Source organism: Providencia sp. PROV129, from assembly GCF_028482245.1.
Lineage (GTDB): Bacteria > Pseudomonadota > Gammaproteobacteria > Enterobacterales > Enterobacteriaceae > Providencia > Providencia vermicola.
The window spans coordinates 1-100,300 of sequence record NZ_JAMPQD010000018.1 but is presented as its reverse complement, the minus strand read 5'-3'; the positions used below and the strand labels follow the sequence as shown (position 1 = coordinate 100,300).

95 protein-coding genes, 1 tRNA gene, 1 pseudogene and 1 riboswitch are annotated in these 100,300 nt (G+C 43.3%); of the genes and pseudogenes, 45 read left to right on the top strand and 52 right to left on the bottom strand.

The genetic code is table 11. The features are described from left to right. The first annotated feature begins 204 nt into the window (after positions 1-204). Positions 205-1,275: a 4Fe-4S binding protein gene (locus PSF27_RS14175; RefSeq protein ID WP_272681720.1), complete on the top strand. Its 1,071-nt coding sequence runs from the start codon at positions 205-207 to the stop codon at positions 1,273-1,275. 134 nt (positions 1,276-1,409) lie between these two features. On the opposite strand, the gene dagF is transcribed toward PSF27_RS14175, so the two are convergent. The 10 genes and pseudogenes from dagF to PSF27_RS14120 all read right to left on the bottom strand — a co-directional run bounded on the left by dagF (position 1,410) and on the right by PSF27_RS14120 (position 10,576). Next, the gene (gene dagF, locus PSF27_RS14170; protein WP_206083575.1) at positions 1,410-2,150 is read right to left on the bottom strand and encodes a 2-dehydro-3-deoxy-phosphogluconate aldolase; all 741 of its coding nucleotides are present in this window, start codon (positions 2,148-2,150) and stop codon (positions 1,410-1,412) included. A gap of 1 nt (position 2,151) precedes the next feature. Next, a complete protein-coding gene (locus PSF27_RS14165; RefSeq protein WP_272681719.1) occupies positions 2,152-3,264 on the bottom strand; it encodes a DgaE family pyridoxal phosphate-dependent ammonia lyase in 1,113 nt (370 codons plus the stop codon). Beyond that, entirely contained in the window at positions 3,248-4,387 is a 1,140-nt protein-coding gene (locus PSF27_RS14160; protein ID WP_272681718.1) for an amidohydrolase/deacetylase family metallohydrolase, read from the bottom strand. Before PSF27_RS14160 ends, PSF27_RS14165 begins: the two co-directional genes overlap by 17 nt. A gap of 348 nt (positions 4,388-4,735) precedes the next feature. After that, on the bottom strand, positions 4,736-5,386 hold the full coding sequence (locus PSF27_RS14155) for a DUF4310 family protein (protein ID WP_206083578.1): 651 nt from the start codon (positions 5,384-5,386) through the stop codon (positions 4,736-4,738). 2 nt (positions 5,387-5,388) lie between these two features. Continuing rightward, complete coding sequence (locus PSF27_RS14150; protein WP_206083579.1) at positions 5,389-6,180, bottom strand: DUF4311 domain-containing protein; 792 nt, start codon at positions 6,178-6,180, stop codon at positions 5,389-5,391. Between the two features lie 26 nt (positions 6,181-6,206). Next, entirely contained in the window at positions 6,207-6,503 is a 297-nt protein-coding gene (locus PSF27_RS14145; RefSeq protein WP_047756106.1) for a DUF4312 family protein, read from the bottom strand. After that, positions 6,503-6,868 carry an SFCGS family glycine-rich protein gene (locus PSF27_RS14140; protein ID WP_206083580.1) on the bottom strand — a complete coding sequence of 122 codons (366 nt, stop codon included), beginning with the start codon at positions 6,866-6,868 and terminating at the stop codon, positions 6,503-6,505. Before PSF27_RS14140 ends, PSF27_RS14145 begins: the two co-directional genes overlap by 1 nt. A 31-nt stretch (positions 6,869-6,899) precedes the next feature. Continuing rightward, positions 6,900-7,238 carry a transcriptional antiterminator gene (locus PSF27_RS14135; protein ID WP_206083581.1) on the bottom strand — a complete coding sequence of 113 codons (339 nt, stop codon included), beginning with the start codon at positions 7,236-7,238 and terminating at the stop codon, positions 6,900-6,902. A gap of 483 nt (positions 7,239-7,721) precedes the next feature. Then, positions 7,722-9,671: pseudogene (locus PSF27_RS20900) on the bottom strand (BglG family transcription antiterminator); the annotation flags it as partial. A gap of 197 nt (positions 9,672-9,868) precedes the next feature. Next, a complete protein-coding gene (locus PSF27_RS14120; RefSeq protein WP_272539235.1) occupies positions 9,869-10,576 on the bottom strand; it encodes a pirin family protein in 708 nt (235 codons plus the stop codon). A 121-nt stretch (positions 10,577-10,697) separates the two neighbouring features. Here PSF27_RS14120 and PSF27_RS14115 point away from each other — a divergent pair, with 121 nt between their 5' ends. Beyond that, entirely contained in the window at positions 10,698-11,591 is an 894-nt protein-coding gene (locus PSF27_RS14115; RefSeq protein ID WP_206083584.1) for a LysR family transcriptional regulator, read from the top strand. A gap of 326 nt (positions 11,592-11,917) precedes the next feature. Here PSF27_RS14115 and PSF27_RS14110 read toward each other — a convergent pair whose 3' ends face one another. The 5 genes from PSF27_RS14110 to PSF27_RS14090 form a co-directional block, all read right to left on the bottom strand. Further along, positions 11,918-12,313 (bottom strand): DoxX family protein, encoded by a 396-nt coding sequence (locus PSF27_RS14110; RefSeq protein ID WP_272681717.1) that lies wholly within the window; start codon positions 12,311-12,313, stop codon positions 11,918-11,920. Between the two features lie 258 nt (positions 12,314-12,571). Beyond that, positions 12,572-12,874 (bottom strand): YqjK-like family protein, encoded by a 303-nt coding sequence (locus PSF27_RS14105; RefSeq protein ID WP_272681716.1) that lies wholly within the window; start codon positions 12,872-12,874, stop codon positions 12,572-12,574. After that, positions 12,858-13,265 carry a phage holin family protein gene (locus tag PSF27_RS14100; protein WP_206083587.1) on the bottom strand — a complete coding sequence of 136 codons (408 nt, stop codon included), beginning with the start codon at positions 13,263-13,265 and terminating at the stop codon, positions 12,858-12,860. The genes PSF27_RS14105 and PSF27_RS14100 overlap by 17 nt, the downstream gene beginning before the upstream one ends. Positions 13,266-13,271: 6 nt before the next feature. Continuing rightward, positions 13,272-13,577 (bottom strand): DUF883 family protein, encoded by a 306-nt coding sequence (locus PSF27_RS14095; protein ID WP_206083588.1) that lies wholly within the window; start codon positions 13,575-13,577, stop codon positions 13,272-13,274. 240 nt (positions 13,578-13,817) lie between these two features. Further along, positions 13,818-14,486 (bottom strand): DedA family protein, encoded by a 669-nt coding sequence (locus tag PSF27_RS14090; protein ID WP_206083589.1) that lies wholly within the window; start codon positions 14,484-14,486, stop codon positions 13,818-13,820. A 615-nt stretch (positions 14,487-15,101) separates the two neighbouring features. Between PSF27_RS14090 and PSF27_RS14085 the strand changes: the two genes are divergently transcribed. Together PSF27_RS14085 and sstT are read left to right on the top strand one after the other, a co-directional pair. Further along, complete coding sequence (locus tag PSF27_RS14085; protein WP_206083590.1) at positions 15,102-16,064, top strand: TerC family protein; 963 nt, start codon at positions 15,102-15,104, stop codon at positions 16,062-16,064. Between the two features lie 263 nt (positions 16,065-16,327). Beyond that, positions 16,328-17,581: a serine/threonine transporter SstT gene (gene sstT / locus PSF27_RS14080; protein WP_206083607.1), complete on the top strand. Its 1,254-nt coding sequence runs from the start codon at positions 16,328-16,330 to the stop codon at positions 17,579-17,581. Between the two features lie 58 nt (positions 17,582-17,639). On the opposite strand, the gene PSF27_RS14075 is transcribed toward sstT, so the two are convergent. The 3 genes from PSF27_RS14075 to PSF27_RS14065 form a co-directional block, all read right to left on the bottom strand. Next, complete coding sequence (locus PSF27_RS14075) at positions 17,640-18,200, bottom strand: carbonate dehydratase (RefSeq protein ID WP_206083802.1); 561 nt, start codon at positions 18,198-18,200, stop codon at positions 17,640-17,642. Then, a complete protein-coding gene (gene folE2 / locus PSF27_RS14070) occupies positions 18,190-19,107 on the bottom strand; it encodes a GTP cyclohydrolase FolE2 (protein ID WP_206083608.1) in 918 nt (305 codons plus the stop codon). The genes PSF27_RS14075 and folE2 overlap by 11 nt, the downstream gene beginning before the upstream one ends. Positions 19,108-19,269: 162 nt before the next feature. Continuing rightward, entirely contained in the window at positions 19,270-21,291 is a 2,022-nt protein-coding gene (locus PSF27_RS14065; protein WP_206083609.1) for an NADPH-dependent 2,4-dienoyl-CoA reductase, read from the bottom strand. 222 nt (positions 21,292-21,513) lie between these two features. On the opposite strand from PSF27_RS14065, the gene PSF27_RS14060 reads away from it, so the two are divergent. Next, positions 21,514-22,110, top strand: coding sequence for a GNAT family N-acetyltransferase (locus PSF27_RS14060; RefSeq protein ID WP_206083803.1), 597 nt, complete (start codon positions 21,514-21,516; stop codon positions 22,108-22,110). 61 nt (positions 22,111-22,171) lie between these two features. On the opposite strand, the gene PSF27_RS14055 is transcribed toward PSF27_RS14060, so the two are convergent. Further along, complete coding sequence (locus PSF27_RS14055; RefSeq protein ID WP_206083610.1) at positions 22,172-23,245, bottom strand: NAD(P)H-dependent amine dehydrogenase family protein; 1,074 nt, start codon at positions 23,243-23,245, stop codon at positions 22,172-22,174. Positions 23,246-23,602: 357 nt separating this feature from the next. On the opposite strand from PSF27_RS14055, the gene PSF27_RS14050 reads away from it, so the two are divergent. Next, positions 23,603-23,679, top strand: a tRNA-Ile gene (locus PSF27_RS14050). Positions 23,680-23,800: 121 nt separating this feature from the next. Here the strand turns inward: PSF27_RS14050 and PSF27_RS14045 are convergent. The 15 genes from PSF27_RS14045 to PSF27_RS13975 form a co-directional block, all read right to left on the bottom strand. Beyond that, complete coding sequence (locus PSF27_RS14045; RefSeq protein WP_272681715.1) at positions 23,801-25,444, bottom strand: thiamine pyrophosphate-binding protein; 1,644 nt, start codon at positions 25,442-25,444, stop codon at positions 23,801-23,803. A 41-nt stretch (positions 25,445-25,485) separates the two neighbouring features. Then, positions 25,486-26,955: an aldehyde dehydrogenase gene (locus PSF27_RS14040; protein ID WP_206083612.1), complete on the bottom strand. Its 1,470-nt coding sequence runs from the start codon at positions 26,953-26,955 to the stop codon at positions 25,486-25,488. An 11-nt stretch (positions 26,956-26,966) separates the two neighbouring features. Next, a complete protein-coding gene (locus PSF27_RS14035) occupies positions 26,967-27,758 on the bottom strand; it encodes an aspartate dehydrogenase (RefSeq protein WP_206083613.1) in 792 nt (263 codons plus the stop codon). Positions 27,759-27,769: 11 nt separating this feature from the next. After that, a complete protein-coding gene (locus tag PSF27_RS14030) occupies positions 27,770-28,564 on the bottom strand; it encodes an SDR family oxidoreductase (RefSeq protein WP_272681714.1) in 795 nt (264 codons plus the stop codon). After that, positions 28,561-29,403, bottom strand: coding sequence for an alpha/beta fold hydrolase (locus tag PSF27_RS14025; RefSeq protein ID WP_272681722.1), 843 nt, complete (start codon positions 29,401-29,403; stop codon positions 28,561-28,563). The genes PSF27_RS14030 and PSF27_RS14025 overlap by 4 nt, the downstream gene beginning before the upstream one ends. A gap of 15 nt (positions 29,404-29,418) precedes the next feature. Further along, positions 29,419-29,931 (bottom strand): cupin domain-containing protein, encoded by a 513-nt coding sequence (locus PSF27_RS14020; protein ID WP_206083618.1) that lies wholly within the window; start codon positions 29,929-29,931, stop codon positions 29,419-29,421. 27 nt (positions 29,932-29,958) lie between these two features. After that, the gene (locus PSF27_RS14015) at positions 29,959-31,239 is read right to left on the bottom strand and encodes an MFS transporter (protein ID WP_272681713.1); all 1,281 of its coding nucleotides are present in this window, start codon (positions 31,237-31,239) and stop codon (positions 29,959-29,961) included. Between the two features lie 18 nt (positions 31,240-31,257). Next, positions 31,258-32,472: an NAD(P)/FAD-dependent oxidoreductase gene (locus PSF27_RS14010; protein ID WP_206083620.1), complete on the bottom strand. Its 1,215-nt coding sequence runs from the start codon at positions 32,470-32,472 to the stop codon at positions 31,258-31,260. A gap of 1 nt (position 32,473) precedes the next feature. Continuing rightward, entirely contained in the window at positions 32,474-33,403 is a 930-nt protein-coding gene (locus PSF27_RS14005) for a VOC family protein (RefSeq protein WP_272539271.1), read from the bottom strand. A 107-nt stretch (positions 33,404-33,510) separates the two neighbouring features. Then, a complete protein-coding gene (locus tag PSF27_RS14000; protein ID WP_206083622.1) occupies positions 33,511-34,287 on the bottom strand; it encodes an IclR family transcriptional regulator in 777 nt (258 codons plus the stop codon). Positions 34,288-34,319: 32 nt separating this feature from the next. After that, the gene (locus tag PSF27_RS13995; RefSeq protein ID WP_272681712.1) at positions 34,320-35,075 is read right to left on the bottom strand and encodes an SDR family oxidoreductase; all 756 of its coding nucleotides are present in this window, start codon (positions 35,073-35,075) and stop codon (positions 34,320-34,322) included. After that, positions 35,068-36,108: an aromatic ring-hydroxylating oxygenase subunit alpha gene (locus PSF27_RS13990; RefSeq protein ID WP_206083624.1), complete on the bottom strand. Its 1,041-nt coding sequence runs from the start codon at positions 36,106-36,108 to the stop codon at positions 35,068-35,070. The genes PSF27_RS13995 and PSF27_RS13990 overlap by 8 nt, the downstream gene beginning before the upstream one ends. Before the next feature lie 54 nt (positions 36,109-36,162). Next, positions 36,163-36,471: a recombinase-like helix-turn-helix domain-containing protein gene (locus PSF27_RS13985; RefSeq protein WP_272681711.1), complete on the bottom strand. Its 309-nt coding sequence runs from the start codon at positions 36,469-36,471 to the stop codon at positions 36,163-36,165. Between the two features lie 2 nt (positions 36,472-36,473). Further along, positions 36,474-36,788 carry a Rieske (2Fe-2S) protein gene (locus PSF27_RS13980; RefSeq protein WP_225818478.1) on the bottom strand — a complete coding sequence of 105 codons (315 nt, stop codon included), beginning with the start codon at positions 36,786-36,788 and terminating at the stop codon, positions 36,474-36,476. Positions 36,789-37,054: 266 nt separating this feature from the next. Next, positions 37,055-37,984: an MBL fold metallo-hydrolase gene (locus PSF27_RS13975; protein ID WP_206083627.1), complete on the bottom strand. Its 930-nt coding sequence runs from the start codon at positions 37,982-37,984 to the stop codon at positions 37,055-37,057. A gap of 460 nt (positions 37,985-38,444) precedes the next feature. On the opposite strand from PSF27_RS13975, the gene hypF reads away from it, so the two are divergent. From hypF to hypE, 12 genes are all read left to right on the top strand, one after another. After that, positions 38,445-40,721, top strand: coding sequence for a carbamoyltransferase HypF (hypF, locus tag PSF27_RS13970; RefSeq protein ID WP_272681710.1), 2,277 nt, complete (start codon positions 38,445-38,447; stop codon positions 40,719-40,721). Between the two features lie 605 nt (positions 40,722-41,326). Continuing rightward, the gene (gene hybO, locus PSF27_RS13965; protein WP_206083631.1) at positions 41,327-42,445 is read left to right on the top strand and encodes a hydrogenase 2 small subunit; all 1,119 of its coding nucleotides are present in this window, start codon (positions 41,327-41,329) and stop codon (positions 42,443-42,445) included. Between the two features lie 2 nt (positions 42,446-42,447). Continuing rightward, a complete protein-coding gene (hybA, locus tag PSF27_RS13960; protein ID WP_272681709.1) occupies positions 42,448-43,434 on the top strand; it encodes a hydrogenase 2 operon protein HybA in 987 nt (328 codons plus the stop codon). Further along, positions 43,418-44,605, top strand: a complete 1,188-nt coding sequence (gene hybB / locus PSF27_RS13955; protein WP_272681708.1) for a Ni/Fe-hydrogenase cytochrome b subunit — start codon at positions 43,418-43,420, stop codon at positions 44,603-44,605. Before hybA ends, hybB begins: the two co-directional genes overlap by 17 nt. Next, positions 44,602-46,305 carry a hydrogenase 2 large subunit gene (gene hybC / locus PSF27_RS13950; protein WP_206083635.1) on the top strand — a complete coding sequence of 568 codons (1,704 nt, stop codon included), beginning with the start codon at positions 44,602-44,604 and terminating at the stop codon, positions 46,303-46,305. The genes hybB and hybC overlap by 4 nt, the downstream gene beginning before the upstream one ends. Next, entirely contained in the window at positions 46,305-46,799 is a 495-nt protein-coding gene (locus tag PSF27_RS13945) for a HyaD/HybD family hydrogenase maturation endopeptidase (protein WP_206083636.1), read from the top strand. Before hybC ends, PSF27_RS13945 begins: the two co-directional genes overlap by 1 nt. Next, positions 46,792-47,277: a hydrogenase-2 assembly chaperone gene (gene hybE / locus PSF27_RS13940; RefSeq protein WP_272681707.1), complete on the top strand. Its 486-nt coding sequence runs from the start codon at positions 46,792-46,794 to the stop codon at positions 47,275-47,277. The genes PSF27_RS13945 and hybE overlap by 8 nt, the downstream gene beginning before the upstream one ends. Continuing rightward, complete coding sequence (gene hypA, locus PSF27_RS13935; RefSeq protein ID WP_206083638.1) at positions 47,277-47,618, top strand: hydrogenase maturation nickel metallochaperone HypA; 342 nt, start codon at positions 47,277-47,279, stop codon at positions 47,616-47,618. The genes hybE and hypA overlap by 1 nt, the downstream gene beginning before the upstream one ends. Before the next feature lie 89 nt (positions 47,619-47,707). Continuing rightward, complete coding sequence (gene hypB / locus PSF27_RS13930; protein WP_272681706.1) at positions 47,708-48,787, top strand: hydrogenase nickel incorporation protein HypB; 1,080 nt, start codon at positions 47,708-47,710, stop codon at positions 48,785-48,787. After that, a complete protein-coding gene (gene hybG / locus PSF27_RS13925) occupies positions 48,778-49,074 on the top strand; it encodes a hydrogenase maturation factor HybG (protein ID WP_206083804.1) in 297 nt (98 codons plus the stop codon). Before hypB ends, hybG begins: the two co-directional genes overlap by 10 nt. Then, positions 49,058-50,170 carry a hydrogenase formation protein HypD gene (gene hypD / locus PSF27_RS13920; RefSeq protein WP_272681705.1) on the top strand — a complete coding sequence of 371 codons (1,113 nt, stop codon included), beginning with the start codon at positions 49,058-49,060 and terminating at the stop codon, positions 50,168-50,170. Before hybG ends, hypD begins: the two co-directional genes overlap by 17 nt. Beyond that, positions 50,171-51,196 (top strand): hydrogenase expression/formation protein HypE, encoded by a 1,026-nt coding sequence (gene hypE / locus PSF27_RS13915; RefSeq protein ID WP_272681704.1) that lies wholly within the window; start codon positions 50,171-50,173, stop codon positions 51,194-51,196. It abuts the gene before it with no gap. A gap of 43 nt (positions 51,197-51,239) precedes the next feature. Here hypE and ureG read toward each other — a convergent pair whose 3' ends face one another. The 7 genes from ureG to PSF27_RS13880 are packed head-to-tail and all read right to left on the bottom strand — an operon-like array spanning position 51,240 to position 56,256. Beyond that, positions 51,240-51,857, bottom strand: coding sequence for an urease accessory protein UreG (ureG, locus tag PSF27_RS13910; RefSeq protein ID WP_125890373.1), 618 nt, complete (start codon positions 51,855-51,857; stop codon positions 51,240-51,242). Positions 51,858-51,868: 11 nt separating this feature from the next. Then, positions 51,869-52,534 (bottom strand): urease accessory protein UreF, encoded by a 666-nt coding sequence (locus tag PSF27_RS13905; RefSeq protein WP_272681703.1) that lies wholly within the window; start codon positions 52,532-52,534, stop codon positions 51,869-51,871. A gap of 21 nt (positions 52,535-52,555) precedes the next feature. Further along, positions 52,556-53,035 carry an urease accessory protein UreE gene (gene ureE / locus PSF27_RS13900; protein WP_272681702.1) on the bottom strand — a complete coding sequence of 160 codons (480 nt, stop codon included), beginning with the start codon at positions 53,033-53,035 and terminating at the stop codon, positions 52,556-52,558. 21 nt (positions 53,036-53,056) lie between these two features. After that, complete coding sequence (gene ureC, locus PSF27_RS13895) at positions 53,057-54,760, bottom strand: urease subunit alpha (protein ID WP_272681701.1); 1,704 nt, start codon at positions 54,758-54,760, stop codon at positions 53,057-53,059. 2 nt (positions 54,761-54,762) lie between these two features. After that, complete coding sequence (locus PSF27_RS13890; protein WP_272681700.1) at positions 54,763-55,086, bottom strand: urease subunit beta; 324 nt, start codon at positions 55,084-55,086, stop codon at positions 54,763-54,765. Positions 55,087-55,094: 8 nt separating this feature from the next. Further along, on the bottom strand, positions 55,095-55,397 hold the full coding sequence (locus PSF27_RS13885) for an urease subunit gamma (protein ID WP_272681699.1): 303 nt from the start codon (positions 55,395-55,397) through the stop codon (positions 55,095-55,097). A gap of 22 nt (positions 55,398-55,419) precedes the next feature. Beyond that, a complete protein-coding gene (locus PSF27_RS13880) occupies positions 55,420-56,256 on the bottom strand; it encodes an urease accessory protein UreD (protein ID WP_272681698.1) in 837 nt (278 codons plus the stop codon). A gap of 693 nt (positions 56,257-56,949) precedes the next feature. Here PSF27_RS13880 and PSF27_RS13875 point away from each other — a divergent pair. The 6 genes from PSF27_RS13875 (at position 56,950) to PSF27_RS13850 (ending at position 62,839) form a co-directional block, all read left to right on the top strand. Continuing rightward, positions 56,950-57,837, top strand: coding sequence for an AraC family transcriptional regulator (locus PSF27_RS13875; RefSeq protein WP_272681697.1), 888 nt, complete (start codon positions 56,950-56,952; stop codon positions 57,835-57,837). 254 nt (positions 57,838-58,091) lie between these two features. Continuing rightward, positions 58,092-59,669 carry an ABC transporter substrate-binding protein gene (locus PSF27_RS13870; RefSeq protein WP_272574055.1) on the top strand — a complete coding sequence of 526 codons (1,578 nt, stop codon included), beginning with the start codon at positions 58,092-58,094 and terminating at the stop codon, positions 59,667-59,669. After that, complete coding sequence (locus tag PSF27_RS13865; RefSeq protein WP_430225198.1) at positions 59,654-60,637, top strand: ABC transporter permease; 984 nt, start codon at positions 59,654-59,656, stop codon at positions 60,635-60,637. The genes PSF27_RS13870 and PSF27_RS13865 overlap by 16 nt, the downstream gene beginning before the upstream one ends. After that, on the top strand, positions 60,634-61,446 hold the full coding sequence (locus PSF27_RS13860; protein WP_272681695.1) for an ABC transporter permease: 813 nt from the start codon (positions 60,634-60,636) through the stop codon (positions 61,444-61,446). The genes PSF27_RS13865 and PSF27_RS13860 overlap by 4 nt, the downstream gene beginning before the upstream one ends. After that, a complete protein-coding gene (locus PSF27_RS13855; RefSeq protein WP_206083667.1) occupies positions 61,440-62,216 on the top strand; it encodes an ATP-binding cassette domain-containing protein in 777 nt (258 codons plus the stop codon). The genes PSF27_RS13860 and PSF27_RS13855 overlap by 7 nt, the downstream gene beginning before the upstream one ends. A 14-nt stretch (positions 62,217-62,230) precedes the next feature. Further along, positions 62,231-62,839 (top strand): ATP-binding cassette domain-containing protein, encoded by a 609-nt coding sequence (locus PSF27_RS13850; RefSeq protein WP_206083806.1) that lies wholly within the window; start codon positions 62,231-62,233, stop codon positions 62,837-62,839. Positions 62,840-62,865: 26 nt separating this feature from the next. Here the strand turns inward: PSF27_RS13850 and PSF27_RS13845 are convergent, their stop codons facing one another. Beyond that, positions 62,866-64,425 (bottom strand): S8 family serine peptidase, encoded by a 1,560-nt coding sequence (locus PSF27_RS13845; RefSeq protein WP_272681694.1) that lies wholly within the window; start codon positions 64,423-64,425, stop codon positions 62,866-62,868. Between the two features lie 298 nt (positions 64,426-64,723). Between PSF27_RS13845 and PSF27_RS13840 the strand changes: the two genes are divergently transcribed. The 8 genes from PSF27_RS13840 (at position 64,724) to PSF27_RS13805 (ending at position 73,647) form a co-directional block, all read left to right on the top strand. Beyond that, positions 64,724-64,978, top strand: a complete 255-nt coding sequence (locus PSF27_RS13840; RefSeq protein ID WP_442958950.1) for a hypothetical protein — start codon at positions 64,724-64,726, stop codon at positions 64,976-64,978. 233 nt (positions 64,979-65,211) lie between these two features. Further along, entirely contained in the window at positions 65,212-67,413 is a 2,202-nt protein-coding gene (locus PSF27_RS13835) for a TonB-dependent siderophore receptor (RefSeq protein ID WP_272681693.1), read from the top strand. An 84-nt stretch (positions 67,414-67,497) separates the two neighbouring features. Then, a complete protein-coding gene (locus PSF27_RS13830) occupies positions 67,498-68,607 on the top strand; it encodes an ABC transporter substrate-binding protein (RefSeq protein ID WP_272681692.1) in 1,110 nt (369 codons plus the stop codon). A gap of 265 nt (positions 68,608-68,872) precedes the next feature. After that, the gene (locus PSF27_RS13825; protein ID WP_206083670.1) at positions 68,873-69,532 is read left to right on the top strand and encodes a helix-turn-helix transcriptional regulator; all 660 of its coding nucleotides are present in this window, start codon (positions 68,873-68,875) and stop codon (positions 69,530-69,532) included. Between the two features lie 11 nt (positions 69,533-69,543). Beyond that, positions 69,544-70,611 carry an alanine racemase gene (locus tag PSF27_RS13820; RefSeq protein WP_206083671.1) on the top strand — a complete coding sequence of 356 codons (1,068 nt, stop codon included), beginning with the start codon at positions 69,544-69,546 and terminating at the stop codon, positions 70,609-70,611. Positions 70,612-70,626: 15 nt separating this feature from the next. Then, positions 70,627-71,787: a M20 family metallopeptidase gene (locus PSF27_RS13815; RefSeq protein ID WP_272681691.1), complete on the top strand. Its 1,161-nt coding sequence runs from the start codon at positions 70,627-70,629 to the stop codon at positions 71,785-71,787. Between the two features lie 9 nt (positions 71,788-71,796). Then, positions 71,797-72,258, top strand: coding sequence for a RidA family protein (locus tag PSF27_RS13810; protein ID WP_272681690.1), 462 nt, complete (start codon positions 71,797-71,799; stop codon positions 72,256-72,258). A 93-nt stretch (positions 72,259-72,351) separates the two neighbouring features. After that, positions 72,352-73,647 (top strand): MFS transporter, encoded by a 1,296-nt coding sequence (locus PSF27_RS13805; RefSeq protein ID WP_206083674.1) that lies wholly within the window; start codon positions 72,352-72,354, stop codon positions 73,645-73,647. A gap of 50 nt (positions 73,648-73,697) precedes the next feature. Here the strand turns inward: PSF27_RS13805 and PSF27_RS13800 are convergent, their stop codons facing one another. Further along, positions 73,698-74,597: a LysR family transcriptional regulator gene (locus tag PSF27_RS13800; protein WP_272681689.1), complete on the bottom strand. Its 900-nt coding sequence runs from the start codon at positions 74,595-74,597 to the stop codon at positions 73,698-73,700. 100 nt (positions 74,598-74,697) lie between these two features. On the opposite strand from PSF27_RS13800, the gene PSF27_RS13795 reads away from it, so the two are divergent. The 3 genes from PSF27_RS13795 (at position 74,698) to PSF27_RS13785 (ending at position 78,057) form a co-directional block, all read left to right on the top strand. Further along, the gene (locus tag PSF27_RS13795; RefSeq protein ID WP_272681688.1) at positions 74,698-76,029 is read left to right on the top strand and encodes an MFS transporter; all 1,332 of its coding nucleotides are present in this window, start codon (positions 74,698-74,700) and stop codon (positions 76,027-76,029) included. Then, positions 76,030-76,428: a hypothetical protein gene (locus PSF27_RS13790; protein ID WP_272539294.1), complete on the top strand. Its 399-nt coding sequence runs from the start codon at positions 76,030-76,032 to the stop codon at positions 76,426-76,428. A 165-nt stretch (positions 76,429-76,593) separates the two neighbouring features. Beyond that, complete coding sequence (locus tag PSF27_RS13785) at positions 76,594-78,057, top strand: MFS transporter (RefSeq protein WP_272681687.1); 1,464 nt, start codon at positions 76,594-76,596, stop codon at positions 78,055-78,057. A 227-nt stretch (positions 78,058-78,284) separates the two neighbouring features. Here the strand turns inward: PSF27_RS13785 and rpoD are convergent, their stop codons facing one another. The 3 genes from rpoD to rpsU all read right to left on the bottom strand — a co-directional run bounded on the left by rpoD (position 78,285) and on the right by rpsU (position 82,458). Further along, positions 78,285-80,222: an RNA polymerase sigma factor RpoD gene (gene rpoD / locus PSF27_RS13780; RefSeq protein ID WP_225818676.1), complete on the bottom strand. Its 1,938-nt coding sequence runs from the start codon at positions 80,220-80,222 to the stop codon at positions 78,285-78,287. A 105-nt stretch (positions 80,223-80,327) separates the two neighbouring features. Beyond that, entirely contained in the window at positions 80,328-82,073 is a 1,746-nt protein-coding gene (gene dnaG, locus PSF27_RS13775; RefSeq protein WP_206083680.1) for a DNA primase, read from the bottom strand. A gap of 169 nt (positions 82,074-82,242) precedes the next feature. Further along, the gene (rpsU, locus tag PSF27_RS13770) at positions 82,243-82,458 is read right to left on the bottom strand and encodes a 30S ribosomal protein S21 (RefSeq protein WP_001144069.1); all 216 of its coding nucleotides are present in this window, start codon (positions 82,456-82,458) and stop codon (positions 82,243-82,245) included. A gap of 329 nt (positions 82,459-82,787) precedes the next feature. On the opposite strand from rpsU, the gene tsaD reads away from it, so the two are divergent. Further along, a complete protein-coding gene (gene tsaD, locus PSF27_RS13765; protein ID WP_272681686.1) occupies positions 82,788-83,807 on the top strand; it encodes a tRNA (adenosine(37)-N6)-threonylcarbamoyltransferase complex transferase subunit TsaD in 1,020 nt (339 codons plus the stop codon). A gap of 59 nt (positions 83,808-83,866) precedes the next feature. Here tsaD and PSF27_RS13760 read toward each other — a convergent pair whose 3' ends face one another. Both PSF27_RS13760 and plsY read right to left on the bottom strand, forming a co-directional pair. Beyond that, a complete protein-coding gene (locus PSF27_RS13760) occupies positions 83,867-85,399 on the bottom strand; it encodes a methyl-accepting chemotaxis protein (protein WP_272539301.1) in 1,533 nt (510 codons plus the stop codon). 277 nt (positions 85,400-85,676) lie between these two features. Beyond that, positions 85,677-86,333, bottom strand: coding sequence for a glycerol-3-phosphate 1-O-acyltransferase PlsY (gene plsY, locus PSF27_RS13755; RefSeq protein ID WP_206083683.1), 657 nt, complete (start codon positions 86,331-86,333; stop codon positions 85,677-85,679). 107 nt (positions 86,334-86,440) lie between these two features. Here plsY and folB point away from each other — a divergent pair, with 107 nt between their 5' ends. Beyond that, positions 86,441-86,800 (top strand): bifunctional dihydroneopterin aldolase/7,8-dihydroneopterin epimerase, encoded by a 360-nt coding sequence (gene folB, locus PSF27_RS13750; protein ID WP_206083684.1) that lies wholly within the window; start codon positions 86,441-86,443, stop codon positions 86,798-86,800. Positions 86,801-86,840: 40 nt separating this feature from the next. Here folB and PSF27_RS13745 read toward each other — a convergent pair whose 3' ends face one another. Then, positions 86,841-88,085, bottom strand: coding sequence for a multifunctional CCA addition/repair protein (locus tag PSF27_RS13745; RefSeq protein ID WP_272681685.1), 1,245 nt, complete (start codon positions 88,083-88,085; stop codon positions 86,841-86,843). A 12-nt stretch (positions 88,086-88,097) separates the two neighbouring features. Next, the gene (locus tag PSF27_RS13740; RefSeq protein ID WP_206083686.1) at positions 88,098-88,712 is read right to left on the bottom strand and encodes a TIGR04211 family SH3 domain-containing protein; all 615 of its coding nucleotides are present in this window, start codon (positions 88,710-88,712) and stop codon (positions 88,098-88,100) included. A gap of 280 nt (positions 88,713-88,992) precedes the next feature. On the opposite strand from PSF27_RS13740, the gene PSF27_RS13735 reads away from it, so the two are divergent. The 6 genes from PSF27_RS13735 to PSF27_RS13710 all read left to right on the top strand — a co-directional run bounded on the left by PSF27_RS13735 (position 88,993) and on the right by PSF27_RS13710 (position 96,395). Then, the gene (locus PSF27_RS13735) at positions 88,993-89,955 is read left to right on the top strand and encodes a CYTH domain-containing protein (RefSeq protein ID WP_206083687.1); all 963 of its coding nucleotides are present in this window, start codon (positions 88,993-88,995) and stop codon (positions 89,953-89,955) included. 12 nt (positions 89,956-89,967) lie between these two features. After that, complete coding sequence (gene glnE / locus PSF27_RS13730; protein WP_272681684.1) at positions 89,968-92,814, top strand: bifunctional [glutamate--ammonia ligase]-adenylyl-L-tyrosine phosphorylase/[glutamate--ammonia-ligase] adenylyltransferase; 2,847 nt, start codon at positions 89,968-89,970, stop codon at positions 92,812-92,814. Positions 92,815-92,904: 90 nt separating this feature from the next. After that, on the top strand, positions 92,905-94,332 hold the full coding sequence (hldE, locus tag PSF27_RS13725; protein ID WP_206083689.1) for a bifunctional D-glycero-beta-D-manno-heptose-7-phosphate kinase/D-glycero-beta-D-manno-heptose 1-phosphate adenylyltransferase HldE: 1,428 nt from the start codon (positions 92,905-92,907) through the stop codon (positions 94,330-94,332). A 214-nt stretch (positions 94,333-94,546) separates the two neighbouring features. Beyond that, positions 94,547-95,080, top strand: coding sequence for a type IV toxin-antitoxin system AbiEi family antitoxin (abiEi, locus tag PSF27_RS13720; protein ID WP_272681683.1), 534 nt, complete (start codon positions 94,547-94,549; stop codon positions 95,078-95,080). Continuing rightward, entirely contained in the window at positions 95,073-96,002 is a 930-nt protein-coding gene (locus tag PSF27_RS13715; protein ID WP_272681682.1) for a nucleotidyl transferase AbiEii/AbiGii toxin family protein, read from the top strand. The genes abiEi and PSF27_RS13715 overlap by 8 nt, the downstream gene beginning before the upstream one ends. A 93-nt stretch (positions 96,003-96,095) precedes the next feature. Further along, entirely contained in the window at positions 96,096-96,395 is a 300-nt protein-coding gene (locus PSF27_RS13710; RefSeq protein ID WP_272681721.1) for a toxin-antitoxin system HicB family antitoxin, read from the top strand. Positions 96,396-96,441: 46 nt separating this feature from the next. Here the strand turns inward: PSF27_RS13710 and ubiK are convergent, their stop codons facing one another. Beyond that, on the bottom strand, positions 96,442-96,705 hold the full coding sequence (gene ubiK / locus PSF27_RS13705; protein WP_272681681.1) for a ubiquinone biosynthesis accessory factor UbiK: 264 nt from the start codon (positions 96,703-96,705) through the stop codon (positions 96,442-96,444). A gap of 179 nt (positions 96,706-96,884) precedes the next feature. Continuing rightward, a complete protein-coding gene (locus tag PSF27_RS13700) occupies positions 96,885-97,583 on the bottom strand; it encodes a DUF3592 domain-containing protein (protein WP_206083692.1) in 699 nt (232 codons plus the stop codon). A 272-nt stretch (positions 97,584-97,855) separates the two neighbouring features. After that, a riboswitch (FMN riboswitch) is annotated at positions 97,856-98,007 on the top strand. 158 nt (positions 98,008-98,165) lie between these two features. Between PSF27_RS13700 and ribB the strand changes: the two genes are divergently transcribed. Both ribB and ygiD read left to right on the top strand, forming a co-directional pair. Continuing rightward, the gene (ribB, locus tag PSF27_RS13695; protein ID WP_206083693.1) at positions 98,166-98,819 is read left to right on the top strand and encodes a 3,4-dihydroxy-2-butanone-4-phosphate synthase; all 654 of its coding nucleotides are present in this window, start codon (positions 98,166-98,168) and stop codon (positions 98,817-98,819) included. A 615-nt stretch (positions 98,820-99,434) separates the two neighbouring features. After that, a complete protein-coding gene (gene ygiD / locus PSF27_RS13690; RefSeq protein WP_272681680.1) occupies positions 99,435-100,259 on the top strand; it encodes a 4,5-DOPA dioxygenase extradiol in 825 nt (274 codons plus the stop codon). The last annotated feature ends 41 nt before the right edge of the window (positions 100,260-100,300 follow it).

Here is a 100,300-nt window from a genome sequence, read left to right as displayed (position 1 = left end):
TCGGTACAACACGAACTATTTAGAAAAAATCATAATCTTTTGATTTAATATAAAAACACTTTTCTTCTTTCTTTTCTGGTTTGTCTTCACCATTTGCTACATCAAATCATCAACGTCACAACCCTCTGATGTAAATCAATACGCTTTGTGAATATGTAAATACAATAGTGGTATTTATAATGCATGTTAAAGAGATATGTGGACATGATAGAAAAACCACGTGTAAGGTACCAACGTCGCCCTGGTACGGTGGGCGGTAAGCTTCCTTGGAATGACTGGCGAAATGCCTCAACATGGCGAAAAGTCGTCCAAATTATACTGCTGGCGATAAACCTTTATATCGGTATTACTTTCTATTACTGGGTACGTTACTTCGAAACTGGAGGGGAAACGTTGTACCTTCCACGTCCTGGAGGTATTGAAGGCTGGCTACCCATTGCGGGGTTAATGAACTTAAAATACACATTAGAAACAGGGAGCTTCCCACCTATTCATGCGGCGTCGATGTTTCTGTTAGTGGCTTTTATTCTTATCAGTTTATTGCTGAAAAAGTCCTTTTGTTCATGGATGTGCCCAATAGGCACAGTATCGGAATATACAGGGAAATTAGGGAAAAAACTGTTTCGCTATCAAATCAATCTCCCTAAATGGCTAGATATTCCCCTGCGAGGCCTAAAGTATGTGCTGTTAAGCTTCTTTCTTTATATTGCATTTTCTATGTCAGCGCAGATGATTCAATACTTTATGATGTCGCCTTATGGGATCATTATTGATGTGAAAATGTTGGATTTCTTTCGCCATATTAGCGATTTTGCATTGATTAGTGTGGTAGTTTTGGTGGTGCTGAGTGTGTTTATTCGCAATGCTTGGTGCCGTTATCTCTGCCCTTATGGCGCGCTGTTGGGGCTATTCTCACTACTTTCTCCCGTTAAAATTCGCCGAAATGTGGAAAGTTGTATTGATTGTGGAAAATGTGCAAAAAATTGCCCATCACGTATTCCAGTGGATAAACTCATTCAGGTAAGAACGGTGGAGTGCACGGGGTGTATGACTTGTGTGGAATCCTGCCCAGTTGCGTCAACGCTGGATTTTTCACTGCAAATACCCACGCAAAAACGTCAATTTCCATTATCAGGGATTGTTATGATGGCTTTGACCTTGGCAATTTTATTTATCATGATTGGTATTGCTGCTTTCTTCGAGGTATGGGATAGCCCTGTGCCAGATAATTATTGGTTTCATATTATACCGAATGCGCGAAGCATAGGTCATTGATAGAGAATGAAAAAAAGCCCCACACAGACAAGATGAGTGGGGCATTTGTTGTTTTGGTCACTTTGTCACAATGACTCAGTTTGTAACGTTCGCTTATATTTATTTTCTGACTTCTTTTTACTGCTTTTAACGCATCAATTAACCGCTTGCTTAACCATCTGCAATAACTGACGCACATCTTCTGGGCGTGTATTGCCCGTATCTTTATCAATAATTGAACTATAAATATGAGGAATGATTTTCTTCACGCCTGCATCGAGGGCGATTTGCAAAATTTCGGCAAAATTGTCTAGGTCAATGCCGCCCGTCGGCTCTAAAGAAAAATCAAATTTGGCACAGGCTTGGGCGATAGCTTTATATTCTTCAATATAGGTTAACCCTTTCATATTAAAGAATTTAACAGAGTCAGCCCCCATGTCTTTTAGCATCATAATTGCGGTTTCGATAGGGACGATACCGTCAGGGGCTTGGGAGCTTAATGGGCCCGTGGAAATTTTCACCATGCCAATTGTGCCCGTTGGGGAAATCAGCGCATTCACAAATGTCTCATTTTGGCCTAATAACGCACGGCTGATTGGCGCTCCTGTAAACACTTGGTTGACGTGCTGTGGCTGAATTTCTTTTGAAATCAAGGAGACCATTGTGGATTGATTCGGGTCACCTGCACCGAGACCCACAGATAATGCATTGTCCGTTTCTTTGGCATAAATGCGCATATCAGCGATAGCACTGTCTAAATCAGGGTAGTTTTTAGATAATACACCGACGACAACAAAGGTTTCTGCGGCGGCATAGATATCTTTGGCATTTTGGTGGCTGCCAGCCAATACATTTAAACAAACGCGGTCACGGTAAAAATTCGGTGACAATTTCATCTTAAATTCCTTCTACTAACAAGCGAATATTCTTTGAAATAACATCAAGTTGATCAGTACTGACGCTGCGGATATCCGCCTCGACTTTCCCTTCGTTGGCTTTATATTCACGGAAGTAAATCGCGGTATCGCCTTGTTTTAAGTCAGCCATAATTTGGTAGGTTGTTTTACCAATCACTTTTTCATCGAAGCTGATTTCGGTACGGGCGATGTCGCGCCCTGCGGCGTCCCAGACGACTTGGGCTGAAATGCCCTTTATGGCATTTAGATCACTGATAAACTTCGCCATTCGCGTGACCATTTCTGCGCCAGTTTCTTTTTGTGCAGTTAAGTACTGTTCGATGGCAAGGGTTAAGCCCAAAATGCCTTCCTTACCCACTTTCATGGCACGGCCAATACCTTGGTTTTGGCGTTTTACCCACTCAATATACTGTTTTTTACCAACGACTAAGCCACTGGTCGGCCCTTCAATGGCCTTTGCACCACTGTAAATCACAATATCGCCACCCGCTTGGTAATAAGCGGTTAACTCTTCTTCTGCGGCAGCATCAACAATCAATGGCAGCTGGTGGTCATGTGCCACTTTAGCCGCTTGCTCGACGGTTAACATACTTTTTTGCACGGTATGATGGGATTTGATATACAAAATTGCTGCCGTATTTGGGGTGATTTTTGCGGCTAATTGGGCTGCACTGCATTCGTTTGCAAAGCCCGCTTCAATGACTTTTCCGCCGCCTAAAGACACCATTGTGTCAACTGGCGCACCAAAGTTGACGTTATGGCCTTTCGGTAAAATAATTTCACGCGGAACAACTTTTTCCGATGAATGCAGGTTCAATAATAAGTCATCATCGTCTTGCACAATCACACCCGCAACGGCTTGGGCAATACCTGCTGAGGCGCAAGAGACCACAATAGCAGCTTCGACATTCAATAAATTGGCGATGTATTCACCTGTTTTATTGACTAAATCTTTAATTTCAAAGTAATTATTAAGTCCGTAAGCGACACGTTCAACAACTTCAGGCGTTGGTGTCGATACGCCTAGAATGGTCATGCGGCCAGACGCGTTGATAACGTGTTTTAACTGATATTTCTCATAAATCGATTGCATATTCGGATTCGCCTTGTGCATGAATAATATGTTTACCACCAACGATAGCGGCAATAGGAACAAAGCGGTGCGTACCTACGCGATGTTCGCCTTCTGCGTCAGTGAGTTCAGTTTGTTCTTCTTTCAGATCAAACAACGTAATGTCTGCATCGAAACCAGGTCTTAAATACCCTTTCGCAGGCAGCGATAAGAAATTAGCGGCTTTTTCTGTAACACAACGTAAAATTTGCTCTGCGCTAAAGCCCATGCACAGGAATTTAGTCATCACAAATGCAAGGCTGTAAACAGGGCCATTTACACGGTTGCGATGATAAATATCGGAGCTGATAATGTCAGGGTATGTACCAATACGCATGGCTTGTTCAGCGACTTTAAAGCTAAAACTTTCACCGCCATGGCCGACATCTAAAATCACACCACGTGCCAGAGCTCGAGCAATTGAGGATTTAAGATAGCCATCGTCACCTAAAATTTTATTGGGTTTACCATTAAAGCAGTGTGTGATGATATCGCCACGCGTGAGCAAATCAGCGACTTCATCAATATCTGGTGGGTTATTACCGATATGCACCATCAATGGGAGATGGTGTTTTTTCTGCATCTCTTTGGCTTGAATCAGTGGTGCGATGCCATTTTCACCCACAACGCTTTTACTCATACGGGCTTTCATTCCTACGACAAAGCCTTGGTGGCGTTCGATAGCCTCTTGAAAACACACTTCGTTGATATTGTTCATATCGGACAATTCATTTTGTGCAATGATGCCAATTCGTGAAATATTCAACAAAGAAAAGACGTTGGTTTTGGACTTTTTGGTTAATTGATAAAATTTATCAATATCGTCAGCGCCCACACTCCCCGCATCAACCAGTGAGGTAACGCCGCCCGCAGCGCCTGCTAAATCGGGGTCATCAAAGTAGATTGGTGATTCGGCAAAACAGTGTGCATGAGAATCAATCCATCCCGCGCTGACATACGTTTTCCCTTTCAAGTCAATCACTTTGTCAGCTTGTTGGTTGCAGGCTAACTCTGGGCCTGCTGCCTCGATTTTTCCGTCTTTAATCAGTATATCGATAATTGTGCCGTCGATACGTTTACCGTGTTTGATGATGAGTGTGTACATGTAGTTACCTTCTTCATACTCGTCATACTTCAAACCGCAGCGTTGTTGGCTGCTCTTCCGCTACCCTAGTCACATACTTTTGTATGCTCCTAGGGATATCGTCGTTTGCCACCTAGCTGCAATTTGAATTATTTAGAGTATGCTTAAATGTTTATTCTAAATGATACGAATCGCAGTTTTTCAAGGCGCTAACCACATGCAGATATATGCGCCTAGGGTTATCGTCATTTGCTGCCTAGCTGCAATTTGAATTATTTAGATCATGCTTAAAAGTGTGTTCTAAATGATGCAAACCGCAGTGTTTTTGCTGCCTAGTGACCCGGGGCATATGCCCCGGGATAATGCGCATTAAGCAACGATAGGGAAGAAATAACCGAATAACATCGCGCCTAAAATTGCCCCGCCAGCAACGGGTTTTTGCCATACATAGAAAATTAGAGCGCCAATCAGTGAACCGATCCCGATTGGAATGGATGCCGCCATTGCCGCTAAGATAATCAGTGGGCCTAAGAATCGGCCTGAAGTATTACCTGCACCCATCATGACGTCAGCGCCAAAGGTTGAGTTGGCTTGAGCAATAGTGAATTTACGTGCAAAAACAATCAGTAAACCGATTAATACGCCAAGGAATAAGCCTGTCAGTAACGAAATCCAAAAGTTAGTGACTAAAATATCCCAGCCAGCCGCGAGGAACAGAGCGGGGACACCAAGGCCAATCCCTGTTTGCAATGCGCCACCGATATCCAAAATCCCTACCAGTGAACCTTCGATAATTCGAGCGAATAAGAAACTCGCACCGAATGCCGCTACTGCACCGTAAACCCCAGTGTCGAGCCCTGCGCGTAACATGGCGACAAAAGCCACTTCGTTAAATGCGCCGAACCCGTAAACCACGTACATATGGGTACCTGCGAAGATCCCTGCTGATAGCAGCCCAACAAAGATGGGGAATGACCACTCGGCGTACCAAAAATCGTCTTTATTAATTTCAGTTGTCATGATTATTTCCCGCTCAGCAGTCCGTGGACGTATTCAAGCCACAGTGGTTTGTCTAGGTTGAAAGAGGTGATCATTTTCAGGTCAAACTCACGGAAGAAGCCACTCAGAACGAACAATAGAACGACTGTTATCATCATTGTGCGTGTGATGCGGTTCCAGCCGTTATCATCAACGCCTTTACCTATCAAGATACCTAATACTAAACCTGGGATAGCATTACCCATGATTAGCTGAGCACAACCACCGAACAGCGTTGCCCAGAAACCAGAACGGCGGCCTGCATCCATCGCTGCTAACCAGAAAATCACTGGCATCACCGTATTCACCAGCAGGTTTGCTGCAGGAACGAGAACGTTAATTGCCGTGGTTTGCAGTGCTGCAGGAACAGCGGATGCGGTGGTATTTAAGAAGGCCACCACAAATGCCCCGATGATGGCACAGGCAATGGCCATTTTTTTCGGGTTATGTAGGGTTTCTGCTACATTACGGTTTTTAGTTAAAAGTGCCGCAGCCCCCCAGTTTGGGATGATACGGTGGTCAACGTCTTGCGTGAATGCACCCGCAGCAACGGACGATGCCCATGCGTTAAAGAAGAACCCTAAGCCGAAAGAGAAGTGAGATGCAGGGTCGCCTTCACATGCGTTAAGTTCGCCCAATGTACGAAATGCCCCCATCCCTTGCACGGTCGGTGCGTGGAACATACGTGCCGCGCCTGCGCCTAAACCGAAGCCGCAGAGCCCACCGATAATGAGGGACATGCCCAATATTTCTAAAAAAGATGCAGTTTCACTCATGGAATTAACTCCAGACCTGATTGCTATTATTGTTCTGTAAATGGTATTTCGTTGACAGAAAGTAAGGTGACATCCAGCGAAACGTCGAGTACAACACGGAAATGTTCACGTTTGCGTGGCAAAAAGATGAAAAGAAATTTTTCTGTCCGCGAGTGCGAGTGAGCACTAACAACCTCAACATCCTTTGGTTCTATCCGCAGGATGATGTCTGTGCTGTTTTTCAGTACGGTTTTTTGAATCGAATTTAAGGCGTCCGCAATGGCTTTTTGCTTGGTGTCGCCTTGCCCTGTCACCCGTACTGTCGTTTCGATCGATTTTTTCATTAAGCGTTGCCGTATTTTTTATTAAATGCTTTAACTAAGCGCTCGCCTAACTCTTCCTTGTCCATAAAACCGAAACCTAATACATTGCAACCCTCTGCAATGGCGGTTTCTCCCTCTTCAATAGAGCGCATCCCATAACGAGCTTTATAGCCATATTTGGTTTGAGCGGTGATAGCGCCTGCGCCGCCACTGCCACAAAATGAAATCCCAAGGTCGGCTTGCTCTGCGTTCATGACATCACCGAGTTTCATATCTGCTGCCACACCTGGGACAACAATCGCTTTTCCGCCAGCTGCTTCAACGCCTGCGGCAACTTTTTGCCCTTTACCTAAACGGTCTCCGATCACAATAACGATCTGTTTCATATAAATATTCTCCAATCCTACAACTTAAAAATTAATCATTTGAACGAACGACTTCAAAGTGAACAGAAAGCAAATATGTCTCTTCTGGTGCTAAGCCAGGGAGCGTATCGACAACTCGCTGAGCTAATGCAATCGAATGTTGAGATATCTCATCGAATAGACTGATATCAACCTCAGGTAATGCTTCGCCAGTTTTCGCTCTCGCTACCATGGCACGTAGATGAGACTCCAACATTTGTTGTTGTACATCGGTGGTGTAGCAGTCCTCTTGCTTGAGCCAGTCAGTAATCACTGCCAGCAGTTTTTGTGTGACCTCATCAATATCAAGATCGTGCTCTAACATTTGAAAAACGACAACTGATTCACTCATAACTATTTAAAATCCAAAGTAATATTGCTAGTTAGACTACTCTGTTCCTTCATGTCTTATACATTAGACGCTTATTGGCACTTTTTGCAGGCAGTGAATTTCCACTTAGAAGTGGAAATAATTTGGAAATCAAACCAAGTAAAATTAGTTCATTATTTAGACTATTTGGAAGTTAAATGGAAAAATTGACATGTATCAATCATCAGTAAGCGACTAGACTGATGAGGGGATATAATTAATTTTAATAAAATCAAATGGATATATTTTTTGTGGTATAACTGGAAATGGAGCATACAATTGGAAGGATAAGTGGAAATAGAAAATTAGAGTCGGTTACTTTTGGTGGTTATTGTTTCCACTTAGCCGTTTAGGGGGTAAAACCTGCAAGTATGACGAGAAAAAGATTTCGTAGAGTTGTGGTTAGGATCACGTAAAAGACGGCAACTCCCACTTTTCCACCTGGAAGTGGAAGTTGCACGAGGGCTACAGCACCCTTGCCAAGCTGTCCTTGGCGATCACTTGGAATTCATTGAAGTTTTTTACACTAATAAGGCGGCGCGTGGTTTTTTCTTTCACAAAGGTGACGAATAAATCGTAAATCGCCATCGCTTCTTCATAATCTGCCTTACTGATGGCGAGTAGGAAAATAACATAGGCATTTTCTTTGGTTTCTTGATTCCATTCAATGCCTTTGGGTGCGACAACCGTTGCAACAACGGTCTTGTTTGCCAATAAACCTAATGAATGGGGCAGGGCGATACCTTCACCTAAAAGGGTGGAAACGATGGACTCACGCTCTTGCAAAGATGGGTAAAATTCAGGTGTGACGTAGCCTTCTTGCTGTAATTTATGGCAAACCGTTTGAAATAACGCTTCTTGGCTGATTTTTTCGTTAATCACCATAAAAAATCGTTCGTCAAAAAAACGCTCGATAATGTAAGGACGCGTTTGATCCACCATCGCGAGTCGCCCAACTTGCTCTAATTGGTAAGGCGTTGGAAAGGGCGCGATTTTGATAACAGGTTTATTTTTTTCAGAAATTCTCACTGTCGTGATCACAAAATCTTCACTCACTTCACTCAGCGATTCATATTCTTGCAAGGTTAGCCCGCGGCTAAATTTCAATTGTGGAAATTCGCGCATAATTTTTGACTCAACCACACGGAACGTTGAGTTCCCCGCATCCGTAACAACGAGCACCTCGGTTTGGCGTATCGAGCCAGCACCATAGTTACGCTCAAGGCTCACACCAATATGAACTGCAAGGTAGCCTAGTTCGTCTTCACTGATGGGGTGAGGAAGTAATTGCTTACTCGCACTGGTTAACGCACTGAGCGTGACATCATAGGCGAACGGATAATACTGTTTAATATCAGATAAAAGCGGATTTGGTGTGGAAATATGGTACTGCAGGCGCGTGATCAGCGCGGCAAGATGCGTGTTGAGATCTTTTTTAAGCTTTTCATCGTTTCGTAAATCATAGTTATATAACTCGTTAATATAATTCAAGATATATTCTGAAAGCTCATTGTGGCTGCCACTTTTTTGTGTGGATGAGTCTTGGTGGCTAATGCGCTGGGCAATAATTTGGTCATGTAAATAGCTGAGTTCCGCATTAGAGAGGTCATTCCCCAGAAAGTAAATTAGCCCTTTTGATATTTCATCACTGGCTTTGCGGATCACTTCTTCCGCTTCATCATTTTTGACGGGGGTGGTGAGTTCATGGCCCCGAGTGATGCGTAAAATGGTCACGGCGCAGTTAAAAACGAGGTAGAGATGCCCCTCATTGCTAATACGAATATCAAAGCGATTCATACTGTTATGAAGCACTTTATCAATATAGGTTAAATCCAAATTATCCAAGCTATCTGGGCGGAATGTGGTTAAATCAGGCGTGATTTGCTCCGAATAACGGCGCCATAAGGTTTCTGTCATGCAAGCACGAATCGCCCATTCGCTGCCATTGAGGCGAATACCTTGATGTGGAATACTTTCCAGCGCAATTTGGTATTTTTGTAGCTGCTCCCTGACTGCACCCATATCTTGTTGCAGCGTACCGCGACTGACGAACCACTCTTCCGCAATGTCATCAAGCTTGACGGGAAGGGACAACATTAATAATTTCAATAATAACGCATCAATACGTTCTTTGCTGGTGCGAGGGATAACGCTGTCTTCTTCGCTACGTTGTGTAAAGGTGGCAAATAGGGTTTCATCTTCAACTTTTAAACGGTAACCACGCCCCCGTTCATACACGATATGTGCGTGATATTCTTCAATCAATTCATTGATTTCATTGATATCAGAACGGATTGTCCGCGTTGAAACGGAAAAACGCTTGGCAAGTTCATCTTGAGGAACAACCTCATTGAGAATTTGGGCAAAAATTTGATTGTGCCGTTGTTGAGTGAATAGCGCCACGAAAACACCTTTAAAATCAAAACGAAAAAAGCCATTGAGTAAAAAATAGTTAAATTTCTCACTCGCTAATGGCTGGACTCTATCACAGGCTTGTCAATATATAGGATATGTAAATGATTAAATTTGCGAAACGGTTCGCAAATTTTCCCTCATACTCGACTAAATATGAGGGATTCTGGATTAATGGTGACAGGAAGTTGCCAGTAGACTTAGTTTTGTTCACCTAGGTCAATCAATAAACCGCGAAAATCTTTATCAGCAGTAATTTCAAACTCGTCTTCATTTTGTAAAAAGACCCCATCATTACAATTCATGGTTAAAGTCTCACCGTGTTTATTGCGCAAAGTGGCGCCACCATGTATTGATTGCAAAAAGGCATTTTGGCCTTTTATAGATATCATGGATGATGACTTCGGCGCTAAGTGAATTTGGTTTATCCAAATTTGTTGACGTAACTGAATACTGTTTTTTTCGCCATCTGGCGATGCCACAAGGCAATTTTCATTTTCAGAAATCGTCACTTTCTGCAACGGTAATGACTCTTGCTGTGGACATGCATTTAACCAAAGTTGTAGGCGTGTTAATGGCGTCTGTGGGCAGATATTCTGCTCGCTGTAACTCAGGTCTGGGCGGGGTGAAAATCGTACGCAATCACCTTCGTTTGCATCAATGGTATTCCCTAAGCTATCACGGTATTGCGCATGCCCTTTTAGCACGATGTTTAATATATCGACATGGGGATACATTCTTGGCTGTAATGAGTTTTGCGGCGCTATAACCTCTTGGTTCAGTACTCTTAATGTTTTGAATCCCATAAAGTCTGGGTCAAAATAGTGGCCGAAAGAAAAAGCATAGCGAGCTTGTAGCCAACCATAGTCTGCTTTTCCGCAATGGTTAACGGGTCTTAATGTCATCATAATGGTTAACCCTCATCCAAATAATAAGTTAATAATCTATTGTTATAATAAATAGCTGGACGTTGAATTGTTAGCCAGTTAATCTGTTTCCCTTGTTCAAATTTCCTGAAAGAGATACATCATGAGTAAAGAGAGAGCATTAACGCTTGAATCATTAAGGGTGATGGATGCAATCGACCGACGTGGCAGTTTTGCAGCGGCAGCAGAGGAGTTAGGTCGAGTGCCATCCGCGCTAAGCTATACCATGCAAAAGTTAGAAGAAGAGCTCGATGTAATTTTGTTTGACCGTTCAGGACATAGAACTAAATTTACCAATGTCGGCAGAATGCTGCTGGATAGAGGCCGTATTTTACTCGAAGCGGCGGATAAGCTGACATCAGATGCTGAAGCACTTGCTAAAGGTTGGGAGACCCATTTAACAATTGTTTGTGAGGCATTGGTGCCAGCACAGTCGTTGTTCCCATTAGTGGAGCGTTTGGCTGAAAAGTCAGAAACGCAATTATCATTGATTACGGAAGTGCTGGCAGGCGCATGGGAGCGTCTTGAAAGTGGTAAGGCAGATATTGTGATTGCGCCCGATATGCACTTTCGTTCATCGTCAGAAATTAACTCGAAGCCGTTATATACCATTAACCATATTTACGTAGCGAGTCCAGATCATCCCATCCATCAAGAGCCAGAGCCACTTTCTGATGTAACGAGAGTGAAATACCGTGGGATTGCCGTTGCTGATACGGCTCGTGAACGTCCTGTGATCACCGTACAATTGTTGGATAAACAGCAGCGTTTGACGGTTTCTAGTATCGAAGATAAGCGTAATGCATTATTAGCTGGACTTGGTGTAGCGACAATGCCGTATCCGTTGGTGGAGCAAGATATTCGCGAAGGGCGCTTGAAAGTTGTCGGGGCCGAGTTTAGCCATGAGACGACAATTATTATGGCGTGGCGGAGGGATAGTATGGGGGAGGCGAAGTCGTGGTGTTTGCGTGAAATCCCTAAATTATTTAGGGTGTAAACTCGTCATATTTTGAGTCGTAGGGGTGTTGGCTTCATTGAGTCACCCGAGTCACATACTTATGTATGCTCACGGGATGACTCAATTTGCCGCCTACCTACAACTCCAAACTATTTAGAGTTTACGAGCCGCGTGATATTAGTGGTGATTCAACAAGAATAAATAAAGCTGCTCAGATTAATTTTCATTTACTGATAACGATGATTTAGTTTCTATTAACTTCAAAACAATTATTTTGAATAAAAAAACACCTCCCGAGGGAGGTGTAAGTTGGACAAACAAATGAAGACAAATCAGAAATCAATAAGGGTGATATGAAACGCGTATTACCATTTTTTGCCGAGTAAATGATCGATACTGAATTTACCTGGGCCTGTAACCGCTAACAGTAAGAAACCGCCCGCGATAGTAAAGTTCTTCATAAACATCAAGCTGTTTGGTGCCACACTAAAGTCGATGTGGAACAGCAATGCTGTTAATACAGTGAAACCTGCAATGAACAAAGCAACGGTACGAGTTAAGAAACCAAACAGAACCGCTAATCCGCCGCCTAATTCCAATAAAATTGTTAAAGGTAATAAGAAGCCAGGAACACCCATGGCTTGCATATATTGTTGTGTGCCTGCATAAGCATCACCCAATTTTCCATATCCAGCGACAATAAACAGGATTGGCATCATGATACGAGCCAATAATATCGCACCACTTTCTAAATTTTTCATCGAGATTCTCCAGACTAATAAGTCATTAAATATGAGTTAATTGCGATATATGTCGCTTTATAAAGTTATTTTTAGCACAAATTGGCTAGAAATCATTTGATGGGCTTATAGTAGCTATTTGCTCATTCAATAAAAAGCTAAGGTTATTAACAAAGATAGACAAAAAAATTGAATGAACTTATTGGGGAAATAAAAACTAGAAAGATATGTTATTTATCCTATTGAATAATAATGAATTATTCTCAGATGGAGGGGCGGTTATTTTTTGCTGGTTTGAATTGCGCTTTGAATTGAACGAACTAAGCCCCAAATAGTGATGGCTTTTCGACCTAATAATAGAATTTTTTGTGGTTTGCGAAGGGAGTAGACAGAGAGCAAGCCTGTGGCGGCAATGACTAAAGGGCGAAAGGTCATGATCGTTTGCCAAGCACGGTCATAAGGTGCGGTAGTGTGTAGCCAGTCAGAGGACGTTTCAGCCAACTCTTGGCGTTGGCGCTCAATTCTTCTAATTAAGCGCTGCTTTTTGGATACCAGTAATTGCTGCTTATTTTTGTTCATCATCCTTTCTCGCTAACGCGTTGGCATCTTGAGCGAGTTGCTCCCGTGTTGCACCTAGTAAGGTTGATTGTTTTGCCTTTTTTAACGCCCAAATGGCAAAAATAATGGCAAGCAGGATTAATGCACCTGTTGTCATCGCCAGTGCTTGGTAACGGTAAATTGGGTCAACAGACCAAAAAATTAAGCCGAGTAAGCACATCAAACCAAATGCGGTGAAGAGTAGCGTTAAACCAACCAATAAAAGAAGTTGGATAAGGTTGAGCTTTTCTTCTTCTAGCTCAACGGCGATTAACTCTAGACGCGTTTGCACCATACCCACTGAAATATTGGCAATGCGCCGTAAAGTTTCAAGGACCCCTTTACCGGGGCCCTGGCGTTGCTGGTTTGGTTCCATAAGCAATTAACGTTTAGCGAGTAACACGCCAAGAACAACACCCACTGCTGCGCCAATACCGACGCCTGTCCATGGGTTTTCTTTTACGTAGTTATCTGCGCGCCCCGCAATTTCTTTGGTTTGCTCGGTGATCCTTTCGGTGGTTTGGCCGAGTTTTGCGCGAGATGAGCACAGTGCTTCTTGTGCTTTTGATTTTAAGCTTTCGATCTCTTCTTTCGATTTTTCGCCGGTATCACTAAGCATCGCTTCCAGAGAATCGGCTAAAGCACGGAGCTCCGCACGTAGTTCGTCTGATGAATGATTCGATGACATATACAACCTCCTATCAATAGAAAAAGCGCATTCGTAGTATTAACAATAGCGATTTTTACACTAAGTGCAATCAAATATTCGGAATTGTTATGTGTAATAAACAAAAAATGACAAATAGAGTATTCTAAAAAATAGCGGTTTAATCAGTATATTAATGAAGTTTTTTGCAGAGAATAAACAGAAAAGTAAAAATGAGTAAAAGTGAAAATGCGGGGAAGCAAAACGCCCCCGCAAATTGAATTAGTTTGCTTTTTTGCCTGACAGTTTTTTCTTTACAACGACAGCAATACTGCCGACTAAACCGATAACTAACAGACAAACAGGGATTAACATCAATACATTCATAATACGATGTTCATATTGCTGGAAAATCGGGCTTTTACCAAAACCATAACCTATAGCGGTTAAAATAAGCACCCACAATAAGCCACTCAACCAGTTAAACACTTGGAAGCGAGCATTTTTCAAGCCTGCTAAACCTGCAATGGTCGGCAGTAATGTTCTTACGAAGGCGAGAAAACGACCTATTAACAGAGCAGCAAGACCATGGCGGTGGAATAAGCCATGAGCCCGTTGGTGATAATGTTCAGGGAGATGTGCGAGCCAGCCTTTGACTATCTTTGTATTTCCTAACCAGCGACCTTGTATATAACCTACCCAGCAACCTAAGCTTGCGCCTGCTGTTAAAATCACGATGGTTAGAGGGTAGCTCAAGGTGCCTTTCGCAATCAGAACACCCACTAAAATCAATAAGCTATCACCAGGCAAAAAGGCTGCGGGTAAAACCCCATTTTCAAGAAACAGGATAGCAAACAGCATAAGGTAGATAGCCCACATCAATGATGGGTTAGAGAGCGTGACATAATCTTGGTGCCAAAGGGCAAAAAAAAGTTCTTTAACTAATTCCATTAATGTTTCCTAAACGGCAATAACAGCAACAAACTTGTTGTTGGGCAGGGAGAAATGGATTAAGTGAATACCTGAGTGAAAGCGTTGTTTCCTCAGGCTGTTAGTGTAAAGCACGCCCACTTTAACAAAACAGAAAATAACTAAACAGCAAATTTTAAGCATATTTTTAGAATTCATTTAAGTTGAGCCGTATTTTTACAATTAATCATACCAATTGTAACAAGGGAAACTGGCTAGAAACGCACGTTAGTAGAGGTTTCTCGCTATAAAATGCAAAAATTTGAAGTTAATTTGTTTTTTAACACAAAAAAACATCGTTAAATCTAAGATAGCTAATTATTGCATTTTAAGATTATTTACCGTATATTTTGCGCATAGCAAAGGGGAGTAACTTCTTCTTGTCGGTTTATCGTCATTACGGTGTACACATTACACCCGGTAGCCGAGCACCACAGTGCCTGTCCTTGGGTTAATTGTGTTGTAAGTGAGACCTTGCCAGAAGGCGAGGTTTGCTCATAATTTACAACCAATAGATAACTCCTTGAGGTTAAAGAATTTTAAGCGGCTGATGTCTTCTGGATATCAGCCGTTTTTTGTTTTTTAAGGGATAGGAAAATGCACTCAGTCGGTAACCCTGTTTTATGGGGTAGTTTTGCAGTTATTATTTTACTTATGTTACTTATCGATTTGTTTTGGCAGGGTAAACACAAAGGCCAAGCCATGTCGATGAAGCAAGCTGCAGCTTGGAGTATTGTGTGGGTCACGCTTTCGCTAATTTTTGCGGCAGGTTTTTGGTGGTATCTCAATGATAATGTGAGCCGTGAATTTGCTGATAGCCAAACGATGGCATTTTTAACGGGTTACTTGTTAGAAAAAGCCTTGGCAGTGGATAACGTTTTTGTTTGGTTGATGTTATTTAGCTATTTCGCCATTCCAGCCAGTTTACAGCGCCGAGTCTTAGTTTATGGTGTTTTGGGTGCTATCGTATTAAGAACTATCATGATTTTTGCTGGTAGCTGGTTGGTTACACAGTTTAGTTGGATTTTATATATCTTCGGCCTATTTTTACTGTTTACGGGGCTTAAAATGGCTTTTGCCAAAGAAGATGACTCGCCAATTAATGATAAACCGTTAGTGAAGTGGGTGCGTTCACATCTTCGGATGACGGATGAGCTGCATGGCGAAAAATTCTTTATTAAACGTAATGGCGTGTTGTTTGCAACGCCACTGATTTTAGTATTGATCTTAGTTGAAATCAGCGACGTCATATTTGCAGTGGATAGTATTCCTGCTATTTTCGCAGTGACCACTGACCCGTTTATTGTTTTAACGTCTAACTTGTTTGCTATTTTAGGGTTACGTGCGATGTATTTCTTGCTGTCAGGGGTCGCAGAGAAGTTCTCAATGTTAAAATATGGCTTAGCGGTAATTTTAAGCTTTATTGGTATAAAAATGCTGCTTATTGATATCTACCATATTCCAACGCCGATTTCGTTGGGAACGATTGCCGCAATATTGGTGGTAACATTAATCATTAATACAATTGTTAACAAACGTAACGAAGCAAAAAGCAAATAATACCCTTCAAAATTTAAATCCCTTACCGATGAGGTAGGGGGTTTTTATTTTAACCCTCTGAAAAGACTCAACCATTCTTCTTTATGCCATTCTACTATAAGAAACAAAACTCTATTGCGATCACAGTTATGTAAAATATTTGTTAAGTAAAATCAATCATTGTGTATATTTTGAATAATAGCCTTTTCACAAGGTATTTATTCCTTATACTGGCTCTGCAAACACATTTAATTCCTAATAAAGATAAATAATATAGGTCTACTATGGATACAAATAAAACAGGGTTATGGCGAGTGATCACTCACGGTAGCTTGGTCAAGCAAATATTGGTTGGCTTAGTTGCAGGTATTTTATTGGCATGGTTATGGCCATCGGCAGCAAAAAACGTAGGGCTGTTAGGTCATTTATTCGTGAGCGCGTTAAAAGCAGTTGCACCAGTCTTGGTGTGGGTATTGGTAATGTCTTCCATTGCTAACCATCGTCAAGGGCAAAAAACCAGTATTAAACCGATTTTGGTTCTGTATATTTTAGGGACATTCTTCGCTGCATTAGTGGCGGTAATTGCCTCATTTATATTCCCATCAACACTTGCCTTGGCGGGCAGTGAAACAGAAATGAATCCACCAGGAAACATTGCTGAAGTTTTAAGTGGCCTATTAAACAATGTATTTACTAACCCCGTTGATGCGCTGATTAATGGTAACTATATCGGTATCTTAGCGTGGGCTATCGGTTTAGGTATTGCATTTCGACATGCGACGGATACGACAAAAACACTGTTACTTGATTTCTCTAATGGTGTGACTCAATTAGTTCGAGTCATTATTAGATTGGCACCATTAGGTATTTTTGGTTTAGTGTCATCAACAATTGCAACAACGGGTTTTGAAGCGTTAAAAGGCTATTTTCATGTATTAGCTGTTTTATTAGGCTGTATGATTATTGTCGCTTTAGTTGTCAACCCGTTGATTGTATATTGGAAATTAAAGCGTAATCCCTATCCATTAGTGTTCGCGTGTTTACGTGAAAGTGGTGTTACCGCATTCTTTACTCGTAGCTCAGCAGCGAATATTCCTGTGAACATGGCAATGTGCCGTCGCATGAATCTCCATGAAGACACTTATTCTGTTTCTATTCCATTAGGCGCAGCCATTAATATGGCAGGGGCTGCGGTAACGATTACTGTTCTGACGTTAGCTGCGGTTTACACCAAAGGTATTCCAGTGGATATCCCGACTGCATTATTGTTAAGTGTCGTGGCTGCAGTGTGTGCTTGTGGTGCATCAGGTGTCGCGGGTGGTTCATTATTATTGATCCCATTAGCGTGTAATATGTTTGGTATTCCAAATGATGTTGCGATGCAAGTCGTTGCTGTTGGTGTGATGATTGGTGTACTGCAAGATTCAGCGGAAACTGCAGTGAACTCTTCCACTGATGTTTTATTTACGGCAGCAGTTTGTTTGGCAGAAGATGAAAAACTCGCAAATTCAGAGGCTCAGTTCTCCCATAACGACTAATAGTTTTATGTGATAAATGAGAAGGCAGAATAGATATTCTGCCTTTTTTGTTTTTGAATTAAAATTCATTACGTAATCGGCGATAGCCTTCAACTAACTGAACATTGGTTGCCGCGACTTCCTCCGAAAATTGCAATGAAGCGCGATCAACTTGTTTGAAACCCGATAAATCACTGTGCCCGTTAACATGTACACAAGAGGGAATATAGCGAGCAGGGGGAAGTGTTAGGCCGTCAACCACCGCGTTGTAGCGGATTACACAGTTTTCGCCAATCACACAATTAAATAAAACGCTATTGAAGCCGATAAAAACTCGCTGTGCAATCTCGCAAGGCCCATGGACAATGGCACGATGAGCGATAGACGTGTGTGACCCGATATGTACGCCAGCACCACTCTTGGAGTGGATCACTACGCCATCTTGAATATTTGAGTGCGAGCCTATCACTATGGGTGACATATCTCCGTCTTCATTCAGTTCATCTGCGCGGATCACCGCATAAGGCCCCACATACACGTAATCTTCAATAATGACTTTGCCACAAATAATCGCTGTTGGGTCAATGTAAGCCTTTTCAGAAACAACAGGCACATGGCCTGATGGGTTTTTACGCAGCATGGTCACCTCGTTTCCAGCTTGTGCGTGCAGCTGCATTGTGTGCATGCAAACTTTCTTGGTGGTCTATTTCAACGGTAACTTCGTCAAATTGGCATTGGTGACTAAACGCATTGATTAACCTTCTTGCCGCATCTTCACAGAACATTAAGTTTTGCCCATTAGTGATGGCAAATGCTTGCTCATCACTGCGTTTCACCACGGTTTGAACAGGTGTGAGAAGGATGTTTTCGATGCGGTTTATCAATTCAATAACGGGCAGTTCTTTCCCCTCGGCGTTTAAGGTTACAGTAACCCACGCCCAGCTTCTTTGGCTATGAGGTGTTGCAGGCAAGCCTTGCTTAACCAGCCAATCAAGGACTTGAGCTTGCGGTAATAGGGGCGCTTGGTTATCAAAATCCAGTGCAAATTGCTGTTGCATCACTTGGGCACAAAGCGCGGTTGAACTGGGGCAGGTAGAAGAATAAGGCACGCCAACCTTTAACATAATAGGGAATGAATTTTTAAAATTAACATCTATTTCAATAGGATAAGACTTCCAACCAAACTGATTAGAGACTAAAGAGCGGCGAGATAGCAATATATCACCATAAATACGAAGATAAGCTTTAGAGGATGTTTGAATATGAGAAGACAACGCCTGTTCTAACGTTTGCCTTAGCAAATCACAAGTTAATTCACTTTGGGTAAGTGCATCTAGGGATTGGTAAAGACGAGACATATGAATGCCTTTTTGCCCTTGGAAATTAATCCCAATATCGACATTTGCATTAACAGGGCGACCTGCTAACTCGATGGGTAAGGCAATCCCTGTCATACCCACCCAATCAAGCCCTATTTGGCTGTGAGTATCACTTTGTAGTTGTGCATCTGCGAGTGGGGTGGTGAGTGTTTCGGTAGTCAATGACATAGAGCCTCAGTAATTTAGAATGCAAAAGATATGTTATAACATAACAATTAGTGGCGTTAAAGTGAGGTAAACATATAAATAGCACTGGGTCTTTGAGATAGGTATTAAATTTTCCCTCTTGCTCAATACATTCAACCAAGAGGGAAAAGGGGGGAGGGAGAGTTAAAGCTGATAAGCGATTTTCATGCCTTGTTCGATAGCCCTACGCGCATCCAGCTCTGCGGCCACATCTGCTCCACCAATGACATGGGCATCAATTCCATGTTCAGCGAGCTGAATTTTTAATGGGCGATAAGGCTCTTGCCCTGCACATAACACCACGTTATCGACAGGCAAACACTGCGTTTTATCTTGATAACGAATATGCAAGCCCTCATCGTCAACACGCATGTATTCCACGCCATTGAGCATTTTTACACCGCGCTTCATCAGTGACAATCGGTGAACCCAACCCGTTGTTTTTCCTAGTCCTGCCCCTACCTTGCTATTTTTTCGTTGCAATAAATAGAGCTGGCGAGGCGACCCTACGGTATTTTTATTCTTCGGGTAAATTCCCCCTGTTGAATGAATAGTTGGGTCAATGTTCCACTCTTGATTAAACAGTGAAGTATCTAGGCTGCTACTTTTACCTTCTTGCGTTAAGAGTTCTGCTACGTCAAAACCAATTCCCCCCGCACCAATAATGGCCACATTTTTACCAACCGTTTTCTGGTGGGTGATAACGTCAATATAGGAAACTACTTTGTGATGCTCAACGCCCTCTAGCTGAATTTTACGTGGAGTGACGCCAGTGGCAATAATGACTTCGTCAAACCCTGAGAGGCTTTGTGCATCAGCGTATTGCTCAAGGCGAACATCTACATTTAGCAGCTGTAATTGGCGGCAAAAATAGCGGATGGTTTCATGGAACTCTTCTTTGCCAGGAATTTGTTTGGCTAAATTAAATTGCCCGCCAATCTGGTTCGATTTTTCAAATAAAGTCACTTTATGACCGCGTTTGGCCGCATAAATGGCACATGAAAGCCCTGCAGGGCCTGCACCAACAATTGCAACAGACTTACTTTTAGCTGCTTTTTCATTGGGATAATCCATTTCCCTGACAGCTTGGGGGTTAACTAGGCAACTGGCAAGCTTTCCACTAAAAATCAAATCAAGGCAAGCTTGATTGCAGCCGATGCAGGTATTGATTTCGTCAGCACGGTTTTCGGCGGCTTTACGGACAAAAGCTTCATCTGCAAGGAATGGACGAGCCATTGACACCATATTTGCTTGCCCATTAGCTAGAATTTGTTCGGCAACAAATGGGTCATTGATACGGTTTGTGGTAATCAATGGAATATTCACTTTGCCCATTAATTTTTGGGTGACCCAACTGAATGCGTGGCGAGGGACTTGTGTTGCGATGGTTGGGACGCGGGCTTCATGCCAACCAATACCCGTATTGATCATACATGCACCTGCTTTTTCAATTTCGTTAGCAAGGTATTCTATTTCTTCCCACGTTGAACCGTCCTCCACTAAATCTAACATCGAAAGTCGATATATAATAATAAAGTTAGCCCCAACAGCTTCACGAATGCGCCGTACAATTTCAATAGGAAAACGAATACGATTTACGTAGCTGCCACCCCATTCATCAGTTCTATGATTTGTGCGTTTTGCAATGAATTGATTAATTAAATACCCTTCAGAGCCCATCACTTCGACACCATCATAGCCTGCTTGTTGGGCTAATTTTGCGGTATTCACGAAATCATCAATGGTATTTTGAACCTCATCCTCTGAAAGCGCTCTAGGTGCAAATGGAATAATTTCGGCTTGAATAGCACTTGGAGCCACTAATAATGGGTGTAATCCATATCGACCTGCATGTAATATTTGTAGGGCGATTTTGCCATCCGCTTGGTGTACTGCATCGGTAATTGTGCGATGAAATGGCAGCTGAGCTGAGTTATTCAATACAGCACCATGGGCGGTTAGCGCACCTGCAGGGTTAGGTGCGATGCCTCCTGTAATAATCAGACTGACACCATTTTCAGCACGTAAACGATAAAAATGGGCAAGGCGCTCGCTACCCTCTGGATGTTCTTCGAGCCCAGTATGCATAGAGCCCATTAATATCCGATTTTTAAGAACCGTATGCCCCAAATCAAGGGGGGTAAAAAGGTGTGGAAAATTGCTCATATGATGCTCCCATTCGGGATTTATTTAACAGGTCAGATGAGTTAACTGTAGCGTAATGATCTCGTAAATTGGTAAAGATGTTAAAATTTTGTGATTTTTATCATATGTTTTAGGTTAAATTGCTAAGTCAACACAGTTAAGTGACGTCCTTTTATTTTTATGTCATATAAAAAGATTAAAAAGTAGAAACACATCGCAAAAAAGCCACATAGGGAAACCATGATGAAAGAGATTTGCCAAGCTATTACTTTAGAAGGTGAATGTGTTCGCCTTGAGCCTTTATCTCATCAATATGATGCAGAACTTGCGGCGATTATCCGTCGTGATGGGCTGCATAATTTATGGTATGCCTTAGTTCCTGATCCTGATAATTTCCCTCAAGATGTTGAAAGCCGTCTTGTACGTTTTGCACAAAAAGAGTGTTTGCCATTTGTGGTTATCGACAAACGCACGGGGAAACCTGTTGGCATCACGTCGTATAATAAAGTGGATAATGCCGTGCAACGGGTTGAACTGGGAGCAACGTGGTACGGTGTTGAGGTTCAGCGCACTGCAATTAATACAGAGGCTAAATACTTATTGTTAAAGCATGCCTTTGAAGAGTTAGGGTGCGTTGCGGTGGAGTTTCGCACTCATTTTTTAAATCATCAGAGCCGTAAAGCCATTGAGCGTCTAGGCGCAAAACTGGATGGTATTTTGCGTAGTCATATGAGAACCAAAACGGGTGAACTGCGTGATAGCTGTGTTTACAGCATTATTGCATCTGAATGGCCTGCCATTAAACACCATTTAGAATGGCAGATGGTAAAACCGCGCTAAGTCGCTTGTGAGTAAAAAGCCCACTTCATTCGTACATGTCGAAGTGGGCTTTACCGTTTAACTATAAGTATTCATGCATCGGTTTAGTCATATAGACATTATTTGGCATTTTTTCCGTGGTGGTATAGCCCGCGGGACTATTAATCAGCGCTGGGATACGGTTAACCAAATTCGCACAGGTTAGCTCAACCGTTGCTGGGTTATTCACCTCGATGGCAGTATCTGGTTCACCGATTAATTGCCAGCTATTTTTGTCACACTCATCAGCAGTTAAAATTTTACCAATACATTCAGTTTCGAGGGTCACACCTTCGGCCGTTTGTGTGATGACAACTGCGGATAATCCAAGGACATCACCTTTTTTCACCGTCATTTTCAGTGTGTCAGAATAAATATCGGCTTGTGCGATTTGTGGAACGCAGCGCTGTGTTTGGCTGATGATGGTTAAACCAAGGCGACTGCATAGCCAGCCATTTTGTGTCCACATGTAAGGTGGTGCATATTCTCCACTCTCAATTTTTTGGGAAATGACGTCATAAGGCAAGTCATTGTAATTACCAATTTGTTGGTTAAATTCATCGACGGTGAGCCCTGCACCGTGGCCGACTGCTAATGCTATCCCGTAATCTTCTACGTTATAACAGCTAGAACCTTTTATTTTCACCAGTTTGTGCATTGATCCTGCCAGTGTATCAATCAACACACCCCAATACATATCTGGATAGCCGCTTCCCGCTAAAGTACAGTTATTTGCTTTAGCTAATGCATCAAGTTTTTGAGTGATCTCTGGGGATGAATTCCAAGGATAAAGCGCTTCTTCACCCGTAGAGATTGCGTTAACGCCGTGACGAGCGAACAATGAGAATGCGTCTTCTAAGTCAGCCATGGTACTGAGGGTTGCAATAATTCCGACATCAGGTTTTAAGGTTTCAAGGGTCTCATCTGCTTCATGGAGAGGCTGAACTTTTACACCTGTCGGCTTAGTACCTGCAATTTCGCCGATATCTTTGCCAATGACCGCATCGTTGATATCAAAAGCCGCGACAACTTCAGCGCCATGCTCTTGCAAGTAACGGATTAAAAATTTGCCCATTTTTCCGCAACCATATTGAACTGCACGTACTTTTTTCATCATTTTTGTCCTATATGCGAATTATCTATGAATCATATTGAGAGATCTAAGGTATAAAATTATTGTTCTATATCAATTAATTGAATAAAGGATGTTTAATAAAATTGATTGCCTTTATGTGGCCATTTATAGAGTGAATTTGATATAAAACAGTACTAAATATAAATAAAATATATAAAAGCCAGTTTAATAAAAATTGGCAGTGGCGCAAAAAAAAGAATATCATGGTTCGATTGATATGTTTGGGGAATGCTATTACGTTGAAATATAAGTGTGATAACGGTTTTGCACACAATTTCGCCATACGGTTTTGAAATACTAGACCTACGATAAAACTGCACGTATAATCCATCCCACTTTGGCCCCTTAGCTCAGTTGGTTAGAGCAGTCGACTCATAATCGATTGGTCGCTGGTTCAAGTCCAGCAGGGGCCACCAAATTTTAGCTGTTAAATCAGCGCATTAAGCCACTTTGAAAGAAGTGGCTTTTTTGTATCTGATGGGTTGGCATACAAACAAAAAGAGCAGCCTTTAGCTGCTCTGGTTGGGTCTAAATCAATTAAAACAACTTTTTCTGTGGTGGGCCTGAGAAATTCATTTTGCCGATTTTATCCATGAGAACCTCGACCACGACAGGTTTTTTTAAATCAATAGCTTGCTGGAGGGTGGGTTTAAAATCAGTGGCTTTGTCGATGGTAAATGCAGTAATACCCATAGATTGAGCTAATTGATTGAATGAAGGCGTCAGTAATTCATTGTAATATTGCCTACCTGAGAAATATTTTTCCTGAATGCCTCGCATCACGCCATATCCATTATCATTCATAATAATCAATATGATAGGAAGTTGTTCTTGTGCCATGGTGGCCAGTTCGCCAATCCCTAACATCAAACCGCCATCACCGACAAGGCCAATAACCGAGGTGTCTGGGTTGGCTTTTGCGCTGCCAATCGACATTGCGAGACCCAAGCCAATTGCGCCAGCAAGGGAGTGAATATTGTGCATTGGCTCAGTGGCTTTTAATAACCGACTGCCCCATAAGCTCCCTGAGACCGTAATATCGCGCACAAAAATACCGTCTTTTGGTAGAACTTGTTCGACAGCATCACTGAGGCCACTATAAGCACCGCATTGTTCACGTAGTTGTTGCTCAGCTTGCTGAACGGCGTGTTGTACCTGTTTTTTCCAAGAATCAGAAACAGGGCGCTTGGCGAGCTCCATTTTGTCTGCCAGTGCTTCCAGTAAGGCTTTAGCATCGCCAGTAATATTGATATCAGCAATATAATTTCGATTGGCAGCTTGAGGGTCAATATCAAGTTGGATCAGCGGGCGCGGTAAGGGCAATGACCATGTTTTGGTTTCATTGCTGCGCAAACGGGAACCAACTACTAAGGACAAATCACAGTTGCGCATTAAGGCATCGATGGAATCTGCATTATGAAAGGCGCGTAAGCTAAAAGGGTGGTCATCGGGCAGAATCCCGCGTCCGTGGGTACTACTAATCACGGCAATACCTTGATTTGCTAAACGTTTTACGGCATCAGTGGCTTGTAATGCCCCTGCGCCAATCCACAATAATGGCTGTTTGGCTTGTTGAAGTTTCTCCCAAATAGTGTCGACGTGAGATGCGTTGCATGCAGGCAATACCGAGGGAACAACGGGGGGGCTTAATACGGAAATAGGCACTTGAGCACTTTGAATATCGATTGGGATTTCAATAGATACGGGGCCGCAAGGCACAGTTTGAGCGACTTGGATAGCTTTGTGTAAGACGGAGATCGCTTGCTCTGCACTGTGTACGCGCAAAGCTTGCTTGGAACTTGCTCGCAGGAAGCTGAGTTGATCTGGGGTTTCATGGATAAACCCTGCATCCATATCTAAATAGGCTTTTTCCACCTGACCCGTAATATGGATCATCGGTGAACACGCATTCATCGCTTCAATCATTGAACCAACGGCATTCCCTGCGCCCGCTCCTGTACTGGTTAATGCCACACCTAACCCGCGAAAACGGCTATGGGCATCAGCCATTGTCACTGCGCCCGCTTCGCCACGGCTTGGGGTAAAGTCGATGATCCCGCGGCGGCCAATTGCATCAGCAATGGGTAAATTATGAATCGAAATGACACCGTAAACCGTGGTGACTTGGTATTGCTCTAATGTTCTGGCGACGGCTTCGCCAACCGTAATCATGTCAGACATTATATTCTCCTAAATGCTTGAATAATCCTTTAACGGATTGGTTATTCACACCAACGGTTTGGTTGTGGGTTAAGTGCCAGAAACAGACTTTTTTGTTGCATATAGGCCTTGAGGCTTTCGATACCTTTTTCGCGACCAAGACCACTTTCCTTGAAGCCACCAAATGGGGTTGAAATAGAAAAAACTTTGTAGGTGTTGATCCAAACGGTGCCTGTTTCAAGAGCATCAGCAAGTTTAAAGGCGCGGGTATAATCACGCGTCCAAATCCCTGCCGCGAGGCCATACACGGAGTCATTGGCTTCTTGAATGAGTTCATCTTCGTTATCAAAGGGGATAACAACCAAAACAGGGCCAAAGATTTCTTCTTGGCAAACACGAGTTTGGTTATTTAAGCCTTCAATAATGGTGGGGCAATAATAGTTCCCCGATTGCAGGGCAGGGTCTGAAGGGATTTTCCCGCCAAGACGAATTTCTCCACCTTCTTGAATGGCCAGATCAACGTACGCCTGAACGCTATCGCGGTGAGCAGGGGAAATTAATGGGCCAATGTGTACGCGTTCTTGGCGAGGGTCACCGATAATTAGGTTTTGGGTTAATACGGTGAGTTTTTCCATAAATTTATCGTAGATATCACGGGCGACAAATAAACGTGAACCTGCAATGCACGCTTGCCCCATCGAACTAAAAATGCCGTAGCAAACACCGTGAGCAGCAAGGTCAAGGTCGGCATCGGATAACACGATCGTCGGGGATTTTCCGCCTAATTCTAACGAGGTGGTGATCAGTTTATCTGCCGCAATATGCGCCAGTTGTCGCCCTGTATTGGTGCCCCCTGTGAAGGATATTTTTCGTACTAAAGGGTGGCGTACGAGGGCATCCCCGATAATTGAGCCTTTTCCAGGCAGTACGCTTAACAAGCCGCTAGGTAAGCCCGCTTGCTCAAAGATTTCAGCGAGTTTTAACGAAATTAGTGGCGTTGCCTCCGCAGGTTTCAAAATAACGGCGTTTCCTGCGGCAATTGCAGGGGCAATTTTTTGCATATCACTGGCAATCGGTGAGTTCCACGGCGTGATCGCTGCAATAACGCCAATAGGTTGGTAAGTACTTATTGTCATGATATCCGTCTGGCGGCGAGGGGGAAGCTCTCCACCCAACACTTCACAAACCGCAGCAAAATAACGTGCGGTAGCCGCTGCACTTATCACAAGGCCACGGGCTTCAGCCCAGGGTTTCCCGTTATCTAATGTTTGTAAGTGGGTTAATTCTTCGCGCTGTTCGTCAATTAAGGTGCTGACTTTATATAAAATAGCCGCACGCTGGTGGGCGGGCATATTTCGCCATGAAGGCTCTCGCCATGCGGCTTCTGCGGCTACAACCGCATCCTCGACATCTTCAAGGCTAGCGCTATTTAGGGTTGCGACAATATGGTTGTCGCCAGGAAAACGCGATTGCATCTCTTTGCCACGGCCCAATTGCCATTTTCCGCCGACAAAAATATCCATTTTATTCATGATGTACTCCGTCAAATGGCATCCTGTTCAGCAACATGGCGGCAAATCGCCACCGCACTCAGTGCTGACAACATGGATGTTTTAGGGTTAGAGGGAAGTGGGTTGCCATTGAGTTCGATGCAAAATTGCCCAAAATCACCTTGTACTTCAATGCGATGGGTATTTTTTCTCGTGTTTGGGTCAACAATTAACTGTACTTGTGTGTCATCCATACCGATTCCGTAAAGGGCAACGGTTGCAGCAACATTGGCATTCGCAGGGAAGTTAAGTGCGGCCTCCCGAGCACTACCCGTAAAAAATACAGTCGCTTCAGTTACTTGGGATAAGTCGATAAATTGTTCGGCGGGGCCATTACGCCAACTCGCTGGGCTTTTGCGTGATTGATAAGTTACCTGCGTAATATTGGCCTCTTTCGCTGCACGCAGCCCATCAAGCCCTGCAATGGCTCCAGTTAGCGGAATTAATTGCCCATGATGTTGTTTGGCTAACGCGGTTAAATGTTGTGCCGTTGTGGTGTCAGCGAGTGCACCCGTTGAAATAATTGCTAGTCGCCAGCCCTTTTGTAAAACGAGGGGGGCGTACTGTTTAACGGCTTGATGGCTGGCACATTCCAACACAAGAGAGGGTTTTTCATTAACTTGGTTGATATCCTCAATCGGGGTGACTTCCCCATGAAAGCGCTTAAGAATAGCTTCGTGGTGATGCGCGCGTGCCACAATCCAGCGCAGCGTTATTCCACGAGGTAAGCGAGTAATCACCTCTTCTGCCATCGCGCCATAGCCAATTAGCATTAACGTTTTCATATTTCAATCCTTTAAATTTGATGGGCAAAGCCACCAGAGACATCCAAAGCGGCACCTGAGGTAAACGACGCCATCGGGGATGCTAAGAAAACCAGTGCACGAGCAGGTTCTTCAGGTTTACCCAAGCGCTGCATGGGAATGCCGCGGTTTTTGGCGATGTTGCCTATCCATTGTTCCCATGTGAGGTCAGTATCGCTGCGGTTTTCGAAACGGCGTCGCCATTGGTCTGATTCCACCATGCCAAGTAAGATGGAATTGACACGGATCCCTTTAGGTAACAATGTCTTAGATAAATTCAGTGTCATGTTTAATAATGCGGCTCTTGCAGCGGAGGTTGCGACCATGTGTGGCTCAGGTTGCAATGCTAGCAATGAATTCACGCAGGTAATTGATGCGATATTGGACTGTTCTAAGAGTGGTAAGAATGCATTCACTGGGTTTATCACCCCAAATAATTTCAGTTGGGCTTCATGTAGCCAAGCTTCTTCAGGGGTATCTGAAAAGCTGGCGACATAACCTTGACCTGCGTTGTTAATCAGTAAATCAACGTGCCCATATTGCTGGCGAACTTGTTCAGCAAAGGCCTCTGTTTGGGTTTTATCTAATACATCGCAGATTACAGCGGTAAAATTTCCTTGTGGGTATAAGGCCATTAATTTTGTTGTTGCAGCCTGTAATTTATCTTTATTTCGACCACAAAAGGCCACTTTGCACCCTTCGTCGAGTAATAATTTGACGGTCGAAAAGCCAATGCCAGAGCTTCCGCCAGTCACGACAGCCACTCGGTTATCTAATTGTAAATTCATGCGTTTTTCCTTTGCAAAGCGGCCGATAGAAAGTGAGTTAGGTGCTGGTTAAATTCAGCGGGTTGGTCAAGGTAGCTCGCATGACCCGCTTGTGGAACATAAAACAGCGGACACTGCTTCTGCTGCGCTAATCGGCTGACTTGCGAAGGCGGAGTGATGGTGTCCTCTTCACCAACTAGCATTTCGAGCGCACCAGTATAGGCCTTTAAATACAGGCTGATATCGTCATGAGCCAGCATCCAAGCGGCGGATAAAAAACCTGGTGGGTTGAGTTTTCTCATATTTTGCTGCACCCACTCGATTTTTTCTTGTGAAGCAGTGGGGGAAAGTAAGGCTGCCGCGCGGTTTTGTGCATAAGCCTCGATGCCTGAGCTAAACACAATATCGTGCCTTTGGTCATACACGCGGTTGCGTTCTTCAAGGCTTTTTGTTCCATAACCTTGTGCGGGGTTAGCGAGAAATAAGCCATTGACGCGCTGAGGATGCAAAGAGGCAAAAGCACAGGCCATTAAAGCCCCCAGCGAGTGGCCAACGAGGGTCACTTGCTGTAAACCCAGTCCATCAAGAAAGGCTTCTAACGCATCGGCGTAATCCAGTGCTACAGGTGTTTTTGTTGCCAATTCAAGGCTATTCATATAGCCAGGTGCATCCCAACAATAGAGATGATAGTGATGAGTCAGTGATGACGCCGTCAGTTGAGAAATCCATGAGGCCGATCCTGAACTGATACCATGGAGGAGGATCACTGGCTCACCTTGGCCAGCCTCCCGCCAATTAAGGCGATATTGACCAAAGTTGGCAAGCTGTAACTCGGGTAAATTTTCAATTGGCAGATTCATCACTGATTACTCCTGTTATCCGCGTTTCACTTTTGATAGTGGGTGGTCTTCTGGGTATGTTGGGATAGCGGGTTTTTGTGTCCCAATCATCACACACATTAAGGCCTCCTCTTCCCCGTGATTGAATAAGCCGCGGTAAATTCCCGCAGGGACAGAAATCAAATCACGTTCTTTTAATACCGTTTCATATTCTTCATCACCGTCTTTGATAAACAGCGTGATGGTGCCTTTTAACATGAAAAAAACTTCTTCAACGTCAGGGTGTAAGTGCAGCGGCCCTTCACACTTAGCGGGTAAGACCATGGTGGAAAAGGTGAAGTTTTCTGCAGGAACAGTATTTACATCGCTTGCGACTCCTGTTGCGCCAGTGCCGATATAACGCATTTGTGCGCGGCGATATTTCGGGTCGTAATCGGCTTGGAATTTCAATGCGTTCCAATCGTATTTGCGCCCTTCAAGGCGGGCTACTCGGGATTCAATCCACTGTGCCATTGGGATCCCTTGTGGTTTGATTTGAGGTTGTGACATAGCGTTATCTCCTAAAAAAGGCAGTGTTTAGTATTTTTTCAGTAAGGGGAGCAATAACAAGCTACCCACTAAACCAATAATGACGATAAATAACAGCCCACTATCCATAGTGTGGGTAACGGTAATCAACACACCCATTAATAGCGGTGCGGCAGCGCCAGCAAGGTTTCCAAGGCCATTGAATATCCCACCAGCAAGGGCACTGACTTGTTTTTGTGTTGCTTTAGCGAGTAATGCGAAAATGTTAGGAGCACCAGCTCCCCACATAAACATGCTGAATGCCATCATTAAAATGATGCTGTAGGTCTCAGTGAGGAACAGCACGCCCGCCAAACCAAGCACGGCACCCAACAACGAGATAAAACACACTAAGGCTCTGCGGTCGTAGCGGTCAGAAAGCCACGCGCCAATTGCTTCACCAAACAGCATGGCAATGAATGGGAGGGAAGAGAGGATCCCTGCGTGTTCCAAGTGAATGGATTTCCCTTTAATTAAGTAGCTTGGTAACCAGCCATTCATGCCCCAGAGATAGACTAAAAACGCAATGTTGAATATGCAGATAATCCAAAAATGGCTATTTTGAAATAGGCGTTTTTTATGAGCTTTCATTTCTGCAATTTGTTCTTCAGGTCGTTTTTCCCCTGATGCTGTTTTTAACTGAGCACTCCGATTGACCAAATTTGGGTGGCGAATTCCGAAGACCACCAACCACCACACGGGCACGGTAAAGGCTGCCATGACGAAGAAGGTGCTTTGCCAGCCAAAATTATTTAATAGATACAACGAAATAGGGAAACCTAGTGCTGCACCTAGCGGAGTGCCCAGCAACCAGAGCATCGTGGCTCGAGCCTGCATTTTGGGCGGGAAGGTGCGGCGGATAATGGCATAGGCGATGGCTAACAATGGCCCTTCGGCTATGCCGAGTAATACGCGTAGGAAAACCATGGTGCCATAATGGTGGGTAAATCCCATAAAGATCATTAAGAAGCACCAACTGCTGATCATAAATAACAACATTTTTGTGGGGTGAAAGCGGTCACCAATCCCACTCAATAACATGGATGAAACGCCATACGCGAATAAGAAAGCGCTCATCAATAAGCCTAAACGAGTGGGATCAAAATCGATCCCCAGCGCTTGTTGGAACTTTTCGTCTGAAAACAGTGCAGCGATGCTAATTTTGTCGAAAAATGCCAGTAAAACGCAGGAAAATAGGCCGATTGGGATCAGCCAGTTCACTTTTTCTGGTGTATCCTGCGTACTTTGTGCATTTTGATTGGCGGGTATCGTGATACTTTGATTTGCCATGTTTTTTCCTCGCTGGCACTATTTAAGTGACATTAGTGAAAATGTGGGGTCGGCAAGCTCTGAGGGAACCAATTTACGCTGGCTTTGCAACCAACGTTTACCCAGTTTGATCGCACGAGCATCATTAAACGCCACCATTTGAACCAATTCGTTAGCTTCATTTAATGCAAAGTGAACCTCTGAATTTTCGCTGTGGCGTTGGATGTGTTGCAGAGTCTGTGTGCTCGGGACTCCTAAAATTTGTATGTTGTCTTGGTATTGATCAGACCAAAGCCAAGCGGGTTCATTAAACCCTACGGATTGCGGGTTAAGCATCGCTTTTGCTGTGGTGATGGCTTGGTTTTGCGCATAAGCCCAAGATTGCAAACATAAAGAAAGTGTTGGGTGGCATGCAACGTCCCCCGCGGCGTAGATGTCAGGGTGCGAGGTTTGCCCTTGAGCGTCGATCACGATGCCATGAGTGACCGTTAACCCCGCATCTTTTGCGAGCTCAAGGTTGAGCTCAACACCAATCCCCATAACGGCAAGGTCAAAGGACTGAGTTGGGTATTTTTGACAACCGATTTGTAAAGCGTCGTTGTCATCAACCAATTGAATATCGCCACAATCTGTAATGACCTGTACGCCAGCCTCATGATGGCGCTGCGCTAATGCGTCGGAGACACTTTGCGGAACACTGCGTTCACACAGACGGTTTTGGCGTTCAAAAATCGTCACATCAAGACCCATTTCCCGTGCAGAAGCTGCGACTTCTAAGCCAATCCATCCACCGCCAATGATGGCAATTTTTTTTGCGGATAAGAGGCTGGAGCGTAGTGCTTGGGCATCATCCCATGAGCGTAGGGCAAATACGTTAGGGTGTTGTTGCCATGCTTTTGATAGATAACGAGGACGGCCTCCTGTTGCAATAAGCAGTTTATCAAAGCTAACTAACCGCCCATCATTGAGATAAACACACTTAGCTTGCGCATCAATTCGCTCGGCTCGAATGGGTCGAAACCACTGCAGGTTCAATGCTCGGGTATCATCTTCACTAAATAAACGCGATAAAACAGCGTCTTCTTGCGTGAGAACTGCTTTTGACAGTGGAGGACGTTCGTAAAAATCGTGGTTTTCATCACTAATCACCGAAATAGTGCCTTGATAGCCTTGTTCTCTGAGCGTTTTTGCAGCCCAGCCACCAGCTTGGCCACCGCCAATAATGACAATACCGCCTTGAATTAGAGTGCTCATCTTATGACTCCTTGGCGGGTTTAACTTGGCGGCGTGTTTCATAATCTAAGCCACCTTCAACCGCCCATTCGGTAAATGAAACCAGTGAGTGTTCCAGTTCCCTTGGCTGCCATTTTTCCGTGAGGTAGTCGTCGTTGGTGTAGTATTCGAATGCGCCGCCCGTTGGGCTATTGACGTACCAAAAATAAGCGGACGAAATCGGGTGGCGACCTGGACCAATAAAGGTACTCCAATGATGGCGGTTCATAGCTAAGCCCCCACCAATCACCTCGTGAATATCCCGAACCGTAAAGGCAACGTGGTTCAAGCCACTGCCGCGATGCGGTAACTTGAGTAAGAACAAATTATGGTGGCAGCCATTAATTTGAGCGCGTAGGAAAACGGCGCGATCGATGTAGCGATCCGAAACTTGGAAACCCAGCTTTTGGCAATAAAATGCTTCTGTTTCAAGGAGGTTATCAACAAAGAAAACAACATGACCCACGTTAATAGGTGTAGCTTTTTCATAAATTGGGCTAGGTTCATCAATGCGGCGAATGTCTCCCCATTGATTGATACCTGTGACGTCGAGTTGGACGTCTTTTTGTTGTGAAAGGCAAAAAGCGACAGTCATGCCATTAGGATCGCGGCATTGTGCGCCAGAAGATGTTCGCTCAAATCCATCACATTCCTGAATATTATCAATAATTTGATTTAGGTTAGTGAGGTTCTCAACGCCCCATGTAATGCGCCTTAAGGTTGATCCCGTTTCAAAAGGTGCAGGAAGGGAAGCATCATCAAGGGGGAATAATGCCAGCTCGGCGCCTGATAGAGTGGTAAACACGTTTGGATTATTGTTAGAAACGTGTAAGCCAAAGTCATGTAAAAATTTTTGGCAGGCTTTAAGGTCTTCAACGCCAAATTCTAATTTTTCTATTCCAATCACTGACATAGCTTAATCCTCTGTAGGTTGGTGTTATTGCCTGATACGTTTTTTGGGCAAAGGAAAGCCGAGGCTTATGGCAATAAACCGAAAAATGGGTAAGTTTTTCGCTAACGCTAAATCACTTTGGCTGGGATGATGCCGCCAATAAATTCAGTTAGCTTTTGTGCTGCACTGCGCACTTCATTTTGCAAATATTGGCGCTCCTGCACAGGGATGCTGTCCATGGGAACCATGATACTGATTGCCGCTTCGACCCCGTTGTCTTGGTTGTAAACAGGATAAACAATGGAGGAGATGCCACGGCGATAAAATGATTCACCGATAACATAACCCCGCAGTTTGTCAGCTTGGATCATGTTCCAGAATTCGTGTTTGCTGCCCGCGTTATCAGGTAGCTCTTCATCAGGGTAAAGAGCATCAAATTCTGTAGAAGAAAGCCCGCTTAATAGCATTCGCCCTAAAGATGTTCGATGAGCTAATAAGCGTGTGCCGACGCTGACATGGTTAATTTTTGATTCCGCACCGCTGACGCGAGCGATGTAAATAATGTCTCGGCCATCGCGAATTACAAGATGGCTATTGCACTGGCTTCGGTCTCGCAAATGTTCAATAATCGGTTGGCCTAATTGGGTTAAATCAAGAGAGGCGATATAACCGAGACCAAGGCTAAGTACTTTGCGACCAAGTGAAAATGCCCCTGTTCTCGGGTGTTGGACAAGGAAATCCAAATGTACCAAGGTTTGTATCGCGCGATAAGCCGTGGCTTTAGGCATATCGACTAAGCGTAGGATTTCGGCAAACGTGAGCTCGCGGTGCTGCTGTGCGAGCAAGAGAAGAAGTTGCAATCCTTTTTCCAGACCAGGTATCAAGTACTTACATGTTGAATTCAATGCCTTAACCTCGCCGCCCACGCGGTCATCAATTAGTTAAATACAAAGCCGCCGTTGACGGGGATGAGCTGCCCCGTCACAAAATTAGCCATATCAGAAAGCAAGTACAATGCAGTACCAGTGACATCTTCAGGTAATTGCTCCCCTTGTAAGGCGCGACCATTTTCATAAAGCTGGTGGCGTTCTTCAGGGACATATTCAGTGGCTTCAACTTTTGTCAGCCCTGGCGCGATCGCATTAACGCAAATGCGGTGTTGGCCTAACTCACGGGCCATTGAGCGAGTCATACTGATAATTGCCCCTTTACTGGCGACATAGGCCATTAGCCTTGGCGCCCCCCAAAGGGCAGTATCAGACGCAATATTGACGATTTTTCCATGTTGGCTTTGCTTTAATAGCGGTAACGCCGCTTTTGTTACCAGCCATGTTCCTTTGACATTTACAGTCATGACGCGATCCCAAAGCTCAAGATCGTATTCATCTAAGGCTTTACCCCCCACGCCAGTCGCAAGAGCCGCATTGTTGATCAACCCATCAATGGCACCTTGTTGGGAGATGTGTTCAAAGGCTCGGCGAATAGAGGCGGGATCAGCAAGATCGATACAGTAACTTTGTGCATCAAACCCTTGGCGGCGCAATGTTTCGGTACTTTCTTGCAAACGTTCTTCAAGAATGTCGCACAGAATGACCTTAGCGCCTTGTTCTGCGACGGCTTGGGCAAAGCTAAAACCCAGCCCCCTTGCCGCGCCAGTGACCACAATACGTTTTCCCGCCAATAGGTTACGCATTTTCAGTTTCCTTACTGTAAATCAGTTCAAACTGTTTTTTGGCTTCACGCTGCATGATGCGACGAAGACGGGATAAACCGACATCGTGTTGATAGAGAAACTCATGGTTACGCGCATTTGGTGCGAGGTTTTCTAAAATAATGCGGTCTTGCTCTAACACATCCCAATGCAGCCCCTCTAAGCGGTTACGGTACATAAAGCGCCAGAGATCGCGTTGCCAGTCTTTGACTTTACGAATTCGCCAGAAGAATACGCGGCAGTGATCTTTATCTTCTGGAACGACCATGCCGATGATCCAAAAGTGCCCACCTGGTCCAAAACGTTTTTGATATGGGATGGATAAACGAAGCCAGTTTGCACCTGTGCTGGCAAACTCCACCCAGTCGAAGTTGACACCAATTTGATCATTCTTACGAAAAATAAAACCCGTTTGAGTGGCTTCAAGGATCATCTCAGACTGTTTATCCCCTTCAGCCATGGAGTGTGACGAAGAGTGTAAATAGGTGCCATGCATCGGATCCATCACGTTTTCAAGGGCATACTGATAGTTGCATTTCCAAGATGCAGTGCAGAGGAAGTGGCTGTGGTTTTCGTTATCGGCTAATTCTTCAGGGAATTCAAGCGCTGGAGGCGTTTCCCCTTCAATCACAGCAAAATAGAGGAAAATCGCACCGTGAACTTCCTGAACTGGGTAGGTTTTTAAGCATTTTTGGCCTTCAAGAGGGCATTGGCTAACCGCTGGAACGTCCTTGACAATACCATCTCCGCCTACTTCAACGCCGTGGTACCAACAAGCAATGCGCTCACCAAGGTTCCAGCCCATGGATAAACGTGCACCGCGGTGAGGGCATCTATCTTCTAAGGCATGAATTTGGCCTTTATCATCGCGCCATAAGACAATTTGCTCTTCAAGGCGAGTGATGCCGATGGGATTACTGCTGACTTCCCAGCTTGATAATACGGGGTACCACTGTCCTCGTAGCCCCACATCTAAATACGCTTGATAGTTTTGAGGTTGTGTATTCGTTGTCATAATTTGCTTCCGATTATCAAAGGTTATTTTTATTTTTGTATAAATTACAAAGTATTAATATCCATTAACGAGCAAAAATTCGCGGAAACTGCTGGATGTCCATGCGTGACCTTGCCGGTCAAATAATTGTTGTTGGTTTAAAGCTTCAACGAGGGCTTCGAGAGTTTCCGTTCCTGATGCAAATAAATTTTCTAATGCGGCGATCAACGCTGTTTCGTATTCATCTGGAAGTCGCGATCGTGTTTGCCAGACAATATTTGGCGCACTTCCAGGTGCTTGAATACTCCCTTTTCCACCTTCTCGTGCAGGAATAATTTGGTTATTTGCGGGGAGGTAAGTATTAATATTTTGAATCGGTTCCATGTTTACTCCTCAATTAAGCTAATTTCGATTTGGTTTTCATGAATGCGAGTTTGATAGGTTTTTAAATCTCGACCACCAGGTTCTCGCAGACATTTTCCTGTTTTGATATCAAAGATGGCTTCATGTAGGGGACACTCAACTTTTCCATCTTCAACAAACCCTTGGCTGAGTAGGGCATAAGCGTGAGGACATACATCTTCTAAAGCGTAATATTGGTCTTCAACCAAAAAAATACCGATTTCGTTGTCATTAACTTTGGCTGAAAAGGGAAATTCTTCTTGAACTTGTGAAACATCGCACACAGCAATCCAGCTCATTTTTTTCTCCTCTTAATACGCAGTAACATTTTGTTTCATATACGAAACGTTGTTTATTATTTAAAACCAGATTAAATGTAGGGGTGATTAATAGTCAATCGAATGTTGACTATATGTAAAATATTCGTTTCGAAATGTGGAGTGTGTCGAGCTTATTGCGTTGTTTAGTTTCATATAAGAAACAGAAGGGGATTTATCAGCGATTGTGTGAGTTAATATCAGAGCCAATCATAGCCACAAGATAGCCTGTGGCTATTTTGGTTACATTATTTTAATTCAAACCGTTGTAAGTCTTTACTTACGGTGACTGGGCCAGAGTATTGCTTTCTAACCTCCTTGATCCAAACTTCATCAGTAATCGATGGGTCATCTGCGGGAACAAGGTGGGTGAGCACCAAATGTTTTACATTGGCTTCCTTCGCGATTCTACCGACCTCTTCTGCGGTGGTGTGATGGGAAATAATCGCTTTTGCAAGGGTCGAGCCATTGCCAATTCGGTTTGCTAAGTTTTCAACGCCAGAAACCAGCACGACTTCACTGACTAAAAGGTCGGCATCTTTGGCAAATTCAGTAATTTGTTTATTATCAATCATATCACCCGTGATAACGACGGTTTTCCCCTCTGATTGGATTTTATAGGCCAGGGCTTCATCGGAATTAAAAGGGGGATGGGGCACAAACAACGCACTGATTTTCACACCGTCTTTATCAACAACAACACCTTCAGAAATATCTTTGGCGGTGACCATATTACGTAAATCAGGTTTGCCTTCATCTTTAATACGTAAATCAATATCGCGCTTAAAGGTGTCCCAAACACCTTTGGTCATGCTCTCTGTACCCACTGGACCATACACCGTAACAGGGTGGTTTAGCCCACTGTTCCATGCATTTAATAATAACGCAGGGTAATCGGCAACGTGGTCACTGTGCAGGTGAGTAATAAAAATTGAGTCGATATTTTTTAGCGGAGCTTTGGATTGAACTAAGCGCAAAGTTGCGCCGTATCCTGCATCAAAAAGATAGGTTTTATCCCCTTTAATAAATGCTGTCGATTGCGGTAAGCGAGCTTCACTTAATATGGATGGCCCACCTTTTGTTCCAAGGGTAATAATTTCATCGGCATTAGCTAAAGAACTTGAACCGAATAATGCCGCCGCGAGAGATAGAGAGATAAACAGTGGTTTGATTTTCAAAATAGTACCTCTTTTTATTATTAATGAATTTACACTGGTATTGAATAATTGTAATTAAAATCTATATGTTGCTAAATTGTTAACATGTGAATGAGCTTACTTTTGTTTGGGTGATGTGACTATCGTTCTTTAGGATTAATTATAAGGTTTTTTATTTAACCTATTAATAACAGTGAGTTAAATTACATTGGAATTCTACGGTTATATAAACTGACTTTATTATTTAATTAAGAAAGAGAGTTTATTTAATAATGCAATTTAAATTAGATTTAAAAACTAATAGGAATGAGTTTATTAAGTTTTATTAATTAGAGTTATTGGAAATATAATGAATCAACGAATTTAGCGATGTAATTCCCCATATTTTCTTATGTGTATCCCACCTTTTTTTGATCTCACATGAAGTTTTTTGAGGCTGTTAGCGGGAAAATAGCTTCTATTGAAATAAGAGGGTGTGCAAGTGAGCAACGGAATACAGCTTCGGGTTAAAGGTAAAGTACAAGGGGTGGGTTTTCGTCCCTATGTTTGGCAGTTGGCACATCAGCAGCAGCTGTATGGGGATGTCTGTAATGATGGTGAAGGGGTATTAATCCGCCTACTCGCAAATGCAGATATCACTAAATTTAGCCAATTATTACAACAACACTGCCCTCCTTTAGCGCATATAGAGAGTATTCAATCACAGTCTTTTCAGTGGGATGTTTTTCCCGATGAATTTACCATTCGCCGTAGTGGCGAAGGGAAGATGGATACGCAAGTGATCCCCGATGCGGCAACTTGTGATGCTTGTCAGCAAGAGATTTTTGACCCTACTAATCGCCGTTTTCATTATCCATTTGCCAATTGTACTCATTGCGGGCCGCGCTTTACGATTATTCGCCATATGCCTTATGATCGCCCAAATACCGCGATGGCTGATTTCCCGTTATGTCCTGAGTGTTTGGTGGAATATCAATCCCCCGCGGATAGGCGTTTTCATGCGCAGCCCAATGCGTGTGCTGTATGTGGACCTGAAATTAAGCTCAGTGATGCTTTCGGGCTGACGGTGGCGGAGAAGGAAGGGGCGCTAATATCGGCATCGCAATATTTACTCATGGGTAAAATTATTGCCATTAAGGGGTTAGGCGGTTTTCATCTTGCTTGCGACGCAACGGATGACCATGCAGTGCAAGCGCTACGCATGCGTAAACATCGCCCAACAAAACCATTTGCGGTGATGATCCCGTCTTTAGATTGGTTAAAAAACCAAGGGGTGAGAGTGAGTGATGGGCTAGCCTCATTGCTAAAAAGCCCCGCAGCGCCGATCGTTTTAATCAAGCAGTGGAAAAACAGCGGTCTAAGCCAGTTTGTCGCCCCCCATTTGACTGAGTTAGGGGTGATGCTGCCTTCAAATCCCTTACAGCATTTATTAATGGCGGAAGTAAAAAAACCGTTAATCATGACGTCAGGGAATGCATCTGGGAAGCCCCCTGTTCTTACAGAGCAAAATGCGTTCAAGGATTTAGCTAATATTGCCGATTTTTACCTGACGCATAACCGCGATATTGTGCAACGAGCTGATGATTCTTTAGTTCGTTATCACCAAGGCGAGGCTGAAATGTTACGCCGTGCTCGTGGGTATGTACCTGATTCTGTAGATTTACCTGAAGGGTTTGAAAACTCCCCCTCTATATTAGGGTTAGGGGCTGACCTGAAAAATACGTTTTGTTTACTGCGCGATAAAAGCGCGGTATTAAGCCAGCACCTTGGGGATTTGGACGACTTAGATATTTTTGAGCAATACCAAAGTGCGATTGATTTGTTTGAGTCAATTTACCGTTTTACACCAACTGCATTGGTTGGGGATATGCACCTAAACTATGTCAGCCATCGCTTTGCTAAGCAACTATCTGCGCAGTTGGGTATTCCCTTTGTGCAAGTTCAGCACCATCACGCCCATATTGCGGCCGTTATGGTGGAACACGGTTTGCCAAGAAATACAGATAAGGTGATTGGTTTAGCACTTGATGGGTTAGGTTTTGGTGATGACCAACGTCTCTGGGGTGGGGAATGTTTACTCGTAGATTATACATCCAGCCAATATTTAGGTGGATTACCCGCGGTCGCTTTACCTGGAGGCGAAATGGCAGCAAGGCAACCTTGGCGTAATTTATTGGCTCATTGGTTACAGTTTGTTCCCAACTGGCAACAGCAATCAGATGCAATTCAACTTCTTGAGTTCCCTTGGCAAGGACTGGAAAAGGCTATCGAACGCGGGCTCAACTGCCCAACAGCGTCTTCCGCGGGGCGGTTATTTGATGCTGTTGCTGCTGCCCTGGGTATTTGTACGGTACAAACGAGTTGGGAAGGTGAGGCCGCGTGTCAGCTTGAAGCGCTGGCGATGAACTCTGAGGTTATGACACACCCAGTGACGATGCCATTAATTAATCAACGCCTTGACTTAGCAACGTTTTGGCGTGAATGGTGTGCTTATCAAGCGCCTAAAGCGCAACGCGCCCATGCGTTTCATGTCGCATTAGCAAATGGGTTTGCGCAGCTTGCGAAAATATCTGCCCAGCAATATGGCATTAAGACAATCGTGCTATCGGGGGGCGTGATGCACAATAAATTATTACGAAATTTATTAATGAATAATTTAAATGAATTTGAGGTATTAACGGCAAGGCAGTTCCCGATGGGGGATGGTGGATTGGCATTAGGGCAAGTGGCGATAGCCTCAGCAAAATTAAAGCGTTAGCCAATGAGGAATATTGCAAGGCCTTTAGAGTGTATATTAGGCTGATTTTTGTATATTTTAATTTTTAATTAAAATATTCTTTTTTTGATATTGATTCTTATTTAGATAATTAATAATTATATTAATGGATTGGTTATTAATAATACTCTAATTTCGTTTAATTAAAAGATAAACAAATAATGAATTCCTATATATCAATGATAATTAATGAAATTTATATTTAAATTAATGTGATATATAGCGCATTATTGAATAATAAACGATGGAGTTTTATTTCAGGTATCACTTTTATCTCCCAGTAACTGAATCGATTTTTCTAACAAATATATAAAAAAGATGAAATTTCTTATTTCCTCTTGATGAAGATCAAGTGATTAAAAATCGGTAGGAATAGGATCCTATTTTATATATATGCACCAGGTTACTTAAATAAGAATTTATTTCATTAAGCTCAGTTTTGTTGTCAATTTGAATTGCAATGATACAAGCGTAAGGCGTAAGCGTATTTAGCACGTCGGGTTTTGTGGCATCTCTAACGCAAGGATAATCAACGAAATTTGTTTAATGAATAGGTTCTAAGCCACCCATAATAATAGGAAAAAAGAATGATAGGAGATAACTCTATTAATTCTCCTCACGGTATTAACCGCCGTGATTTTATGAAGTTATGTACAGCGTTGGCAGCAACGATGGGGCTAAGCGGGAAAGCAGCGGCCCAAATTGCTGAATCTATTAGCGACCCAGCTCGTCCGCCTGTCATCTGGATTGGCGCACAAGAGTGTACGGGTTGTACCGAGTCCCTGCTGTGTTCTACCCATCCAACCCTCGAAAACTTAATTCTGGATACAATTTCACTGGAATACCATGAGGTGTTATCTGCCGCTTTTGGTGAACAAGTTGAACAGAATAAGCATAATGCGATAGAAAAATACAAAGGAAAATATGTTCTTGTCGTTGATGGTTCTATCCCGCTGAAAGACAACGGTATTTACTGCATGGTTGCAGGGAAACCGATTGTTGAGCATATCCGTGAAGTGGCTGAACATGCCGCCGCCGTGATTGCAATCGGTTCTTGTGCCTCTTGGGGCGGTGTTGCAGCGGCGGGTGATAACCCAACGGGCGCTGTTGGGCTAAACCAAGTTATCAAAGATAAGCCGGTGATTAATATCCCAGGTTGCCCGCCAAATCCACATAACTTCCTTGCGACCGTTGCCCACTTAATTACGTTTAATCGCCCGCCAGCACTGGACAGCAAAAACCGTCCAATGTTTGCTTATGGTCGATTAATTCACGAGCACTGCGAGCGCCGCCCTCATTTTGACGCAGGCCGTTTTGCCAAAGAGTTTGGCGATGATGGTCACCGTGAAGGTTGGTGTTTATATCACTTAGGCTGTAAGGGCCCTGAAACTTACGGCAACTGTTCAACATTGCAGTTCTGCGATGTTGGCGGTGTATGGCCTGTGGCGATTGGCCACCCTTGTTATGGCTGTAACGAAGAAAACGTCGGCTTTCACAAAGCGATTCACCAACTTGCGAGTGTGGAAAATCCAACGCCACGGGCGGATAAACCTGATTTAAATAACCGTGAAGGCGGGCAAATATCATCAACCGCCGTTGGCTTAATTGGTGGTGTTGTGGGGTTAGTTGCTGGGGTGAGTGTGATGGCGGTACGTGAATTAGGTCGCCAAAAACGCCAGCAAGACCATGACTCACGGGGAGAATAACCGTGAATAGACGAAATTTTCTAAAACTCTCCGCAGGGGGAGCGCTCCTTGCGGGCAGCTCACCAAGCTTGGCGGGAGCGGAAAACCGACCGCCAATTCCAAACTCCCTTGGCATGCTGTACGACTCAACTTTGTGTGTTGGGTGCCAGGCCTGCGTGACAAAATGCCAAGATATCAACCACCCAGAGCGTAATCCTGTCGGGGAGCAAACATGGTCGAACAACGACAAGCTTACCCCATACACCAACAACATTATTCAGGTCTGGAGTAGCGGCACGGGGGTGAATAAAGATCAGGAAAAAGACGGCTACGCCTACATTAAAAAGCAGTGTATGCATTGTGTTGACCCAAATTGCGTCTCTGTTTGCCCTGTTCAAGCACTGAAAAAAAACCCGAAAACGGGCATCGTTCATTACGATGCAAGTGTGTGTACGGGGTGCCGTTACTGCATGGTGGCGTGTCCGTTCAACATTCCAAAATATGCTTACGATGATAAGTTTGGTGCTATCCATAAGTGCGAGCTATGTAATCAAAAAGGTGTTGAGCGTTTAGATAAAGGCGGTTTACCTGGCTGTGTGGAAGTGTGCCCAACTGGGGCGGTGATTTTCGGTACGCGGGAAGAGTTGCTCGCCGAAGCAAAAAAACGCTTAACACTCAAAGTGGGGGATGAATATGGCTTCCCACGTCAAACCCTGCATAGTAATGATCCAAATGTCATCAAAGTGCCGAAGTATGAAAACCATGTGTATGGCGAGCTTGAAGGCGGTGGAACGCAGGTCATTGTGCTCTCTGGCGTGCCATATCAACATCTTGGCTTGCCTGAATTAGAGCAGCTTTCGACAGGTGCGCGCTCTGAATATGTTCAACACACGCTATACAAAGGCATGGTGTTGCCGTTAGCAGCGCTAGCAGGGCTGAGCTTCTTGGTGTATCGCAATACCAAGAATGACAAACACGAAGGAGATGACTCAAATGACGACGCATCATAAAGAAAAGCCGCTAGGCGGGCGTTTAGTCAGTTGGCCAATTATGGTCTTTGGGCCATTGGTGTTGCTTTGCGTCATTCTGATTATCAAACGTTTAGTTTTCGGCTTAGGTTCGGTTTCTGATCTTAACGGCGGTTACCCGTGGGGGATTTGGATCGCCTTTGACTTGCTGATAGGGACAGGTTTTGCCTGTGGTGGCTGGGCACTGGCGTGGGCGGTGTATGTGTTTAACCGCGGAGAATATCACCCACTGGTTCGCCCTGCATTACTGGCCAGTTTATTTGGTTACTCCCTAGGTGGTTTATCCATCACTATCGACGTGGGGCGTTACTGGAATTTGCCGTATTTTTATATTCCAGGCTTCTTCAACACCAATTCGGTGCTGTTCGAAACCGCCGTGTGTATGACGATTTACATTGGTGTGATGGCGTTAGAATTTGCCCCAGCCTTGTGTGAACGTTTTGGCTGGAAAGTCTCATTAAAACGCTTGAATAAAGCGATGTTTTTTATCATCGCATTAGGGGCATTGTTACCAATGATGCACCAATCCTCAATGGGATCATTAATGATTTCAGCGGGATACAAGGTACATCCAATTTGGCAAAGTTATGAAATGTTGCCGCTGCTCTCGCTGTTGACCGCGTTTATTATGGGTTTCTCGATTGTCATTTTCGAAGGCTCATTGTTGCAAGCTGCCTTAAAGGGGCAGGGGGCAGATGAACGGCCACTGTTTGTGCGGCTAACGCAAATTCTGCAAGTGCTTTTAGTGTTGTTCTTAGTGTGTCGATTTGGCGAGTTGATTTATCGCGAAAAACTGCACTACATCTTTAATGGCGACTTCTACGCCATGATGTTCTGGATAGAAACCGTGTTAATGGTGATCCCATTAATTATTTTCCGCATGCCATCGCTACGAAATGATTCGCGTTGGTTATATATCAGCGGATTAAGCATGTTAATCGGGGCGGCAATGTGGCGAATGAGCTATTCCCTTGTCGCGTTTAATCCTGGGGGCGGTTACGACTACTTCCCAACATCAGAAGAACTTTTAATTTCAATGGGTTTTGTGGCAATTGAGGTCTGCGCGTATATCTTGCTGATCCGCCTACTACCCGTTATTCCAGCATTGAAAAAAACAACGATGAGCCATTCAGAGGCCCGAGGTAAAGCATGAGCCAACGTATAACAATAGATCCAGTCACTCGTATCGAAGGTCACTTACGCATTGATTGTGAAATTGAAGATGGAAAGGTCACCAAGGCTTGGGCTTCAGGCACCATGTGGCGCGGTATGGAAGAAATCGTCAAAGGGAAAGACCCTCGTGATGCATGGATGATTATGCAGCGTATTTGTGGGGTTTGTACCACTGTTCACGGCATTGTATCTGTACGTACCATTGAAAGCGCTTTGAATATTGATGTGCCCGTTAATGCGCAATACATCCGTAATATGATTTTAGCGGCGCATACCATTCAAGACCATATTGTCCATTTTTATCAATTATCGGCGCTAGATTGGGTAGATATCACCTCCGCGTTAAATGCAGACCCAAATAAAGCAGCAGAAATCCTCAAAGGGGTTTCCACATGGCCACTCAATAGCGCAGAAGAATTTACTCGCGTACAAGACAAAATCAAAAAACTGGTGGCGAGCGGGCAATTAGGGATTTTTGCGAATGGTTACTGGGGTCACCCAGCGATGAAATTGTCGCCTGAAGTGAACTTGATTGCGGTTGCGCACTATTTGCAAGCCCTTGAATGCCAACGGGATGCAAACCGCATTGTGGCATTGCTTGGGGGTAAAACACCACACATCCAAAACCTCGCCGTGGGCGGTGTCGCGAACCCGATTAACCTTGATGGCGTGGGTGTTCTTAACCTTGAGCGTTTAATGTATGTGAAATCCTTTATCGACCGTTTAGGGGATTTTATCGAGCAAGTCTATAAAATCGATGCTGCTGTTATTGCTGCGGGCTACCCAGAATGGTTAGAAGTCGGCCAAGGGGCGAAGCATTACATGTGTATGCCTGAAATGCCGATGGACGGCAAAAATGGCAGTTTCTTATTGCCAGGTGGCTACCTCGAAAACAGTGATTTCAGTACCTATCGCCCAATTACCAGCCACATGGACGAGTATTTGATAAACGGTATCAAAGAAAGTAGCAAGCATGCGTGGTACAAAGAAAACGAGCCACAAGCACCGTGGGAAGGCACTACAAACCCTGACTACACAGGTTGGGACGATGACGGTAAATATTCATGGGTGAAAGCGCCGACCTTCTATGACAAAACCGTCGAAGTGGGGCCATTAGCGGACTTACTGTGCAAGCTGGCGGCAAAACACGAGCCAACGGAAAAACATTTTAACGATGTGGTGAACCTGTATCAAACACTGACGGGTAACAGCATTGGTATCGATCAGCTGCACTCCACCCTAGGCCGTATTATTGGTCGTAGCGTGCGTTGCTGTGTGCTGAATGAAACACTGTCAATTCAGTGGCAAGCACTGGTGGATAACATTGGCAAAGGCGACTTTACTACCTTTGTAAAACCAAATTTCCCAGAAAACGCGACGATTAAAGGGGTTGGATTTGGGGAAGTACCTCGCGGACTGCTTTCACACTGGGTAGTTATCAAAGACGGTAAAATTGAAAACTATCAGGCTGTTGTGCCATCTACATGGAACTCTGGCCCACGTAATTTCAATGACGAACCAGGTCCTTATGAGCAAGCGTTGGTAGGAACGCCTGTTGCTGACCCAACTAAACCACTTGAGGTAGTGAGAACCATCCACTCATTTGACCCATGTATGTCTTGTGCGGTGCACATTGTGGATCCTGAGGGTGGGGAAGTCACTAAGGTTAAGGTGCTGTAATGCGAATTTTAGTCTTAGGCGTTGGCAATATTTTGCTGAGCGACGAAGGGATTGGCGTGCGCATTGTTGAAGCATTGGAAGAACGTTATCACTTGCCTGAATGTGTGGAAGTGCTTGATGGCGGTACTGCGGGAATGGAATTGATCGGCCCAATGGCCTCCCGTGACCACTTAATCATTGCAGATGTGGTGTTATCGAGCCAGCAACCTGGCTCGTTATTAGTGTTACGTGATGGCGAGGTGCCTGCGTTGTTTACCCGTAAAATCTCCCCTCACCAGCTAGGATTATCTGATGTGTTATCTGCTCTGCATTTAACGGATGAATTTCCACAACGTTTGACCTTAGTGGGCGTCGTACCTGAGTCCTTAGAGCCACACATCGGTTTAACCGCAACAGGGCAAGCTGCGTTAGAGCCTGCATTGCAAAAAGTGGTAGACGTGCTGCGAAGTGAAGGTTTGGAAATTACGGCAAAAGAAGAGAGTTTACATGCCTGATGACATTAACGGTTATCAAAGTAACCCACGGCCTCTCGTTGAGGCCGCATTTGAACGGGTGGCGGAGCAATCGATGCACGATTTGTCTTTTCTCCACCCCTCGATGCCCGTCTACGCCAGTGAGTTCGCTTTGTTTGAAAATCAATGGGTTGGTGCGGTTATCACCCCGTGGATGCTCAGCGCCCTCATTTTACCTGGGCCTGACCAGTATTGGGAGCAGCGTACTGTCGGCGACAAAATTGGCTTGATTTTACCGTATGGGGAAATGACCTATACCGTTGGGGAACTTAACGGACTAACACAATATTTAGCCTGTTCGTTAATGTCGCCATTAGATAAAAGTTTGAGTCCTGAGCAAGGTATTCACCTTGCGGATGATTGCCGCCGTATTTTGCTGTCGCTGCCAGTAAGTGACCCAAATGTACCTCAATCGCCAGCACGCCGCGCGTTATTTGCACGCCACTTGAAGGAAGCATAATGCATGAAGTTTCATTGTGCCAAAGCACACTCGAAATAATTGAACAGCAAGTCAAGCAAAACGCCGTGAAAAAAGTCACGGCAGTTTGGTTAGAAATAGGTGCGCTTTCCTGTGTTGAAGAAAGCGCATTTCGCTTTTGTTTTGATATCGCTTGTCGCGGTACTGTCGCGCAAGGTTGCCAATTGCATATGGTGCATCGTCCCGCACAAGCTTGGTGCTGGGATTGCAGTGAAATGGTGGAAATTGATAGCCACCAATCCGTTTGCCCACAATGCCAAAGTTTGAATTTAAAAGTGGAAAGTGGCGATAGCTTGCGCATCAAAGAATTAGAGGTCGAATAGTTTTCAAAGTGACTTTGAGGTGCATCAACCTTGCGATTTTGATTATGTATTAATCTAATTTAACTATTTAGCGGTTGGGAGTGAAACTTATGTGTAGTACATGTGGATGCGCATCGGGAGAGCGCAGAATCGAGGGTGATGAGCACAGTCATCATCACCATGACCATCATCACGACCATGACCACCATCACGGCCATGATCATCATCACGATCATGAAAATGCGCATGACCATCATCATGGGCACGATCACCAGCACGATCATGACCATCATGACCATGAAAACCAAGGCCAAACCGTCATTATTCATCACCATTATTACCACCAAGGCGATGTGCATAACCATTATCACCAATATGATCCTGCGCTTGTTGAGGGTAAAACCAAAAAACAGAAACACAAGCATAAGCATAAGCACGTTTACGCCATGGCGGAAAATAGCTTTAAACCTGCGGGCGAACACCATGATTTGGATTACGGGCAGGGTGAAGCTGGCACACACGCACCGGGGATCAGCCAAAAGCGTATGCTGCAAATTGAGATGGACGTTTTAGATAAAAACAATCACTTAGCAGAACATAACCGTGAAGCGTTTGCAGAAAAGAATATTTTAGCGTTAAACCTGGTTTCCAGCCCAGGCTCTGGGAAAACCACGCTATTAACGGAAACCTTGCTACGTCTGCGCGATAAAATTAACTGTGCGGTGGTGGAAGGCGACCAGCAAACCACCAACGATGCCCAGCGTATTCGCGAAACGGGGGTGCCTGCTATCCAAGTGAACACAGGTAAAGGCTGCCACTTGGATGCACAGATGATACACGATGCGGTCTCACGCTTAGGTTTGGATGATAATAGCTTGTTATTCATCGAAAATGTGGGGAACTTAGTGTGCCCTGCAAGCTTTGATTTAGGCGAGCGCCATAAAGTGGCTGTTTTGTCCGTGACCGAAGGGGAAGACAAACCCTTAAAATACCCGCATATGTTTGCCGCGGCAGACATTATGTTGCTCAATAAAATCGACTTACTGCCGTACCTGCATTTTGACGTGGACGCCTGCATGGCTAATGCCAAACAAGTCAATCCAAACATCCAAGTGATTAAAGTCTCAGCGACACAAGGAGACGGTATGGATGCATGGCTCGCATGGCTGGAGACTCAGCTATGTGCTTAGGCATTCCAGGAAAAATCGTGGCGGTGGGTGAAGATATTCACCAACTGGCACAAGTGGATGTCTGTGGCGTGAAGCGAGACGTTAACATTGGCCTGATTTGTGAAGGGGAAACCAGTGAGTTATTAGGCCAATGGGTGCTGGTTCACGTGGGCTTCGCCATGAGTATCATCAACGAAGAAGAAGCGCAGTCGACATTAGATGCCTTAGCGGCGATGAGCCAGCTTGACCATGAGGTTGGCGATTTTAGTGGTTTAAATGCAGGGGCTACAGATGCAGTACGTCGATGAATTTCGTGACCCTGCTTTAGCAAAAGTATTATTGGCGAATATCTGCCAACGTGTGAATGACATTCCACGGGCTAAGCAGCGCCCATTGCAGTTAATGGAAGTGTGCGGCGGGCACACTCATGCGATTTTTAAATTTGGTATCGACCAACTTTTACCGCCAGAAATCGAATTTGTTCATGGCCCAGGTTGCCCCGTTTGTGTCTTACCAATGGGGCGAATCGACGGTTGTATCGAAATTGCTGAGCAGCCAAATGTGATTTTTTGTACCTATGGGGATGCGATGCGTGTCCCTGGTAAAAATGGCTCTTTACTTGATGCAAAACGCCGTGGGGCAGATGTGCGGATTGTCTACTCCCCTTTGGATGCCCTCGGGCTATCAGAGCAACATCCTGATAAACAAATCGTTTTCTTTGGTTTGGGGTTTGAAACTACGATGCCAAGCACGGCGATTACCTTGCAACAAGCTAAACGCCGTCAACTGAACAATTTCACGGTATTTTGCCAGCACATCACCATCATCCCAACCTTAAAAAGCCTATTAGAACAGCCAGATGTTCGCATCGACGGCTTTTTAGCTCCGGGGCATGTCAGTATGGTGATTGGGGCACACCCTTACCAGTTTATTACTGACGACTTCCATAAACCGCTGGTGGTAACGGGGTTCGAACCGTTGGATATTTTGCAGTCTATATCTATGCTAGTGAATCAGATAGCGGATGGACGTTGTGAGGTGGAAAATCAATATAAGCGTATTGTCGCTGACCAAGGCAACACGTTAGCACTCAAGGCATTAGATGAAGTGTTTGAGTTAAAAGAAACCAGCGAATGGCGCGGTTTAGGGGAGATTGCAGGCTCAGGTGTGCAGCTTAGCGCCGCTTATCAATCCTTTGACGCCGAACGCCGTTTTCACGTACAACCACACCAAGTGGCGGATGACCCGCAAGCACGGTGTGGCGATGTGTTGACGGGGCGCTGTAAACCCAATGAATGCCCACTATTTGGCACTCGCTGTACACCACAAACCGCTTTTGGTGCCTTAATGGTGTCTTCGGAAGGGGCTTGTGCGGCTTATTATCAATATCGTCGGGAGGCATAGATGAGCAATGATGCGAACAATGTGGTATTGATGGCCCACGGCAGCGGTGGGCAGGCCATGCAACAGTTAATTGAACAACTATTTTTAAAAGCATTCGCTAACCAAGCGTTGAATGAGCGCGAAGACCAAGCGCGACTTTCGCTGGCGGAACTCACCACATTAGGGGATCGCCTTGCGTTCAGCACCGACAGTTATGTGATTGACCCGATTTTTTTCCCCGGTGGAAATATCGGTAAATTAGCGGTTTGCGGTACGGTGAATGACGTTGCCGTTAGTGGTGCAGTCCCTAAATATCTGTCTTGCGGGTTTATTTTAGAGGAAGGCTTTCCGTTAGCCGAGCTCGCCACCATCGTCGAATCAATGGCAGCAACGGCTGCAGCGGCTGGGGTGCAGATTGTCACGGGGGACACCAAAGTGGTGCAGCGTGGTGCTGCGGACAAAGTGTTTATCAACACAGCGGGTATCGGGGTTATCCCAAGCGAAATTCAGTGGGGAGCTCAGCAAATTCAAGCAGGTGACAAAGTGATCGTCAGTGGTACGTTAGGTGATCACGGTGCGACCATCTTAAACCTGCGCGAGCAGCTTGGTTTAGAGGCGCAACTCAGTAGCGATTGCGCGGTATTGACGCCATTAATTGAGCCACTGCGTAATATTGAGGGCGTACGTGCATTACGAGATGCCACTCGGGGCGGTGTGACGGCGATTTTGCATGAGTTTGCGCAGGCAAGCGGCTGCGGAATGGCGATTAACGAGGCTGACTTACCCGTTGCCTCAGCGGTTAGGGGCGTATGTGAATTGCTCGGCCTTGAACCACTGAATTTTGCCAATGAAGGTAAACTAGTGATTGTGGTAAAACCTGAAGCGGAAAGCGCAGTGTTAGCCGCATTGCACAGCCATCCTCTAGGCCAAAATGCCACTACTATTGGTAGTGTGACAGACAATAAACAGGTGAAACTGGTCGGAATTTTTGGCACCTCAAGGTTGTTGGATTTGCCACACAGCGAGCCATTACCACGCATTTGTTGATGTCATCCCCTATAGATTAAAACCTATAGGGGAAATTAACTTATTAACGCCTTAACATGCCTTTATCGATAATAAACTCGATAATGGTTTCTAAGCCGACTTGTTTCTTTAAATTCGTGAAAACATACGGTTTCACTGGGCGCATTCTGGCGGTATCGGCTTCCATCACTTCCAATGACGCGCCAACATAGGGAGCGAGGTCAATCTTATTGATCACTAATAAGTCGGAATGGGTGATCCCTGGGCCGCCTTTACGTGGGATTTTTTCGCCTTCTGCGACGTCGATAACATAAATGGTTAAGTCCGCCAGCTCTGGGCTGAATGTGGCGCTCAGATTATCGCCGCCACTTTCCACAAATACAATATCCAGATTTTTATGGCGCATAGCTAATTCTTCAACCGCGGCTAAGTTCATCGACGCATCTTCACGAATGGCGGTATGAGGGCAGCCGCCCGTTTCCACACCAATAATGCGGTCGGCGTCTAATGCTTCGGCACGGGTAAGGATCTTGGCATCTTCTTGGGTATAGATATCATTGGTCACGACGGCAATTTGGTAAGTATCGCGCATCGCTTTACATAAAACTTCTAATAGGGCGGTTTTCCCTGAACCAACAGGGCCACCGACACCAATTCGCAGGGGTTGGTTATATTCTTGCATTGTGTGTTTTCTCATGAACGAAAAAGTCGAGTGTATTGGGTTTCATGCCGACTGCTGGCAATGATTTGTGCAGGGGTAAAACTGCCGATATCATCAACCGTCCATGTGGCAGATTGCGCCACAATTTCAGGGATACGTTCGGCAAGGGTAAACAAAATATGTTGCCCCGCACTTTGACCCAGTGGAATTAATTTCACGCCAGACATCACGGTGTTTTCCAGCCAGCCCCACGCGTAGGCGGTGCACAGCTTTTCAACGTCAATATCCCAATGCGTGGCGGCAAGGGCAAAGGCCATTAATTGTGTTTTTTTCACGCACGCTAATGCCGTGGCATCAAGCTCAATCGCCAGTTGGGGGAGCAAGCGGGCAAAGGCAATGCCTCGCTGGCGCTCTTCTTGGCGAAGCTCTTTGGTTTCACGGCTGGCAATAATAAAGTCACACCAATAAGTCACTTGCTGCCAGTCAGAGCGTGAAAGATTGGCGTGAATTTGCCGCAGAACAGGGAGTTCCAATGTCGCGATTGCGTGAGTCATTTGTGCCGTTAGCCAATTGGCGAGGGTATCTGGTGTTGTCACCCAGCCTTTTTCTATCGCCCATTCTAGCCCTTGGGAATAGGTAAATGACCCCACAGGTAAGGACGGGCTGACTAATTGGTATAAACGCAAATCCGCTAGCATCGATACACTCCCTGAATCTGATTAGTGGTGGTGATCATCGTGGTCATGATGATGGTGATGATGACCACCCGATGAACCGCCATAAGCCCCTGGTTCTGGTTGGTATTTTTCCAGACCCACACTGACCGTTGCACCTAATCCACGCGCCATATCGTCTAAAACATGGTCGTGAAAATAACGGCACCAGCCTGCTTCAATTTGCAGAGGAACATGGCGGTTACCTAAGTGGTAGCAAACCCGTGCCAGTAACAGAGGGTCATCGCTGTAAACGGTGGAAACTTGCTCTTTTGCCGCGATAATGGCGACCTGTTCACCGTCTTCTGTCGCTAAAATATCCCCTTCTTTTAAAATGGTGCCACGGGGTAAAAATAACCCCGCATCTTGCCCATCACTTAAGGTGACTTTTAAGCGACTTTTGGTGCGTTCATCCATGGTTAAGCATAGGGACAATTCAGTGTCTGTCTGTTGTTCTGGTGGAACGACTTTAATAAATTTTTTCATTTTCTGGCTCTTAATCAGGGGTCAGAATAAAAAGTAACGTTGTGCCATTGGCAACTCAGTGGCTGGCTCACACACCAGCGGTACGCCATCGGCTTTAACAATATAGGTTTGAGGGTCTAGCTCAATATGCGGCACATAGCTGTTGTGCACCATGGAGGCCTTGCTGATATTGCGGCAACCCTCAACACGGCCGATTAAGCTTTGTAAGCCAAGCTTTTCGGGGACGCCCGCCTCAATCCCCGCTTTTGACATAAAAATCATCGAGGTTTGGTACTTCGCTTTACCGAGAGCACCATACATTGGGCGGTAATGCACAGGTTGCGGCGTTGGAATGGCGGCGTTGATATCCCCCATTGGCGCATACGCCACAAGGCCACCTTTCATGATAAGCGCAGGTTTGACGCCAAAAAATGCGGGGTCCCACAGGATGATATCGGCTAATTTGCCTTTCTCTATCGATCCGACTTCATGAGCAATACCATGGGCTAACGCAGGGTTGATCGTGTATTTCGCCACGTAGCGCTTAATACGGTTGTTATCGCTGTCTGGGGTATCGCCTTCCATCGTGCCGCGTTGCAATTTCATTTTGTGGGCACATTGCCACGTGCGCATAATCACTTCACCTACGCGCCCCATGGCTTGGGAGTCCGAGGACATCACGGAAATCGCGCCCATATCATGCAAAATATCTTCTGCGGCAATGGTTTCACGGCGAATACGTGACTCAGCAAAGGCCACATCTTCAGGGATTGACGGGTCAAGGTGATGGCACACCATCAACATATCCAGATGTTCGTCCACTGTATTGATGGTGTACGGCATGGTTGGGTTGGTCGAGGCGGGCAAAATATTTGGCTCCCCAACGGATTTGATCACGTCAGGGGCATGACCGCCCCCTGCGCCTTCTGTATGGAACACGTGGATCACGCGCCCACCGATGGCTTTTACTGTTTCTTCGTAGAAGCCGCCTTCGTTTAAGGTGTCGGAGTGAATTGCCACTTGCACGTCCATTTCATCGGCTACATTCAAGCAGTTGTGGATTGCCATCGGGGTTGCGCCCCAGTCTTCGTGAATTTTCAGGCCAATTGCGCCTGCGGTCACTTGCTCACGAATGGCTGCGGGTTGACTTACGCAGCCTTTACCAAATAGCCCCACGTTAATTGGCAGCTCATCTACGGCCTCTAACATGCGGTACATATTCCAAATGCCCGGTGTGACCGTTGTGGCGTTAGTGCCTGCGACAGGGCCTGTTCCACCACCAATAAAGGTGGTGACACCAGAAACTAAGCCTTCTTCGGCTTGCTGCGGGCAAATAAAGTGAATGTGGGTATCGACGCCGCCTGCGGTGACAATTTTGCCTTCACCCGCGACCACTTCTGTACCAGGGCCAACCACGATATCCACATTCGGCTGTACATCAGGGTTACCCGCTTTACCAATACCTGCAATACGGCCATTCTTGATGCCGATATCGGCTTTAACGATGCCCCAATGGTCTAAAATAATGGCGTTGGTGATCAGCACATCGACACATTTATCGCTAGTGACTTGGCTTTGTCCCATACCATCACGAATGACTTTACCGCCACCAAATTTGACTTCTTCCCCATAGGTGGTGAAGTCTTTTTCAATTTCTAAAAACAGTTCTGTATCTGCTAAGCGTACACGGTCGCCTTGGGTTGGCCCAAACATATCCGCATACGCTTGCCGTGAGATGGTTTTCATGGTTATTTCTCACTCTCTAATTTACCCATGACTTTGCCATGGAAGCCGTAAATTTCTCGTTTACCGCTAAATGCCACCAATTCCACCGTGCGGCTTTGGCCAGGTTCAAAACGCACCGCCATACCCGCAGGGATGTTTAAACGAAAACCGAGCGTGCCGTCTCGTTCAAATTTCAAAAAATCATTCACTTCATAAAAGTGGTAATGAGAGCCGACTTGAATCGGTCTATCACCATGATTTGCCACTTGAATGGTTTTGGTTTCACGACCCGCATTCAGTTCGATGTCGCCTAAAGTCTGATTCACTTTAATTTCACCGGGGATCATATTGCCACCTATACAATTGGGTCGTGAATGGACACAAGTTTTGTGCCGTCAGGGAATGTGCATTCCACTTGAATGTCTTTGATCATTTCAGGCACGCCTTCCATGACTTGCTCCGCACTGAGCACCATTCTGCCTTCGCTCATTAGTTGGGCGACCGTTTTTCCGTCACGTGCGCCTTCCATAATGGCGCAGCTTATTAGGGCAACGGCTTCTGGGTAATTCAGTTTTAACCCACGGGCTAAGCGCCTTTCAGCGACAAGGCCTGCGGTAAAAAGCAATAACTTATCTTTTTCTCTTGGGGTGAGTTCCATTTTTGCTCCTAAAACGAAAAATTTATGTTGCCCAAATACGGGGAGGTTCAGGGCAATAACCTAGCCAATACTGCCGCGTGGTTTGCCAAATATGGGCAAAACACGCCATCATCGGCTCAGTTTGCGAGCCTAATAATCGCAAGACTAAAATGCCATCCACATCCGTTAGCCCATACTCAATGGGGCTATCCGTTGGGGATAAAAAATCACCTAAATGTTGTTGGATTTTTTCTTTTAATTCATCACTGGCAGGGTAAATGTACATCGACCCCATCATGGGAAACTCACGCATGACAGCAGACTGTTTTTGTGTGCCATCGATAAACAGGGATTCAGTCAGCGTAAGGGTGTCATTAATGTAAAAATTAAAGCGCCCACGCATATCGCCATTTTCAAACCATTCCCCCAAAACAGGGCGGCCTAAACATTGGATCTCCCAGCCGATAAATTTTGATGATGCAGCGACGTGTATATGGGTTTCTAGCCTAACCTGTGCATCAGGGAAAAAAATATTTTCCTGCGGTAGCCACTCTAAAAAGCCCTCAGCGGCAACCGTTAAATTCTGTACTTGTCGGGCAATACCGCCTGCGCTGCGATAAAATTTGGTCGCACCTGGGGTGGTCAGCAGTGAATGGGCATACGGCTGCACGTCAATATTAATCAGGAGTTTATCTCCACCCACCACACCACCAGGGGGATGAAGTAAATAGGTGTGGGCAACCCCTGGTTCGGGGTAAAATGGCCTTTGCACCATTAAAGGGCCGATATGTTGTTTATCGGTCAGGCGTGTTGTACCCCGTTTGAGTTCATAGCGTAAAAAAATCTCAGCTAACCAACCTGATCCTGAAAACTCAGACATACTTTCTCCTGCAAATCAGGTAATGAACAATACGCGAACATGTTTAGTTATACCCCTCACCGAATGGTTTGGGCTTTAGGGGCTGATTATCTTTGATGGTCAATTTTTATTCGAATTAAAGCCATTTTAGGCAAGAGTCTCTCAACGTCGCATCAAATGAGTGAAACGTGCTTTAATCGAACCCGTAGGGCAGTATTTATGCACAATACTTAACTCAAATAATAAGTCAGCTTGATTGACACTCTTTTATCTATTTTTTGAATTGTTTTTTTGACCTTTTTTAGCTGTAAAAATCAGCAGCAAAGATAAACAGCCCCTAAGTGGTATAAGCCAATGCAAGTAGGGTAGGATGTGAATGAACACGAAAAATAATTATCTATAATGATGCGTTATAGGCTCGTATTCATCTGACGCGCGATTTTACACCTTCTATCGAAAATTGCCTTTCAATTAAATAGCAATTTATTTAGAAAAATGCACAATGCATAAAATAACAGTAAAAAATGAGCGGATCTCTATATTGCGATTTTTACTTAACAGGACTATATTCTGAGCCGCATTCTAGCAAGGTAGCGGAAGCCATTAACTAGCGTAATTATTTGCTATTTATCTGAATGGCTGTATTTCTGTCTGCCCATCAAGCTGCTTTTTCTAGCAGATGATTTCTGACTTTGACCAAAGTTTATTGAGATTATGGAATATAAATATTTTCTTTCATCAAGCCAAATGGTGTTAAAAGCGTTTTATATTGAAAGCGCGATGATAGCCATGCTGCAAGGAGCGAAAGGGAATGTGGTGATTAATGGTCAATCTATTGATGTTCAGTCTAATTTGACGCTCATTATTCCAAAATACAGCCAAGTCTCCTGCAATATGGAGTGCGCATCTAATCAATCGATTGAGCTGCACACACTGTCGATTGCGGACTCAGAGTTAGAATCGGTCTTTTTATTATTAAAGACCTTAATGAAGTCAGGCGCGCCGCTAACGAGCCACGTTCCCACGTTTCAGGTATTAACCCCTGAAACGGTCAGTGATAATTTCAGTTTGCTCAAGCAATGTTTACCATTAAAACAACAAAGCCAATCTCAAGAAGCGTTGTTAATGAAGCAAAGCCTGTACTTTATTTTACTGGCGATATACCAAGCGGGCGTCGATATTCTCAACATTTTCCGTTTTAATTATGATGAGCCGAAAAACCAAGCCATTACCCATTTAATTACCCAAGAACCGCAGAAAAAATGGCACTTAGAGGATGTGGCTAAGGTCTTATTTACCACACCATCGACGTTGCGTAGGCACCTTAATCGAGAAGGGGTATCATTCCGCCAATTATTATTGGATGTGCGAATGGGAATGGCATTAAATTATTTAACCTTCTCAAATTATTCGGTATTTCAAATTAGCCATCGATGTGGGTTTGGTAGCAATGCCTATTTTTGTGATGTATTTAAGAAAAAATACGCCATGACGCCATCGCAATTTCGGTTGCAATCAAGGCAGTCTAATGACCAGTCTTTTATAACTGATTTATCGTTAAACTCCACGCCTATTGAATTTGATAAAGACGTGGAAGCGTAAATTTTACTTTTTGATTTATTAAGGTAAATCAAAAAGGGGCTGAGTTTTTACGAATTATTCATTAAATTCGAAGTTCTATTGATATAGAACGTAGAAAGCGTGGTTTAAAATTTAATATAACTAAACATTGTTACTCTACGCACAGTGAATATCTCACCAATAGCGGCAATTAATGGTTACCAATATCATTAACTGCCTGATGATGTTTTATTTTTATTTAGTGATAAAAATAAAACCAAACTATCGAGGGATGTATGATTAAAAATATCGTTGCGGCTATGTGTTTAATGGGGCTGACGCTGCCATCACAGGCCGCAGAACCAGCTCATTCACAAACATTACGTTTAGCGATTGGCGCAGAACCGACTGAAGGTTTTGACCCAATGCTCGGGTGGAGCCACGGCAGCTACCTTCTGTTACACAGCCCATTACTCAAACAAAAAGCCGACCTTTCATGGCACAGCTATATGCTGGAAAACTACCAACACAATGCCGATGGGAAAGAGTGGACATTAACGCTAAAAAAAGGATTGAAATTTTCAGATGGTTCGCCATTAACTGCAAAAGATGTAGTATTTACCTACAATAATGCCGCTGCGAGCGGCGGCAAAGTGGATATGGGTAATTTTGCAAAAGCTGAGGAAATTGACCCATTAACCGTCAAAATCACCTTATCTTCTCCACAAAGTACTTTTATCAATGTATTAGGCTCCCTTGGGATTGTTTGTGCTGATAAATACGATGCAAAAACCTATGCGCATAACCCAATTGGCGCAGGACCATACCGTTTAGTGGCGTTCCAGCCAGGGCAGCAATTAATTGTTGAGCAAAACCCGTACTACGCTGGGCCAAAAAATGATTTCAATAAAATGGTTTTCGTCTTCCTTGATGAAGATGCGGCCTTTGCTGCGGCACAAAGTAACCAGCTGGAAATTGTCCGTATTCCCGCAGCGGTGGCTGCCAATGCTAATAACGTCAAAAACATGAAGTTAGTGGAGCGCTATAGTGTGGAAAACCGTGGTATTTCCTTCCCAATTCCGCCAGCAGGTGGAAAAGATGCACAGGGTAACCCTGTGGGGAATGATATTACCTCTGATGTTGCGGTGCGTAAGGCGATTAACTACGCTTTTGACCGTAAATTATTAGCCGCATCTGTCCTCGAAGGTTTTGCTGTTCCCGCTTATACAGGTGTGGCAGGGCTACCGTGGAATAGCCCTGATTCCGCCTTTAAAGATGGCGACACCGAAAAAGCCAAATCTATTTTAGAAGAGGCGGGCTGGAAGCTGAATAAAGATGGCCTGCGTGAAAAAGACGGCAAAGTGGCAAAACTGACACTCTGGTATGCTAGCGGTGACACTACGCGCCGTGATTTAGCCCAAGCTATTCGTTCAAGCTTAAAACCTATCGGCATCGAAATGGATTTAAAATCGGGAAGTTGGGAAACCGTTGAGCGCAATATGCACGCCAACCCAACCTTGTTTGGTTGGGGCAGCTTAGACCCAATGGAAATTGTCCATAACTACAGTAGTAAAGCCGCAGGCGTTGGTTTCTATAATCCAGGTTATTATAAAAATGCAGCGGTTGATGAGTTAATTGAAGAAGCACTGCGCCAACCAGACCAAAATGCGGCTATCCCGTTATGGCAAAAAGTGGATTGGAATGGCACAACGGGCGTGGGCATTAAAGGGGATGCCGCATGGGCTTGGTTGATGAACTTACAACATATTTATTTGCTGAATAATTGTGTGGATTTAGGCACCAGTGCGCCTGAAATTCACGGCTCTTGGTCAGTGTTAAATAACGTTGATGAATGGGCATGGACTTGCCAGTAATGCGAACGACTCTTGGGCTTTTATTGCGTTTTATCTGTTTGTTGACTGTGACAGCGGCAGGGATCTTTATCCTGTTAAGCTATTCGCCTATCGACCCAATAAAAGCCTATATCGGTAATGATTTATTGCATGTTCCCCCCGAGCAATACGCCTTAATTGCGGCTCGCTGGGGGCTTGACCAGCCGCTATGGGTGCAATTTTGGCGCTGGTTTTCACAAATGTTACAAGGGGATATGGGCTATTCCATGTTGTACAACACCCCCGTTGTGCAAGTGATAGCTGATCGCCTTGTTCCCTCGTTAGCACTGCTTGTTTGCGCTTGGCTTTTTTCGGGTATCGTTGGATTTGTGTTGGGCTTAGTCGCAGGGCGTTATCTCAACCGCTGGCCAGATAAGCTGATTTCAACCCTTAGTTACCTATTAGCATCTATTCCTGTATTTTGGGTCGGATTATTACTGCTTTCGCTGTTTGCGGTGTCATTGCAGTGGGCGCCGATTTGCTGTGCATGGCCGATTGGTTTAGATGAAGAAACGGCGACATTTTCCCAAAAACTTCATCACCTTGTTTTACCTGTGATTGCGTTAGGGATGTTGGGCGTAGGGAATATTGCCTTACACACCCGAGCAAAAGTGATGGAAGTTATGAACAGCGAGTTTATTCATTACGCCCAAGCGCAAGGGGATAAAGGTTGGTCAATGATAGGTTTTCATGTACTTAAACATGCTATCACCCCAGCCATTTGTTTGCAGTTCGCGTCTGTGGGCGAATTGCTCAGTGGGGCGCTTCTTGCTGAGAAAGTGTTTGCGTACCCAGGGCTGGGGCAAGCGACCATCGATGCGGGTTTACGAGGCGATATCCCCTTATTGATGGGGATTGTGATGTTGTGTGCCACTCTGATTTTTTTCAGTAATACGGTTGCCGATGTCTTATTGAAAAAAGTGAATAAGGGAGTGATGAGAGACGCATGACCTACAACCCAAATCGAGCGCTATTTAAATTAATTATCTCACTAACGTTATTGGTTATTTTAGCGAGCTATGCCGTGTGGTTGTCATCTGCCGACATTGAAATGAACCTATTGGATAGGCGGCTTGCCCCTTCTTGGGCTCATTTATTTGGTACGGATAATTTAGGCCGAGACCTCTTCGAAAGAACATTCCAAGGCGTCGCGACTAGCTTACAAATTGGTTTGATTGCGGCAATATCCAGTGGGTTTATCGCTTTAGTGATGGCCGGGTTGTCTTCCGTCAGCAAAGTGATGGATTACGCGGTACGCGGCGTCATTGATGCACTATTAGCATTGCCACATCTTTTGTTACTCGTACTAATTTGCTTTACTTTGGGCGGCGGAAAAATGGGGGTAATCTGGGCGGTCGCGCTCACTCATTGGCCTAAGCTTACCCTGATTTTGCGTTCCGAGTTACTGCGAGTGAAGCAGGCGGATTACATCATGCTATCCCAGCGTATTGGCAATAGTGCCGTTTACCGTTGGCGTTACCATTATTTACCCATGATTTTACCGCAGTGGATGGTCGGTACGTTGTTGATGTTCCCACACGCGGTACTTCACAGTGCGGCACTGAGTTTCCTTGGCTTTGGGCTATCGCCACATGAACCTTCATTGGGTATTTTATTGTCAGATGCACTACGTTATCTCAGTACAGGGGCGTGGTGGCTGGTGGTGTTTCCCGGTGTCGCTTTGATGGGGTTAGTGTTGTTATTTGACCAATTTGCAAAAGCCGCGGCGCAGCTATGGCTAAAGGGGGCAACATGTTGAGCTTAGATAAGCTGACTATTGATGTCGCAAAATTTCGTTGGTTAGGGCGTAAACAGTGGTCACCATTACTGCAAGACATTTCACTCGATATTCAGCCAGGGGAAATGGTCGCTTTGATTGGTGGAAGCGGAGAAGGAAAAAGCCTTTTATTACAAAGTGTTCTAGGCTTATTGCCAGATAATATGCGCAGCCAAGGAAATATCAGTCTGAATGGCAATGCATTGACGGAAGAAAACAAGGCACAGCATCGGGGCAACTCGTTATGTTATATACCTCAAGGGGTTAGTGCTCTAAATCCCTTGATCCAAATTGGTCCTCAGCTTGAAAGGGCTGCAGTACTCAGCGGCCAACACATTAAAATGCACGATGTGGCGCGCCATCTTCAGCAATATAACTTGCAAGAAAATTTGGTGAATAGCTACCCAAGCCAGTTATCTGGGGGAATGGCAAAGCGAGTACTGGCAAGCAGTGCAACATTGTCCCGTGCACAATATATCCTCGCAGATGAGATTTCGTCTTGGTTGGATGATGAACATGCGCTGCAACTGCTTGAAAATATGAAATCCTTGTGCCGTGATGGGCGAGGTATTTTATGGGTTACTCATGATTTATCCATGGCGGTGCGTTTTGCTGACCGTGTTGCATTACTGCGTAATGGGGCGCTAGAGGATGTGTTAAGTAGCCAAACCTTAAAACAAGGCGGTGGTGGAAAATGGCTGCAATCCTTGTGGAATGCACTACCAGAACATCAATTTATGGCAATGAAATGAAGGATATCGAACCTATTTTAGCAGTTAAAAACCTGAATATTGATCAAGGTGGGAAAGCCCTTTGGCGGGACTTTAGTTTTTCCCTTGCGCCGAATGAACGCCTCGGTATCTCTGCACCCAGCGGTTTTGGTAAAACAACGCTTGGTCGCGTTTTAGCACAGTGGCAAGCACCTTCTAATGGTTCGATTCTATTCACGGGAAAGCCACTTTCTAAGCAAGGTTATTGCCCCATTCAACTTGTTCCCCAGCACCCTGAAAAAAGTTTTAATCCCTACCGGACGGTAGGGGCGAGTTTACGTGATGCTTGGCAACCTGACTCAGACTGGCTTGAACGCTTTTCTATCAAACCACAATGGTTGGAGAGGCGGCCTACTGAGTTATCTGGAGGGGAGCTGGCGCGGATTGCATTGTTACGGGCTCTTGACCCACGAACACAAATTTTAATTGCGGATGAAATTACTGCGCAGTTAGATGCGCACTTACAAAAAGAGATTTGGCAGTTTTTAATTCAGCTTTCAGAAGCACGCCCCTTAGGAATGATTATTTTTAGTCATAACAAAGCGTTACTTGAAAAAGTTTGTACATCTGTCTTAACCCTTGAAGGGGGAAATGCCGCCACGTGATAGACGGCGGCTTGAATATATGTAAACTACGCGCTTTCGGGTAAGTCTGACTTGCGGATGATGCTATCAACGATACCAAACAAGTAATCTACATTGGGTCGACAACCAATGCCGTGTGATACACCTTCAGTATAATTTGATGCAGCAATAACGGTACGCATTTGCCACGGAGATAATATTGCCCCTTGTTTTTTCGCGTAATCTTGAATTAACGCTAATGCACCTGAGCATAATGGTGTAGCGCTGGATGTACCCGAATAATTATTTGAATAATTGCGGTTGTTCCCTGGTAATTTTTGTAATGAGCCATAACCTGTTGTGGTGACACTCCAGTCTCCCCAAGAATTCACAAAGGCAACTTCTGGGTTATAGTTCGAGAAATAAGCTCGTGTTCCGTTTTGGTGGTTACAAGCACCCACTAAAATACTGCCACTATCACCGAAATCCTGCATCACGCCAGGTTCACTTAAATCCAATCCGCCATTGCCCGCCGCAAGGATAACTGTTGCACCTTTATCCACGATAATTTTCATACGTTCCCACCAGCTACGTATTGCAGTGGCAGGGAGCAGTTTTCCTCCAACACTAAACTGTATATCTAGGCTGACAATATCACCAGGCTGCACATGATTGACGATTAAATCTAGGTCACCTGTGTCATAGAAGTAAAATTGGCAGTGATGGGCAATACCTGTAACACCAAATTTATTGAGCGTTGCTACGATACAGCCTGTTGATGCAGTGCCATGATTACAGTCTTCACTTTCTGGGCGGCTATTCACCACAACGATATTTGAGTCGATTAAATCCTCATGGTTTCGGTAGACACCAAAGTCTAAGTGACGTACGACTGCGGATGAACCATTAATATTTTTTGCCCATGCATCGCGGATGTTCATCCCTTTGGGCGCATCAAGGTAAGTTTGTCTTGGTGTAAAATCAGGGGTAATAAAATCGTCACTTTCGCTTTTAATATCGTCAAGTTGCTCAGGGTTTACGGGCAGTTCTGGGGCCAGATACCCTGTGGTATCTGGAGTGACGGAACAATACTCGACATAATCTAAACTCTCTATTTGTTCCGCTAGCTCAACTAAGATTTCAAATTTACCGTCTCCATGGAACGTAAAATAATCATATTCATTTAATGTGTCATAAATTAATGACCTTTTTAATTCTAAAGTCGGGAGCTTTGAGTAAAAAGTTAAATCTTGTTTTATTTTATCATAATTTTTCTTTTTTGCTTTTATATCTAAATAATAATTAGAAATACCAGCTATTTTTTGATTGATTGTTTTTTCTTTAGTGGTGGTTTTAATTTTGTTTTTTCTTTCACCTTCGCTGATATGAAAATAAATTTCCTTTGATTGGATGTTTGCTGTGTTTTCAGCCTCCAGGCTAATCTCTACACGATAGTGACCTGATTTATCGATAGAAAATAAATGACTTTCACCTGTGGTTTCGGTTTTTTCTATGATTTCATCATTTAAAAGCAAATTAATTGATAATAATTTATTTTCTTTATTATTGAATTCAACAAAAATCCCATTGGTATAAATATCAATGAATTTGAAAATTTTAATATTCATGGTTTCTCTTTTAATTAAATTAGTATATGGAATGAATTATTTTGAAAATAAAAATGCATTTAAATACGAGTGATTATTTAAAATAAAAAAGGTATTTATGACAATGTTAATAATTGGCTTGAATTTAATATAAATTGATATTTATATTTTTAATAAGGCTGAATTTATTTTCAGTTTTGACAAATGTTATAGGGAAACGGTTTTCTTTCACTTATTTTTTATCTTCAAATAAAAATGATAAACATTGTTAATACTAAGGTGAATATATGTCTTATCAATTAAATTACCTCACTGCATTGTGCGATGTAGTCCCACAACGGGAAATCGCTATTTCATTTACCTGACATTATCCACCGCTGTGATGTCCAGCACAGGGCCGATGACCTTATTATCCCCAAAAGGGTTGATTTATGATGAAGGTCTATTGGGGGCAATGAAAATTATTCGTAATGCATTAAAAAAAGAAAATCGCCCGCAATTTTTACGTATGTTCCGCCATTTTCGACAAAACCGTGGAAAGCTAAATTACATTGCCGTGGTCAGTGTGAAATGAAATAAGGAATGCGCACTCATGTGCGCAAGGATGCGCTGAAAACGTTACCTAACACAAATAACCTTTTAATTCATTACTGTAATGATAATAATTCTTATATTGAACGTGATTATCAGTTACTATTGCGAATAGTTTTTCCGCAATATAGTTAGCGGTGATTTAATCATGTGTCGTTATTGGTTCTGGCGCTGATAACGATGGTATCAATAATTATATTTAAAGGTTTTAACTCAATGAAAATAAAACATCTTTTTATTCTCTCCCCTTGCTTGCTACCTTTTATATCCCCCTCGGTATTGGCCGCTGATAACAAAGAAGAGAAAATTACAGTCTCTGCAACCCGTGGCTACAAATCAGTTTCAGAAATGGCACAAACCACTTGGGTCATTGATAACGCCGAAATTGAGCAGCAAGCAGAGGGTGGGAAAGAGTTAAAGGATATTTTATCGCAGTTAATTCCAGGAATGAGCGTGAGCGGCCAAGGCCGTACAAACTACGGGATGAATATGCGTGGTCGCTCAATGATAGTGATGGTGGACGGGGTACGCCTTAACTCCTCACGTAGTGACAGTCGCCAGTTAGATTCGATTGATCCTTTTAATATCAATCATATTGAAGTCATTTCTGGTGCGACTGCGATGTACGGTGGCGGCAGTAGCGGTGGTTTAATTAATATCGTGACAAAAAAAGGCCAAGAAGAAAAACAAGTTTCCCTGCAATTAGGTGGGAAAACAGGTTTTAATAACGGGAAAGATCATGATGAAAATGTCGCGGCAGCAGTGAGCGGTGGTAATGAAAATGCGTATGGTCGTATTTCTGTCGCCTATCAACGCTATGGTGGCTGGTATGATGGTAAAGGCGACGCGATTAATATTGATAATACCCAAACAGGGTTACAGTTTTCCGATCGTCTCGATGTGATGGCATCAGGCTCCGTAAAAATAAATGAAACACAACAGATTCAAGCGACCTATCAGCACTATAAAAGCGAGTCTGATGGTAAGCATGGCCTATATTTAGGCAAAGATTTTTCTGCAGTGAAGGGGGATGGTAAGGCCTATAACAGTGGTAAATTAAGTTCAGACCGCTTACCAGGCACTGAGCGTAACTTGCTTAATTTACAGTATTCAAATGCAGATATGTTTGGGCAAGATTTTGTTGCTCAGGTCTACTACCGTGATGAATCACAAAAATTTTACCCGTTCCCAACGTTAACAGGAAAAGAGGTTTCGAGTATCAGTTCCTCTGATCAACAAACCAATTTCTATGGCGCTAAGCTGACATTTAATAGTCAACCCCTTGATGAATTGACGCTAACTTATGGTGTCGATGCGGAGCACGAGCAATTTCGTGCAAACCAAATGTTTTTTGATTTGGAGCGTGCAAAAGAATCAGGGGGAATGGATCTCACCAAAGCGTTCCAAATTGGCCGCTACCCAAGCTATACCACCACAAACATGGCGACATTTTTACAAAGCAGCTATGACATCACGCCGATGTTTACCTTAAGCGGTGGTGTGCGTTACCAATATACTGAAAACAAAGTGGATGATTTTGTTGGTTATGCACAGCAAGAAGCTATTGCGAATGGCAATGGTAAATCCGCAGATGCCGTACCTGGTGGGAAAACCGATTATAACAATTTACTGTTTAACGCAGGGTTGCTGGTTAACCTAACTGAAGAGCAACAAACGTGGTTTAATTTCTCCCAAGGTTTTGAAATTCCTGATATTGCGAAATACTACGGGACAGGTAAATATTCTCCGACTCCAGATGCGAATGGCCATTGGAATTTAGAAAATAGCGTGAATATCAATGATACTAAAGTCAAAGGGATCAAAGTTAACTCGTTTGAGTTAGGCTGGCGCTACACTGGTGAAAACTTGCGTACCCAAGTTGCCACTTATTATTCCCTGTCTGATAGAAGCTATGGTATTAATAAAGATGACATGACCATTTACATGAAGACCGATAAGCGCCGCATTTATGGGGTAGAAGGTGCCATTGATTACTTCTTTGACGACTCCGACTGGTATGTGGGGAGTAACTTCAACCTGCAAAAATCGGAAACCAAAGTCAATGGTAGCTGGGAAAAATGGAGCGTGGACTTTGCCAGCCCATCTAAAGTTAACGCTTATGTAGGGTGGGAGCCGAATGATTGGTCATTGCGCTTACAGAGCCAGCAAACATTTAACCTAACTGATGCCGCAGGTAAAAAGCTGGATGGTTATAATACCGTTGATTTATTAGGTAGTTATATGCTACCCGTCGGTAAAGTGAGTTTTGCGGTTGAAAACTTACTGGATAAAAACTACTCCACTATTTGGGGACAGCGTGCGCAGGGGCTATACAGTCCGAAATACGGCGCGCCAAACCTTTATGACTATAAAGGGCGTGGCAGAACCTTTGCACTTAACTACAGCGTGACGTTCTAATTTGCTGCTTTAGTCGATGACAAAGCCACTTAATGGTGGCTTTATTTATTCAGAATTAATTAAATTTAAAGTAAAAGGTACCCCATGAAATTATTTCTCACAGGGTTATTGTGCTTACTGAGCTTCTGGGGGCAGGCAAAAACGCCAACAGTGATCACTGACTTACAAGACCGTAAAGTGACGGTTAATCTTCCCGTTGAAAAATTATTTTTAGTGGATAGTCGTGATATTTTGCCAATAGATATCGCTGCGGGCAAATCGGGGATTTCTCGTATTACGGGATGGAGTGATTCATTAACGCAGTATGCCCCTGATTTAAAAGAAGCCTATTTTAGTGTATTGCCTGAATTAGAAAAAATTCCAACCTTGAAGAAAACCCGTGAAGCGGGGCTGCAAGTTGAAAAGCTGATTGAGCTTGCTCCTGAAGTGATTATTATGCATAAAGCCAATTACGGTGCGATGCGTGATAGCCAAATTCTACCGCAGCTTGAGGCGGCAGGAATTCAGGTGATATTTATCGATTTTCGAATGGATATTGTCAAAAACACCCCAAAAAGTATTTTGTTATTGGGAGAGCTATTAGGTACACAAGAACGTTCTGCACAGTTTGCGGCGCTATACCAAGAAAAATTGTCAGCGATAGAATCCCAACTGACAGAGCCATTTCCTTCTGTACTCATTGAAGCCAATGCGGGCTTATTTGCAGATAACTGTTGCCAATTATATGGGCGTTCAGGTTATGGTGTTTTAGCGTCTTTAGCGGGGGGAAATAACCTTGTAGCAGACAGTTTCCCAGCAAAAGGGGCTGATAGTTCGATTGAGAATATTATTACATTAAACCCTGATTTTTATTTTTTAACTGGAGCTGATTGGCATAATTTTAACCGCCGTTCAATTGCTGTCAGGTTAGGATACCGTGCAAACAAATCAGATGCACAGAAGCAACTGGCGGTATTATTAGATAGACAAGGGATATCTTCATTAACGTCGGTAAAAGAAAAACGTGTAATGGCGATTTACCACAATTTTTATAATAACCCAATGAACATATTTGCCATTGAAGCTATGGCAAAATTTATGCACCCCGAAAGGTTCAGTACATTAAACCCTGAACAAAACTTAACTGATTTCCAACAACAATTTACCCAGTTGCGCACTGATGGCGTATTTTGGGTGACATTGTCGTTAAAATAAATATCCTAACTTTTTGTTGGCTCAGTTAGCTAACAAAAAGTTAGATTCAGAACTTTATTATCTCTAGGTTATTTTTCCTTTAAAATCCTTGTAGTATCAAGCCTCCCGTAATTTTTCTTAAAATGCTATTATTTCTGTTAGAAAAAATAGCAGAATTTTTGTTAGCTAAAATCAAGATATAGATCACAAATTACTCAAATCTCGATTGAGTCTCCATAATGATCTAACTAATATTTAGTTAGGCTTAAAATAAGTTTGGTAGAAAATGAAAATAATCCAAGACAACTTTGAAATGTTATTGGCTGTGATGAAAGGTATTGCAGGTCAATTTGGTGAGAATTGTGAGGTGGTATTGCATGACCATAGTAAAGGTCTTGAAAGCAGCATCGTTGCGATTATCAATGGGCATGTCACTAAGCGAAAAGTGGGCGACCCAAGTAGTAATTTAGGGCTTGAAGTGTTACGTGGAACAGATGTGGATGGTGATAAGTACAATTATTTCACCCAAACAAAAGACGGGAAAATGTTACGTTCAACATCCATCTATTTACGTGACGAAAATGGCAAAGTGTCTGGGGCTCTTTGTATTAACCAAGATATATCAGAGTTTATTGCTGCGGAAAAAGCCATTCAGGGGATCACCCAGAGAAACAGTGTTGAGCAAGATCCAATCAAAGAAGTGTTTGTGACAGACGTAAATGAAATTTTGGATCATCTAATTCAGGAATGCATGCAAGTTATAAAAGTACCTGTTATCAACATGACGAAAAAAGAAAAAATGGATGCCATTAAATTCTTTGATGATAGAGGTGCTTTTTTAATTAAAAAAGCAGGCGAGAAAATTTGTGAGTTTTTAAATATTTCCAAATATACCCTTTATACCTATTTGGGCGAATTAAAAGGGGAAGACAATAATGAAGAATAAGAGAGGTTTTTATGCCAATTACGCCTTATGTTGCGTTGGATTTACAGCAACTTGAAAAAAATGTCAGGGGCATGACAGGCAAGTTAACACAGCAGGGAATCGAACATTGGCCACATATCAAAACACACAAATCAGTAGAGTTGGCTAAGTTTGAAATACAATGTGGCGCTAAAGGGATAACTTGTGCCACATTGCATGAAGCAACCATCATGGCAAAAGGTGGGATAGAAAATATTCTTTTAGCTTACCCCATGGTTGGAGAAGAAAAATGCCAACAGTTTGTTGAGTTAGCAAAGTACGTTAATTTAAGGACTATTGTTGATAGTGTAAAAGGTGCGAAGCAATTATCATCCGCGGCGACTCAAGGAAATGAAATTGTCGAAGTTTATATTGCGGTAGATTATGGTGCACATCGTGAAGGTATCCAACTTGAAGATTTAGAGCCATTTGCATTAGAAATACAAAAACTATCCAATTTAAAAATAATAGGTGTGTTTACTTATGCGGGTACTATTTACCAATATCGCACAGAACCTGAAATTCGCAAAGCCGCAAAAGCGGAGGCTGAGCTTCTGTTATTATGTCAAAAAAGGCTAGAAGCGATTGGTATTGATATTCAACGTACATCTGGTGGTTCAACGCTCTCATCTTTTTATGCGGATGAATTAAAAGGGATTACAGAATCGAGAGCGGGTAATTTTATTTTCGGTGATATGAATGCGATTTATGGGGGGATTTATACACCGAAAGATTGTGCATTAACCATCCGAACAACAATAGTTAGTATTCCTGTTCCTGGTTATGCAACAGTTGATGCAGGAACGAAAACATTAACTTCAGATCAATCTGCAGAAGCTGGGTTTGGTTATATTGTAGAAGACCCAAATATTAAATTAGTTAAACTCAATGAAGAGCATGGTTATCTTCGTTATGATCCAGAGATAGTAAAATTAAATATCGGAGATATATTAAATATTATTCCAAACCATAGCTGTGTTATTCCAAACTTAACAAATAAAATATACGCATTAAATAATAATGAAATAGACCATATTATTACACCAGACGCACGATATTAATTATCGGAGAATAAAATGTATAAATTAAATAGTCAGCAACAAAATGAGTTGCTTGAGCTTCTTTGCGCCTTAATTAAGCATAAGTCTGAAAATCCACCAGGAGAAGAACAGCAGGTTGCTGAATTTATATATCATTATTTTAAACAAGAAAATATTGATGTTGAGATGCAAGAAGTTGCTCCTGGTAGGCCAAATGTTATTGCCCATTTGAAGGGAACAGGAAAAGGGAAACATCTTTTATTTAACGGACATATTGATGTGGTTCCTTGTGGCTGTGGTTGGAGTACTGAACCTTTTGAACCCGTAATTAAAGATGGCAAAGTATTCGGTCGTGGTGCCGCTGATATGAAATCAGGGGTTGCCGCTATGATGTATGCTGCGACTTTATTAAAGCGCAACCAAGATGTATTTTCAGGGGATTTAACGTTAGTTTTTAATGTTGACGAAGAAAGAATTAATCTGGGTATGTTGCACTATATTAAAGATGGAGTTAGTGCTGATTACGCCATCATTGGCGAGCCAACCTCACTTGATGTTTGTATTGCGCATAAAGGAGTCAGTCGTTATAACCTGAGCACAAAAGGAACTGCGGGGCATGCAGCAAAAACACGGTATCCAGATAGTGCAATTTCTAAAATGGCAAAGATACTACCAGCATTAGAACAACATCGTGCTTCTGTTGAAGAAATAGAGCATCAATTGTTAGGTAAGGCTTCCATGATTATTACCACGATCAATGGGGGAACAGCACCAAATATTGTACCTCAACATTGTGATATTGAAATTGATAGGCGTTTAGTTCCAGGAGAAGATAAACATAAGATTGAGCAAAAAATTCACCAAGCAATTGCGGAATATAACCAAGGTGAAGAAGTTGAATATCATTTAGATAATTACTTGTTTATTCCTGCATCAGATATTCCTGTTGACCATGAACTCACTCAGGTAGCCTTAGAAACAGTCAGTCGTTTTGCAGAAAAAACAGTACAGCCACAGATATTTGAAGCAACATGTGAAGCACCTTTTTTCTCTGTGACGAGCAAAATTCCAACACTAATTATAGGGCCTGGGGGCTTAGCTCAAGCACATGTTAAGGATGAGTTTGTTGAAATAAGCGAATTGTACCTTGCAGCAGAAATTTATTATGACATGGCAAATATATTGCTAAATAAATAGGAATAATTAATGAATATTGAAAAGAAACTAGAAGAAAAAGGAATTACATTAGCCACACCAGGGGCTCCTAAGTTTTCATATGTTTCAATTAAGCAATATGGCGATTTACTTTATACATCAGGGCATGACTGTCAAAAAGAGGGCAAATTACTTTATTCAGGAACACTGGGAAAAGATCTCTCAGTGGAGGAAGGAAAAGAAGCTGCTAAGCAATGTATTATCAATATATTTTCATCATTGAAAGCTTATTTAGGTGATCTAGATAAAATTGATGAATGTATTAAGTTACTCGGATTTGTACAAAGCGCAGATAATTTTAAAAATCAGCCTCAAGTTATGAATGGGGCTTCAGATTTTTTAATTGAAATACTTGGAGATAAAGGTAAGCATGCGCGTTCAGCAATAGGCACAAATACATTGCCTTTTGATACGCCAGTAGAAATAGAACTGATATTAAAATTAAAGTCGTAAATAATAGATAAAAAATAAAGATTATTAATAAAATAAATCTGCGGAGTAAATATTATTCCGCAGGGTCCTGTTACGTCTTAAAGGTACTTAATTATGTCACTACATGCGAGTAAAAGACTAAAGCGCTGGCAATTTATTGCGCTCACATTCTTGCTGATAGCAGGTATCATTAACTTTTTAGATAGAGCATCTCTTTCTATTGCAAACTCTACAATAAGTAAAGAATTAGGATTTAGTGCAACACAAATGGGGCTGCTATTGTCAGTCTTCTCGTTTGGTTATGCATTATGCCAGTTGCCAATAGGCATGGTCATGGAACGTTTTGGTGTTAAAAAAATCTATGGTTTTGGCTTATTTTTATGGTCGTTAGCTCAGACTGTTACAGGCTTATTATCATCATTTACTCACTTAATCATTGCGCGTGTTTTCTTAGGTATTGGTGAAGCACCTCATCTACCAACAGGCGTTAAAGTTGTTAATGACTGGTATAATATTCGTGAGCGTGGTTTACCAATGGGGATTGTTAATATGTCCTCTACACTCGCACAAGCATTAGCTCCACCATTATTAATTGCGTTAATGCTAGCGTTTGGGTGGCGTACCATGTTTATTATTATTGGTATCAGCGGTATCATTCTTTCAATCCTATGGTTCATTTTCTATCGTAACCGTGAGCAATTAGATTTAACTGAAGAAGAATTAAGTTATTTAAATGATGGGGCTCCGCCTTCATCATCCAATAAAGTTTCTTTTAAAGAATGGGCATCTTTATTTAAACAACGCTCATTATGGGGAATGATTATCGGTTTTAATGGTGTGGGTTACATGGTTTGGTTATATTTAACTTGGTTGCCTGCATATTTAGAGAGTTCACGTGGTTTAAGCCTAGAAAAAACAGGTTGGGTTGCTGCTATACCGTTTTTATTTGGTGCATTAGGTATGTTAGTGAATGGTGTTGTTGCAGACTATGTTGTTAAACGTGGCGCAGATAAAATGAAAAGCCGTAAATGGATGATTTGTTTAGGGCTATTATCTGCAGCAATATTTACATTACCCGCGGCATATACAGACAGCACTTTCTCAGCAGTTGCATGCATTAGTATGGCGCTGTTTTCTATTCACTTTGCTGGGACATCTGCGTGGGGACTCATTTTAGTTTCGGTTCCTTCACGTCTAATTACTTCTGTTAGTGGGATTCAGAATTTCGGTGGCTTTATTGGTGGTTCATTTGCACCGATTGTCACAGGTATTATTGTTGACCAAACACACTCATTTACGCTGGCATTAGTTGTATGTGCAACAGTGGCATTTTTAGCATCGTTGGTTTATTTCTTCTTTGTGAATGAACCTATTAAAGATCCAGCTGAGATGCAGCTACAGAATGCTTAAGTTTTAAGGGGTAGTTATAAATTGAAAAACCACCAATATCGGTGGTTTTTTTACGATTCAATTCGAATGTTGGATACCAAATAATCAATAAAAGTCCGTGTCTTAGCGGGTAAAACAGAAGTGCTCGGGTAAAGTAGTTGAATGTTTTGCTTGGGTAAATGGTATTCAGGAAGAACGCGGACTAAACGTTTAGCGTTTAAATCCTCATTCACCAGCCAAGCAGGGCAAATAGCGATGCCTAAAGAGGCTAATACCATTTGGTGGATAACTGCAGCGGAGTTGGACTCATATTGACTTGTTATTGAGGGAATACTGAAGTTTTCTCCACAGTTATTTTGCATAACATATTGGGTATCTTGCCAATTTAACAGCGAATGATTCACCCAAGGTACGAGTGCAAGGTCAGAAACCTGATTAATTTGGTATTTTTGAACAAATTCAGGGCTAGCAACCAAATAAATATTGTAGTCACCTAATTTTTTCATTTTGAGTGATGAGCTTTTTAAATTACCAAGTCGAATAGAGACATCAAGTTTTTCTGTAATTAAATCATCTAGAGATGAATTGATGGAATATTGTAATTTTAACCTAGGATAAAGGCGGCAAAATTCAGGAAGCAAGGGAAGAATAAAACGTTGACCAAATTCACTTGTTGATGAAAAGCGTAATAAGCCTGAAATATTAGTACCTAAATTCTGGCTCTTTTCAAAGGCCTCATTAATTTGACTTTGAATATGTTTAAAGTCTTCGTAAAAATGTTTCCCAACCTCGGTTAGGGCTATATTGCGGGTATTTCGCGTTAGTAAACTCACATTTAACTCAGTTTCTAATTGCTTTATGTCAACACTGACCATTGAGCGACTTAGCCCTAAAATATCCGCAGCCTTGGTGAAAGAGCCTGAATCTACGACCTGAAGAAAACTGATAATTTTTTTTAAATTCTTTTGCATAATGATATTTATTGTTTTGTTTTATTAAACAATGATTTTACTTCTCTTGTATCGACAAAGAAAGGAGTAATCCTTACTCTTTGCCGCTATAGGGGGGGGTATGTCTTATCGTTATAAAATTGCGACCGTGTTTTTACTCGGTTTCTTTATTGATTGTATTAATATTTTTATGTCAGCAATTGCATTGCCTGATATCGCATCATCATTTTCGGCTAGCCAATCACAGGTGGCATGGGTTGCGAATGCGTATATTTTAGGGCTAGTGCTAGTGATGCCGATCAGCTTGTGGCTAGCGGGGCGGTTTGGTAATCAAAAACTACTGTGTTATTCAATGTTACTTTTCACACTTGCAGTGTGGCTAAGTGGTTCAAGCCAGTCTATTTATAGTTTGATTTTTTGGCGTTTTGTCCAAGGAATGGCTGGTGGGTTATTAATTCCTGTAGGGCAAGCGCTCGTTTTTGCGTTATTTCCCAATAACGATCGCCAACGTATATCGACATTAATTATGACAGTGGCACTTATTGCTCCTGCTTTTTCGCCAGCGATTGGTGGCGTAATTATTGATTCGTTATCTTGGCATTGGATTTTTTATTCTAATATCCCATTTTCTTTATTAACGGCAGTGCTTGCTTGGGGTTGGATAAAAAATGATGGGCAAGCATCACGAGAAAAACCAGATATTTTCGGCCTGATAATGGTCAGTATTAGTTTACTTTGTTTGTTATTGTCTTTTTCGCTGTATAACGATTATCACAGTGTTGCATTGGCTCTTACCAGTTTTTTTAGCTCAGTTGTGGTATTTATTTTTTACCTTAGCTATGCCAAAAAATGCCGCGAACCTATTTTAAATTTTCAGTTATTAAAAAATAGTAACTTGCGTAATGCCTTTATTGTTTATTACGCAGTGCCTGGTATTTTTACTGGGGTAAATTTGCTCAATATTTTTAACTTACAAATTAATTTGGGCTTTAATGCAGGGCAAACAGGATTATTTATGATTTTGTATGCGGCAGGAGCTGTTGTTTCGATGGTTTCTGGCGGGCGCCTTTATTTTCGTATAGGGAAAAAATGTTTATTTGTTCTCGGTATTGTATTGCATAGCTTGGGAATATTTTTGCTTTATTGGGTATCCAGTTCAGCACAATTAAGTTTGTTGGTGATGGCGTATTTATTGATGGGTATGGGGGGCGGATTAAGTGCAAATATAGCCCAAATCAGTTCACTGATGGATTTCAAAGATAAAGATTTATTGCAAGGAAGTGTGCTGTGGAATATTAATCGCCAAGTCGCTTTCAGCGTAGGTGCTGTCGTTTTAATTTCAATATTTAGTCTAATGCCATCTTCGGATCAGCTATCTAACTACCAATATACTTTTTTAATTGCTTCTATTCTTGGGCTATTTTCATTAATTTCAGTCAGTAAGGAAAAATAAATGCGTGATTCAATGCAAAAGGCACTGCAAAGCGTTGTCGATATACATGTGTTAATTGAAGATGTTTTCACGGGGCGCAATAGTGATAAAAGTATTGCTCCATTATTAGCTAGTTTTACTGAAAACTTTAAAATGGTCACCATCGGTGGGCACCGAATTGGCTTAACTGAGGTGGCAGGGCTATTTAGCGAAAATGTCGGTGCAAAACCCTCATTTCTGACAGTACCATTTGAGGTTATTCCGTTATTTGAAGCTGGCGAAAGGTGTTGGATTCAATATCAGGAACGACAAGAAAATGAAGGGCTCACAACATTAAGGACATCGACAGTCTGTATTCGAGTTGTCGATAACCAATGTTATTGGGAATATCTGCATGAAACCCCTGTTTTAAATAGCTAGTTTTTCCCTTTATTAATAAACAACGGCTGATTAGGCCGTTTTTTATGTTTAGTAGAAAATAATTTACTCGCTGATTTTATAGGTAATGATATTCATTCTCATTTTAATTGACCGTCGGTCGGTCATATTCTATGATGTAGTCATAACGAAGATGAGGTAGATGAAATGAGACGATTATTTTTGATCGTTGCCGTGTGTTTAGGCACATTTATGGCAACATTGGATATCAGCATCGTGAATGTGGCACTCCCTGCAATTGGTGAAGATCTTGGGGCGAGTCTGTCGATGTTACAGTGGATTATTGATGCATATGCGCTATGTCTATCTGCATTGATCCTTTCTGTTGGCCCTATCAGTGACCGCTATGGACGCAAAAAAGTGTGGTTAATAGGAATTGTGATCTTTACTTTAGGCTCTGCAATTTGTGCATTTTCAGTATCTTCTCAGATGCTAATTATTGGCCGAGTTATCCAAGGGATAGCAGCTGCAGCATTGATCCCTGGTGCGCTTTCAATTATCACTCAAGCCTTTAGCAACGATATTGAACGGATTAAAATTATTGGAATTTGGTCAGCAGTTAGCGCGCTTTCATTAATTATTGGCCCAATATTAGGGGGGTTTTTGGTTGATACCTTTAATTGGATGACGATTTTTTTAATCAACATTCCAATTGGTTTACTGACCCTATTGTTAGGGTGGATCGGGATCAATGAAAGTGCCGATCCCGAGAAAGCCGCTTTTGATCCTTTAGGGCAACTATTGAGTATTGTGGCGTTAGGTAGTGTTACTTTTGCTTTAATTGAAGCGGGGGATAAAGGCTGGGGAAATTATTTCACGCAAAGTGGATTAGCTATTTTTACAGTAGCGGCTTTAGCCTTTATTTGGGTAGAGAAACGGGTGGAGAAACCATTACTCCCTTTTTTCCTTTTTAAAACAAACCCTTTTTTCTTTCAATATAATATGGCCTCTTTTGCTCTGGGTTTTGCCACCTACAGCAATGTGTTTTTTATCGCGCTATTCTTACAAAAAGGCCAGGGGTGGGGTGCTTTTGAAGCGGGACTCCGTATGGCGCCAGAATTTATTGCGATGGCGATATTTTCATTTTCATTTGGCAAATTATCCCGTTTTTTAAGTGTACGTAATTTAATGGTTGTTGGATTTATTTTAATCGCAAGTGCATCATTGTTATTTACGCAGGTAAATTCTGAAACGAATTATCTGCCCATTGCATTGATATTATTCGTTTTGGGTGCTGGAATGGGGATGTCGACGCCTGCAATTGGTGCTTTAGTGATGGCGAGTGTTGAAAAAGCGTATTCAGGCATTGCATCAGCGATAATGAATGCATTAAGACAGACAGGGATGACATTAGGGATAGCGCTATTAGGCACATTAATGACTCACCGTGCGGTGAACCAATTACTCCATGATGATAGGTTAAATAGCGCGATGTCTTCTCAAGAAATCGAACGTTTGATTCATAGTTCTTCTGGTTCGATGCCATCGTTGCTGGTTGAACAACTGACGCGTTCTGCTTTTGTTTCAGGATTCAATGTGGCAATGTTTGGTGGTGCAATCGCGATTATGGCAACGTTATGCTTAATGATGAAAAATAAAGTGATGAAATAAAATTGCACTGAAAAAAAACACCAGCCTTGGCAGGTGTTTCAGACTGCTGACAAACCGATTAGGTTTGACTGCAGGTTGGATAGGTTTTGAAAATAAACTAGGAAAATCAATTTATTGATTTTCGCCTGATAACACAAAGCAGGAAAAACCACGCTTTTATCCTGCTTTGTCAACAACCAAAAACACCTGCCTTGGCAGGTGTTTTTGTCTATTCGAATAACGTGTTCTTATTCATCAAGGAAGCTGCGCAGAACTTCTGAACGGCTTGGGTGACGCAGTTTACGCAGTGCTTTCGCTTCAATCTGACGAATACGTTCACGGGTAACATCAAACTGTTTACCTACTTCTTCAAGAGTATGGTCAGTATTCATGTCGATACCAAAACGCATGCGCAGAACTTTCGCTTCACGTGCTGTTAAGCCAGCTAACACTTCGTGAGTTGCAGAGCGTAAGCTTTCTGATGTTGCTGAGTCTAAAGGCAGCTCTAAAGTCGTATCTTCAATGAAATCGCCTAAATGTGAATCTTCATCATCACCGATAGGGGTTTCCATTGAGATTGGCTCTTTTGCAATCTTCAGAACTTTACGTATTTTATCTTCTGGCATTAGCATGCGTTCAGCCAGTTCTTCTGGCGATGGCTCACGGCCCATTTCTTGCAGCATTTGACGAGAGATACGGTTCAGTTTATTGATGGTTTCAATCATGTGAACCGGAATACGAATTGTACGTGCTTGGTCAGCGATTGAACGCGTGATAGCCTGACGGATCCACCAAGTTGCATAAGTTGAGAACTTATAACCACGGCGGTATTCAAACTTATCAACGGCTTTCATCAGGCCGATATTACCTTCTTGGATCAGGTCAAGGAATTGCAAGCCACGGTTGGTGTATTTCTTCGCGATAGAAATAACCAGACGTAAGTTCGCTTCAACCATTTCTTTTTTCGCACGGCGAGCTTTCGCTTCACCGATAGACATACGACGGTTGATATCTTTAACTTGTTCGATTGTCAGGCCAGTTTCTTCTTCAATTTGACGTAATCTTTGTAGGCAACGCAGAATTTCTTCTTCAACTTCAAGCAGTTTTTCAGACCACGGCTTGTTCATCGCTTTTGCTGCTGTTAACCAAGTCTCGCTGGTTTCATTACCGCTGAATAAGGTGATGAAGTTTTTCTTCGGCATTTTGCACTGTTCAACACACAGTTTCATGATAGTACGTTCTTGTAAACGAACGCGATCCATCATTTCACGCATGTTATTGACCAGATAGTCAAATTGCTTCGGTACTAAACGGAACTCTTTGAACACTTCGGAAAGTTGTTCAATCGCAGCGGCGGTTTTTGCATCGCTGCGTCCATATTGTTTGATATGTTGACGTGTGCTTTCATACTGTTCACGAAGATCAGAGAATTTCTGGCGCGCTAATTCAGGATCGATGCTGTTATCGTCATCGCTATCACTGTCATCGCCGTCTTCATCTTCTTCATCTTCATCGTCGTCTTTATCCAACTCTTCTTGTGGTAATTCAGAGCCGACGTGGGTGGCAGTAGGGGCAAGATCTTCTTCCGCATTAGGGTCAACAAAGCCAGTAATCAAGTCAGATAGACGGCTTTCACCTGCTTCAACACGGTCGTATTGCTCGAGAAGATAAGTGATAGCCTCAGGGTATTCAGCAACAGAGCACTGAACCTGATTAATCCCATCTTCGATACGTTTTGCGATGTCGATTTCACCTTCACGGGTGAGAAGTTCGACAGTCCCCATTTCACGCATATACATGCGAACAGGGTCAGTAGTACGGCCAATTTCACTCTCAACACTGGATAAAACTTGTGCAGCGGCCTCTGCTGCATCTTCATCCGTATCGGAAGTATTCTCAGCCAAAATCAAATCATCGGCATCAGGTGCTTCTTCCATGACCTGGATGCCCATGTCATTAATCATCTGAATGATATCTTCAATCTGATCTGAATCGACGATATCTTCCGGCAGATGGTCGTTGACCTCAGCATAGGTTAAGTAACCTTGCTCTTTACCCTTGGTGACGAGTAGCTTAAGCTGCGACTGCGGGTTTTGCTCCATAAGACGGTATCCACACTTCTGAGTATTTAGATTGGTGTCGGTCGGCGAAACATTCGGCCAACAAGAACATACAAAGGGAAATATTTATTATTTGCTACGCCCTTTATTTTCGCAGCATTTTACAGGCATCTGCCTTGTGTTTAGCGGCACTTAAGCCGTTTTATATACTAATTCTATTTTGGGTTTATATTATGTTTTTACTCGCGACAGCGTAATTAAGTGCACCTCTTCGCGCTCTTGCGGGGTCAGACTTTGTGTGCGAGCTTTCGCCATTAAATAGTCGAAACGTTCGCTGAGTGCGCTATTAAATAGATGATTTAATGCATCTATAAAGGTATTTTCCGCTATCTCCTCTATTTCTATATCGTTCCATGTTGCTAGTTTTTCAAGCTGTTTCGAAAAATTATTATCTCGATAACGCTCTAGCAACTGCCCAGTCGTCATTCCGGGGGTGGAACGGCATACATCGACCAATTCCTGAAATAGAGAAAGCCCCGGCATTTGGATATGGGCAATTCCCTCTAATGAGGGAACAAGCTCCGAAAAGTTCGGATTTTGCACTAACAGTGCGATAAGAATTCGCATTGTTGTCGGTTTTAATTTTGGCGCCTGATAATTAACTTGCTCGGTGTTCTCTCTATCAATAATAGCAAGAACCTGAGAAATATCTGGTATACCAATAAAATTTCCTAGCTCTTGCGCCATATAAAGGCGCAAAGTCTCACCCGGTATCTGTTTAATCAAAGGGATAGCAAGCTTACTAAATTTTGCTTTCCCTTCTTGGGTGGTTAAATCAACTTGTGGTACGAGTGAATCAAATAAAAAGCCTGATAACGTTTGTGCTGTTTGCATGCGCTGCTCAAAGGCTTCTTTACCTTCTTTGCGTACCAATGAATCAGGATCTTCACCATCAGGTAAAAACATAAAGCGTAGTTGGCGGCCATCCGTCAGATAAGGCAGGGCGGTTTCTAATGCGCGCCATGCCGCTTCGCGGCCAGCTCGGTCACCATCATAACAACAGATAACAGTATCTGTTGAACGATAAAGTAACTGAATGTGTTCTGAGGTGGTTGAGGTTCCCAGTGATGCTACCGCATAGCGGATGTCATACTGAGCCAATGCCACTACATCCATATAACCTTCGACAACTAATAACTTCGCTAATTCACTGCTATTTTGTGTTGCTTCATAAAGGCCGAACAACTGACGACCTTTATGGAAAATATCTGTTTCTGGCGAGTTCAAATATTTGGGTAATGCATCCCCTAATACTCGCCCACCAAAGGCGATAACTCGACCTCGTCTATCCCGAATGGGAAACATCACGCGCTCTCTAAAGCGGTCATAGACACGGCCATTATCATTGGTCACTAACATGCCTGCATCATCAAGCTGTTTGCGACTGTCGGGGTTTACTGCGAATTTCTTGAGCAAATTATCCCAGCCTGGGGGAGCGAAACCAATGGAAAAATGCTCAATAATTTCTGCGCTCAAACCACGTTGGCTTAAATAATCTTTGGCTTTATTTGCCGAGGGATGATTTAAGGCAGCGCAGTAAAATTGGTTAATTTTTTCCATCAACTGATACAAATTTTGCCGTTGATGTAATTCTATTTGGCTTGTACCTGTTCCTTTTTCATACGGAACGTCAAGGCCATGTAATGCAGAAAGTTCTTCAATTGCTTCGACAAAATCGAGTTTGTCGTAATTCATCAAAAAATCGATAGCGTTACCGTGAGCACCACAACCAAAACAATAATAAAACTGCCTTTCACCGTTAACGGTAAAAGAAGGCGTTTTTTCATTATGAAACGGACAGCAAGCGTGATGGTTTTTACCCTGTTTTTTTAACGGGACTTTTGCATCGACTAAATCAATGATGTCAGTTCTTGCTAACAAGTCATTGATAAATGAACGCGGAATTCGTCCAGCCATAAGCCTCTTTTTCGCCTGTTGATGAACGATAATAAGCCGCGCTTCCTTTAGGAAAGCACGGCCTTTAACTGCTTAGCTATGACTACTACAAGAAAAAAATAACGATAAGAGTGACTTAATTCTTGTATTAGCTATCGTCTGTCATGAATGCGGTTAACACCGCAATCAATTAGTACAGACGAGTACGGCGTGCGTTTTCGCGAGCCAGTTTCTTAGCGTGACGCTTAACAGCTGATGCTTTAGCGCGTTTACGTTCAGTCGTTGGTTTTTCATAGAATTCACGACGACGAACTTCAGCTAAAACACCTGCTTTTTCACAGGAACGTTTGAAACGACGCAGTGCAACGTCGAATGGCTCGTTTTCACGTACTTTAATTACCGGCATGTGCCTCTCACCTCGATAGAAATCGGTTTGTTGCTGGTATGGATTCACCAGCCTTCATTTAAAATGGTGCGGAATTTTACTTCAATGAGTACGGGTTTGTAAAGTGCCGTATAAAATTGAATCACACAAGATCACCTGATTTGTAGCTCGTTCGATGAAAAAGCAAACAAAACCAGACAATAATGAGAATTAGCCACACGAAATTTTTATTACAGGGGGTTGATTATAGACTATACAACAAGGAAAGTCAGCCTTTTGGCAACATAAATTACGCGATAGTCTGAAAATAGTGATAGACTTGTGACTATGAAATAAACAAGGGTAGTGGAATGCGTGTTTTAGGTATCGAAACTTCTTGCGATGAAACGGGTATCGCAATTTATGACGACGAACTTGGCTTACTTGCCAACCAATTATATAGCCAAATTAAAGTCCATGCAGATTATGGCGGAGTGGTGCCTGAACTGGCATCTCGTGATCATATTCGTAAAACGGTGCCATTGATTCAAGCGGCGCTGAAAGAAGCTAATTTAACTCGTGAAGACATCGATGCAGTTGCTTACACCGCAGGCCCTGGTCTGGTGGGGGCTTTGATGGTTGGAGCAACCGTTGGGCGCTCTCTGGCATTTGCTTGGAATGTACCCGCTATTGCTGTTCATCATATGGAAGGGCACTTATTGGCACCGATGTTGGAAGAAAAGAGCCCCGAATTTCCATTTGTCGCATTACTGGTTTCTGGTGGTCATACACAATTAATTAGTGTGACAGGCATTGGCGAATATGAACTATTAGGCGAATCCATTGATGATGCGGCAGGGGAAGCCTTCGATAAAACGGCAAAACTGTTAGGGTTAGACTACCCTGGTGGCCCTGTTTTATCCCGTATGGCGCAGCAAGGCACTGCAGGGCGCTTTGTTTTTCCAAGGCCTATGACGGACAGACCTGGTTTAGACTTCAGCTTTTCGGGCCTAAAAACCTTCGCAGCGAATACCATTCGTGAAAATGCAGATGACGACCAAACTCGCTCGGATATCGCGCGTGCGTTTGAAGATGCCGTGGTTGACACGCTTGCCATCAAATGTAAACGTGCGCTTGAGCAAACGGGCTTTAAACGTCTCGTTATGGCTGGTGGGGTTAGTGCTAACCGTGCTCTTCGTGCCAAAATGGAAGAAGTGCTGAAGCAACGTAGTGGGGAAGTATTTTACGCGCGCCCTGAATTTTGTACCGATAATGGCGCGATGATTGCGCTTGCTGGGCTTATTCGTCTTAAGGGTGGTACAACGACAGGTTTAGGCGTGACAGTGCGCCCACGTTGGCCGCTGGCTGAATTACCGCCGTTAGAAAAATAGAGTACTGCATATCAAAATGAAGGGCTGTGATGAAACAGCCCTTTTTATAGAGTCAAAAATTAATGTAGAACAATCACCGCCTCTTCAAGGCGTATCGAACGGTCTTTTACCATATTAGATGTCTCTGTGCTTTGTTCAACCAGTAGTGTGCTTTGCTGTGTAATCGTTTCTAATTCGCTCACCGCTTGGGTGATATCAGAAATACCCGCCGCTTGTTCAGATGTTGCTTGGCTAATATGCGTGATTAGCTGGGTCACATTTTGCACTTGGTCTACAATATTTCTCATTGTGTTCCCTGCAGTGTGCACCTGATTTTTTCCAGAATTCACTTTTTTCTCGCAGTCATTAATTAATTCACGGATATCATTGACGGCGCTAGCACTGCGGCTGGCTAAACTGCGAACTTCATTAGCTACCACCGCAAACCCTTTGCCTTGCTCTCCTGCACGTGCGGCTTCTACGGCAGCATTTAATGCTAATATGTTGGTTTGAAAGGCGATGTCTTTAATAACATCAGTGATGGAATTAATTTTACTGGTGCTATGAACAATCTCATCCATGGTGCCAACGACGGCCTCCATCATCGCGCCTCCACTCACTGCCGTTTCACTGGTTGCATTTGACAGCTGGTCAACCTGAATGGTGTTGTCTGCATTCATTTTCACAGAAACAGCCATTTGGTTCATTGTTGCGACGGTTTGTTGCATATAACCCACCGTGCGCAGTGTGTGTGTATCTAGCTCATTGCAGTCAGCAACTAAGGATTGGCTACCTTTGCGGACGTTATCCACCTGTTCTGACACATCTTTTATTAACCAACGACAGACCAAGCCAAGTTGTCCAACAGAGCGTAATAGCTGGCCAATTTCATCTGTGCGTTGCATATGATTGACGCTGTGACGGTTACCGCGAGCGATACCGAGTGCTTGAGTCATAATGTTTTCAAGGGGAGTGGCAAGAATTCGTTCAAGGATAATATTTCCAATTAATAGGGTGGCAAAGGTACACAAGCTTGCAATGAGTAATGGGAGGTTTTGCAATCCAGCTAAGCTCGCTATCGCCATCCAAAACGCAAATAATATGCTTATGGTGAGTCGAATTCGCCACCGCGTTGAGAGGGTAGATAGGTGAAAAGGCCATTTTTTGGAAAGCACAATGCCCTTAAAGATTTTTTTTTGGCTTCTATTTTCATTCATTGCTGCATAAAGGGGTTCCACAGCAGCGATTTCTTGGCGAGTAGCACGAGTTCGAATCGACATATAACCCGTAATAACGCCTTTGCGCTCCATGGGAATGATATTGGCTCTAACCCAATAATGGTCACCGTTTTTTCGTCTGTTTTTGACAATCCCCGTCCACGGTTCACCTTGTTTGAGTGTTGCCCACATATCTGCAAAAGCCTGTTTAGGCATATCAGGATGTCGGATAATATTATGGGGTTGTGTTAATAATTCATCTAATTCATAACCACTAACTTGAACAAAGAAATCATTAGCGTGAACAATGTTTCCTTGCAGGTCGCTAGTTGTCATTAGAGTAATATCTTCATCTAAGATATGTTCATTTTGAGTGATATAAGGAGTTCTGCTCATGATAAATACCATTATTATTGTTTAGCTTTCCTTTTATATAGTCGACAGCTTTTAAATATTCATTAGTAATAAATTTGCAATAAATTAACTTTTTTTTAAAAGTGTGCGCTGGTTAAAGTGAAAATGTAACAACAGCACAAATTGCTACTAGTACAGTTTTAGGAAGGGATTTTACGCTGCTGTTATTTTTATGGTGCTTTTTAGGAAACTTTGAGCAAGTATTAGGTATAAAAAAAGAGCTGATTTCAGCTCTTTTAAAGGAAGTAAGAATGAATATTTAGTCGTCGAGTTCTTGCTCTTTGGTTTCTTGAGCAATCTCTTTGTTCGTTTTTTGCTTTTTGTTTTTCAATTTCTGCCAAATACGACTTTCTTGCCCGCGCCATAAACGTTGAATATTACCATGGTGACGAACTAATACTAAGCACGATAACATGGCGACAGGAAAGGTAAATTCAGGCTTAAACCACCAAACGTAAAAGGGGGCTAAGAGAGCACTAACAATTGCCCCAAGAGATGAATAACCACTGAGTAGGACAGTGAGTAACCATGTTCCTGCAACTAATCCTGAAAGATCCCAGCCAATAGCCGCGATAGAACCGAATGCAGTTGCTACCCCTTTTCCCCCTTTGAAATGAAAGAAAACAGGATAAATATGCCCAAGGCAGGCTGCAATTGCGACAAAGCCAAGATAGAATGGTTGTACATTGAGGTAATAAGCCAGCCAAACGGGGATCATCCCTTTTAAAACGTCGCAAAGTAGTACTGCGGCGGCGGCGGCTTTACCTCCAACGCGTAAGACGTTAGTTGCACCAGGGTTACCAGAGCCGTGTTGACGGGGATCGGGTAGTCTCGCTATACGGCAGATCAGTATTGCACTGGAAACTGATCCACAAAGATAAGCGAAGATTATCATGCCAAGCGCGGTTGCACTCATAGCTAACTCCAAAACGATTGAGGCCATATATTCACTTCAGTCTTGGATAATACGCATATTTTTGCTGAAGTGGTATTAATTCAGTACATAAACGAGAAAATGACGTGATGGATATCGTATTTATTGAACAATTATCAGTCATCACCACGATTGGTGTATATGACTGGGAACAAACTATTGAGCAGAAATTAGTGCTCGATATCGAAATGGGATGGGATAACAAGCGCGCGTCTTTGAGCGATAATGTTGAACATTGCTTAGATTATGCACAGGTTAGCCAAACCCTCATCAACCATTTAGAAACAAATAAATTTGGTTTAGTTGAACGCGTTGCTGAAGAAGTCGCCCAACTTTTAATGACAAAATTCAATAGTCCATGGGTACGCATTAAAGTCGCTAAACCAGGCGCAGTTGCACGCGCTCACCAAGTCGGTGTTGTAATCGAAAGAGGCACTAAAACTGCTTAAAAGATGGCTGGCGGTGTTTTATCGCCAGCATCATCCATATCTATAGGTTCATATCAATAATTTGCTGCTGTTGTTGCCAGCAAGCAATGCGCTCAATACGCTGGCGTGTCAATTCTTGGCGAATTTCAGACCCTTTAAACCCTTGATCAACAATGGGTTTTACCGCGACAGACTGCGCGATAGCAAATGCTTGGCGCAGAAACTCGCCTTGCGGATAGGCGTGTTGTTCAAGACCAAGTCGACCTCTGGCATCGGCTTCGCTGATTAAACTGAGCTGTACAATGCGTTCTGGTTTTCGCCAGCTATCTAAACCATCAAAAACAGCGACTAAATCACTAGCCGATAACCGATTGATTACGTGAATTTTATCATGATATCGTGCCGCTAAACAGGCTAAATCTCGCGCATCTATTGGGACTCGAAGGCGAGTACAAAGTTGCTCAATAAGTGGGATACCTGCCTCCCCATGATTAGGATGGCTGGGCCACACATCAGGTGGAGTAAGGGCTTTGCCCAGATCATGGCATAATGCTGCAAAACGAATATTCACATCATTAGACAGCGTAGCAATCACTTTCATCACCATTAAAGTGTGAACCCCTGTATCGATTTCAGGGTGCCACTTTTCAGGGGCTGGAATGCCAAATAAATTATCAATTTCGGGGAACAGCACTACGAGTGCACCACATTGGCGTAAAACCTCGAAATAAACTTGCGGTGCGGTTGATTTAAGAGCCTTTTCGGTTTCAACCCAAACGCGCTCTGCTGTTAGGTGTGATAACTCTCCCGTCATCGCCATTGACTGCATTAACGCCAGTGTCTCAGGGGCGATAGTGAAGCCTTGTTCATAAAAACGTGCGGCAAAGCGTGCGACTCGTAAAACACGTAATGGGTCTTCTGCAAACGCGTCTGAAACGTGGCGTAGAACCCGTTTTTCGAGGTCATTTACGCCATTGAACGGGTCGATAATCTCCCCTGAATCACTTTGTGCGATGGCATTAATGGTGAGATCACGACGTAATAAGTCATCTTCGATAGTGACATCAGGGGCGCTATAGCAGTTAAACCCGGTATAGCCCACCCCGATTTTGCGTTCTGTGCGGGCTAATGCGTATTCTTCATGCGTTTCTGGGTGCAAAAAGACAGGGAAGTCTTTTCCAACTTGTTGAAAACCTTCTGTAAGCATCGCCTCAGGCGTTGTGCCAACGACCACAAAATCCCTATCAGAAATAGGCAGCCCTAGGAGTTGGTCACGGACGGCACCACCGACCAGATACACTTTCATCGAATAACCTTATTATGCCCAGCCATCATTACGTTTTTTACGGCGTGGAATGAGGTGTGGTAAAATTAAACCTAAAATTAAGCCAGCACCCGCTACACCACCACCATACATAAACCATTGTAAAATCAATTCACGGCGGCGATCGTCAAGGTTCACCTCGGCAATCTCGAGTTTTTTACCTGATTTGATTAATTCATTCTTTAATTTTTCATTTTCTGCTTTCAGTTGGCGAACAATATTGTCGTTGTCTGCCACTTTTTGCTGCATATCGGCAGTGCGTGTGTTCCACGTACCATCAATATTATCGAGCTGCTGGCGGAGCTTTTGATTTTCGGCTTCCAGCTCTGGAATACGGGTTTTCATGCTTTGTTTATTGCTAAGCTGGTCAACAGGTAGCCAAACTGTCCTGCCTTTATCATCACGTACCTGAGCAAATTTATTGTCAGTGGAAATCAGTTCAACTTCGTCCCCTGCATTGAGCGTTCCTACGATACGATATTTTGTGCCAGGGCCGCTATGAACATATGTTGATAAGTCATCTGAAACATAACGCTTTTCTGCTGCTTGTGTGTTTAAGGAAAGGCCTAGCCCCATGATTGAAATTAATAATAATGGAATTTTTCGCATGGTATTTACAGTCTTTTGGTGGTGAATGAATGTGGTATTCATTGAATACTAATAAGTAAAGTGGCAGGGTGCAAACCCTAAACACCGATGTCTTGGTTCTCTAAAGGATAATGAGAACTATCCTAACTGCCTAAATTACCCTTATTTTTACCCTTTTTTCAAGATAACTCTCTAAAAGAAATCTGACAGAGAGAATTTTTGATTTCAATACAGATTCTTTTCTCAGCATCGCTTGATTGGGGTAATATGAGCACAGTGAAATTATCAAATAAGGATATGTATGAGCCACGTCGAGGTTGAACTCAAATTAGCCGCCAAAAGTGAGGCCATAGAGGCTGTTCGTCAGAGTATATCGACATTGCCCCATCAATATAGTGAGCCAACAAAGCTAACGAATATTTATTTTGACACGCCGCATAGGCAATTGCGGCAATGGGATATGGGGCTGCGTATTCGTGGCTGTGATGGTCACTATGAAATGACGATGAAAACGGCGGGGCAGGCAATTAGTGGTTTACATCAGCGGCCTGAATACAATGTTAATATTGATTCCCCCGAACTGAACCTTGCCGCTTTTCCTGAAGACATTTGGCCAGAAGGCACTGATATTACGGCATTGCAATCTGAATTGAGTGTATTGTTTAGCACCAATTTTACCCGCGAAAAATGGTTAGTGACTTTCGAAGACAGCGAAATTGAAGTGGTGCTTGACCAAGGTGAAATTTCCGCAGGTGCAAAAGATTTACCTATTCAAGAGTTTGAATTAGAACTGAAAAAAGGCTTTATTGCGGATGTTCTTAATTTAGCGAAAAAGTTTGCTGATATTGATGGACTGTACCTGTCTTCCCTAAGTAAAGCTGCTCGGGGTTATTCCTTACTTTCACCAACTAAAGCACCATTAACCCGCCCTGATTCGCTATTTGATTACGAAGAGCAACCGATTGAAAAATCGCTGACGCATATGCAGTTGCTGTGCCAACAACATGAAACCTATTGGTTAGCAGGGGCAAATGATGCGCGCCAAGGTTTTGTCGAGTTCCTGCGTTTTGTTCAAGCCTTTTTGGTGCACTATCAAAACTCTGCCCCACATTTTATCCATGATACGCCGTTAGACCAATTACAGTTAGATATTGCTAATGAAAACATGAGTGCGGATGATTTTTGCTATAGCAGTCAGTGGTTAAAATGTAAGCTGGCCTTTATTCAATGGTTAAGTGCGTTAACCTACCAAGAAGATCACTAGGATTTGAACAATATGCATCCACTGCCTGATTTACTGCAAGCCCAAAAAGAACGTGTTTTAAATCAGTTAGCTAACCAAGCGCCTGGTTTATTGCCTTTGAGTGAAGATGAAGCACAAGTACTCTCTTTTAGTGATTTTGCACTTAAACAGGTTCTTGCCCATTCACGGTTTTTATTGGATATCCGCACGAATCCACCAAAGGCCGATGAGTGGCAATATTATGCAACTTGGCTTGCGGACAGTGTTTCATCTGTTTCAAGCGAAGATCATTTAATGCAGGTGCTGCGCACGTTTCGTCACCAAATGTTAGTGCGCTGTACGTGGATGCAAGTATTGGCAGTGTGTTCGCAACAAGACACCATTTACCAACTGAGTGTGTTAGCAGAAACCTTGATTGTTGCTGCAAGGGACTGGCTGTATCAGGAATATAGTCAGCAGTGGGGAACCCCTTGTAATCACGAAGGAAAACCACAGCCGCTATTGGTGCTAGGGATGGGAAAACTGGGAGGAAGAGAGCTGAATTTTTCTTCCGATATTGACCTGATTTTTGCTTACCCTGAAAACGGTGTCACACAAGGCGGCCGTAAAGAATTGGATAACGCTCAATTCTTTACTCGTTTAGGGCAAAAACTGATTCGCATGCTCGATCAAGTCACTGTCCATGGCTTTGTTTATCGGGTGGACATGCGTTTACGGCCTTTTGGCGACAGTGGTCCGCTAGTATTTAGTTTTTCCGCATTGGAAGATTATTACCAAGAGCAAGGGCGCGATTGGGAACGTTATGCGATGGTTAAAGCGAGGATTATGGGGCCCGATAGCCTGCATTACGCTGAAGGCCTACGCAAATTACTGCGCCCGTTTGTCTATCGCCGCTATATTGATTTTAGTGTGATTCAGTCTCTGCGCAATATGAAAAATATGATTGAGCGAGAGGTTCGCCGCCGTGGTTTGGTGAATAACATCAAACTGGGGGCTGGAGGGATCCGTGAGATAGAATTTATCTCCCAAGTTTTTCAGCTGATCCGTGGTGGGCGAGAACCCGTTTTACAATCACAATCGCTGTTTAGCACGTTTCAGGGGATCCGCGAACTCGCTTTATTACCCGATAATCAGCTCGATATCCTACAAGATAGCTACATTTTCCTGCGTAGAATAGAAAATTTACTGCAGAGTATCGACGATCAACAAACTCAGACTCTACCTGATGATGCGCTCAACCAAACGCGTTTAGCGTGGGGGATGAATTTTGCCTGCTGGGCGGACTTTTACGCGTCTTTAAGCCAAAAAATGGCGGCTGTCCACCAAATATTTGCTGAGCAAATTGGGCAAGATGATGATGACGAAGATGCAGATAACTTTGATGAAATTTACATCACGTTATGGCAAAGCGACCTGTCCAAAGAAGAACTTGCTGCCTATTTACCCTCTCAGGATGAAGACATTGCACAGCGGATTATTCATGGTATTTTAATGTTCCGCCATGACCTGAACAAGCGAACCATCGGGCCAAGAGGGCGCGATGTGCTTGATGAACTCATGCCGAAATTATTGGCGAAAATTGGTGAGCGAGATGATGCAGGGCAAGTTATTGAGCGTATTACACCGCTATTGCTAAGCATCGTGAGTAGAACGACTTACCTTGAGTTGATGCTTGAATTTGATGAGGTACTGACCCACGTTATCCGTTTGTGTGCTGCCTCTCCAATGATTGCCGAGCAGCTATCTCGTCACCCATTACTTCTTGATGAACTTCTTGACCCGAAATCCCTTTATCAACCCCTTCCATTAACGGCTTACCGCGACGAATTACGCCAATATTTGATGCGTGTACCTGAAGAAGATGAAGAGCAACAATTGGAAGCGTTGCGTCAATTTAAACAGGCGCAGCTTTTACGTATTGCGGCAGAAGATATTTCAGGTGTACTGCCTGTCATGAAAGTGAGCGATCACCTAACCTACCTTGCAGAAGCCATTATTGATGCCGTTGTTCATCAGGCCTGGCAAAAAATGGTGAAACGCTACGGTGAACCTGCCCATTTAGCGCAGGGTGATAGCAAGCAATATGGGTTTGCTGTATTAGGCTACGGCAAGTTAGGTGGCTGGGAGCTAGGCTATAGCTCTGATTTAGATTTGGTTTTTCTGTTTGATTGCCCATTAAATGTGGTCACTAATGGTGAACGCGCTATTGATGCAAGGCAGTTTTATTTGCGTGTTGCGCAGCGAATTATTCACTTATTCAGTACGCGCACGGCATCAGGGATTTTGTATGAAGTGGATGCTCGCTTAAGGCCATCGGGGGAGTCAGGGATGTTGGTCAGTACCATTCAATCTTTTGATGATTACCAAAAAAATGATGCATGGACGTGGGAACACCAAGCACTTATTCGTGCTCGGATGGTGTTTGGCGACGCTGAATTACAACAGCAATTTACCCGAATTCGCCATGAAACCTTGTGCTTGCCGAGAGATGCACACACACTGCAACAGCAAGTGCGGGATATGCGAGTGAAAATGCACCAACATTTAGGTAGCCACCAAGCTAATGAGTTTGATTTAAAGGCTGACCCTGGTGGGATCACGGATATTGAGTTTATTGCGCAATATTTAGTATTACGTTTTGCTTCGCAAAACAAGGCGTTAACACGCTGGTCAGACAACGTGCGGATTTTTGAACTGATGGCACAGTACGATTTTATGTCGGAAGAAGAAGCCAACGCATTAACCCAAGCATACGTCGCTATGCGCAATGAACTTCATCACTTAGCTTTGCAATCATTACCAAGTCGCGTGGATATGCGCCAATTTGCACCGCAACGTGAGCAAGTGTTAGCTAGCTGGAAAAAATGGCTTGGTGAATGAGTTAAAACGTATTTTATTTAGCTAATTAGTGCAATATGCTAATATTTCGCTAATTATGATCAAATTTCCTTTTTAAAACTGGAGTGCAGGATGAAAGTAACTCTTCCGGATTACAAAAAAGCCGGTGTGCTGGTGGTTGGCGACGTGATGTTAGACCGTTATTGGCATGGTCCCGCAAACCGTATTTCTCCTGAAGCCCCTGTACCAGTGGTTAAAGTAACGATGGTTGAAGAGCGTCCAGGCGGAGCAGCTAACGTTGCGATGAATATTGCATCGCTAGGTGCAAATTCCCGCCTTGTCGGCTTAACAGGGATTGATGATGCGGCGAAAGCATTGACAGAAAACTTAAATGCTGTACAAGTCCGCTGCGATTTTGTTGCTATTCCAACGCATCCAACGATTACAAAATTACGCGTTTTGTCTCGTAACCAGCAACTGATCCGTCTTGATTTTGAAGAAGGTTTCGACAATGTCGATGTGGCACCCGTTTTAGAGCGTATCGAGCAAGCGTTGCCGCACATCGGTGCATTAGTGCTATCTGACTATGCGAAAGGGGCATTAACTCACGTTGAAAAAATGATCGCGCTAGCGAATAAAGCGGGGGTACCTGTATTGATTGACCCGAAAGGGAACAATTTTGAACGCTACCGTGGTGCAACATTATTGACGCCAAACATGTCTGAATTTGAGGCCATCGTTGGGCCTTGCAAGACAAATCAAGATGTTGAAGAAAAAGGGATGGCGTTACTTAATACCTTGGAATTAAAAGCATTATTGATTACGCGCTCAGAGCAAGGCATGAGCCTTATTCGCCGTGATGAAGCGCCATTACATTTACCGACACAGGCACAAGAAGTGTTTGATGTGACAGGTGCAGGTGATACGGTGATTGGTGTATTAGCGGCATCAATTGCTTCTGGTCGTCCGCTACATGAAGCGTGCGCATTAGCGAATGCCGCCGCTGGCGTTGTTGTCGGCAAATTAGGAACATCCACTGTTTCTCCAATCGAATTGGAAAACGCGATCCGTGGCCGTGCGGATACGGGGTTTGGTGTCATGACTGAAAGCGAACTCAAACAAGCGGTTGCCAATGCAAGGCAACGTGGGGAGCGTGTAGTGATGACGAACGGATGTTTTGATATTCTGCACGCAGGCCATGTTTCCTATTTAGCCAATGCACGTAAATTGGGTGATAGACTGATTGTTGCGGTAAATAGCGATGCATCAACTCGTCGACTTAAAGGTGAAACACGCCCTGTAAACCCATTAGAGCAGCGCATGACGGTTTTAGGTGCACTAGGTGCGGTGGATTGGGTTGTCGCTTTCGAAGAGGACACACCGCAACGTTTAATTGCTGAAGTTCTCCCTGACATTCTGGTTAAAGGTGGTGATTATCGCCCAGAAGACATTGCAGGCAGTGCTGAGGTTTGGGCTGCGGGTGGTGAAGTTAAAGTGCTTAATTTCGAAGATGGCATTTCAACAACCAATATCATCAAAAATATTATGAAAACCAGTTAATTTATCATTGTTAATTAGCTAGTTAAAAACCTCACGAGGGCTGTGAAGTGACCCCCAGTAATTGGTAGTCCGACTGTTGGGAGCACTTCAAATCTCGGGCTTTTTGATATACAAAACAACCCCTTAATTGAGGTTGTTTTGTATATCTAGGTTATGTATTATACTCTGATATACAAAACCACCCCTTATGCGGGGTGATTTAGTGGAGGGTAATATGGAATTAATGGCAGCAGTTAATGTTTTTAACAAATTCAGTAAGCAAGGTAGAAGTATCTTCCTCACCAAAGATTTAGAAATGCTTTTCCCTGATGAGTCTCCAAAAACATTGCAAAAATCCGTTGACCGTCTGATTGCGAATAATGTGCTGCGCCGGGCTTCAAAAGGAGTATATACCTATGCTCAAGGTTCATTAGGACCTTACCCTTTAGAACGCCTGGCTGAAAATATTCGACGAGGCCACTACAACTACATCAGCTTGGAATCCGCTCTATCCCAGTACGGTGTAATTTCACAGATCCCTATCGATAGGCTTACCATTATGTCCACAGGCCGGTCTGGAGAGTTTGTGACGCCTTGGGGTGCCATTGAAGTTACCCATACTGCTAAGAAGCCGTCTGAAATCCTTAATACTACGGTTGAAGGAAGAGGGCCATTACGAATTGCAACAAAGGAAACTGCCGTTATGGACCTAATGAGGGTTGGCAGAAATACACACCTCATCCAGCGTGAGGAGCTAAACTATGTCTGATATTGTCAATTTCAATGAGCTGGTTGACAGCATTGTCACCGAGAAGGACTATGCAGCAAACAGACCTGTCGTAGAAAAGGAGTTGCTACATTATGACATTCTTTATGCACTCTCCACCGCAAGGCTCTTAAAGCACATCACATTTCAGGGGGGAACGTCGCTCAGGCTTTGTTATGGTTCCAACAGATTTAGTGAAGATCTGGACTTTGCTGGTGGTCGTGACTTCTGTTCAGCGCAAATGCTTGAAATTAAAGCTTGTATTGAGAAGTATGTTGGTGAACGCTATGGTCTTGAGGTTGTGGTTAAAGAGCCAAAAGAACTGAGAAAAGAACCAGATTATGCGGATGTTAAAGTCGATAAATGGCAAATATCTGTTACTACCAACCCAGGAAAAAGTGATCTACCAAAGCAGCGGATAAAAGTGGAAATAACCAACATCCCTGCATACACCAACACCCTGCGATCGCTCGCTAAAAACTATGAGCAGCTTCCTAGCGGCTATTCTGACTTGATTATCCGAGTGGAAGACCTCACCGAGGTCATGGCTGATAAACTGGTCTCATTCCCTGCAACAACCAGTCATATTCGGTACAGAGATATGTGGGATCTGGTATGGCTCCACCAGCAAGGAGCTAGACCAGACGCTGAATTGGTAATGAAAAAGGTTGCCGATTATAAAATCAGTGCTCTGTTTGAGGAATGGCTGCAAGCAAGAATTGAGTCCCTGCCTTCATTGGTGGCGAGTGAAGAGTTTAGGGAGGAAATGAAGCGATTCTTACCTGTGTCTGTAGTCAATAGAACCCTCCTTCAACCAGATTTTCTTGAATTTTTACAAGCTACTCTTCATGAACTGCTCGTCACCATCCAAACAGATATTTATGGAAGCAAAGATCCGAAGCCAGTAAAGAAATTTGAGATGTAGCCCCCCAGTAATTGGTAGTCCAACTATTGGAGGTCACTTCATAATGTGATGACGATAGATAGTCATCCAGCATCTGTTACTTATTAAGCTGAAATTAAAGCATTTCGCGGCAAATTTTTAGATGTCAGTGGTTACTGTGATTTTGTGGCTGATAGCATTGAAGGGTTAAAAAAAGAAGCTTGCATTTCTTTGGCTGAGTATATTGCCGTTTGCAAAGAAGAAGGGATTAACCCATTCAAAGAGCCAGAAACGGTAAAGTCATTTACGCTGCGTTATCCGAGCTGTTTAGAAGCATATTTAAATGCAGCAACCGCGGCACATAATATTTCTAAAAATCAGTATATTGTGCAGTTGATTGAACGAGAGTTGGTGCCGGATTCAGTGCTAAAATAATATTAAAAGTGACCCTTATAGTTAGGCGTCACTTTTGTTTTTTATATTACTGTGTGTTTTTTTCTTCGCTAAAGTGAGCTTCAAGTGCACTAACACGTTGCTCCATTTTGGCGAGTTTTTCACGGGTACGCAGTAGAACTTGAGTTTGAATATCAAACTCTTCGCGACTGACTAAGTCTAATTTGCCAAGTTGTGACTGTAACAGTGAGCGCAGTTTTTTATCAAAATCTTCACCTAAATCACGTACGCCTTGGGGTAAAGCACCTTGAATTTGGCGAGCAACTTGTTCAAGTTTTTTCGGATCGAGCATTCGCGGGTCCTTAAATTTTTTGAGAAATGAGTTGGGGGTAGTGTAATACCTCTTGTCGCGGTAATAAACTCTTTTCCTGTTTCCTTATGATACTTGGAGCACAAGGAGGCAAGGGGGATGAGACTGAAGGAGAAATGACCACCTTGAAGGCGGAATTACCCAAGATGGTCAGTTTAACGTTATTTCAATTCAGGTAAAAAACGGATGTCCATATAGTATTTATTGGCATTACTTCTATCGAGATAGATAGTCACATTTTCCCTATCAATATAAGGGGATGGGTCAAAATAAATATTCTCACTTTTATAACGCTTAATTGTATTTGTATTTTTATCATGGACATCTGCAATAATTTGATAAGGAGAACGTCTATTCACTTGGATCATAGTATTTTCTTCAACACCTGTGATTTTTACTTGAATTGGCGTACCTTCGCGCAATAAACGGGTACTTTTTTTCTTATTGGTAATACCGAACATAACAGGAATGCCACCAATTAACGTAAATACACCGCCAAAAATACCTAAAATGATACTCAGTCCATATACACCAAAGAGTGAATCAATGATGGCATCTTGCGGATTTGTTGGATTATAAAGTACATCAATGGATTGACCGATGCTGTTTCGATAACCGCTACTCCCCATTGATGAACGAAACTCAATTTGTTGATTTTCTAGGGTCGTAAACTCGATAATGGGGAAATAGGTTTTTGATTTATCTTCCGAAACACTAATGTCGAGATCGGTGACTATTCCTGTTGTTTTAATACCATTTTTTGCCATATCCATACCAGAATAAAGCGCAAAAGCAGTTCCGACCAAAAATAAGAGACCGATGACTAAAAAGATGGGAAAGATAAAACGGTACTTTTTCACCCTAGTATTCCTTTAATGACATTTTTATTGCTGGTTATTATTATACAAGTCAATAAATTATTTTAGTTAAGTGTGATGTTTAGACTGATATTTAGGACAATTTACGTCTTATTGCGATTTTTTATGCCTTGGTGGTAACAGGTGATGCCTGTATTTTAATTACCCCTGATAACTATAGGTTTTTATTCATATTTTTTGGCCAAAAGTGTGAGAGGCTCGCCAGTTTTGAAAGACACCGTTGCGTAGTTGAATTATTGGCGTTATATTAATTGCGTTTATCTCAGGGCGGGGTGAAAGTCCCCACCGGCGGTAACATGCAACGCGCATGAAGCCCGCGAGCGCTTTATCATTTTAGTGATAAAGGTCAGCAGATCCAGTGTGAATCTGGAGCCGACGGTTATAGTCCGGATGGGAGAGAATTAACTGTATCTGCATATTTGTGCCGTAATGCACAATCATGTTCTGCATACCTGAATGGGTAGATTGCCACTTATGGGCGATTTATTTATTCATCATTTCTCGTAATCCTAAGACTGCCTTGATTCTGGTAACTAGTTAATAACTATTTAAGAGGTTTTTACCATGGATCATACGCTACTTTCCGAATTCGGTAATCCAATCGAACGTGTTGAAAAAGCTATCGAAGCTTTACGCCAAGGCCAAGGTGTTCTTGTTCTGGACGATGAAGATCGTGAGAACGAAGGCGATTTAGTTTTTGCAGCAGAAACCATGACTGCAGAGCAAATGGCATTCACCATTCGCTACAGCAGCGGTATTGTGTGCCTGTGTATCACTGAAGAGTGTCGCAAAAAATTGGAACTGCCAATGATGGTAGAAAATAACACCAGCCAAAATCAAACGGGCTTTACTGTGACGATTGAAGCGGCAAACGGTGTTACCACTGGCGTTTCAGCTGCAGACCGTATTACTACCATTCGTGCAGCGATTGCGGATAACGCAGTGCCAGCAGACCTGAACCACCCAGGCCACGTTTTCCCATTACGGGGTCGTGAAGGTGGTGTATTAGCACGCCGTGGCCATACAGAAGCGTCTATCGATTTAGCCTCATTAGCAGGGTTCAAGCCAGCGGGTGTGCTATGTGAATTGACCAACGATGATGGCTCAATGGCGCGTACGCCAGAAGTGGCGGCTTTTGGTAAGCAACATGGCTTGACGGTAGTGACTATCGAGGATTTAGTACAATATCGTTTGCAGCATGAAAAGAAAGCGAGCTGATCCTCGTCATATTTCGAGCTGTGGCGTTGTTGGCTTCTCTTAGTCATCTTAGTCACATACTAATGTATGCTCCTAAGAATGACTTCGTTTGCCGCCTAGCCACAACTCGAACTATTTAGAGGAATGTCTTCGTCGTATTTCAAGCTGTGGCGTTGTTGGCTCCTCTTAGTCATCTTAGTCACAGACTAATGTATGCTCCTAAGAATGACTTCGTTTGCCGCCTAGCCACAACTCGAACTATTTAGAGGAATGTCTTCGTCGTATTTCAAGCTGTGGTGGTGTTGGCTTCTCTTAGTCATCTTAGTCACATACTTATGTATGCTCCTAGGGATAGCTTTGTTTTGCCGCCTAGCCACAACTCGAACTATTTAGAGGAATGTCTTCGTCGTATTTTGAGGAAGAGTTCGTTTTTTAAACTTAAATATAAATGGGCTAATTTTAGCTAATTTATTGATAGTACGTTCAGCATATAGAATCTTATGAAGGCCACTGAGTTGCACACCTCGTGGCCTTTTCAATTTTTTTGATGATCATACTCATAATTAGGCCACTGTGTTTTTTGCACAAAAGCGTATGCTGTAAGCAGAAATTAATTGAGTTGGAGTTGAAATCATCATGTCGGTAAATACTTCAGTCGTGAATAGCAAGATCCCCGCGATTTTTATAGGCCACGGTAGCCCAATGAATGCGATAGAGGATAATCCTTATACCAAAGCATGGGAGCAGCTCGGCAAAACCTTACCTCGTCCAAACGCGATATTGGTGATTTCAGCGCACTGGTATACGCGTGGCACGGCAGTGACCTCGATGTTAAAGCCTAAAACTATCCATGATTTTGGCGGGTTTCCAGAGGCGTTATACCAAATTGAATACCCAGCGCCAGGTTCACCAGAACTTGCCCAACAAGTTGCAGATTTACTCGCACCAGAACCTATTTTCCTCGATAAGGAAGAGTGGGGGCTTGACCACGGGACATGGGAAATTTTAGTACGCATGTACCCAGAGGCAGATATTCCCGTGATCCAGCTAAGCATTGATGGCACAAAACCTGCAACTTGGCACCATGAATTAGGCAAGAAGTTAGCGATACTCAGAGAGCAAGGTGTATTGATTATGGGCAGTGGCAATGTGGTGCACAATCTTCGTGCTATGAACTGGCAAAATGATCAAGCAGAGCCTTATCCATGGGCTTTGTCTTTTGAACAGTTTGTCTACGATAACTTGCAAAGTAAAGCGATCCCACATCCACTAACTAAAGGGTTAGAAAGGGAAGATGGCAAATTATCAAACCCATCAGTGGAACACTACTTGCCTATTTTACCAATTTTAGGCACTTGGGATGGTGAAGAAGAGGTAAGCACTCCGATTGAAGGAATTGTATCGGCATCGTTGAGTATGTTGTCGGTCATCGTCGGCTCTTCCTCGTCATATTTCGAGTGATCACTACGTTGGCTTCACGCAGCTACCCTAGTCACATACTT

Excerpts from the sequence above, each read along its gene's own strand:
- PSF27_RS14160 (WP_272681718.1), bottom strand. The coding sequence starts at position 4,387 with ATGTACACACTCATCATCAAACACGGTAAACGTATCGACGGCACAATT.
- plsY (WP_206083683.1), bottom strand. The coding sequence starts at position 86,333 with ATGAGTGCAACCGCGCTTGGCATGATAATCTTCGCTTATCTTTGTGGA.
- PSF27_RS13990 (WP_206083624.1), bottom strand. The coding sequence starts at position 36,108 with ATGACAACGAATACACAACCTCAAAACTATCAAGCGTATTTAGATGTG.
- PSF27_RS14090 (WP_206083589.1), bottom strand. The coding sequence starts at position 14,486 with ATGGAATTAGTTAAAGAACTTTTTTTTGCCCTTTGGCACCAAGATTAT.
- PSF27_RS14145 (WP_047756106.1), bottom strand. The coding sequence starts at position 6,503 with ATGAAAAAATCGATCGAAACGACAGTACGGGTGACAGGGCAAGGCGAC.
- PSF27_RS14065 (WP_206083609.1), bottom strand. The coding sequence starts at position 21,291 with ATGAGCAATTTTCCACACCTTTTTACCCCCCTTGATTTGGGGCATACG.
- hybC (WP_206083635.1), top strand. The coding sequence starts at position 44,602 with ATGAGCCAACGTATAACAATAGATCCAGTCACTCGTATCGAAGGTCAC.
- hypA (WP_206083638.1), top strand. The coding sequence starts at position 47,277 with ATGCATGAAGTTTCATTGTGCCAAAGCACACTCGAAATAATTGAACAG.
- PSF27_RS14135 (WP_206083581.1), bottom strand. The coding sequence starts at position 7,238 with ATGAGTGAATCAGTTGTCGTTTTTCAAATGTTAGAGCACGATCTTGAT.
- PSF27_RS13815 (WP_272681691.1), top strand. The coding sequence starts at position 70,627 with ATGTATAAATTAAATAGTCAGCAACAAAATGAGTTGCTTGAGCTTCTT.
- PSF27_RS14040 (WP_206083612.1), bottom strand. The coding sequence starts at position 26,955 with ATGAATAAAATGGATATTTTTGTCGGCGGAAAATGGCAATTGGGCCGT.
- PSF27_RS14075 (WP_206083802.1), bottom strand. The coding sequence starts at position 18,200 with ATGCTGCGTAAAAACCCATCAGGCCATGTGCCTGTTGTTTCTGAAAAG.
- PSF27_RS13785 (WP_272681687.1), top strand. The coding sequence starts at position 76,594 with ATGAGACGATTATTTTTGATCGTTGCCGTGTGTTTAGGCACATTTATG.
- PSF27_RS13905 (WP_272681703.1), bottom strand. The coding sequence starts at position 52,534 with ATGCTAGCGGATTTGCGTTTATACCAATTAGTCAGCCCGTCCTTACCT.
- PSF27_RS14005 (WP_272539271.1), bottom strand. The coding sequence starts at position 33,403 with ATGTCAGTGATTGGAATAGAAAAATTAGAATTTGGCGTTGAAGACCTT.
- PSF27_RS13995 (WP_272681712.1), bottom strand. The coding sequence starts at position 35,075 with ATGCGTAACCTATTGGCGGGAAAACGTATTGTGGTCACTGGCGCGGCA.
- PSF27_RS13790 (WP_272539294.1), top strand. The coding sequence starts at position 76,030 with ATGCGTGATTCAATGCAAAAGGCACTGCAAAGCGTTGTCGATATACAT.
- folE2 (WP_206083608.1), bottom strand. The coding sequence starts at position 19,107 with ATGTCATTGACTACCGAAACACTCACCACCCCACTCGCAGATGCACAA.
- PSF27_RS14120 (WP_272539235.1), bottom strand. The coding sequence starts at position 10,576 with ATGATGACATTAAGACCCGTTAACCATTGCGGAAAAGCAGACTATGGT.
- ureG (WP_125890373.1), bottom strand. The coding sequence starts at position 51,857 with ATGCAAGAATATAACCAACCCCTGCGAATTGGTGTCGGTGGCCCTGTT.
- PSF27_RS14155 (WP_206083578.1), bottom strand. The coding sequence starts at position 5,386 with ATGACAACTGAAATTAATAAAGACGATTTTTGGTACGCCGAGTGGTCA.
- hybG (WP_206083804.1), top strand. The coding sequence starts at position 48,778 with ATGTGCTTAGGCATTCCAGGAAAAATCGTGGCGGTGGGTGAAGATATT.
- PSF27_RS13980 (WP_225818478.1), bottom strand. The coding sequence starts at position 36,788 with ATGAGCTGGATTGCTGTGTGCGATGTTTCACAAGTTCAAGAAGAATTT.
- hypD (WP_272681705.1), top strand. The coding sequence starts at position 49,058 with ATGCAGTACGTCGATGAATTTCGTGACCCTGCTTTAGCAAAAGTATTA.
- hybB (WP_272681708.1), top strand. The coding sequence starts at position 43,418 with ATGACGACGCATCATAAAGAAAAGCCGCTAGGCGGGCGTTTAGTCAGT.
- PSF27_RS13885 (WP_272681699.1), bottom strand. The coding sequence starts at position 55,397 with ATGGAACTCACCCCAAGAGAAAAAGATAAGTTATTGCTTTTTACCGCA.
- hybO (WP_206083631.1), top strand. The coding sequence starts at position 41,327 with ATGATAGGAGATAACTCTATTAATTCTCCTCACGGTATTAACCGCCGT.
- PSF27_RS13855 (WP_206083667.1), top strand. The coding sequence starts at position 61,440 with ATGTTGAGCTTAGATAAGCTGACTATTGATGTCGCAAAATTTCGTTGG.
- PSF27_RS13825 (WP_206083670.1), top strand. The coding sequence starts at position 68,873 with ATGAAAATAATCCAAGACAACTTTGAAATGTTATTGGCTGTGATGAAA.
- PSF27_RS13870 (WP_272574055.1), top strand. The coding sequence starts at position 58,092 with ATGATTAAAAATATCGTTGCGGCTATGTGTTTAATGGGGCTGACGCTG.
- PSF27_RS13860 (WP_272681695.1), top strand. The coding sequence starts at position 60,634 with ATGACCTACAACCCAAATCGAGCGCTATTTAAATTAATTATCTCACTA.
- hypB (WP_272681706.1), top strand. The coding sequence starts at position 47,708 with ATGTGTAGTACATGTGGATGCGCATCGGGAGAGCGCAGAATCGAGGGT.
- PSF27_RS13735 (WP_206083687.1), top strand. The coding sequence starts at position 88,993 with ATGAGCCACGTCGAGGTTGAACTCAAATTAGCCGCCAAAAGTGAGGCC.
- PSF27_RS14110 (WP_272681717.1), bottom strand. The coding sequence starts at position 12,313 with ATGAAAAATTTAGAAAGTGGTGCGATATTATTGGCTCGTATCATGATG.
- PSF27_RS13830 (WP_272681692.1), top strand. The coding sequence starts at position 67,498 with ATGAAATTATTTCTCACAGGGTTATTGTGCTTACTGAGCTTCTGGGGG.
- tsaD (WP_272681686.1), top strand. The coding sequence starts at position 82,788 with ATGCGTGTTTTAGGTATCGAAACTTCTTGCGATGAAACGGGTATCGCA.
- folB (WP_206083684.1), top strand. The coding sequence starts at position 86,441 with ATGGATATCGTATTTATTGAACAATTATCAGTCATCACCACGATTGGT.
- PSF27_RS13810 (WP_272681690.1), top strand. The coding sequence starts at position 71,797 with ATGAATATTGAAAAGAAACTAGAAGAAAAAGGAATTACATTAGCCACA.
- ygiD (WP_272681680.1), top strand. The coding sequence starts at position 99,435 with ATGTCGGTAAATACTTCAGTCGTGAATAGCAAGATCCCCGCGATTTTT.
- PSF27_RS14060 (WP_206083803.1), top strand. The coding sequence starts at position 21,514 with ATGAAAGAGATTTGCCAAGCTATTACTTTAGAAGGTGAATGTGTTCGC.
- dnaG (WP_206083680.1), bottom strand. The coding sequence starts at position 82,073 with ATGGCTGGACGAATTCCGCGTTCATTTATCAATGACTTGTTAGCAAGA.
- ribB (WP_206083693.1), top strand. The coding sequence starts at position 98,166 with ATGGATCATACGCTACTTTCCGAATTCGGTAATCCAATCGAACGTGTT.
- PSF27_RS13875 (WP_272681697.1), top strand. The coding sequence starts at position 56,950 with ATGGAATATAAATATTTTCTTTCATCAAGCCAAATGGTGTTAAAAGCG.
- PSF27_RS13745 (WP_272681685.1), bottom strand. The coding sequence starts at position 88,085 with ATGAAAGTGTATCTGGTCGGTGGTGCCGTCCGTGACCAACTCCTAGGG.
- PSF27_RS14150 (WP_206083579.1), bottom strand. The coding sequence starts at position 6,180 with ATGAGTGAAACTGCATCTTTTTTAGAAATATTGGGCATGTCCCTCATT.
- PSF27_RS14025 (WP_272681722.1), bottom strand. The coding sequence starts at position 29,403 with ATGAATCTGCCAATTGAAAATTTACCCGAGTTACAGCTTGCCAACTTT.
- PSF27_RS14105 (WP_272681716.1), bottom strand. The coding sequence starts at position 12,874 with ATGATGAACAAAAATAAGCAGCAATTACTGGTATCCAAAAAGCAGCGC.
- PSF27_RS13835 (WP_272681693.1), top strand. The coding sequence starts at position 65,212 with ATGAAAATAAAACATCTTTTTATTCTCTCCCCTTGCTTGCTACCTTTT.
- PSF27_RS14055 (WP_206083610.1), bottom strand. The coding sequence starts at position 23,245 with ATGATGAAAAAAGTACGTGCAGTTCAATATGGTTGCGGAAAAATGGGC.
- abiEi (WP_272681683.1), top strand. The coding sequence starts at position 94,547 with ATGGAATTAATGGCAGCAGTTAATGTTTTTAACAAATTCAGTAAGCAA.
- PSF27_RS13820 (WP_206083671.1), top strand. The coding sequence starts at position 69,544 with ATGCCAATTACGCCTTATGTTGCGTTGGATTTACAGCAACTTGAAAAA.
- ureC (WP_272681701.1), bottom strand. The coding sequence starts at position 54,760 with ATGAAAACCATCTCACGGCAAGCGTATGCGGATATGTTTGGGCCAACC.
- PSF27_RS14100 (WP_206083587.1), bottom strand. The coding sequence starts at position 13,265 with ATGGAACCAAACCAGCAACGCCAGGGCCCCGGTAAAGGGGTCCTTGAA.
- hldE (WP_206083689.1), top strand. The coding sequence starts at position 92,905 with ATGAAAGTAACTCTTCCGGATTACAAAAAAGCCGGTGTGCTGGTGGTT.
- PSF27_RS13865 (WP_430225198.1), top strand. The coding sequence starts at position 59,654 with ATGGACTTGCCAGTAATGCGAACGACTCTTGGGCTTTTATTGCGTTTT.
- PSF27_RS14020 (WP_206083618.1), bottom strand. The coding sequence starts at position 29,931 with ATGTCACAACCTCAAATCAAACCACAAGGGATCCCAATGGCACAGTGG.
- PSF27_RS13945 (WP_206083636.1), top strand. The coding sequence starts at position 46,305 with ATGCGAATTTTAGTCTTAGGCGTTGGCAATATTTTGCTGAGCGACGAA.
- PSF27_RS13800 (WP_272681689.1), bottom strand. The coding sequence starts at position 74,597 with ATGCAAAAGAATTTAAAAAAAATTATCAGTTTTCTTCAGGTCGTAGAT.
- PSF27_RS14015 (WP_272681713.1), bottom strand. The coding sequence starts at position 31,239 with ATGGCAAATCAAAGTATCACGATACCCGCCAATCAAAATGCACAAAGT.
- PSF27_RS14115 (WP_206083584.1), top strand. The coding sequence starts at position 10,698 with ATGAGTAAAGAGAGAGCATTAACGCTTGAATCATTAAGGGTGATGGAT.
- PSF27_RS14140 (WP_206083580.1), bottom strand. The coding sequence starts at position 6,868 with ATGAAACAGATCGTTATTGTGATCGGAGACCGTTTAGGTAAAGGGCAA.
- PSF27_RS14175 (WP_272681720.1), top strand. The coding sequence starts at position 205 with ATGATAGAAAAACCACGTGTAAGGTACCAACGTCGCCCTGGTACGGTG.
- PSF27_RS14095 (WP_206083588.1), bottom strand. The coding sequence starts at position 13,577 with ATGTCATCGAATCATTCATCAGACGAACTACGTGCGGAGCTCCGTGCT.
- ureE (WP_272681702.1), bottom strand. The coding sequence starts at position 53,035 with ATGAAAAAATTTATTAAAGTCGTTCCACCAGAACAACAGACAGACACT.
- PSF27_RS13760 (WP_272539301.1), bottom strand. The coding sequence starts at position 85,399 with ATGAGCAGAACTCCTTATATCACTCAAAATGAACATATCTTAGATGAA.
- PSF27_RS14165 (WP_272681719.1), bottom strand. The coding sequence starts at position 3,264 with ATGCAATCGATTTATGAGAAATATCAGTTAAAACACGTTATCAACGCG.
- PSF27_RS13795 (WP_272681688.1), top strand. The coding sequence starts at position 74,698 with ATGTCTTATCGTTATAAAATTGCGACCGTGTTTTTACTCGGTTTCTTT.
- PSF27_RS13805 (WP_206083674.1), top strand. The coding sequence starts at position 72,352 with ATGTCACTACATGCGAGTAAAAGACTAAAGCGCTGGCAATTTATTGCG.
- sstT (WP_206083607.1), top strand. The coding sequence starts at position 16,328 with ATGGATACAAATAAAACAGGGTTATGGCGAGTGATCACTCACGGTAGC.
- PSF27_RS14085 (WP_206083590.1), top strand. The coding sequence starts at position 15,102 with ATGCACTCAGTCGGTAACCCTGTTTTATGGGGTAGTTTTGCAGTTATT.
- hybE (WP_272681707.1), top strand. The coding sequence starts at position 46,792 with ATGCCTGATGACATTAACGGTTATCAAAGTAACCCACGGCCTCTCGTT.
- PSF27_RS13880 (WP_272681698.1), bottom strand. The coding sequence starts at position 56,256 with ATGTCTGAGTTTTCAGGATCAGGTTGGTTAGCTGAGATTTTTTTACGC.
- ubiK (WP_272681681.1), bottom strand. The coding sequence starts at position 96,705 with ATGCTCGATCCGAAAAAACTTGAACAAGTTGCTCGCCAAATTCAAGGT.
- dagF (WP_206083575.1), bottom strand. The coding sequence starts at position 2,150 with ATGAAATTGTCACCGAATTTTTACCGTGACCGCGTTTGTTTAAATGTA.
- PSF27_RS14045 (WP_272681715.1), bottom strand. The coding sequence starts at position 25,444 with ATGTCTGACATGATTACGGTTGGCGAAGCCGTCGCCAGAACATTAGAG.
- PSF27_RS14035 (WP_206083613.1), bottom strand. The coding sequence starts at position 27,758 with ATGAAAACGTTAATGCTAATTGGCTATGGCGCGATGGCAGAAGAGGTG.
- hypE (WP_272681704.1), top strand. The coding sequence starts at position 50,171 with ATGAGCAATGATGCGAACAATGTGGTATTGATGGCCCACGGCAGCGGT.
- PSF27_RS13890 (WP_272681700.1), bottom strand. The coding sequence starts at position 55,086 with ATGATCCCCGGTGAAATTAAAGTGAATCAGACTTTAGGCGACATCGAA.
- glnE (WP_272681684.1), top strand. The coding sequence starts at position 89,968 with ATGCATCCACTGCCTGATTTACTGCAAGCCCAAAAAGAACGTGTTTTA.
- rpsU (WP_001144069.1), bottom strand. The coding sequence starts at position 82,458 with ATGCCGGTAATTAAAGTACGTGAAAACGAGCCATTCGACGTTGCACTG.
- PSF27_RS13985 (WP_272681711.1), bottom strand. The coding sequence starts at position 36,471 with ATGGAACCGATTCAAAATATTAATACTTACCTCCCCGCAAATAACCAA.
- PSF27_RS13715 (WP_272681682.1), top strand. The coding sequence starts at position 95,073 with ATGTCTGATATTGTCAATTTCAATGAGCTGGTTGACAGCATTGTCACC.
- PSF27_RS14030 (WP_272681714.1), bottom strand. The coding sequence starts at position 28,564 with ATGAATTTACAATTAGATAACCGAGTGGCTGTCGTGACTGGCGGAAGC.
- PSF27_RS13845 (WP_272681694.1), bottom strand. The coding sequence starts at position 64,425 with ATGAATATTAAAATTTTCAAATTCATTGATATTTATACCAATGGGATT.
- PSF27_RS14010 (WP_206083620.1), bottom strand. The coding sequence starts at position 32,472 with ATGAGCACTCTAATTCAAGGCGGTATTGTCATTATTGGCGGTGGCCAA.
- PSF27_RS13740 (WP_206083686.1), bottom strand. The coding sequence starts at position 88,712 with ATGCGAAAAATTCCATTATTATTAATTTCAATCATGGGGCTAGGCCTT.